The 115,343-nt window shown below is 38.6% G+C and carries 102 protein-coding genes and 5 tRNA genes (2 of these 107 only partly in view); 58 read left to right on the top strand and 49 right to left on the bottom strand.

Annotation, left to right across the window (positions count from 1 at the left end):
- A protein-coding gene (locus H6731_05715; protein ID USN49778.1) for a DUF402 domain-containing protein crosses the window boundary here: on the top strand, positions 1–3 show its 3' end. 561 nt of this gene lie to the left of the window's left edge; only the last 3 of its 564 coding nucleotides appear in the window; its start codon lies off the left edge, out of view; the stop codon is at positions 1–3.
- Positions 4–163: 160 nt separating this feature from the next.
- On the opposite strand, the gene H6731_05710 is transcribed toward H6731_05715, so the two are convergent.
- Together H6731_05710 and H6731_05705 are read right to left on the bottom strand one after the other, a co-directional pair.
- Positions 164–802 (bottom strand): amino acid transporter, encoded by a 639-nt coding sequence (locus tag H6731_05710; protein USN49777.1) that lies wholly within the window; start codon positions 800–802, stop codon positions 164–166.
- Positions 803–947: 145 nt separating this feature from the next.
- Positions 948–2,651, bottom strand: coding sequence for a right-handed parallel beta-helix repeat-containing protein (locus tag H6731_05705; protein USN49776.1), 1,704 nt, complete (start codon positions 2,649–2,651; stop codon positions 948–950).
- A 319-nt stretch (positions 2,652–2,970) separates the two neighbouring features.
- Between H6731_05705 and H6731_05700 the strand changes: the two genes are divergently transcribed.
- Positions 2,971–3,324 (top strand): hypothetical protein, encoded by a 354-nt coding sequence (locus H6731_05700; protein ID USN49775.1) that lies wholly within the window; start codon positions 2,971–2,973, stop codon positions 3,322–3,324.
- Positions 3,325–3,462: 138 nt separating this feature from the next.
- Here the strand turns inward: H6731_05700 and H6731_05695 are convergent, their stop codons facing one another.
- Positions 3,463–3,894, bottom strand: coding sequence for a 6,7-dimethyl-8-ribityllumazine synthase (locus tag H6731_05695; protein ID USN49774.1), 432 nt, complete (start codon positions 3,892–3,894; stop codon positions 3,463–3,465).
- A gap of 309 nt (positions 3,895–4,203) precedes the next feature.
- Between H6731_05695 and H6731_05690 the strand changes: the two genes are divergently transcribed.
- Positions 4,204–5,787 (top strand): hypothetical protein, encoded by a 1,584-nt coding sequence (locus H6731_05690; GenBank protein ID USN49773.1) that lies wholly within the window; start codon positions 4,204–4,206, stop codon positions 5,785–5,787.
- A 151-nt stretch (positions 5,788–5,938) separates the two neighbouring features.
- Here H6731_05690 and H6731_05685 read toward each other — a convergent pair whose 3' ends face one another.
- Positions 5,939–6,487, bottom strand: a complete 549-nt coding sequence (locus tag H6731_05685) for an NAD(P)H-dependent oxidoreductase (GenBank protein USN49772.1) — start codon at positions 6,485–6,487, stop codon at positions 5,939–5,941.
- Between the two features lie 199 nt (positions 6,488–6,686).
- On the opposite strand from H6731_05685, the gene H6731_05680 reads away from it, so the two are divergent.
- Positions 6,687–8,276 carry an ATP-binding cassette domain-containing protein gene (locus H6731_05680; GenBank protein ID USN49771.1) on the top strand — a complete coding sequence of 530 codons (1,590 nt, stop codon included), beginning with the start codon at positions 6,687–6,689 and terminating at the stop codon, positions 8,274–8,276.
- 34 nt (positions 8,277–8,310) lie between these two features.
- Here H6731_05680 and H6731_05675 read toward each other — a convergent pair whose 3' ends face one another.
- Complete coding sequence (locus tag H6731_05675; GenBank protein USN49770.1) at positions 8,311–9,582, bottom strand: replication-associated recombination protein A; 1,272 nt, start codon at positions 9,580–9,582, stop codon at positions 8,311–8,313.
- Between the two features lie 518 nt (positions 9,583–10,100).
- Between H6731_05675 and H6731_05670 the strand changes: the two genes are divergently transcribed.
- Positions 10,101–11,834, top strand: a complete 1,734-nt coding sequence (locus H6731_05670; protein USN51891.1) for a DEAD/DEAH box helicase — start codon at positions 10,101–10,103, stop codon at positions 11,832–11,834.
- A gap of 106 nt (positions 11,835–11,940) precedes the next feature.
- On the opposite strand, the gene H6731_05665 is transcribed toward H6731_05670, so the two are convergent.
- Entirely contained in the window at positions 11,941–13,338 is a 1,398-nt protein-coding gene (locus H6731_05665) for an FAD-dependent monooxygenase (GenBank protein USN51890.1), read from the bottom strand.
- 218 nt (positions 13,339–13,556) lie between these two features.
- On the opposite strand from H6731_05665, the gene H6731_05660 reads away from it, so the two are divergent.
- The 3 genes from H6731_05660 (at position 13,557) to H6731_05650 (ending at position 15,773) form a co-directional block, all read left to right on the top strand.
- On the top strand, positions 13,557–13,763 hold the full coding sequence (locus tag H6731_05660; protein USN51889.1) for a hypothetical protein: 207 nt from the start codon (positions 13,557–13,559) through the stop codon (positions 13,761–13,763).
- Between the two features lie 227 nt (positions 13,764–13,990).
- Positions 13,991–14,860, top strand: a complete 870-nt coding sequence (locus H6731_05655; protein USN51888.1) for a ParA family protein — start codon at positions 13,991–13,993, stop codon at positions 14,858–14,860.
- Positions 14,861–14,903: 43 nt separating this feature from the next.
- A complete protein-coding gene (locus H6731_05650; protein USN51887.1) occupies positions 14,904–15,773 on the top strand; it encodes a ParB/RepB/Spo0J family partition protein in 870 nt (289 codons plus the stop codon).
- 209 nt (positions 15,774–15,982) lie between these two features.
- On the opposite strand, the gene H6731_05645 is transcribed toward H6731_05650, so the two are convergent.
- The 3 genes from H6731_05645 to secA all read right to left on the bottom strand — a co-directional run bounded on the left by H6731_05645 (position 15,983) and on the right by secA (position 20,437).
- On the bottom strand, positions 15,983–16,480 hold the full coding sequence (locus tag H6731_05645; protein ID USN51947.1) for a YbhB/YbcL family Raf kinase inhibitor-like protein: 498 nt from the start codon (positions 16,478–16,480) through the stop codon (positions 15,983–15,985).
- A gap of 129 nt (positions 16,481–16,609) precedes the next feature.
- On the bottom strand, positions 16,610–17,452 hold the full coding sequence (gene rsmA / locus H6731_05640) for a ribosomal RNA small subunit methyltransferase A (protein ID USN51886.1): 843 nt from the start codon (positions 17,450–17,452) through the stop codon (positions 16,610–16,612).
- Between the two features lie 6 nt (positions 17,453–17,458).
- On the bottom strand, positions 17,459–20,437 hold the full coding sequence (gene secA / locus H6731_05635; GenBank protein ID USN51885.1) for a preprotein translocase subunit SecA: 2,979 nt from the start codon (positions 20,435–20,437) through the stop codon (positions 17,459–17,461).
- A 254-nt stretch (positions 20,438–20,691) separates the two neighbouring features.
- On the opposite strand from secA, the gene H6731_05630 reads away from it, so the two are divergent.
- The 4 genes from H6731_05630 (at position 20,692) to H6731_05615 (ending at position 25,395) form a co-directional block, all read left to right on the top strand.
- A complete protein-coding gene (locus tag H6731_05630; GenBank protein USN51884.1) occupies positions 20,692–22,101 on the top strand; it encodes a UDP-N-acetylmuramate dehydrogenase in 1,410 nt (469 codons plus the stop codon).
- A 106-nt stretch (positions 22,102–22,207) separates the two neighbouring features.
- On the top strand, positions 22,208–23,209 hold the full coding sequence (locus H6731_05625; protein USN51883.1) for a peptidyl-prolyl cis-trans isomerase: 1,002 nt from the start codon (positions 22,208–22,210) through the stop codon (positions 23,207–23,209).
- Between the two features lie 114 nt (positions 23,210–23,323).
- Positions 23,324–24,397 (top strand): hypothetical protein, encoded by a 1,074-nt coding sequence (locus H6731_05620; GenBank protein ID USN51882.1) that lies wholly within the window; start codon positions 23,324–23,326, stop codon positions 24,395–24,397.
- 56 nt (positions 24,398–24,453) lie between these two features.
- Positions 24,454–25,395 (top strand): NYN domain-containing protein, encoded by a 942-nt coding sequence (locus H6731_05615; GenBank protein ID USN51881.1) that lies wholly within the window; start codon positions 24,454–24,456, stop codon positions 25,393–25,395.
- A 62-nt stretch (positions 25,396–25,457) separates the two neighbouring features.
- On the opposite strand, the gene H6731_05610 is transcribed toward H6731_05615, so the two are convergent.
- On the bottom strand, positions 25,458–26,003 hold the full coding sequence (locus H6731_05610; GenBank protein ID USN51880.1) for a bacterioferritin: 546 nt from the start codon (positions 26,001–26,003) through the stop codon (positions 25,458–25,460).
- Between the two features lie 13 nt (positions 26,004–26,016).
- Entirely contained in the window at positions 26,017–26,295 is a 279-nt protein-coding gene (locus H6731_05605) for a zinc ribbon domain-containing protein (protein USN51879.1), read from the bottom strand.
- A gap of 211 nt (positions 26,296–26,506) precedes the next feature.
- Between H6731_05605 and ribA the strand changes: the two genes are divergently transcribed.
- A complete protein-coding gene (ribA, locus tag H6731_05600) occupies positions 26,507–27,151 on the top strand; it encodes a GTP cyclohydrolase II (protein USN51878.1) in 645 nt (214 codons plus the stop codon).
- Here ribA and mscL read toward each other — a convergent pair.
- The 7 genes from mscL to H6731_05565 form a co-directional block, all read right to left on the bottom strand.
- Positions 27,128–27,481, bottom strand: coding sequence for a large conductance mechanosensitive channel protein MscL (gene mscL, locus H6731_05595; protein USN51877.1), 354 nt, complete (start codon positions 27,479–27,481; stop codon positions 27,128–27,130). The genes ribA and mscL overlap by 24 nt on opposite strands.
- 146 nt (positions 27,482–27,627) lie before the next feature.
- A tRNA-Phe gene (locus H6731_05590) sits at positions 27,628–27,703 on the bottom strand.
- A gap of 115 nt (positions 27,704–27,818) precedes the next feature.
- Positions 27,819–28,901 (bottom strand): branched-chain amino acid transport system II carrier protein, encoded by a 1,083-nt coding sequence (locus tag H6731_05585; protein ID USN51876.1) that lies wholly within the window; start codon positions 28,899–28,901, stop codon positions 27,819–27,821.
- Positions 28,898–30,001, bottom strand: coding sequence for a branched-chain amino acid transport system II carrier protein (locus H6731_05580; GenBank protein ID USN51875.1), 1,104 nt, complete (start codon positions 29,999–30,001; stop codon positions 28,898–28,900). Before H6731_05580 ends, H6731_05585 begins: the two co-directional genes overlap by 4 nt.
- 328 nt (positions 30,002–30,329) lie before the next feature.
- Positions 30,330–30,406 (bottom strand) — tRNA-Arg (locus tag H6731_05575).
- Between the two features lie 8 nt (positions 30,407–30,414).
- A tRNA-Pro gene (locus tag H6731_05570) sits at positions 30,415–30,491 on the bottom strand.
- A 130-nt stretch (positions 30,492–30,621) separates the two neighbouring features.
- The gene (locus H6731_05565; GenBank protein ID USN51874.1) at positions 30,622–33,543 is read right to left on the bottom strand and encodes a valine--tRNA ligase; all 2,922 of its coding nucleotides are present in this window, start codon (positions 33,541–33,543) and stop codon (positions 30,622–30,624) included.
- A 152-nt stretch (positions 33,544–33,695) separates the two neighbouring features.
- Between H6731_05565 and H6731_05560 the strand changes: the two genes are divergently transcribed.
- The gene (locus H6731_05560; GenBank protein USN51873.1) at positions 33,696–34,238 is read left to right on the top strand and encodes a hypothetical protein; all 543 of its coding nucleotides are present in this window, start codon (positions 33,696–33,698) and stop codon (positions 34,236–34,238) included.
- 8 nt (positions 34,239–34,246) lie between these two features.
- Here the strand turns inward: H6731_05560 and H6731_05555 are convergent, their stop codons facing one another.
- Positions 34,247–34,624 carry a high-potential iron-sulfur protein gene (locus tag H6731_05555; protein USN51872.1) on the bottom strand — a complete coding sequence of 126 codons (378 nt, stop codon included), beginning with the start codon at positions 34,622–34,624 and terminating at the stop codon, positions 34,247–34,249.
- A 400-nt stretch (positions 34,625–35,024) separates the two neighbouring features.
- Here H6731_05555 and dnaA point away from each other — a divergent pair, with 400 nt between their 5' ends.
- A complete protein-coding gene (gene dnaA / locus H6731_05550; protein USN51871.1) occupies positions 35,025–36,524 on the top strand; it encodes a chromosomal replication initiator protein DnaA in 1,500 nt (499 codons plus the stop codon).
- An 81-nt stretch (positions 36,525–36,605) separates the two neighbouring features.
- Here the strand turns inward: dnaA and H6731_05545 are convergent, their stop codons facing one another.
- Positions 36,606–37,940 carry an adenosylhomocysteinase gene (locus tag H6731_05545; protein ID USN51870.1) on the bottom strand — a complete coding sequence of 445 codons (1,335 nt, stop codon included), beginning with the start codon at positions 37,938–37,940 and terminating at the stop codon, positions 36,606–36,608.
- Between the two features lie 144 nt (positions 37,941–38,084).
- Between H6731_05545 and H6731_05540 the strand changes: the two genes are divergently transcribed.
- The 5 genes from H6731_05540 to H6731_05520 all read left to right on the top strand — a co-directional run bounded on the left by H6731_05540 (position 38,085) and on the right by H6731_05520 (position 40,965).
- A tRNA-Gln gene (locus H6731_05540) sits at positions 38,085–38,160 on the top strand.
- 30 nt (positions 38,161–38,190) lie between these two features.
- Positions 38,191–39,153: a ribose-phosphate pyrophosphokinase gene (locus H6731_05535; GenBank protein USN51869.1), complete on the top strand. Its 963-nt coding sequence runs from the start codon at positions 38,191–38,193 to the stop codon at positions 39,151–39,153.
- 435 nt (positions 39,154–39,588) lie between these two features.
- Positions 39,589–40,188: a 50S ribosomal protein L25 gene (locus tag H6731_05530; GenBank protein USN51868.1), complete on the top strand. Its 600-nt coding sequence runs from the start codon at positions 39,589–39,591 to the stop codon at positions 40,186–40,188.
- Positions 40,189–40,250: 62 nt separating this feature from the next.
- Positions 40,251–40,820 carry an aminoacyl-tRNA hydrolase gene (locus H6731_05525; protein ID USN51867.1) on the top strand — a complete coding sequence of 190 codons (570 nt, stop codon included), beginning with the start codon at positions 40,251–40,253 and terminating at the stop codon, positions 40,818–40,820.
- A 54-nt stretch (positions 40,821–40,874) separates the two neighbouring features.
- Positions 40,875–40,965 (top strand) — tRNA-Ser (locus H6731_05520).
- A gap of 95 nt (positions 40,966–41,060) precedes the next feature.
- Here H6731_05520 and H6731_05515 read toward each other — a convergent pair.
- Positions 41,061–41,969 (bottom strand): alpha/beta fold hydrolase, encoded by a 909-nt coding sequence (locus H6731_05515; protein USN51866.1) that lies wholly within the window; start codon positions 41,967–41,969, stop codon positions 41,061–41,063.
- Between the two features lie 100 nt (positions 41,970–42,069).
- On the opposite strand from H6731_05515, the gene rpsP reads away from it, so the two are divergent.
- From rpsP to H6731_05480, 7 genes are all read left to right on the top strand, one after another.
- Positions 42,070–42,321, top strand: a complete 252-nt coding sequence (gene rpsP / locus H6731_05510) for a 30S ribosomal protein S16 (GenBank protein USN51865.1) — start codon at positions 42,070–42,072, stop codon at positions 42,319–42,321.
- Between the two features lie 123 nt (positions 42,322–42,444).
- Complete coding sequence (gene rimM, locus H6731_05505) at positions 42,445–42,954, top strand: 16S rRNA processing protein RimM (protein USN51864.1); 510 nt, start codon at positions 42,445–42,447, stop codon at positions 42,952–42,954.
- 2 nt (positions 42,955–42,956) lie between these two features.
- Positions 42,957–43,733: a tRNA (guanosine(37)-N1)-methyltransferase TrmD gene (trmD, locus tag H6731_05500; GenBank protein USN51863.1), complete on the top strand. Its 777-nt coding sequence runs from the start codon at positions 42,957–42,959 to the stop codon at positions 43,731–43,733.
- Entirely contained in the window at positions 43,726–44,283 is a 558-nt protein-coding gene (locus H6731_05495) for an RNA methyltransferase (protein USN51862.1), read from the top strand. Before trmD ends, H6731_05495 begins: the two co-directional genes overlap by 8 nt.
- 11 nt (positions 44,284–44,294) lie before the next feature.
- Entirely contained in the window at positions 44,295–46,850 is a 2,556-nt protein-coding gene (locus tag H6731_05490) for a DUF3516 domain-containing protein (GenBank protein ID USN51861.1), read from the top strand.
- 351 nt (positions 46,851–47,201) lie between these two features.
- On the top strand, positions 47,202–48,017 hold the full coding sequence (locus tag H6731_05485; protein USN51860.1) for a hypothetical protein: 816 nt from the start codon (positions 47,202–47,204) through the stop codon (positions 48,015–48,017).
- Between the two features lie 127 nt (positions 48,018–48,144).
- Positions 48,145–49,137 (top strand): hypothetical protein, encoded by a 993-nt coding sequence (locus H6731_05480; protein ID USN51859.1) that lies wholly within the window; start codon positions 48,145–48,147, stop codon positions 49,135–49,137.
- A gap of 151 nt (positions 49,138–49,288) precedes the next feature.
- On the opposite strand, the gene H6731_05475 is transcribed toward H6731_05480, so the two are convergent.
- Together H6731_05475 and H6731_05470 are read right to left on the bottom strand one after the other, a co-directional pair.
- A complete protein-coding gene (locus tag H6731_05475) occupies positions 49,289–49,432 on the bottom strand; it encodes a hypothetical protein (protein ID USN51858.1) in 144 nt (47 codons plus the stop codon).
- 41 nt (positions 49,433–49,473) lie between these two features.
- Positions 49,474–50,622, bottom strand: coding sequence for a hypothetical protein (locus H6731_05470; GenBank protein ID USN51857.1), 1,149 nt, complete (start codon positions 50,620–50,622; stop codon positions 49,474–49,476).
- A gap of 21 nt (positions 50,623–50,643) precedes the next feature.
- Here H6731_05470 and mce point away from each other — a divergent pair, with 21 nt between their 5' ends.
- The 5 genes from mce (at position 50,644) to H6731_05445 (ending at position 53,525) form a co-directional block, all read left to right on the top strand.
- Complete coding sequence (mce, locus tag H6731_05465) at positions 50,644–51,048, top strand: methylmalonyl-CoA epimerase (GenBank protein ID USN51856.1); 405 nt, start codon at positions 50,644–50,646, stop codon at positions 51,046–51,048.
- Positions 51,049–51,089: 41 nt separating this feature from the next.
- Entirely contained in the window at positions 51,090–51,323 is a 234-nt protein-coding gene (gene yidD, locus H6731_05460; protein ID USN51855.1) for a membrane protein insertion efficiency factor YidD, read from the top strand.
- Positions 51,308–52,294, top strand: a complete 987-nt coding sequence (locus tag H6731_05455; GenBank protein ID USN51854.1) for an NAD-dependent epimerase/dehydratase family protein — start codon at positions 51,308–51,310, stop codon at positions 52,292–52,294. The genes yidD and H6731_05455 overlap by 16 nt, the downstream gene beginning before the upstream one ends.
- A gap of 84 nt (positions 52,295–52,378) precedes the next feature.
- Positions 52,379–53,092, top strand: a complete 714-nt coding sequence (locus H6731_05450; protein USN51853.1) for an RING-HC finger protein — start codon at positions 52,379–52,381, stop codon at positions 53,090–53,092.
- A 19-nt stretch (positions 53,093–53,111) separates the two neighbouring features.
- The gene (locus H6731_05445) at positions 53,112–53,525 is read left to right on the top strand and encodes a hypothetical protein (protein USN51852.1); all 414 of its coding nucleotides are present in this window, start codon (positions 53,112–53,114) and stop codon (positions 53,523–53,525) included.
- A 43-nt stretch (positions 53,526–53,568) separates the two neighbouring features.
- Here H6731_05445 and queC read toward each other — a convergent pair whose 3' ends face one another.
- The 4 genes from queC to H6731_05425 form a co-directional block, all read right to left on the bottom strand.
- Positions 53,569–54,252 carry a 7-cyano-7-deazaguanine synthase QueC gene (gene queC, locus H6731_05440; GenBank protein USN51851.1) on the bottom strand — a complete coding sequence of 228 codons (684 nt, stop codon included), beginning with the start codon at positions 54,250–54,252 and terminating at the stop codon, positions 53,569–53,571.
- 89 nt (positions 54,253–54,341) lie between these two features.
- Complete coding sequence (locus tag H6731_05435) at positions 54,342–55,016, bottom strand: ABC transporter permease subunit (GenBank protein USN51850.1); 675 nt, start codon at positions 55,014–55,016, stop codon at positions 54,342–54,344.
- Positions 55,006–55,749, bottom strand: coding sequence for a molybdate ABC transporter substrate-binding protein (gene modA / locus H6731_05430; GenBank protein ID USN51849.1), 744 nt, complete (start codon positions 55,747–55,749; stop codon positions 55,006–55,008). Before modA ends, H6731_05435 begins: the two co-directional genes overlap by 11 nt.
- The gene (locus tag H6731_05425) at positions 55,724–56,332 is read right to left on the bottom strand and encodes an RlmE family RNA methyltransferase (protein USN51848.1); all 609 of its coding nucleotides are present in this window, start codon (positions 56,330–56,332) and stop codon (positions 55,724–55,726) included. The genes modA and H6731_05425 overlap by 26 nt, the downstream gene beginning before the upstream one ends.
- 90 nt (positions 56,333–56,422) lie before the next feature.
- On the opposite strand from H6731_05425, the gene radA reads away from it, so the two are divergent.
- The 3 genes from radA to H6731_05410 all read left to right on the top strand — a co-directional run bounded on the left by radA (position 56,423) and on the right by H6731_05410 (position 62,357).
- A complete protein-coding gene (gene radA / locus H6731_05420; protein USN51847.1) occupies positions 56,423–57,781 on the top strand; it encodes a DNA repair protein RadA in 1,359 nt (452 codons plus the stop codon).
- Positions 57,782–58,017: 236 nt separating this feature from the next.
- Positions 58,018–60,051, top strand: coding sequence for a hypothetical protein (locus H6731_05415; GenBank protein USN51846.1), 2,034 nt, complete (start codon positions 58,018–58,020; stop codon positions 60,049–60,051).
- Positions 60,052–60,386: 335 nt separating this feature from the next.
- Positions 60,387–62,357: an ATP-grasp domain-containing protein gene (locus H6731_05410; protein USN51845.1), complete on the top strand. Its 1,971-nt coding sequence runs from the start codon at positions 60,387–60,389 to the stop codon at positions 62,355–62,357.
- A gap of 83 nt (positions 62,358–62,440) precedes the next feature.
- On the opposite strand, the gene H6731_05405 is transcribed toward H6731_05410, so the two are convergent.
- Positions 62,441–64,582: an ankyrin repeat domain-containing protein gene (locus tag H6731_05405; GenBank protein USN51844.1), complete on the bottom strand. Its 2,142-nt coding sequence runs from the start codon at positions 64,580–64,582 to the stop codon at positions 62,441–62,443.
- A gap of 393 nt (positions 64,583–64,975) precedes the next feature.
- Positions 64,976–65,776, bottom strand: coding sequence for a pyruvate, phosphate dikinase/phosphoenolpyruvate synthase regulator (gene ppsR / locus H6731_05400; protein ID USN51843.1), 801 nt, complete (start codon positions 65,774–65,776; stop codon positions 64,976–64,978).
- A 148-nt stretch (positions 65,777–65,924) separates the two neighbouring features.
- Between ppsR and ppsA the strand changes: the two genes are divergently transcribed.
- The 4 genes from ppsA to H6731_05380 all read left to right on the top strand — a co-directional run bounded on the left by ppsA (position 65,925) and on the right by H6731_05380 (position 71,849).
- Positions 65,925–68,270, top strand: a complete 2,346-nt coding sequence (ppsA, locus tag H6731_05395) for a phosphoenolpyruvate synthase (protein USN51842.1) — start codon at positions 65,925–65,927, stop codon at positions 68,268–68,270.
- 101 nt (positions 68,271–68,371) lie between these two features.
- A complete protein-coding gene (locus H6731_05390; protein USN51841.1) occupies positions 68,372–68,632 on the top strand; it encodes a hypothetical protein in 261 nt (86 codons plus the stop codon).
- Between the two features lie 109 nt (positions 68,633–68,741).
- The gene (locus H6731_05385; protein ID USN51840.1) at positions 68,742–70,163 is read left to right on the top strand and encodes an HD domain-containing protein; all 1,422 of its coding nucleotides are present in this window, start codon (positions 68,742–68,744) and stop codon (positions 70,161–70,163) included.
- 198 nt (positions 70,164–70,361) lie between these two features.
- A complete protein-coding gene (locus H6731_05380; GenBank protein USN51839.1) occupies positions 70,362–71,849 on the top strand; it encodes an ABC-F family ATP-binding cassette domain-containing protein in 1,488 nt (495 codons plus the stop codon).
- Here the strand turns inward: H6731_05380 and H6731_05375 are convergent.
- Positions 71,846–72,727 carry a hypothetical protein gene (locus H6731_05375; GenBank protein ID USN51838.1) on the bottom strand — a complete coding sequence of 294 codons (882 nt, stop codon included), beginning with the start codon at positions 72,725–72,727 and terminating at the stop codon, positions 71,846–71,848. The genes H6731_05380 and H6731_05375 overlap by 4 nt on opposite strands.
- Positions 72,728–72,908: 181 nt before the next feature.
- On the opposite strand from H6731_05375, the gene H6731_05370 reads away from it, so the two are divergent.
- On the top strand, positions 72,909–73,085 hold the full coding sequence (locus tag H6731_05370; protein ID USN51837.1) for a hypothetical protein: 177 nt from the start codon (positions 72,909–72,911) through the stop codon (positions 73,083–73,085).
- Positions 73,072–73,848, top strand: a complete 777-nt coding sequence (locus H6731_05365; protein USN51836.1) for a class I SAM-dependent methyltransferase — start codon at positions 73,072–73,074, stop codon at positions 73,846–73,848. Before H6731_05370 ends, H6731_05365 begins: the two co-directional genes overlap by 14 nt.
- A gap of 147 nt (positions 73,849–73,995) precedes the next feature.
- On the opposite strand, the gene H6731_05360 is transcribed toward H6731_05365, so the two are convergent.
- From H6731_05360 to H6731_05350, 3 genes are read right to left on the bottom strand one after another with little or no spacing between them, the layout of a single operon-like run.
- Positions 73,996–77,067 carry an efflux RND transporter permease subunit gene (locus H6731_05360; protein USN51835.1) on the bottom strand — a complete coding sequence of 1,024 codons (3,072 nt, stop codon included), beginning with the start codon at positions 77,065–77,067 and terminating at the stop codon, positions 73,996–73,998.
- A 35-nt stretch (positions 77,068–77,102) separates the two neighbouring features.
- A complete protein-coding gene (locus tag H6731_05355) occupies positions 77,103–77,963 on the bottom strand; it encodes an efflux RND transporter periplasmic adaptor subunit (protein USN51834.1) in 861 nt (286 codons plus the stop codon).
- Positions 77,964–77,972: 9 nt separating this feature from the next.
- Entirely contained in the window at positions 77,973–79,283 is a 1,311-nt protein-coding gene (locus H6731_05350; GenBank protein USN51833.1) for a TolC family protein, read from the bottom strand.
- Positions 79,284–79,612: 329 nt separating this feature from the next.
- Here H6731_05350 and proB point away from each other — a divergent pair, with 329 nt between their 5' ends.
- Together proB and H6731_05340 are read left to right on the top strand one after the other, a co-directional pair.
- Positions 79,613–80,728, top strand: a complete 1,116-nt coding sequence (gene proB, locus H6731_05345) for a glutamate 5-kinase (protein ID USN51832.1) — start codon at positions 79,613–79,615, stop codon at positions 80,726–80,728.
- A gap of 1 nt (position 80,729) precedes the next feature.
- Positions 80,730–81,986, top strand: coding sequence for a glutamate-5-semialdehyde dehydrogenase (locus tag H6731_05340; GenBank protein USN51831.1), 1,257 nt, complete (start codon positions 80,730–80,732; stop codon positions 81,984–81,986).
- Here H6731_05340 and H6731_05335 read toward each other — a convergent pair.
- On the bottom strand, positions 81,976–82,695 hold the full coding sequence (locus H6731_05335) for a hypothetical protein (protein USN51830.1): 720 nt from the start codon (positions 82,693–82,695) through the stop codon (positions 81,976–81,978). The genes H6731_05340 and H6731_05335 overlap by 11 nt on opposite strands.
- 210 nt (positions 82,696–82,905) lie before the next feature.
- On the opposite strand from H6731_05335, the gene H6731_05330 reads away from it, so the two are divergent.
- Positions 82,906–84,744, top strand: a complete 1,839-nt coding sequence (locus H6731_05330; GenBank protein ID USN51829.1) for a DEAD/DEAH box helicase — start codon at positions 82,906–82,908, stop codon at positions 84,742–84,744.
- A 172-nt stretch (positions 84,745–84,916) separates the two neighbouring features.
- Positions 84,917–85,987, top strand: a complete 1,071-nt coding sequence (locus H6731_05325) for an AI-2E family transporter (protein ID USN51828.1) — start codon at positions 84,917–84,919, stop codon at positions 85,985–85,987.
- A 91-nt stretch (positions 85,988–86,078) separates the two neighbouring features.
- Here the strand turns inward: H6731_05325 and H6731_05320 are convergent, their stop codons facing one another.
- The 5 genes from H6731_05320 to H6731_05300 all read right to left on the bottom strand — a co-directional run bounded on the left by H6731_05320 (position 86,079) and on the right by H6731_05300 (position 90,818).
- On the bottom strand, positions 86,079–86,897 hold the full coding sequence (locus H6731_05320) for an ABC transporter permease (protein ID USN51827.1): 819 nt from the start codon (positions 86,895–86,897) through the stop codon (positions 86,079–86,081).
- Positions 86,894–87,382 (bottom strand): hypothetical protein, encoded by a 489-nt coding sequence (locus H6731_05315; GenBank protein USN51826.1) that lies wholly within the window; start codon positions 87,380–87,382, stop codon positions 86,894–86,896. Before H6731_05315 ends, H6731_05320 begins: the two co-directional genes overlap by 4 nt.
- Positions 87,383–87,721: 339 nt before the next feature.
- Positions 87,722–88,786: a hypothetical protein gene (locus H6731_05310; GenBank protein USN51825.1), complete on the bottom strand. Its 1,065-nt coding sequence runs from the start codon at positions 88,784–88,786 to the stop codon at positions 87,722–87,724.
- A complete protein-coding gene (locus H6731_05305) occupies positions 88,786–89,922 on the bottom strand; it encodes a hypothetical protein (GenBank protein USN51824.1) in 1,137 nt (378 codons plus the stop codon). Before H6731_05305 ends, H6731_05310 begins: the two co-directional genes overlap by 1 nt.
- 170 nt (positions 89,923–90,092) lie before the next feature.
- Complete coding sequence (locus H6731_05300) at positions 90,093–90,818, bottom strand: HEAT repeat domain-containing protein (protein USN51823.1); 726 nt, start codon at positions 90,816–90,818, stop codon at positions 90,093–90,095.
- A 376-nt stretch (positions 90,819–91,194) separates the two neighbouring features.
- On the opposite strand from H6731_05300, the gene H6731_05295 reads away from it, so the two are divergent.
- Positions 91,195–91,710: a DUF507 family protein gene (locus H6731_05295; GenBank protein ID USN51822.1), complete on the top strand. Its 516-nt coding sequence runs from the start codon at positions 91,195–91,197 to the stop codon at positions 91,708–91,710.
- A gap of 356 nt (positions 91,711–92,066) precedes the next feature.
- Here the strand turns inward: H6731_05295 and H6731_05290 are convergent, their stop codons facing one another.
- The 6 genes from H6731_05290 to purD form a co-directional block, all read right to left on the bottom strand.
- Positions 92,067–92,693 carry an IS5 family transposase gene (locus H6731_05290; GenBank protein ID USN51821.1) on the bottom strand — a complete coding sequence of 209 codons (627 nt, stop codon included), beginning with the start codon at positions 92,691–92,693 and terminating at the stop codon, positions 92,067–92,069.
- Positions 92,694–92,699: 6 nt separating this feature from the next.
- Positions 92,700–92,855 (bottom strand): transposase, encoded by a 156-nt coding sequence (locus H6731_05285; protein ID USN51820.1) that lies wholly within the window; start codon positions 92,853–92,855, stop codon positions 92,700–92,702.
- Positions 92,856–93,015: 160 nt separating this feature from the next.
- Complete coding sequence (locus H6731_05280) at positions 93,016–95,334, bottom strand: S8 family serine peptidase (GenBank protein ID USN51819.1); 2,319 nt, start codon at positions 95,332–95,334, stop codon at positions 93,016–93,018.
- 242 nt (positions 95,335–95,576) lie between these two features.
- The gene (locus tag H6731_05275; GenBank protein USN51818.1) at positions 95,577–96,296 is read right to left on the bottom strand and encodes an SDR family oxidoreductase; all 720 of its coding nucleotides are present in this window, start codon (positions 96,294–96,296) and stop codon (positions 95,577–95,579) included.
- 6 nt (positions 96,297–96,302) lie between these two features.
- On the bottom strand, positions 96,303–96,791 hold the full coding sequence (locus H6731_05270) for a YajQ family cyclic di-GMP-binding protein (protein USN51817.1): 489 nt from the start codon (positions 96,789–96,791) through the stop codon (positions 96,303–96,305).
- Between the two features lie 14 nt (positions 96,792–96,805).
- Positions 96,806–98,131: a phosphoribosylamine--glycine ligase gene (gene purD / locus H6731_05265; protein USN51816.1), complete on the bottom strand. Its 1,326-nt coding sequence runs from the start codon at positions 98,129–98,131 to the stop codon at positions 96,806–96,808.
- Positions 98,132–98,373: 242 nt separating this feature from the next.
- On the opposite strand from purD, the gene H6731_05260 reads away from it, so the two are divergent.
- The 7 genes from H6731_05260 to H6731_05230 all read left to right on the top strand — a co-directional run bounded on the left by H6731_05260 (position 98,374) and on the right by H6731_05230 (position 107,954).
- Complete coding sequence (locus H6731_05260; protein USN51815.1) at positions 98,374–99,096, top strand: hypothetical protein; 723 nt, start codon at positions 98,374–98,376, stop codon at positions 99,094–99,096.
- Positions 99,097–99,271: 175 nt separating this feature from the next.
- Positions 99,272–100,486 (top strand): dicarboxylate/amino acid:cation symporter, encoded by a 1,215-nt coding sequence (locus H6731_05255; GenBank protein USN51814.1) that lies wholly within the window; start codon positions 99,272–99,274, stop codon positions 100,484–100,486.
- 137 nt (positions 100,487–100,623) lie between these two features.
- The gene (locus H6731_05250; protein USN51946.1) at positions 100,624–102,696 is read left to right on the top strand and encodes a sodium-translocating pyrophosphatase; all 2,073 of its coding nucleotides are present in this window, start codon (positions 100,624–100,626) and stop codon (positions 102,694–102,696) included.
- A gap of 258 nt (positions 102,697–102,954) precedes the next feature.
- On the top strand, positions 102,955–104,076 hold the full coding sequence (gene dnaJ / locus H6731_05245; GenBank protein USN51813.1) for a molecular chaperone DnaJ: 1,122 nt from the start codon (positions 102,955–102,957) through the stop codon (positions 104,074–104,076).
- Positions 104,077–104,087: 11 nt separating this feature from the next.
- Positions 104,088–105,827: a S1 RNA-binding domain-containing protein gene (locus H6731_05240; GenBank protein ID USN51812.1), complete on the top strand. Its 1,740-nt coding sequence runs from the start codon at positions 104,088–104,090 to the stop codon at positions 105,825–105,827.
- A gap of 6 nt (positions 105,828–105,833) precedes the next feature.
- Complete coding sequence (locus H6731_05235; GenBank protein USN51811.1) at positions 105,834–107,222, top strand: DUF111 family protein; 1,389 nt, start codon at positions 105,834–105,836, stop codon at positions 107,220–107,222.
- Positions 107,223–107,225: 3 nt separating this feature from the next.
- Complete coding sequence (locus tag H6731_05230) at positions 107,226–107,954, top strand: pyridoxine 5'-phosphate synthase (GenBank protein USN51810.1); 729 nt, start codon at positions 107,226–107,228, stop codon at positions 107,952–107,954.
- On the opposite strand, the gene H6731_05225 is transcribed toward H6731_05230, so the two are convergent.
- Positions 107,925–108,941, bottom strand: a complete 1,017-nt coding sequence (locus H6731_05225) for a serine hydrolase (GenBank protein USN51809.1) — start codon at positions 108,939–108,941, stop codon at positions 107,925–107,927. The genes H6731_05230 and H6731_05225 overlap by 30 nt on opposite strands.
- A complete protein-coding gene (locus tag H6731_05220) occupies positions 108,916–109,812 on the bottom strand; it encodes an LD-carboxypeptidase (GenBank protein ID USN51808.1) in 897 nt (298 codons plus the stop codon). The genes H6731_05225 and H6731_05220 overlap by 26 nt, the downstream gene beginning before the upstream one ends.
- Positions 109,813–109,946: 134 nt before the next feature.
- On the opposite strand from H6731_05220, the gene H6731_05215 reads away from it, so the two are divergent.
- Positions 109,947–110,642, top strand: coding sequence for an ankyrin repeat domain-containing protein (locus tag H6731_05215; GenBank protein ID USN51807.1), 696 nt, complete (start codon positions 109,947–109,949; stop codon positions 110,640–110,642).
- Positions 110,643–110,754: 112 nt separating this feature from the next.
- Here the strand turns inward: H6731_05215 and H6731_05210 are convergent, their stop codons facing one another.
- Both H6731_05210 and H6731_05205 read right to left on the bottom strand, forming a co-directional pair.
- Complete coding sequence (locus H6731_05210; protein ID USN51806.1) at positions 110,755–111,072, bottom strand: hypothetical protein; 318 nt, start codon at positions 111,070–111,072, stop codon at positions 110,755–110,757.
- Positions 111,073–111,357: 285 nt separating this feature from the next.
- Positions 111,358–112,740, bottom strand: a complete 1,383-nt coding sequence (locus H6731_05205; GenBank protein USN51805.1) for an aldehyde dehydrogenase family protein — start codon at positions 112,738–112,740, stop codon at positions 111,358–111,360.
- A gap of 75 nt (positions 112,741–112,815) precedes the next feature.
- Here H6731_05205 and H6731_05200 point away from each other — a divergent pair, with 75 nt between their 5' ends.
- The 4 genes from H6731_05200 to H6731_05185 all read left to right on the top strand — a co-directional run.
- Positions 112,816–113,610 carry an SDR family NAD(P)-dependent oxidoreductase gene (locus tag H6731_05200; protein ID USN51804.1) on the top strand — a complete coding sequence of 265 codons (795 nt, stop codon included), beginning with the start codon at positions 112,816–112,818 and terminating at the stop codon, positions 113,608–113,610.
- A gap of 27 nt (positions 113,611–113,637) precedes the next feature.
- Positions 113,638–114,252 carry a 3-oxoacid CoA-transferase subunit B gene (locus H6731_05195; GenBank protein USN51803.1) on the top strand — a complete coding sequence of 205 codons (615 nt, stop codon included), beginning with the start codon at positions 113,638–113,640 and terminating at the stop codon, positions 114,250–114,252.
- Between the two features lie 69 nt (positions 114,253–114,321).
- On the top strand, positions 114,322–114,885 hold the full coding sequence (locus H6731_05190; GenBank protein USN51802.1) for a DNA-3-methyladenine glycosylase I: 564 nt from the start codon (positions 114,322–114,324) through the stop codon (positions 114,883–114,885).
- Between the two features lie 81 nt (positions 114,886–114,966).
- Positions 114,967–115,343, top strand: the 5' portion of a protein-coding gene (locus H6731_05185; protein USN51801.1) for a hypothetical protein. Its footprint extends 1,114 nt past the window's final position; 377 of the gene's 1,491 nt are visible here — the first part of the coding sequence; it begins with the start codon at positions 114,967–114,969; its stop codon lies off the right edge, out of view.

Raw genomic sequence — 115,343 nt, 5'->3', positions numbered from 1 at the left:
TAAAACGGTGTGTTCTCCAAGACTCTATTTCGAAAAAATTACTGAACAGCTTCTAAAAATATTTTGAACTAGGGGACTGAAAATATTGATTGATATTTAAGAGATTTATTCAGCACGAGAAAGCTCATAACCAACAAGGCTTGCCGAATATTTTAATATATTTCTAAAACAGTGTGAGACTATAACGCGCAAGGGAAAAAGAAATAGTTCCCATAATGATTGCAACAAAAAGATTAAGTCCTCTTTGTACTTTTGCCATTAATAAAAACTGCCGAAAATATTTTGCTAAAAAGCCTAAGAGAAAGAACCAAGTAAATGAAACTAGACATGCGCCAATAGTAAAAGCTAAAAGCTGTAAGCTTTCGTTGTATTGACTAGAAACACTACCCATAACAACTACCGTATCAAGCCAAGCATGAGGATTTAAGAGGCTGAAGGCTACAGACATAACTATTATTTTTTTCATGCTGTTTTTTGTCTCATTTTTTGTTTCTAGGTTTGAGCCCGAGCTGCGCATAAACTGTCTTAATGCTCCCCAAGCATAAAAAGCCAAAAACATACTACCAGCTAGGCACAGAGACAGTTGCATGGTTTTCTGAGAGGTTACGAGTTTTCCTAAACCCATGGCGCCGAGAATAATTAAAGCAGCATCACAAAGAGAGCTTGTGAGGCAGGCAGTTAAAACATAACGTCCGCTCATTCCTTGCTTTAGAATAAAGATATTTTGACTTCCTATGGCTAAAATCATAGCTAAGCTAAGAAAAAAGCCATGAAACAACGGTGCTGATATTAAATCAATCATATAAATTTCTCTCTAAAAAAATATAGGGTATCGATTGATTTTTTCAAGAGAGGTTTTAAATGAAATTAAAAAATAAATAATAAGAAAAAAATGAAATTTTCATAATACAAGAAAGGCTCTCAAAGAGCCTTTCTTATTTGTTTTTTTATGCTTTCCTGCGTTTGCGTATGCCTAGCCAAGCAAAAGCCAATACAAAGAATAAGGAAAGAGTGGAATCTGTTCCATTGACAGTTGAGCAACCAGACCCTTCAGTATTTCTTTGTTGTCTCCTAGGTTTAGGACGGATATCAATGTGAGAATTTTCGATCGCGGGAGCATTCTCGAGCGAAGAGACGTCTGATTTATCAGCCTTTGTTTGCTTCAAGGAAGCGTTTGGTTCCTTAACTACTGCTACAGATTCTTCTTCTGTTAATTGAGCACCGGTGGCTGCAGGAACAGGAGGAACAGGAGCAAATGGAGGTGCAAATGGGAAAGGAAATATTCCGTAATCATCATCCGAGAAAATTGCATCATCGTCGCCATAATCATCATCATCTTCTATTGATGCAAGATAGCTTACTGAAATAGATGCTGAAAACTCTGAAGTATTATTGTTTGGATCAGTTACTGTTGAGCTTATGAGTGTTCCAACCATTTGGTTGGTGGATGATTGAAAAACAAAGCTAGCTTCACCAAGCGCATCGGTTGTTACGTCGATAAAACCGATATAATTTTGACCTTCTCCATAGCCTGAGGCATCAGCTACTGTATTGGCAAAAAATTCAACCCGATAAGCAGAGCTTGGAGTAGAAGAAAGGGTACCTTTGACAATTAAGCCATGTTCATTCGTTGTAGCTGAACTGAGCACGGCAAAGTTTTGTAAATTGTTGGGTCCAGTATCTGAATCAAGTGAATCGTTAAGGCTAACACCGTCATTATCAAGATCAATGCCGAGGAGGCTATTGGAGTGAATAGAGTTTCCCAAAATTAAATTGCCTGTTCCAGCGCTGGAATCAATTAATATTCCCGTCTGTCCATTAAAGGCAATGAGATTGGCGTTGTTCGCAAGTAGACCACCAATTGTAGTAGTGTTGGCATCTGAAATATAAATCCCTGAAGAGCTATTGGGAAGAGACGCTACCCCGTTGGCAGCTACCCCTATAATGTTACCTAAAATTCTATTGCCAGTGACGTTACCTGAGATATTTATCCCGTTACCATCATTCCCTGAGACTAAATTTTTATCTCCTGGTGTACTTCCTCCAATAACATTGTTGGATGATTGTATTGCTATACCGTCGCTTAGGTTACCATTGTCAAGCATTCCGGTAGAGTCAGTACCAATAAAATTACCACGAATAAGATTCGAACCAAGAGAGGTGATTAAAATGCCTTCATTCGCAAATCGATTTATCACGAGACCTTGAATGGTTGAATTCCCAGCATCGATCTGAAGACCTGCGGAGGCACCAGCATTGGTACCGTCTATTTCAATGGCGATGAAGGCATTATTGCCGGAGACCAAAGTATTTTCAGTTGCACCTGGTTGGGTGTATCCATTGATAATAACCGAATCGGTGATAGCGGGAAGTGCGCTGCTTGGTTGAATGGTGTAGATGCTACCCACAACTCCGGGAATGTTGAACTCGATAGTATCCACTCCGCTACCAGCGACCGCATCACCTGACATAGCATCTGTATTTGAAGCGGTAAGAGCTTCTCTTAGTGTTACAAAACCATCAACAGCTATGGTATCTCCTGTGCTGGTAACGGTAATTACTGTTGCGCCTATTTCTTTAACAAAAAGAAAAGACAGTATTGCTAGAATGTACTTCGTTGCTAAATAGCGCCCCGTTTTAAGACTTCTCATGATCATGCTCCCCTTAGCAAGGTCGTTCTTTGTCGTAAAAAAACGTCGCAGCATATTAGCGGCTAGAGCACATTCGTGCACAGTCGATCAACTTCCTGCCCATTTCCTGCAAAAATCATCCAAATAATCAGGCACTAATGCGTTGTAGCACAGTTGGATTTATTGTGAGTAAAGGCGATACTATGGGGTTAACGCAGAGTGTGTAGGATACTTATAACTGAAAGGTGGAGATTTGTAGACGCGTCTACAAATCTATCTAAAGAGTTAAAAAATTAGAAATCAAAATTTAAATCTAGCAAACTAAGACCAGGAGGAAATTATGAAAAAGATTTTACTTAGCTTGCTATTTTTGATGCTTGTTAAAACAGCCTGGTCTGCAACAATTTTATCTGGGTTTTACAATAGATTTAATGAAGTGGTAGAGCTAGAAGTTGGTTATTGTTTTAATGATGAAGAATTGCCACGGATAGATTTCTTAGAGGGAGTTTGTCAGGCAACATTTCCAGCTTCATGCGATGTGATTGTAGACGTTATTGATGAAAGTCCTTTTCCTCTGCCTGGAGATATCTGTGGCTCAGAAATACTAAGCTATGATGTTATAGATTTGCCAAGGCCAGTGGTTTTAAATTTTTTAACAAGCGATGGTTCGGTGGGCAGTATCTTAGTTGATTAGTTCAAGATCATGCTGGATAAGCTTAGCTTTTTTCCGTTTAAGTACGCTGTCGTGTGACCTCAGAAAAAAATATTATCTAAGGTCACAAAATATTACTTTGTATGAATCCAACAAGTCTCATAAAACTGCATTATTTTTTTATAAGTTATTGAGCAGTCGATTATGAAAGTCTAATAAATAATCAACAGCGTTAAAAGCCTCTAAAGTTCTTTCTGCACTTTTTACTCTTTTGGTCAACAGTTCGCTGTTTGGAGCAGAGATAATGCCATTACCTATTAAAAGACCATCCATAGAAAATTTCAAAAAGCAATCTTTTACATGTTGAAAAATAAATTCATAATGATCTGTCTCGCCCTTTAATAGAAGACCTAGAGCTATATATGCATCAAAGGGCTTTTGTTTCTGATAGGTTCGTATAACCGATGGGATCTCATAACAGCCCGCTCTGACGGTTTCAATTTCAAAAGTATACTTTGAATTCTGTAAAAGTTTTAGGCAACCCTCTAATTGTTCTTCAGCTAATGCATGATGATAATTTGACCAGACTATAAGAATTCTGGGGTTTTTCATGATACTTTCCTTTGATCTTGTTTGATAGATTTAACAGCATATGTGTTTATTTCAAGACTATGGGAATAAATATTTTATATAAGTAAAATACTGTTGTATTAATTGGTATAGTTTATTGTTTTTGCTTGAGAGGTTTGCATGCAGAGAACAAAGTTATACAAATTTTTATTTGTTTTATTTATTTCATTTAAGGTTCTTGGTTTCGATAGTTATGAGCATATTGCTACTGGTACTAACGGGGTGCAATTGCATTTCCCAAAAAACAGCCAAGTATTCGATGATTTTCCATACAAACTTTTTTATGAGCTTTTGCTTGAACATGAAAATCAGCCAAAGGTAGGTAAGATAGAGTACAATCCTCAGTATATTACGATTCGCAATGGCGATCAGATTTTAAAATTGGCCTATGGAGAGATTATAGCTTTAGCTGGAGACTTTGTCGGAATGAGTGATAAAACTATTTCCGATGGAGTAGAAATTAAGCATTTCGAAAAAATGCGTTCAAGACTCGAAGATAATTTTCGGAGAGCATTTGAAGCTCTCCTGCCTTCGGAGCAGAACCCTATTTATAGTAATAATAACTTAGATTATTTGCGTGGATTATTTAAAAATGAGTACAAATCGCTCATACTGAACTTGAGCAAGAAGCATGGGGTTCATTTTAACAACGCTAGTTCACATTCCGTTACCTCCAAAATAAAAGACCAGTGGGCATATTCAAAGTCACCTGGTTATGTCGATCTTTTGTCAATTAATGTTGATCACTTTGAAGATGATGCGAGAATTAGTTACGCTATAGGCCACAGCTTAGCTATGGAAGAAGCCAAAAAAGCCTATGAATTAAAAGCCAAAGGCGAACAAGAGGAAGCCGTTGCAATTTTGAATATGGCATATGCTATGGATGCCTTTGCCTCCCATTTTTTAACCGATCTCTTTTCTTCTGGTCATTTGAGAACTCCGAGGGGGGGGCTACTTGAGGTATCCAATTCTATTAAATATCGGACAATGGGCTATACCGCTTCAAATGTAGGTCTAATGGCAAATGCTATGCATGATGAGGATGGTTATTCCGGTTTATGGTTGAAAAATAAAGAAGGTCAAATCTGGAATGCTTTCGGAGATGGTTCTTATTTTGATGTAAAAAGTTTGGATAATCGACAAGCAATTAGAGAGGCGCTACAGGCTTCGGTAAATGAAGTTTATAGAACCTTTGAGACTGCTCAAATAACACCGTTCAAAAAATTTAAAGCTCTCAAGTTAGTAGGAGATCCTCTTCCAAGCAGTAGCGACGTCATTAGCAAAATAGCTAATCCTTTCGCATTGTTCAAGATGACAAAAACATGGCCGGAAGTAAGAAAAAATTATTACGATAACTCGATCGGTGAATATCAGGCAATTACATCGCTGACAGGCATTTCATCCTTTATCAAAAGCGATTTAGGGACATTTAATCACGCAAATTTTTATTCATTTTTAATGGCAGCGCATTTGGTGGAGTCTTTCAAAAGGAACGTTATTGTCGAGTGCTACAATACATTCGATAGAGAATCTATTTGGCCATCAAAAGAAAAAGACTATGTCACTTTAAAGGATTCTAAATCTATGATTGCCATCGATAACAAGACGCTCCAATTTTATTCATCTATTTTAATAGGAAACTTACGCCCTGATGGTATTTTTTACACCGTAAGCGCGGATGAGGGAGAAAAAATAATCTCACAGTGCCAACATGCTATGGAAACTAATGCCAAACTTGGACTTGTGAATGGACCACAGGTAGTAGAGATTAGAGGAAGAATTGATAGAGGCTATAGTCACCCTATAGTAGTTTTTGATAAAGAGGGACAACTGGTGCGTCTAAAAGGTTATAAAAGTGAGACCGTAAAGAACTAATAAAGTAAGAAAATTTATTTTTTATTTCCCCAACTTCTAGCGAAAAATAAATCACATGATCTTATTCAAGGAGAGGGAACTTTTAGGCTTCCCTCTTTTTTATTAAAAAATTTCTAGGAGATTTTTAAATATTAAGGGAATCGATCCTACCTTAAATAAATTTTTTTGCCCAATTGAGGTAGAACGAGAACCATTTTTCAATAATGGCTAAATTTTCTTCGTTTTTTATTTTTCCCTGTTCATCGAAAAAATCTTTTGTAGCGTGTATGTAGATTTCAGGCTTACAAAGGGTGGGCATGTTTAGGCTGGCCAGAATGGTACGCAGATGTTGTTGGGCAAGTGCAGTGCCTATAGAACCGATAGAAGCTCCAATGATTCCCGCGGGCTTGTTGGTCCATGAATTTTCCCCAGGCGGGCGGGAGCCGTGATCAAGAGCATTTTTAAGTACTCCTGGGATGGAGCGATTATATTCGGGCGTGACAAAGATTAAACTTTCACATGTGCTGATTTGGTTTTTAAATTGTTTTACCGTTGATACATCATCATCATCATCCTGATTATAAAGTGGAAGTTTTTCAATGCTAATGAATTTAAAATCACATTCTTTTTGGCCTATGTAAGCAATAGATTTTGCCAACTTTAAGTTATAAGATTCCTTTCTAAGACTTCCTACGATAATACCTGTACTTACTTTTTTCACGGCTAATTTCCTGCATTCTTTTTGATTTTTCAGCACTTATCATTGCCGAAAGTTAAAAAATGCAAAAGTGAAAGTTGGCACTGAGCTTTAAATAATCATTTTTTTGAATAGAAGTACGGTGATTTGGCCATTGCATTTTGCCACTCGTCTCGTATAGTGAAAATCTAAACTATATACTTTAAGAAGCTAAAATCAAGATATGATAACTGTAAAAAATATTGCTTTAAATTTTGGTGCCCGCAAATTATTTCAAGATGTAAATATAAAATTTACTGAAGGTAATTGTTATGGAGTTATTGGCGCGAATGGCGCAGGAAAATCTACTTTTCTTAAAATTTTGTCAGGTGAGCAGGAGCCTTCTGCTGGGCAGGTAGAGTTTTCAAAAGGCCAAAATTTTGCAGTTTTGAAACAGGATCATTTTCGCTATCAAGATGAAACAGTTATTCAGACTGTCATCATGGGGCATGATCGGCTTGTGTCTGTTATGCAGGAAAAAGAAGCTATCTATGCAAATCCAAATTTTAGTGAAGAAGATGGCAATAGAGCTGCTGAGCTTGAAACAGAATTCGCTTCACTTGGTGGTTGGGAAGCGGAGACTGATGCTGCGACCCTACTTAAAGGGCTTGGTATTGGTGAAAAGCTGCTTCAGGTGCAAATGAAAGAGCTTAAAGATTCTGATAAGCTCAAAGTTTTATTGGCTCAGACCCTTTTTGCTCGCCCAGATCATTTGTTGCTGGATGAGCCTACCAACCATCTCGACGATAAATCGATTCGCTGGCTTGAAGATTATCTTCTCAATTTTCCTAATACGGTGATTGTTATTTCCCACGATCGTCACTTCTTGAATAAGATTTGTACTCATATGGTGGATATCGATTACGGAAAAGCTCAACTTTATGTGGGAAATTATGATTTTTGGTTGCAATCGAGTGAATTGGCACGAGAATTGCGCAGCAACGAAAATAAAAAGAAAGAGGAAAAAGCAAAAGAGCTTGAATCGTTTATTCGTCGCTTTAGTGCAAATGCTTCAAAATCTAGCCAAGCAACGTCAAGAAGAAAACAGCTAGAAAAACTCACCTTGGAAGAGCTTCCTATTTCAACTCGTAAGAGCCCAAATATTTTATTTCAACAAAAAAGAGAAGCAGGCGATATCTTGCTTGAAGTAGAAAATATTTCGAAGGCGCTTGAAGGACAAACAATTCTCAAGAATGTGACATTCACGATACGAAAGGGAGATAAGGCTATTTTTGTCGGTGATGACGAGATAGCCAAGACCCTTTTGTTTAGAATTTTAACAGGTGAAGTTGAGCCCGATAGTGGTACTTTTAGATGGGGAGTTACTACTACCAGAGGGTATTTGCCTAAAGATAACAATGTTTATTTTGAAAATAAGGATCTAAACCTTATTGATTGGTTAAGAGAGTATTCTGAGGATAAATCAGAAAATTTTATTCGTAGTTTTTTGGGACGCATGCTTTTCTCAGGTGAAGAAACCCTCAAAAAATCCAGTGTTCTTTCTGGTGGTGAAAAAGTTCGATGCATGTTGGCAAAAATGATGTTGCTTGGCCCCAATGTTTTGCTTCTCGATGGACCAACCAACCATTTAGATTTGGAAACCATCACTGCGCTTAATGACAGCGTTATTGCATTTCCTGGTACAGTATTATTTACGACGCATGATCTTCATTTTGCTCAAACAGTGAGCAACAGACTTTTTGAAATCAAAGATACGCAGGTCATCGATCATCAAAAAAGCTATACGGAATTTTACGAACAAAACAAAAATTAAATAAATTTTAAGGAAAATTCTCGTGTAGTTTTGCCTAGGAATTATTTTGTTGTTTTCGTTGAGCGTCAAAATAGTTTAGACGCTTTTTCATTTCCCGTTCAAACCCTCTTTCGACTGGAGCGTAAAAGCATTCCCTCTTCATTTCTGGGGGAAAGTTATTTGCTCCTGAGCAGCCTGAAGCTGTGTCATGATCGTAAATATAATCTTTAGCATAACCAAGTTCTTTCATAAGTTTAGTTGGTGCATTGAGAATATGTTTAGGAGGCTGAAGGTGAGAAGTTGTTTTAGCGATAAGCATTGCTTTTTGGTAGGCTTTATAGACAGCATTACTTTTGGGACAAAGAGCTAAATAAACTACAGCTTGAGCGAGGCCAAGCTCTCCTTCTGGTGAGCCAAGCATCTGGTAGCTATCGCGTGCAGCGATTGCTACCTTTAGAGCCTCCGGTTCAGCAAGACCAATATCTTCAGTTGCCATTCTAATTAAACGGCGGGCTAAAAATAGTGGATCCTCTCCGCCGTTGATCATGCGTGCAAACCAGTAAAGAGCAGCATCTGGGTCTGATGAACGAATGGATTTGTGCAGAGCTGAAATAAGATTATAGTGCATGTTGCCGGCTCTATCATAATTTGCCTGCTGCTGCTGAAGAAGTTCCTGCACATGATCGAGAGTAAGAATTTTTTTTTCTTTGTCGGTATTAATATTTTCAATCAAATTAAAAAGATATCTTCCGTCGCCATTGCTTGAATGAATTAAATAGTTTCGTGCTTCTTGAGTAAGCGGAAGCTGAGAAAATATTTGTTCATATCGTTTAATAAGTTTTTCTAGGCTGTTATTATCGAGAGGCTTTAGGGTTAATACACGCAGACGTGAGAGTAAGGCTGAGTTTAAATAAAAAGAAGGATTTTCAGTGGTTGCTCCGACCAAAACGATAGAGCCATCTTCTAAAAAAGGTAAAAAATTATCCTGCTGAGCCTTATTAAAACGGTGAATTTCATCAACAAAAACTAAGCTGGTTCTGGCGTAGAGTGGGTTAACACTTTGTTCTTTAATAATTTTTTTTATATCGGCGCTGCTGTTATTTACAGCACTAAAACATAGAAAATTAAGATCGAAAGCCTTGGCGTAAAGTCGGGCGATAGAAGTTTTTCCTACACCCGGAGGGCCCCATAGTAAAATGGACAACGGGCGCTTGGAAGTGATTATTTTAGAAATGAGTCCAGTCGTTCCAAAGAGATGATCTTGTCCAACTATGTCATTTAGATTTTGTGCCCGCAGTTGTTCTGCGAGAGGTACATTTTTTAGCATAATGTTCGAAAATATTAAGTTTTACGCAGATATTAACTCAGCCCATAAATAATTCGCCAAGGGGGTAAGCTGCTAAAGTTTTTGGTCATATCCAGAAAACATTGACACGTTAACTTTGCGCAAGAGTGTATTTTCTATTTGTAAAAGTAGTTTGAATTTATTTGATTTTTTTTTGATCTGTCCGAGATAGCAAGAAGAAGCTGATTGGGTTGGGTTAAAATTATTTAAATATCAATAAATTGAGGCCTTATGAATTTTATTAGTTGCAGGAGGCTTTGAATTAGTATGTTTTGGTAGACGCGTCTACAGAAATATTATGAACTAATAAAAGCAGCCATTCCCCGTTGCAGCATATAAATGTTCTGATAAATGAGGGCTAAGGATTTGGCGGTGCTGTTTTAAATCTACCAATTAATGACCTGGCACTACGAGCGTTGACGCTACCACCTCAATTCAAATCTATAAAAACTAACAAAAATTATAAAAGGGGCGTAGCGCCCGAAGATAAAGGTTTATTAATGGATAAACGTAAGACTTTTAATGATTTATCATTATCAAATGGCATGAAACAAACCCTGCAAGAGATTGGTTTTAATGATGCAACACCAATTCAGGAACGAGCCATTCCTGAACTCTTGGCTGGTAGGGATCTTTTGGGGCAGGCGCAGACGGGTACAGGAAAAACTGCAGCCTTTTCAATTCCTCTAATCGAGAAAGTGAATATCAATAACAAAAATATTCAAGCCTTGGTGGTATGTCCCACAAGAGAGCTATGCCTGCAAGTTTGCCAAGAGATTAAGCGGCTTGCCAGTCATACAGAAGGGGTAAGTGCGGTAGCGCTTTACGGTGGGCAAGCGATTGAACAACAGATGCGGGCATTAAAAACCCAAAAACCTCAGATTGTGGTAGCAACTCCTGGCCGTCTTTTTGATCACTTGAGACGAGGTAGTATTGATCTTTCTAGTGTCGTTATGATTACTTTGGATGAAGCAGATGAAATGCTTGATATGGGTTTTAGAGGCGAAATTGAACAAATTTTTGAGCTTTTGCCTGAAAGTTGCCAAAGGATTTTCTTTTCTGCAACTATGCCTAAAGCCATTTTAGATTTGGTACATACTTATTTGATCGACCCAATTATCATCAAGACCGAATCAAAAAATCTGACAGTTGCAAGAATTGATCAAAGTTATTATCGAGTCCGCGGTAAGGAAAAAATAGAACTTTTGTGCAGGGTTTTAGATTATAGAAATCCTAAACTGGCAGTTGTTTTTTGCAACGCAAAAAGTACGGCTGACGAGATAGTTGAACAGATAAAATTCCGAGGATTCGAAGCAGGTGTGTTGCATGGGGATTTGAATCAAAATCAGCGTGATCGCGTTATGGCAAAATTCCGAGGAAGTCAAATAAAAGTCTTGGTTGCAACAGATATTGCTGCTCGGGGCATAGATGTTGACGATGTTGAGTTGGTACTTAATTTCCATCTTCCTCATGATCCTGAGGACTATGTTCACCGCATCGGTCGAACTGGTCGTGCTGGGAGAAAGGGGCGGGCGATATCTTTGGTTGAACCGCGTGATAATTCGCGCTTGAGAAAGATTGTTCATTTTGCTCGTGCTGATATCAACGAAGAAGAGCCACCTTCAATTAACGATGTAAAAACTGCTAAGCTTAGCAATTTATTTAGCAAAGTTGAGGCTGCTCTTAGTTCTGAATTGATCGGTGAGTACCGCGCATTTTTGTCTAAGCAAAGCCTAGATTCGCAAGATATCGCTGCAGGTCTCATCAAAATTGCCTTGGAAAAATTTGATGAGCATGCCATGGATGACGCTTCATTTATGGCTATGCAGGGAAAACGATATTCCGGCATGGGGTTTGGCGGTAAAAAGCGAAACGAACGTGAAGACCGAGGTAGTTTCAGAAGACGTGATAGAGAACGTGGTTTTAGAAATTCTTCTCGTCGTCAAGATGACTTTAAGGCTAACAAAGGCGAAAGGGATTTTTCACCTTTCTCTAATAATTCTTTTAAGAAAGATGGTAGACGTTCCTTTGGTGAAGCTCGTGAAGAAAGACCGATGAGAGCTGCTCCCCAAGGTTTTAGAAAGGAGCGAAACTCTTCTAATGACGCAGCTGGAGGAAAAAGAGGTTTTAAAGGCGATCGTTCCAAACCAGACTTTGGTAGATCTTCAAAGCCTCGCTCGGGCCGTTTCACTAAGGTTTCTGGCGGTCCGTTTGGCGGAAAGAAGAGAAAGTAAGTTTTTTAAAGGATTTATGTACTTCTAGAAAAAACCTCATCCATTGATGAGGTTTTTTTATGGTGATTTTTCACGAAATAATCAAATATTTCGCCCTTGTCTTGTTTTAAACGCCAACGAAATTATTGAGTTTGTTGGTTCTGAGTTCTTCTTTATATTTATCTATTAAATTCTTAAGAAAAATGTCGTCAGTTCTATCGAGGTTTAAAGCGCTAAGATCGATCTGGCTCAGAAATTTTTTCTGCACAGATCGAATTTTTTCAACGGTAGAGTAGGGAGTGCGGTCAAAACAGACTAAGTTGTGATAGGTGCGGTAATCATTCGAGTAATTTCTGCTCAAAATATTTTCTATCAGTTTTTCCTGCATAATTTTTTCTAGATTTGGGTTATCCAATAATTCAGGATAATTAATACTTGACATTGAGTTGATAGCGTTGGCATTGGGAACGCGAGTCTCATTGAACATTTTCATGGTGCTTGGCCAATGATCATTATTTTGTTCAAGCAATTGTGAAAGAACAGTGCAGTCTTCAAAGCCACAATTTACACCTTGGCCAAAGAAAGGCACCATGCCATGTGCTGCATCGCCTAGAATAAGCAAAAAATCTCCAAAAACCCATCTCGACCCAAGAATGATTTTGAAAAATCCTACAGGATTTTCTTTATACTCGCTGGCCAAGGCGGGCATATAATTAGCTATATCAGGAAAGTAAGTCTCGAAAAAATCTATTATAGAGCTATCGCCTTTGATATTTTTGAATGATAATCTTGAGTCATCATTTTTCAAAATGAGCGCGCAAGTAAAAGAAGCATCTGAGTTTGGTTGAGCCACGAGCATAAATTGTTGTCGAGGCCAAATATGCATTGCATTTAATTCTAAAGATAACTTTTTATTTTTTGGTATGGCGAGCTCTTTATAGCAAAATGGAGATAAAGTTTTTTTAAAGGCTAAATTATTTTCCCTCTCAAGTATTTCCCTTACCTTGGAATTTACACCATCAGTGCCAATGACAATATCGGTGCTTACCTGTGCTTCTCTTTTTTCGTCGGGAACAATAAAATTAAGCAGGCGCAATTTAGTGTCTATGTCGTGCAAAATATATCTAAAATTGAAAGTTATATTTTTGTGGCTCAAACAGTTTTTATAAAGTATATTAAAAAGATCTGTTCTTGATATACAAAGTATAGATTCTGAATCATTTCTTCCATAAGGGATTGTCACATTGTGATTATTTTGTAGGTGATATATTTTGTTATTCATAGGTGTGCAATGAGCGATGACTTCATCGAAAATTTCAATTTCTTTCAAAGCATGTATGCCTCGAGCAGAAATATCCATGCTCATTGAACGGCCAATTTTGCCGTTGATATTGTATTTTGGAGCGCAGATATTTTGGATTGAGCGTTTTTCAAAAATCTCAACATTAAATCCTCGACGAGCAAGCATAGCAGCACACATTAATCCATTAAGACCAGCACCAATGATTGAGATATTACTTCCCATAGTTCACCCTTGTGAAAAATATAAATGCGAGAAAAGAGAAAGCGGCTAAAGATAAGCATCGCTCAAATATAAGAACAAATGCTATTAGATTAAGTGATTTTCTTACTATTAAAAAAATAGCGAAAATTTTTTTGTGTGATTTAATGGATCTTACTAATATTATTGATAAGTGATCAAAAAATAGAGAAATCTCTCGTAAGTAATTAATTGGGGGAAGCATGAAAATAATAACAATATACCTTGGTATGATGATGATTAGTTTGTGTGGCTGGGCGGTAAATGGAGAAGAGCGCATCACAGTAAAAGAAAACGTGAGTGCAACGTCATCAACGCGTAATAAGACGAAAACTTTATTGGTTAAAGATGGGTATAAAAGAAAAATAAATAAAAAGTTTTTAACACTCAATCCAAAGATAAAAAAATAAGTTCTAAAATAAAGGTTCAACTATTAGTCAGATATATGTAAAATTTGCACCTAAGAAACTAAATAGAATTTTTTAGGTGGAAGATTTAAAAATATGCTTGTTATGGCTAGGATCATTTCTCCAAAGCGCTTTATTCCTCTATTTAAAAAATAATTGAATAACATTATGAAAGAAAAAAGCGTTAGAATATTTTTCGGAGCTTGAAAAAGTACATTGGAGAATAATATATGGCTTCTAAGCCAACAATAATTACAGTAGCGAACCAAAAAGGTGGCGTAGGAAAAACAACAACAGTTGCAAATATTGCGGCTTCATTGGCTGATAGTGGTTTTCAGGTTTTGGTAATTGATTGTGATTATCAGGCAAACGCTACAAGTCTATTGTGTGGGGATGATCAATTTAAGCAAAAGAAAAATTCATTTACTTATGCGATAAAAAATGATCTTACTCTTGATAAAGTTGTTGTGAAAACTTCGTTTGCTAATATAGATATTGTTCCATCAAATCGTGAGCTCGATGATTTGAGAGAGCAATTGGTTGGGCAGCCTAATCAATTTAGGTTGGTGGATTTTTTGCTAGATTGTAAAGAAAGCAAAAAATATGATTTTGTTATCATCGATACCCATCCATCTTTGGATTGTTTTTTCCAGTCAGCTGTTGCGGCAAGCCATCATTATGTAATTCCACTCTTTCCGGAGGCGGATTCAAGTCGAGGTTTGGCGCATCAAATTCAGGCCATAGATAAAGTAAAACGTTATCTAAATCCAAATTTAAATTTTTTGGGATGTGCCATCGTTAAATTTGATCGTTACAACGCGACTCATCAAAAATTTGAAAAGCTGATTAGAAAGTTTGCCAAAGAAAATAAATTAGGAGTTTTTAAAACTAATATTCCTAATTCTCAATCCGTGGCGGCAGCGGCAGCACATGGTTTGCCCTTGTTTCACTATAAAAACGATTCACCTGCAACCAAAGCTTATAAATCTCTTGCGAAAGAAATCGTGGGCTTGGTCAAGAAACAAAATAATCAAAAACCAGGTCGTTCTTTAAGAAAAACCTCCTTCACACCTGAACTTGAAGTTGCAGCAGAGCTGTAAACAAATTTAAAGTAGACGTGTCTACAAAATATTTGGAGAAGTAATGGAAAATCTTACTAATGCCGTAGCAAAAACCATGAATTTTGTATTTGCAGATATAGAAGATGCGACCAACGAAAAGAAAAAACGCATCACTTCCCTTAGGGCACATATTGGGAAAGTTGCAAATATTCCTATCGATGAAATTGAGACCAACGAAAATGTGAGAAAAACGATAGATGCTGAATCTGAAGCTTTTCAGCGTTTGGTTCAATCTATCAAAAAGTACGGTTTATTGGAAAATGTTGTTGCAGAATTGAGAGTTAATAAAAAAGAAACAGATTACCGCTTGGTTTGTATTGCAGGGCATCGCAGAATTTTAGCTGCAAAAATGGCTAAAAACATTACCAAGGTACCTTGTTTGCTGCAAGCTTTTAAACAGAAAGGCGATCACATAGGTGCAGCACTTGCGGAGAATCTTAATCGTGAGGATTTACACTGTCTTGACGTAGCTGATGGCTACAAAAAGTTGATTGAATCAGGATGGACAGAACAGGATTTAGCAGCCCATTTTTGTCGTGATATTCGAACAATAAAACACTATTTAAAAATGGCTGACTGGAATGATGAAATAAAAGAATTATTTCGGGGACATCCGAGTATTTTTTCGACTCGCGTTATTATGAGGCAGTTCGCTTATAAAAAATTTAGTCGCGAAAACGAATTGAAAAATTCTATTAAAGCAATGATTCAACCAAAAGAATCGGTTAAGAAAAAACGTGCATCACGAGCTGTTATTTCTGCGGCGGATGGAGTGCTAAATAAGAAGGCTATCAAAAGTGAACTGAGTTTGTATTTGGAAAAGCAAAAGTTATTAAGTGAAATTATAAAAGAAGAAATTGTAAAGGCTTTTAGCGAATTAAATCTCATCTGAATCGCAAATAATTCATAGCAACTGAATAAACTATTGAAAGTATTTTGAAGTAAGCTGCGAAATCATTTTTGGTAAGTAGTGGGGCAAAATTTTTATTTAAAGCCTGATAATTCTCAATGGAAAAAGCAATAGTGACGACTCTAAATATCTTTTGATTCTGGAGTAAAGAAATAATTAATTGCTCCAGAATCTACTTTTGACTTTTAATTTTAGCGATTGGCAATTTTTTTATATGTGCCCATTAGCTCTGCCGTAGCGATAGTATGTCCTTTTATTGCATGTAAAAGTTTTTCTTTGGTCGTTTCTTTAGGAAGGTTTAAAACAATATCCAGTGCATAGAGCCGTACAAAATAGCGGTGAGTCCCTGAAGGAGGGCATGGGCCCATGTAGCCGTTTTTATGAGTGCTATTGAGGCCTTGTTGTAGCGCACCAGGTGCAGCTGAACTATTTTCTTTAAGCTGGCTAATATTTTTTTCTAAACCCCATGCTACCCAGTGAACGAAAACTCCGTGAGGGGCATCAGGGTCTTCCATTATGAGTGCAAAATTTTTGGTTGCCTTGGGAAACCCTCTCCATTCAAGAGGAAATGAAATATTTTCACCTTCACACGTATATTTCGTCGGTATTGATTTTTCTCGAGAAAATGCAGTGCTTGTTAAAATAAAATTTCCCTTTTCATTTTCAGTATTGTTGCATGTATCACCCATGAATAGACCGACTCCAAGCAAAAATAATCCCAAGGTTGTGTAACTCATGCATCCCCCAGAGTTTGTTTTAAAAATTAAAAAAGCTTAAGTTTGGCTTAACGTATATATTCAGAGCTGATGCAAACAAAACTAGCTTATTTTATTTTTCGATACCTGGTGGTAGAGATTCAAAAATTCATGGGCTGTAAGATTTTCTGGTCTATTATTTCCATCAATCGCAATATTTTCAAAATTATCTTTAGATATTTTCGAACGCAAAATGGTTGAGAGTTTTTTCCTGCGCTGTTGAAAAACTTCACGCACGAAAGCTACAAAGTCATCAAGATCATTAACTTTTGTATTATCTTTGCGTCTTCTTAGTTTGATGATCGATGAATCAACTTTGGGGATAGGCCAAAAAGCATTGCGGTTTACATTAGTAACCTTTTCAATTTCAAACAAAAGATTGAGAACAACGGTGAGGAAGCCATAACTTTTTGTGTTGACTTCGGCATTCAGTCGATCGGCGACTTCTTTTTGCACTAAAAAAACTGCACCCTTTAAATAATCAAGGTACTTGAGCATCAAAAAAATTATTGAGCTTGTTAGATGATAGGGTAGGTTGCCCACCAAAACCGCAGAATTATTGCTAGGAATGATAGACGAGAGATCAAAACGGGCACCATCTGCCTCATGAATCAGCAATCGGCCCGAGGTGATACTATCTGCAAATTCTTTCGATAAAATAGGTATCAAGTCACGATCTCTCTCAATTACGTCGAGTTTTTGGCTTATTCGAAGCAGATGGTGCGTTAAAGATCCTGTGCCAGCTCCTATTTCCACAACCCTCAGCTCAGATCCAAAATCGGCTACAGCTTGCGCAAATAGGATGTTTACTTTTTGATCGAGCATAAAATTTTGCCCGAACGATTTTTTCGGTTTGAGACCGCTTTCAAGAACGATTTCTTTGGGCGATTTTTTGTTTATTGTCATGAAAAACTAGCCACGTCTTGCACCGCTTTTTTCGTATTTTTTCATGGCACGGCGCTGATGTCGATTAAGTTTTCTATCATCAGATGAAGCATCCGCATCTTCTCCATCTATAGCCGATGCCGTTGGTTTTTTATTGGCATTGTTGCCGCTTTGTCCTCGGCCAAATACTTGTCGGTTTTGCATTTTTTTAGCCATTTCTTGCTGCTTAGCTTCCAGTGCTTCCATCTCTTGTCGAGCTTTATCGCTTGACTCTTGCTTAATCTCAACCTTAAATACTTTTTCGATTACTTCGTCACGAATAAAAGACATCATATTAGAGAAAAGATAAAATCCTTCTTTTTTGTATTCTTGTTTAGGATCTTTTTGTGCGTAGCCTCTAAAGTGGATACCTTCACGAAGGTGATCCATGGCCTGCAAATGTTCTTTCCATCGGCGATCAATAGTTTGCAGATAGACAAAATGTTCAATTTGTCTGATCAAACTCTGTCCAAGATTGTTTTCTTTGTCGTCATAAAATTTGCTAATAGCACCGAAGATATAATCCATCAATTCGTCGCGGTCGCCGTTTACTGAGCTGCTAAGGTCGATGTGCAAACCAAATAGCTGTGCAAGATCTTTCTCGAGTTGATTTAATTTCCACTCACTTGGGGCAATTTTTTCAGGCGCCGCCATATTTACTAAATTGACTATGGCTTGTTCAACGAGATCGTAGATCATTTCCCGTATCCCGTGACCCTCCAAAACATGTCGTCGCAATCCATAGATAGTATTGCGCTGTTGATTCATAACGTCATCATATTCGATCAATTGTTTACGGGAATCAAAGTGAAAACCTTCTACACGTTTTTGTGCATTTTTGATCGAGCGAGTTACCCAAGGATGTTCAATGGGTACATCATCTTCCATTCCTAGGCGTTCCATCATACCGATCATGCGATCAGATCCAAAGATACGCATAAGATCGTCTTGCAATGAAAGATAAAATACGCTGGACCCAGGATCGCCTTGCCTCCCTGCACGACCACGTAATTGGTTATCAATTCGTCGTGACTCGTGGCGCTCTGTGCCAATGATTCGTAGCCCACCAACTTCTAAAACTTTGCTCTTTTCATCACGACAAATGGCGGTAGATTTTTCTAACTCGTGTGTGTAGAGCTCTACGGCTTTATCGTAAAAAGCTTTGCGTTCCTCAAAAATAAGTTTTTGAGCTTCTTCAAGTGTTGTGGGAAGTCCTTCCTTGGACGGATCCTTTCCTTCCTCTTTGAGTTGATTGATGCGCTGATCGAGTTCGGCAATATACATTCGTTCGTGACTATCGCGCTGAGCGAGATTCCGTGTGTTAATTAAGTCCGGTCGTCCAGTAAGAAAGGCAAACTGTGCGATCTGTTCGGTGGTTTCATGCATGGCTTGAGCGACTTTGCTGCGAGCCATAAATTCGGGATCACCACCTAAGATGATATCGGTACCGCGACCTGCCATATTGGTTGCAATAGTAACTGCTCCAAGTCTTCCCGCTTGAGCGACGATAGCAGCTTCATCACGGTGTTTTTTGGCATTAAGTACATGGAAAGGAATATTAAGCTTTTTCAGCCAGCGCGAGATGATCTCTGATTTTTCAACGGATACGGTACCCACAAGTACTGGCTGACCTTTTTGGTGAGATTTTTCTATGTCTGTTGCGACGGCTTTAAATTTTTCAGCTTCGGTTTTGTAAATAAGATCCTGCTCATCGATTCTTTGCAGCGACTTATTAGTCGGAATAACTAAAACATCAAGGTCATAAATTTGAGCAAATTCTTCTGCCTCGGTATCGGCGGTTCCTGTCATACCTGACAGCTTTTTGTACATACGAAAATAATTTTGGAATGTGATAGTTGCTAAAGTCTGATTTTCAGCTTGTACACGAACATTTTCTTTTGCTTCTATGGCTTGGTGTAAACCATCCGACCACCGACGACCATGCATCAAACGTCCAGTGTGTTCATCAACGATGATTACTTCGCCCTTTTCAATTACATAATCGACGTCACGCTTAAATAAAGAGTGAGCTCGCAATGATTGATTGAGATGATGAAGGTATTCAATATTAGCAGGATCATAAAGATTGTTTATGTTTAAAAGTTTTTCAGACTTTTCAATACCAGATTCTGTGAGCATTACTGCGCGTGATTTTTCATCGATAGAAAAATCAGAATCCTTTCTTAATTTAGGGACGACTTCATTGGCAACCTGGTAGGTCGATGTACTTTGTTCTGATGGACCTGAAATGATTAATGGAGTTCGCGCCTCATCGATCAAAATGGAATCAACTTCATCAACCACTGCAAAGAAGTGATCTCTTTGTACATAATCTCTCAAATTGAATTTCATGTTGTCGCGCAAATAATCAAAACCAAATTCGTTGTTTTGCCCGTAGGTGATATCTGCTAGGTAGGCTTCTTTTTTGGCGTTTTCACCTGTTTGAGGAACAACAACCCCAACACTAAGACCCAAGAATCGATAAATTCTTCCCATCCACTCAGCATCACGTGATGCCAAATAGTCGTTGACAGTCACTAAGTGTGCACCTTTACCGCACAATGAATTAAGAACCAAGGGCAAGGTGGCGACCAAGGTTTTTCCTTCACCGGTTTTCATTTCTGAAATTCTGCCCCGATGAAGATTGATACCACCGATAAGTTGCACATCATAGTGACGCATATTGAGCACGCGCATACCTGCTTCGCGGACGGTGGCAAAAACTTTTGGTAGTACAGGATCTAAAATTTTGTTGTAATCATCTCTTTTTGGCGCAGAATTATTTTTTTCCATTGCCAAAACTTCTTTTGAAATATTTTCCTTAAGCGTTTGGATTGTTTCGAGCAGCTGTTGATCACTTTTTTGATGCGTTTCATTTTCTAAGCTATTTACAGCTTGAACGATGGGGCCAAGGGCCCTTACTTCTCGGTCATTTTTACTACCAAAGATTTTTGAAAATATACCCATGTTATGTCAACCCTCGTTCAAAAAAGAAGCAGCTTCTATTTACCTTAAAATATATATTTTACTCGCTTAACCTATACGAATCCATTTTTGCCCGGTCAAGTCTGTTTTTTCTCAAGCTTAGTGGTTAACACTTGCTTTTGTGAAAACTATCCGGCACACAAGGCTTTAAGCAAAATAACCAAAAACGTCCAATGAAAGTCACAAGAAAGTTATTGGTAAACTCAAAACCCCAATGGTCAAGCGGAGCATTGCACATGTTTAACAAAGAACAGTTACGAGATATTTACCTAATGGGTATTGGTGGCACTGGAATGGGCGCTTTTGCTGGTTTACTTAAAAAAAGTGGGCATCATGTAAGCGGTTCTGATAACGCAGTGTATTCGCCCATGAAAGAAAAATTAGACGAGTGGAATATTTCTTATACAACACCTTATAAAAGTGAAAATCTGCAAAAAAGACCCGATTTAGTGATTGTAGGTAACGTTATCAGAAAAGATAATCCAGAGGCCCAGGCATTAAGAGAAGCCAGTATTGCCTACGAATCTTTTCCAAGCGCTTTAAATAAATTTTTTTTAACTCAATCTATTCCATTGGTTGCTAGTGGAACACATGGAAAAACTACCTGCTCTGCCCTGTTAGCTCACTGTCTTTATCAGGCTGGTAGGGATCCGGGTTTTTTGATAGGCGGTATTCCTATAAATTTTGGTGAAAGTTTTCGGGTTTCTTCTAAAAAACAACACTATCCCTTTGTGGTTGAAGGTGATGAATACGATACAGCCTATTTTGATAAAAGGCCTAAATTTATTCATTACAATCCGCATTACTTGTTGATTACTTCAATTGAATATGATCACGCAGATATCTATCCAGATCTAGAGTCAATTATCGATGCTTTTTCTAAGCTATTAAAAACGCTCAATCAGGATAGAACAATTGTTTACAATGTTGCAGATAAAAATATTCATGCGGCTTTAAAGTGCTCTCAAACAAAAGCAAAACTAGTATCTTATGGCGCAGGCGCTGACTATCAGGCTGTGGAGAGTATTTTTGACGAAAAAGGGATGAGTTTTAAGGTAGGCTCTCTAAAAGGTGTTTCTCCAGTGCTCAGCATTCCACTCTACGGCAAGCATAATCTTTCTAATGCCCTTGGTTGTTACACCATGCTTAAAGAATATGGGCTTGAGCATGATGAAATCGCTCAGGGTTTTTCTTCTTTCAAAGGTGTCAAGCGACGAATGGAAGAGATTTTTGACCAAAAAAAAATAATAGCTATTGATGACTTTGCCCATCATCCCAGCGCTGTAAAAGAGACGATATGGGCCACACAGCAAAAGTATCCTCAAAAAAAAATATGGGCTATTTTTGAACCACGTTCGGCCACAAGTTGCAGTAAAATTTTTGAGAGCGCCTATCAAGAAGCGTTTTTAGCGTGTGATAAAGCAATTTTTGCGCCGGTTGGACGCGATTTACCCGCGGATAAAAAAATTGACACTTTGCTTATTGCGCAATCACTCAATAACAGAGGGGTTCAGGCACATGCATGTACTGACTACGAACAAGTGCAAAAAGAAATTAAATGTGCCAGCGATGATGTCGTGCTGTTATTTATGTCGAATGGTGCATTCGGTGGAATCTTGAATAAACTACCGCATATTTTTTCATAAAAAATTTCAAATAATTTTTAGATTTCATCATCTTATTAAAAATAAAACCAAGATTGTGTAAAGTACGCTTATAGAGCGAGCATTTTTAATTGTCGCGAGGAAGAATATGAAAAAAATAACCAGCAGTTTAACCTTTGCTTTGATGATTTTATCTTTGACTTTTGCTTGTAATAAAAATGCAACTAAAAAAACGGGAGAAGATATTAGCATAGTATTTAAATCTTCTAAAGGAACACCTATCGCAGAAGTAGGAAATACCGTGCTTACATTGGAGGAGCTGAGTGAAGATTTTTTATCGAGACAGGGAACATTTAGAGGAGCTCCTCACCTAAACACCGAGACAAAAAAGATTGAGTATACGAAAAACGCTGTCCATCAACGAGCTCTTTTTCTTGAAGCGATAGAAGAAGGGCTCTTAAATGATGTGGATGTGAAGAGGGATATTGAGAAAATTGTTGTACAAAAATTAATGCGCAAAATGCTGAATAAGGCCCAAGATGAATATGTGGCTACTGAAGAAGAGATGAAAGAGCACTACGAAAATAATCCCAATCTTTATAATCGCAGTGAGGCCGTTAAGGTAGCCTATTTTGCTATTCCGTATCAGAGCAATGAAAAAGATGCCAAAAAATTAGCAGCTGAATTGCAAAAAGATGCTAAGGAGACGGTAAAAAACGCTAACACCAAGGAATTCGCTCGCTTGGCATTAAAGCATGCGCAAAAAAATATGAATTCTATGAAGATCAATTTTGAGACCAATGAATCGAGCTATTTAGAAAAAGCTGATTTTGACAATAAATTTGGTAAGGGTTCCTTTGAGCTTGCTAAAAAAATGGAAAAAGTAGGAGAGGTGGGTCCTATTTTATCAAATGGTACAAATTATTTTGTCATTATGAAAACAGGATCGCGCAAAGCTTTGAATGAAAGTTTTGCAGATGCCAAGCCAAAAATTCAAAAGCGTATCGCATATGAACAACGAGGAAAAGTTTATGAAAACTTCATGAATGATATTCGTAAGAAATATAAAATTAATATTCACAAGGATTTGGTTGCCAAATTAGGTGAAGAAAAATTGACAGATGAAAAATCCACCGCCAGCGCTCATTAAATTTATTTAACTATAAAATACTGAGGGTTAAGGTTAAAAAACGTCAGTCTTTACGGCTGGCCTTTTTTTTGCGCGAATAATGTTCTATGGAGTCGGGCAAAGCGGGATTTGAATATGAATGTTTTTTTTAGCTTACTGCTATACAGTGTGCCATGTGCTATTTTGGCCTTTCTAGGGTCTTGTACTCCTGCGCGCTTGGCTCAAAAATCTAGAGTTGAACAGATAATTCCGCCACTTGATACTACCGCTTTGGCTGAAAAAGCCAAAGAAAAGCCAAATGCGCTGAGTGAAGAAGTTCTTCTCATAAAATCTAGCGATAACAATGAGTTAATCGATAAAATCTGTGCGATCGTTGATTCTGAACCGCCGATTTTGCTGAGTGATGTCAATAAGAAAGCTCTTGAATTACAGCTCAATCCCTCTGAGGCGCTACAAGAACTCTTGCGAGATCGCGCTCTTAGCATTTATGCCCGCAGACTTAAATTTAGTACGATGGATACCCATAAGGCAGCAGAAGAGCACATTCTAAAGATCATGAAGGAAAATAAACTCAACAGAGATCAATTTGATAAAATTCTGCGTGGTGCTCCTTATTTTACGACGCTTCAGCAGTACTCGTACGAGACTGCTTTTTTGATTTTAAAAAACCAAATTGAAGCCTCTATCGCAAGCAGTATTCAAATAACTGATAAAGATGCTAAACGAGCCCTAGAACAAAATAAATCTCAAAATAAAAAAGTTGAAGTGGTGTTTGTTTCAGTACTTCCTGGCAAGCAAGATAATATAAAAACCAAGGAAGTTACTGCAACTTCTCAATTTAGCAAAGCAAACGATATTAGAAAGGAGTTTTTGTCAAAAAAATCCTTAAAAAGTTTAAAAGTGAAGTATGAACAAGACAAGGATGTAAGGTTTAGTGGTGCAATAGAATACGAAGAGGGAGTTTTAAGAACGCAGTATGAGGCGCAACTTAAAAGTGACCCTTCAACTTTGATTACCAAGCCATTTGTAGATGGTGGTGCGGTAGTTATGATTGTGCGGATAGAAAAGCTACTGTCGACGGATATGAGTGAAACCGCACTTGAGAAAGTGCGAAATGATCTTTATAAAAAGGCAGTTCGACAACGACTCGAAGCCGTTACAAAAGAAATATTGGTTAGTGTGCCAGTGAAAGTTAATTGTACATGGTAAAAAGTTTAGAAGTTAATAATTTTTTGGAGAACAATTTCTTCATGTGGGGTTAGTAAATGCGTGTTGCTCTATTTTTCGATGGAAAAAATTTTTATTCTGGATGGCGTGAGGCGGCTAAGGGTAGAAGAATTGATTTTGCTCGTTTGGCTGATTGGTTGGTCGAAAAAGCCGGAGGAAATTGTCTTTGGGGAGCCTATTATTACACAGGAATAGATGATTCAATTCAGCAAGGGCAAGCAGATCCTCAACAAAAACTGGCAGGTTTTCTCGATATGCTTGAAACTCAGCCAGGTTTTTTTGTACATACTTTTAAACGTAAAGTTGGCTCCATTACCTGTACTGATTGTGGAACAGAAAATCGCTACATTTTGGAAAAAGAAGTGGACACCACAATGGTGGCCCATATGGTTCAGATGGCAGCACAAAATTCTTACGACATTTTAGTATTGATGTCGGGCGATGCCGATTACGCACCAGCGATTAAAGCAGTACGTCAACTTGGCAAGCAAGCTTTTATTGCCAGTTGGGGGGGGACAGGCGTAAGCAAGCGTATTAGGAGTGCAGCTTTTGATCACATTGATATGTTGGAAGGGCTACCTGAATTTGAACGAGAAATCGGTCCTGATGAAGATAGTTATTCACCTTATGTTACTGAACATGAGTCGAATTTAGAAATTTCTACCGTAACAGGTGATATCTCGATGGATTCTTTTCTTGCTGAACTGCAACAAGCACAGAATAAATTTAGTGGTGGTTATGTTGGGCTTGGCTATTTTCTTACACGCTGGCGCTCTGCCCACCTCGACACAACGCCTGATAATCGACGCATGGTGCTCGACAAGCTGTTGGCCAAAGGATTTGTGGAAACCTATAATGCCCCTGATGGAGCATTGGCAATTAGAGTTTCAGATCGCTTCCTAGCTGGTGCATCAGCTTCTCAACTAAAGCCAAAGACTTTTGAAGATGAGCGATCGACCAGTGAATTAGCGCTGGATTGATCAGTATAAAAATATAAAAGCAGATACGCTAAAGTAAAAAGCGGACCCTAATGGTTCGCTTTTTATTTGCTTTTTCCTAAATCGCTCATGAGATTGGCCAAATCATCAGCGTGTTCTTCTTCTTGTTCTAAAATTACTTCTAAAATTCTTCTCGTTGTAGGATCGTCATCACCGACATAAGCGATCATTTCCCGATAGCTATCGATGGCAATTCTCTCTGCAACAAGATTTTCTTCGATCATTTGTTTAAGATCTTGGCCCTCAACATATTCTGCGTGGCTTCTTGACTCCAGCCCTTCGGGCGACCAATTGGGCCTTCCTCCAAGCTGTACAATGCGGGCAGAAATTGCATCAGCATGAGCTTGTTCTTCATTCGCATGCTCAAGAAATTCTTTGGCAACTGTTTCAGAATGAATACCACTGGCTAGAAAAAAATGACTCTTATAACGCAAGATACAAACAATTTCTGTGGCGAGAGCTTCATTGAGTATAGCTATCACTTGTTTGCGATCTGCTCTATAGCCTTCAGTGACGGCTCCTTCTTCCATGTGTTTGCGAGCACGCTCTCGGATTTTTTTAATATCTGAAATAAATGCTTTTTTGCCCATGTGGTCTCCTATTTTAAGTTTTATTGCATTTCTTTTTGCTTGCACTTTCTTTTGGCTTCTTTGATTTTGAATCTTTTGAGGTGGAAGCTTTATTGTCATTTGGCTTGGTCGATGAATATAAATCCTTGTACCATCCACCTCCTTTCAAATGAAAAGAACTGTTGCTGACAATTTTTTTTAAAGTCCATTGAGCGCCGCAATGAACGCATTTTTCAGGTGCCTCTTCGTCTGCTCTTTGCAAAACTTCCAAGATTTCATGACATTGTTCACACTTGTATTCATAAATAGGCATCTTAATCCTCTAAAATTATTAAATCCACTTATTGCCATAGTCACAGACATTTTAGGGGTCAAGGATTAGGGTTGTTTCTTTTCAATATATTGAAATTACTATTTTTTCTGGCCTGGCGGCCTATGCTAGACGAACAAAATCCCAGTGCTAATATACAAAAAAAATTATTTCTAGGTATTATATGGTTGCTTGCTTAAACAAAGAAGCGATTATGGCTGAAACATTACGCTTTGCAGAAACAGTGTTGCCAACAAACTTTGGTGACTTTCGTTGTATCGTCTATCATCTACAGGATGGCCTCGAGCATGTTGCCTTAATTAAAGGTGATGTGGCAAATAAACCGGGTGTTCTTTTGCGAATTCAGTCTGAGTGTTTGACTGGAGAAGTTTTTTCATCACAAAAATGTGATTGTAAACATCAGCTGGATAAAGCTCTTTCTCTCATCGAAAATGAAGGTACCGGTATTCTTTTGTATTTACGTCAAGAAGGGCGTGGTATTGGTCTTGGAAACAAAATTAAAGCCTATCATTTGCAAGAAAAGGGCGTTGATACGGTAGATGCTAATCGAATTCTGGGGTTTCCAGATGACAGCCGTGATTTTTGTTGTGCCATCCGTATTTTGCGAGATCTTGGGGTAGCCTCAGTTCGTGTACTAACCAATAACCCAATGAAGGTTGATTCCTTAGTGAATGCAGGTATTCATGTCCTTGAGCGTCTACCGCTGTTGACGGATGTGCATCATTTGGCACAGGACTACTTAAAAGTAAAAGGTCAAAGAATGGGACATTTTCTTGACGAAGAAAAACTCAGTTCTGATTCTTTGGGAGCAAAACTAATTAAGAGTAGACTTAGTTAGTCCGCTGCGGGCGCGGTTTATTGCTTTTACCACTATAAAAACCGTTGCGGCGATAAAGAAAAAATCAACTATGGTTGAGAAAAAAGTACCCACATGCAAAATGACAGCTGGTGATATTTCTTTCCCATGTTCTATTTTGGCTGGAGCTAAAGTTATTATGTATTTGGCAATGTTTGTATCGCTTACTACTTTTCCCAAGACAGGCATTAAAATATCTTGAACGAGCGAAGATACTATTTTTCCAAAGGCATTGGCAATAATTAGACCGACCGCTAAATCAATGACATTGCCTTTCAGTGCAAATTCTTTAAATTCTTGTAGAATACTCATGTTTAAAATATAAAAATATTTTATAGCTAAGTAAATATTTTTTAGTTTTCACTTTCAACAGTGATTTATTCGAATGAATTTTTTACTTAAAAATTTAGAGAGCACGTCGTAAATGCAAAAAAAAACACCTCAAATAAGGTGTTTTTTGGTGCCCAGGAACGGAATCGAACCGCTGACACGAGGATTTTCAGTCCTCTGCTCTACCTACTGAGCTACCTGGGCATCCATTCAGAACTATGCCGAAATAGAATTTTTGGTCAAGAGAGCAGAGTTAAAGAATTTATAGCTATTTTTGGCATTATGAATTTTTTTATTGTTTGGTAGGAGCAATAGTCTTTTATGCATTGCTTCGCCATGTTTGCCAAAGGTAAACCAGTACAATAAAAACAATAAGCGGGTAAATAACCATCATCACTGGGGAGATGATTGCCATAATGCCTTCAAATTTTAGTAAAGATGTTAAAAAAACGCTTGTTGTGCTGAGCAGCAAAGATAAATTTTTGTTTTGTTTTTTTAAAAAGTGATTCTGGATAAATTCACTTAACGCCAAAATCAATGCAATGGCGGTGGTAAAACACGCTAAGGCAACAGCTAATCCGGCGATGGGGCCTAAAAATGATCCCAAGGTATGTTTAGCAAGGATAGAAACAAGCTCAATGCCATTTTTTTCTATCAAAATATCATTGTGAAAAGAAGCCGCAGCGATGAGCGAAACATACAGTGAAGTAAGAAGCGTGATTGCCACTAAAGATCCTTTGAGTGTGGTAAGTACGATTTCTCTCTTACTTTCGAAGTTTGATTTTATGAGCATAATGAGTGAGCTTGAAAAAAATAAAGAAGAGAGTAAATCTTGCGTGTTATAGCCTTCAAAGAGGCTTTCTTTAAAAAGAGTGCTGTTATTTTTGAGCGGCGGATCTATGTGGCCATTGATTAAGGCGAAAGAGACCATGATAGCAACTGAAAGCAAAAGAAGAGGAGTGAGGATCTTTCCCAAGTTATCAACAAGATGACTGCGGTCGTTGATCAAGTAGACTGCTGCACTCAGGAAGCAAACAGAAAATATCCACAATGGCGGCATAGGAAAAAAAGTTTGTAATGATGCATGAGCGAGTACAACGCATCGTGGGCCTGCACCGAATGGAATAAATGAGAGAAGAACCAAAAAAATTAAGGCGAGGCTTAATTTTTTGGGAAACACTGTCTTAAAAATTGCCTCATAATCACCTTGCGCAAAAGCAATGGCGACAACCCCCAAACAGGGTATTAAAACCGCGCTCAAGATAAATCCAAATGCGCTTATGAGGAAGGATGATCCCGCATCACGACCAAGCATTAAAGGGTATATTAGGTTGCCTGAGCCAAAAAACATTGAAAACAAAGCAAGCCCTATAACAACAAATGTTGGTGCTCCCTCTTTCATTTTAGCTCTCCGGTGTGGCTCTTGTATCTTTTTATCCACAATAGACGAATAACTAAAAGAAATAGTATGGGATAGATAATTTGCATGGCCGGAGCGATTACAGCCATCAGGCCCTCAAAATGCAACAACGACATAAGCCAGACCAAGCCTAGAGTGAACAGCAGTGCTATTTTAAATGGAATATGAGAAAAATGAGTTGCCAAAAAATCTGCAAAGACAAGCACTAGGGCGATCTCTGTTGTGAGACAAGCGAGAGAAACTGCAATAGAAGAAATTCCTCCAAAGTAACTTCCTAGAGCGATATGAGCGAGCGTTGAGACCAGTTTTTCTCCTGATAAACCAGATAGGTATTCCGCGTGAATAGCGCTTGCGGCCATAAGGGCACCGTAAAATAGCGCAAGCAAAGCTACTGCAACGAGTCCTCCTCTCCAAGTTTTTTTTAGTGCGAGCTTTTCGTTCATGTTTTGGTTGAGCATGCTCACTAAAGAGGCAGAGAAAAATACGGCCGCAATCAGATCCTGGGTGTAATAACCATCCATGAGACTTTTGGTAAAAACTTCTAAGGCAGGAATATCTGAAGCATCGAGATCGCCTTTGGCAACCAGAGAAGAAATTACTATGCATAGGATAGATAGGAGAAGAGCAGGGGTAAGAATTTTTCCTAAGAGCTCTATCAATCGTTTCCGGTTATTTACAAAGAAATAAACTAAAGCCAAAAAAATAGCTGAGAATAGCCACATTACAGGTGTACCAATGACGTATGTACTGATGGATGCATGGGCAAGGATCACGCATCGGGGGCCTGAGCCAAGCGGTATCCAAAATAATAAGATAAGCAAAAAGAACCATCGAGAATATTTGGGCTCCAAGAGCTTATCAAACAGCTGATCGTAATGCCCCTGTGCCGGAATCATAGCCATAATTCCTAAGGTAGGCAGGGCTACAGCGGTAATAACAAAGCCTATAGCGCAGATATAGAAATATCCTTGATATTGAGCACCGAGCATAAGAGGAAAGATCAAATTTCCCGAACCAAAAAACATGGAAAAAAGCGCCAACCCGACGACAAAGCTGCTGGGAGGTTTTTTACTAGACACCATTAATCTCCTCTTTGGTGCAAAAAAAAACCCGGCGATTTGAGGGCCGGGAGTTTTTGTTGCTTACCTTTAGTCTGCCTAAAAAACGCCCAAGCCTCTCGTTTGAGTGGCGGCTGAGGTGGTGGCAGTGGTGAAGAATATAAATCCAAACATGCATTGAAGCTTAAGTATTTAAAAACTAAAGTCAAGCAGGCCTGTAAGCTGTTGAAAAAACATGTATAACATTTAGCAGTTCATGTGTTTTTTAATCGAATCTAATTTTTGCTTCAAAAGCAGCTCATCGATTCCATAGTATTACTTGCGATTTTGATTAGGAAGTACTGCATATAGTTGGCGCGCTCTGCAGGATTCGAACCTGCGACCCTCGGCTTAGAAGGCCGATGCTCTATCCAACTGAGCTAAGAGCGCAAAAAAAATGGTCGGGGTGGCAGGATTCGAACCTACGACTTCCTGCTCCCAAAGCAGGCGCTCTACCAAGCTGAGCTACACCCCGAATAACCAAGACTTATGTCGCAAAAAAATCTCTTTGGCAACTACTTTTTTTAAAAAATGTTGTGCTCCTTTGATAAGAGCACAATTTACGGACAAAAAATTTTGATGAGCAACAATTAAATTTGAGACACTTATTTTGTTAGTCTTTTGATCCCTAAAACAAGTTGTTCATATTTATCTTTTAAGGCAGTGAGTTCTTTTTGGTGAGTATCTATAACACTCTTAGGCGCTTTTTTTATGAATGACTCGTTATTTAAACGTGCTTCTAAGTTCGTAATTTGGGACAGAGTTTTTTCAAGTGTATTTTTTAGGCGTTGTGTTTCTTTTTTAACGTCAATTAAACCTTCGAGAATGATCACCGCATCAGCCAAGGCGCTACTATTGATAACGCTCAACTCTGTGGGCAAAGGCTCACCTCTAAGAAAGACCTCTATGGTTGATGTCTTAGAAAGATGGGCGATGAGATGAGTATTAGCCAAAAGAAGTTCTTTGATTTTATCATCTTTGGCATAAAGTTTGACCGGAACAGCGAGACTTGCTGGTAAGTCAGATGATTGTCGACCGTTCTTAATCATGGTGCTGACTTCAAAAATAGTATCAATGGTGAGTTCAGCGTTGTCATCGATCAGGGCAGCATCACAATCAGGAAATGGAGCAACAGCGCAGAAATTTATATTTTTCTCCTTGTAGCTTTTGGTGCTTGGAAGCACTTGCCAGATTTCTTCGCTAATAAAGGGACAAAAAGGATGGAGTAAACGCATGCTGGTATCAAGCAACAATACCAATATGCTCTTGGTTAATTTTTGCTGTTCTTCGTTGTCATGTCGAAGAGAAACTTTGGCGCACTCAATATAGCGGTCGCAATATTCGTTCCAAAAGAAATGATAGATACTTTCTGCAGCTTCGCTGAAGCGATAGTGCTCAATATATAAATTTACTTTATCAACAACTGTATTAAGAGCTGAAAGAATATAGCGATCTGCGAGAGATAATTTTTCATAATTTTCACTGAGATCTAAGAGCTTTTCATCATTTACGTTCATCAGCGCAAAGCGTGTCGCATTCCAAATTTTATTGAGGAAAGCACGGTAGCCCATCACTCTTGGTACAGAAAATTTGACGTCTCTTCCTTGACCAGAAAATATAGCCAAGCTCAGACGTAGGCCATCAGCACCTGCACTGGGAATTCCCTCTGGAAAATCCTTTTTGATGCCTTGAAGAACGAGAGGCAAATGACTTTCTGGCACAGGGTAGGTTTTAACTTTTTCTATTAGAGCTTCAAGTGTGATTCCCTCAATTACATCGATGGGATCAATGGCGTTGCCTAAAGATTTAGACATTTTTCTGCCATGAGCATCGCGCACCATGGAGTGAAGATAGATATCCTTGAATGGAGGTTTTCCCATGAAGTGGATGCCAAACATCATCATGCGGGCGACCCAGAAAAATAATATGTCAAAGCCAGTTTCAAGTACTGAGCCTGGGTAGTAACGTGCAAGATCGGGAGTCTGATAGGGCCAACCTAATGTAGCGAAAGGCCATAGGCCAGAAGAAAACCATGTATCAAGCACGTCTTCTTCCTGAAGATAATTATGAGAATCATGTGGTTCATCCACGAAGACGTGGGAAAAAGCAAGAATTGATGCTTCGTCTAGCTCATCAAGTGCGAGACGCACAACTTTTTCAATAGGTTCACCATTCTTTAGTGCTTGGTAACAGTTGAGGTGAGAATTTTCTTGTTCACAGAGTATGGTGTCTTTGAGTGTTTCGATGTGGTAATAAACCGGAATACGATGTCCCCACCACAGCTGTCGGCTAATGCACCAATCTTCAATATTGAGCAAAAAATGATCCCAGATCTTTTTGAACGATCCGGGGATAATATTAACTTCACCATTTTCTACTGCATCATAGGCTTTTTTTGCTAAGGGCTTTGCGTTGACAAAATATTGCCTGCTAAGCATAGGCTCAATATCAGCACCCGAGCGCTGAGACACACTAACAGCATGGGTGATAATTTCACTTTTTCGTTTAAGTCCGAGCTGCTCTAGTTTTTCTTTAATAAGTGTGCGGGCCAAAAATCGATCGCAGCCTGCAAATTCTCCGCCATGTTCGTTTACTTTTGCATCCAGTGTAAAGATGTTGATGAAAGGAAGTTTGTGACGCTCACCAATTTTAAAATCATTTGGATCATGGGCAGGGGTTATTTTTACCGCCCCAGAGCCGAACTCTTGCTCGACATAGTCATCGGCTACAATGAGAATTTTTCGTTCTGGAATAAAGGGGTGGATGAGTTCTTTGCCTATCAAATGTTGGTAGCGTTTATCTTTGGGGTTTACCGCAACTGCTGTATCTCCAAGCATGGTTTCTGGGCGCGTTGTCGCAACTACGATTTCTTTGCTTGGGTCATCCTTGATCTTGTAAGCAAAATAAAAAAGCTCTCCCTCACGTTCTATGTGATCCACTTCTTCATTGCTTAAAGCAGTTTTGGCTTTAGGATCCCAAGAGACTAAGCGTTCTTTACGATAAATTAAGCCTTCATTCCAAAGCTGAACAAAAGCTGTGCGCACCGCGTATGAACATTGTTCATCTAAAGTAAAGTGCAGGCGATCCCAGTCAGCAGAGGCGCCCATTAACTTTAATTGTTCAATAATGTTTGAGCCGTGTTTTTCTTTCCATTGAAAAACACGTGCTAAAAATTGTTCTCGTCCCAGCTCATGGCGAGTTTTCTTTTCTTTTTTTATAAGTTCACGCTCTACCACTGTTTGTGTTGCAATGCCCGCATGATCAATTCCTGGGAGCCATAAGACGTCTTTGCCTTTCATACGCCAAAAACGAGCCAGTATATCTTGCAGAGTGACAAAAAGAGCATGGCCGTTATGTAAAACTCCCGTCACGTTTGGAGGCGGCATCATTATGGTGTAGGGAGATTTTTGTTGATTTTGTTGATAGCCTGCTTTGAATAAATTATTTTCGAGCCAGATTTTATACCATTTATTTTCTATTTTTTGGCGGTCAAAATTTTTATCTAATTGAATGTTTTCTTTTCCCATAGACGAGATTCCATAATGCTGTGAGGACCTGTGAACTTTATGCTTGTTTTGATGGTATTGGACAAGGCCCAATCTAACAGAATTCAAAAGTCGGGCCAGCAATAAAATTCAAGATAGTGGATAATCGTTGTAGGAGAGATGGGGGAAGTAAAGTGAAAAATCTACAAACGCACCGATGTATCCTATTTATTATTTGTCTTAGTGCAGCATCTTTATTTTCGAGTTCCCGTTTGGATTTAAGTGAAGGAAGCTTATATTTGAGAGGGGCTTTTTCTTTAGATTATCAATTGTCTAGCTTAAAAAATAATGAAAATCATATAGATTTATTTTCGGATATTGCCGGTGGTTTTTTGGTTAAAGATAATTTTGCATTTGGCTTAGCTATACCAATTAAATGGATGCTTTTACCTCTTGGTGAAAGTGATGTAGGAATATCGGTTTTATCAAGTTATTACTTCGATATTGAATCGCCAATATTTCCTTATTGTGGTGTTAATATTACGCCGCATTATAAATTTGTAAGTAAAGAGTTTTTATTTTATATGGCTTTAAATTTGGGGATATTGGTTACGCTATCAGAGTCTGTGGCTCTTGATATTGGGCTTGCTCCTAAACTTCACTTTCCCATTGGTAATAGACAAGGGTGGAAGTTGGAAGTGCCCACAGGACTGATCGGTGTTCGAGCCTTTTTTTAGTGAACGGTCTACATTCGATAGTACCAAGAGGAACACCAGCCTTTAGGATGGATTGGGCCGGGAACCACAGTGCACCCTCCACATTCAGATGCTGAGGTGGGGAGGGTATAGAGTTTGCAGTTATCACATGTTCTTGTTTTTATGGGTGTATTATCAGTGTATCTAAGATTTTTTCTGCGAGCTTTTTGTTCATCGCTCATATTTATTGTTTGGCACGTTATTGTATCGTTTTTTGCGTTTATCTGTTCATTTTTATCTGTTGCTTTAGATTGATTTCTTTTGCAAGCAGATAAAAATGTTGGAACGAGTGCAAGGCCTGCAGAAAATACTGTTGCACCTTTGAGTAAGTTTAAAAATTTTCTTCGTGGAAATTTTTGATCTTTCATGAAAAATTCCTTCATTTAGGCTGTAAAATTATGTGGATAATGGCGCAGTTTGAAAAAAAAATTTCAATGGGGGAATGTCGACGTAAAATGCTAAAAAATGATCTAGTAATAGGTGAAATAATAATAGAAAATATATGCTTTTTTTGATCTCAATTGTTCCGAGAAACAATAGCAATCAATTAAATAAGCAGCAAAAAAATTGTGTAATCCTTTCAGTTAGTTAACTGGTTGTCAAAAAACTCCATTGCTAAAACCCTTTTCTATTTGCTAGAGAATAGAGGTTAGCGAACAAAAATCCAGTGGGCACTTAATTTGTTAATCTGGTTTAAAAGACCAATATCGAAGATGTTGTCTATTTAAGAATAATGGTTGGTATTTTTGTTTTTGTCAGGGAATTATCATGGTTGCGATAAAAGAAATGAATGAACACTCCAGTGATTCTGGTAGGGAACAGGCGATTGAATTATTGACTAAAGCCAGGGCGGTGCTTAAGCGTCGCTTGAGTTTTTTTGTCTGGCAAGGTTTTTTTGAACCCCTGGATGCATTATCGCTCAGTGAAAAGGAACTTTGTTTGGAAGCTCCTACTTCTTTCCATCGCAATTGGGTGATGGATCATTACATGGGTGAGCTTAATGCAGCTATTTCCGAGGTGTCTGGCGAGGATATAAAAATAGAGATAGTTTGCAGCGACTCGCGTCCTCGCATGAAGCCTCAACCAAAAGCAAAAGAAAAAATTAAGTTTCCTAAAGAAAAAAGTTTAGAAAACGGCGCATACCATCAAGAAAGCAATGAGCCTGAAAAAAATGCTCCGCTGTTGCCTGTTAAAAATCCAGGAATTGGTGATGAAGCAAAAGTGCTTCCTCTTTTATCTAATACCAATTTGAATGCAAGCTATAGTTTTGAAACCTATATTCAGGGGCCATCCAACCAAATGGGTTATGCCGCAGCTTTAGCTGTAGCTGATCATCCTGGCACTCAGTTCAGTCCTCTTTTTCTTTTTGGTGGTGTAGGATTGGGTAAAACTCACTTGCTTCATGCGATCGGTCTAAGGGCTAAACAACTCAATCCAACTTTAAAAGTGGTCTATCTTTCTGCTGAGCAATGGGTCAATTCCTATATTCAAGCTATCAGGGAGAGACAATTTGATTCATTTCGAAATCGTTATCGAAATAGCTGCGATATTTTACTGATAGACGATATTCAATTTTTAGCTGGAAAAGACGCCAGTCAGGATGAATTTTTTCACACTTTTAATTCTTTGCATGAAGCAAAAAAACAAATAGTGGTTACTTCTGATAAGTATCCTCACGAAATAAGTGGATTAGAAGAGCGATTACAGACTCGTTTATCGTGGGGATTGATCGCTGATATTCGTCCTCCAGAAATTGAAACCAGAATTGCTATTCTTCACAAAAAGGCGGAGAGCCTCAATGTTAAACTATCTGACGATGTAATTAATTTTTTGGCAACCAATGTTGTCAATTCGGTGCGGGAGTTAGAAGGAGCACTGGTGAGACTGTCTGCTTGTGTTTCGCTAACGAAACAAGAAATGACTTTGAGCCAAGCACGAGAAATTCTGGCACCTGTGATCAAGAGAAAATCTGCAGCGGTTTCTTGGCAAAAAATCTGTGAAATTGTTGCTTCTCATTATGGTTTGCGAACAAGTGATTTAACAGGTGCATCTCGCCAACGTCAGATAGCTTTTGCTCGCCAAGTAGCGATGTCATTTTGTCGTTTAATGTTGAATATGAGTTTACCTGAAATAGGAAGGGCTTTTGGCGGAAGAGATCATTCGACAGTTCTTTCTTCCATTAGAAAAGTTGAAAGCAACAAAGAAAAAGATGTTTCTTTTATTCATACATTGCAAAAACTAGAGGCAAAAATTTCAGCAAGTGCTTAATCTTTGCTGGATAAGAATAATCTTTTTTAGAAATAGGGCTTTATAAGCCCTGTTTTTTATTTGAAAGAGAAAATTTTTTGTTTAGTAACGATAAGTATCTGGTTTGTAAGGACCGTTTACGTCAACGCCAAGGTAGTGTGCCTGTTCTGAACTAAGTTTTGTAAGATGGACACCGAGGTGATCGAGATGCAAGCGAGCAACTTCTTCATCGATAATTTTTGGCAAAGTATAAACCTGACCTATTTTGAAACTCTTTTGATTATTTTGAGCATCTTGCCATAGGGCGATTTGTGCTAACACTTGGTTGGTAAATGAAGATGACATAACAAAAGAAGGGTGACCGGTTGCGCAACCTAAATTTACCAGCCGTCCACGGGCAAGCAGGGTCAGCCGTTTTCCATTGTAAAAAGTAAATTGATCAACTTGTGGTTTTATCGAAGTTGATTTTATTTCGGGATCATTTTCTAGTGAGGCAACATCAATTTCAGAATCAAAATGCCCGATGTTACACAAAATAGTTTGATCTTTCATTTGTACCATGTGCTCTTTTCTTACTACCTGCATGCAGCCAGTTGCGGTCACAAAAATATCTCCTATCGGTGCGGCCTCTTCCATAGTTACAACTTGATATCCTTCCATAGCAGCTTGCAAAGCAATAATGGGATCAATTTCTGTTATTAAAACTCGAGCTCCTAAAGAACGGGCAGATTGAGCGCAACCTTTGCCAACATCGCCATATCCTGCGATAACGACAACTTTTCCGGCGATCATTACATCTGTGGCTCGTTTGATACCGTCCATGAGTGACTCGCGACAGCCGTAGAGATTATCAAATTTAGACTTAGTGACTGAATCATTAACGTTGATAGCAGGGCATTTGAGTTGATCATTTTTACTCATTTCATAGAGCCTTCGCACACCTGTTGTAGTTTCTTCTGATAATCCTACGATGCCCTGATCATGGCTGAATAAATGAGGATATTTTTGGTGAACCAACCCTGTTAAATCGCCACCGTCATCAAGAATTAAGTTAGGACCAAGCCCATCTTTAAATGCAAAAAGCTGCTGTTCTAAACACCATTCATATTCTTCTTCACTTTCATTTTTCCAGGCGAAAACCGCAATTCCTCTTTGAGCCATTGCTGCTGCTGCGTGATCTTGGGTCGAAAAAATATTGCATGATGTCCAAGTTACTTCAGCTCCAAGATCTACCAAAGTTTCAATCAGTACGGCGGTTTGCACTGTCATATGCAGGCATCCTGCAATACGGGTGCCTTTAAGTGGTTTTTTCTCACTATATTTTTTTCTTAGCGCCATAAGGCCAGGCATTTCACACTCGGCAATGGTTATTTCTTTGCGCCCAAAGTCAGCTAATGAAATATCAGCAACTTTGTAGGGAAGATTTTTTTGATGCATAGTAGTTCCTTTGAAAATGCGTATGGTTTTGCTTAGTATCAATTCTAACCAAAAAAGAGCCAAAAAATTTCCCTAATAGTTGCTATGGTGATCGGTATTGACATTAACTTCGATTACTTTAAAGAATGGCTCAGTGTCTTTTGATGGGGCGTAGAAAAGTTGGCAATTCATCGGTTTTTGGTACCGACATTCGTAGGTTCGAGTCCTACCGCCCCAACCAACGCTTTTAAAACACTGGACCAACAATCCCATGTCAGATGCACCAATAAAAATATTTTGTGGCAACTCAAACATCGAACTTGCTCGTCGTATTGTTGAGTACCTTGAGATGCCTCTTGGCTGTGCTGTAATCAAGCGTTTTGCCGACGGTGAAGTTGCTATAAGTATTTCAGAAAGTGTGCGCGGCTATCATGTTTATATAGTGCAATCTATTTGTCCGCCCGCTAATGAGCACTTGATGGAATTACTGGTGATGATCGATGCTCTGAAAAGAGCGTCTGCTGCGGCTATCACTGTGGTGCTTCCTTATTATGGTTATGCCAGACAAGATCGTAAGGCTGCCCCGAGAGAGCCGATAACAGCAAAATTAGTGGCGGATTTACTGGAAGCCGCTGGTGCTAATCGTTTGATTTCTTTAGATCTTCATGCAGCCCAAATTCAGGGTTTTTTTAATGTTCCATTTGATCACCTCTACGCATCACCTATTTTTATTCAAGATATAAAAGAGCGTTATGTTCAGTCTGGCTTGGATAATGAAAATTTGGTTGTGGTATCTCCTGATGCTGGCGGTGTTGAACGGGCTCGTGCCTATGCGAAACGGCTCCAGGCATCGTTGGCGATTATCGATAAGAGACGTCCGAAACCTGGTATTGCCGAAGTAATGAATATTATTGGTGATGTGAAAGGTAAACGAGCGGTTATTATAGATGATATGATCGACACTGCTGGCACTTTGGTAAAGGCCGCAGAGGCGATAAGAGCTCAAGGCGCAAAGCATATTAGTTCTTACGCTAGTCATGGTGTGTTCTCTCCTCCTGCAGTAGAAAGAATCAGCAGCAGTGTGATCGATGAAGTGGTGATCACTAACACTATTCCATTGCGTGAGGATGCTGTTAAGTGTCCGAAAATTCGTGTGCTTTCATGTGCATCATTGGTGGGTGAGGCGATAAGCAGGGTTCACACTGGTGCAAGTGTCTCCTCCCTTTTCATCTGAAAAGTAGCTTAGTTGTTATGGCTTAATGAAACAAAACTTTATTGTAGAATTTTAGCGTCATAATCATAGAGTAGTGGGTGTGAATTGAATTTTTGGCGCTTTGATTTATGTGTTTTTTAATATTTTTTCCGCAGGAACGGGCGAGCCTGTTTAAGTATTTGCAATAAATATTCAAAACCCAAAAATGTCAGCATGTATCAAGCTGTCAGCAACAAAGACTTGCTCTGCTGCAAATAATATAAGTAATGAGTTTTTAGTGTTTAATTTTTAATGATATATTTTCATGTGTTTTAATTGAGGTTAAAAATATTTTTTATTTTCCCATCATTCATTCTCTACTTGACGTCTTGTTTTACGGGACTTATGGTCGGCTCTCAATAATCTTGCGAGGCTTTAGGCTTAAACTGGGCTAAAGCGTTATCGAGGGAGCAAAAAATGTATAATTTAAAGGCTACAAAGCGCGTGTTGTTGGGCAAGGGCCCTTCCAGACGTCTGAGAATGAATCAAGAGTTACCTGCAGTGATTTACGCTAAGGGGCAAGAAACGTTGTCCATCACCGTTGATCCTCGTGAAACAACCAAGGCTTTATCAGGGCCCTTGCGTAGAAATGTTGTGATTAATCTTGAAATTGCTGATGACTCAAAGAAAAACCGCGTTGTTATGGTTAAGGAACGCCAGATTCACCTTTTGCGTCGTGATCTTATTCACGTAGATTTTGTCGAAGTTGATCTTAAAAAACCAGTAGTGGTGTCGGTGCCCATAAAATTATCTGGGAAAAGTGAATCAGTAGTTTTGGGTGGTAAGCTTGATCACGTGTTGCAAAGAATGAAAATTATGGCTCTACCTGATGCCATTCCAGAATTTATTGACGTAGATATTACCAAGCTTTCTTTTGGATCGACCCACTGTCAGGATATTAAACTTCCTGAGGGCATAAGTTTGGCAGAACAACCAAGAGTGGTTATTTTGACTATCAAGAAGCCACGTGGTGCTGCTAAGGAAGAGGAGGGTGCAGCAACTCCAGCTAAGAAATAGCACTTATCGGTTAATTGGTTGTAAGGTGCCGTTTATCGGCACTTTTTTCATGGAGAGAATCTATGTGGCTTATTGTTGGTTTGGGTAATCCGGGTGATAAGTATGAGTTGACTCGTCATAATGCAGGCTTTCTTGTTGTAGATGCTCTGTTGGATAAATATCAGCCTGTATCAATGAAGCAGGGGTTTAGTGCTCTAGCGGGTCGTATTGAAATAAATGGCAGTTCGGCGCTCATAATAAAACCTCAAACTTTTATGAATAGATCAGGATTATCAGTTCAGCAGGCCATGTCATTTCATAAAATAGCGCTTGATAAGGTTATCGTTATTCACGATGAGTTGGATTTGCCCCTGGGTACTATGCGTATTAAAAAAGGAGGTGGCAATAATGGGCACAACGGTTTGAAAGACATTAGCCGTCTTGTTGGAGATCAGTTCATACGTGTTCGTATAGGTATTGGGAGACCAGAATTTAAAGGTGGCGAAGCCCAATATGTCTTAGGCTCATTTAGTGATGATGAAATAAAAATCCTGGAGCCAGTGCTGCTAAAAAGTATTGGGGCGATTGAGACGCTGATTAGCAATGGTTTTGAGAATGCGCAGCAAGTTTCTCAGATAAATGTGCAAAAATAGCGGCAACACTCTTGCCATATTCAGCTGTTTTCGGCACAAGGCTAAGTAACGCTTGGAGAGGTGGCAGAGCGGTTGAATGCACCGGACTTGAAATCCGGCATAGGGCTTCGCCCTATCGGGGGTTCGAATCCCCCCCTCTCCGCCAGTTTTTCAAATATTTGTTTTGTTGGTTTTTTAAAAAATTTAGCTAATGCCAATAGAACAAACTAAAGTCTCAACTGTAGATCGCTTTTTAAAAAATTAGTTTGTTAGGCCAAAGTGGTTGGTGACTTTTTTTTCAAGCTCTTCCCATAAGGTTTTTCCTACAGCGTTTTCATCCACCATCAAATGGCGAAAGCCATAATTATCGTAGGCAAAATGGTTGTCCACAGTATCGAGGATCCATTTGCTCAATCGTTTAGAGTTAATAATTTTTTTGATACTTTTGCTGGGAACGAGCTCATCGTGCTTATCAATCATCAACAGTGTGGGGATATTAGTGTTTTTGAATTGTGTCTTTTCCAGAGAGTTTTTGAGCGCAAACAAGGCCTGATAGGCAGCTACTGATGTTCCGGGGTTAGCTCGGTATTCTTTGGGGCTGCGGCTTGGCATGGTAAGGGTGCGTCCAAACCATGACATAAATGACACTGCTGCCTTGGAGTACCAAGGTGTTGCAATTGCTGGAGCGATGAGCACCATTTTACTAATGGACGGGCTTGGAGCTTTTTCTTGCTGGGCAAGCCATTCAAGTCCCACCAAGGCTCCTAAGGAAAAGCCCAGAAAATAAATCGGTACCTTATGATGCTGAGCTTGAGATTGAGCCTCGAGCATTGCATTGTGAAATTGTTGGCGCCATATATTTTCGTCCACTTGACTCATGTGATCTTTTTCACCACTGTGTCCAAATAAGGCGAAGCGAACCACTAAAGCACCGTGATTTTGTAAAAGGTGAGCCCAGTCGTCCATTTTGGCCGGTTTTAGGTTGAGACCGTGGAGTAAAATGACCACAGCTTGAACATTTTGATCTGTGGGCTCATCTATCCACAAAGAATTTTTTAAAAAACGAGTATCTTTATCAGTTTTCATTAAACCAACCATTGCGCAGCTAACAATATAACTACAGGTAATTCCAAGTACAATTGTAAAGAAAAATCTTTTAGCTATCTTCATTTCCACCTCCAAACGAAGATTCTTGGTGGATTGACAAACAACAATTAATGACATCCTATAGTACGACTGATTTTTAGGTATTGAAACAAGGAAGTAAATAATGGTGGTTATTCGACTAGCACGTGGAGGGGCCAAAAAACGCCCATTTTATCGGGTAGTTGCTGCTGATCAAAGAATGTCACGCGACGGTCGCTTCATTGAACAAGTCGGCACTTTTGATCCCCGTGCGCAAAAAGATGCCCTCAATCTTAAAATTGATCGTGTTGATCACTGGCTCAAAGTTGGAGCTCAGCCGAGTGACACGGTAAAATCTTTAATCAAACAGTTCAGAAAGTTAGCTGTTCAGGCCTAAGGTTTTTGTTGGGAATTTTTTTCTCTTGGTGGGTCACCATACAAATAAATAAAAACCTAAGAGCTTTGAAAAAAACACCAAATGCCCATTTATAGGGTTTGCGGTGTTTTTTGTGTATTAGTTATGAATGATTTAGTTCTAATAGCCTATATTGCCAAAGCCGTAGGGCTTAAGGGAGCTCTTAAGCTCAAGTTGCTTAATTCTCAAAGCGAAAGTTTAAGGCCTGGGTTAAAACTCAGCATCAGACAAGGAAAGCAGGCTGTAAGGCAGTTAGTGATTGAGCATGTTGAAACTCGTGATCGTATATATTTTGAAGGCGTTGGTGATCGCACAACCGCTGAAGCATTGCAGGGGAGCGAGGTCTATATTAATCACTCTGACTTGCCCGTTGTTGCGCCTGATGAATATTACCTCAATGACGTGCTTGGTGCTGAAGTAATACTGATATGCGGAAAATGCATAGGCCATTTGAAGGATTTTGCTCACAATGGTGCTCAGGACTTGTTGGAAGTTGAGAGCCTTGAGGGACGTATTCTGAGCATCCCTTTGGTGCCGGCCATCGTAAAAGAAATCGATGAAAAGAATAAGCGCATTATCATAGACCCTCCTGAGGGCTTGCTCGATTTGGATTAGCTATGACTTTCAAAGCTCAGTTTATTGCCATGTTCGAACAGCCAATAAGGGCGTGGGCTGAAAGCTCGATTATAGGACGAGCACAAAAAAATTCTCTTATAGATATTCATATTGAAAGCATTCTTAATAGCGTTAGGGGCAATCATCATAAAGTCGATGATACACCGTATGGCGGCGGTCCAGGCGAACTCATGCGCATCGATGTTGTTGAGCCGCTCATAAAAAAAGCTCTTGGGAGACATCATGATATTTCTCGCGCCAAGAAGCGTGTTGTCATGCTTGATCCTGCAGGCACACCCTTTAATCAAGATCATGCCAAGCGGCTTGCCTCTTACCATGAATTAATTTTTGTCTGTGGGCGCTACGAGGGTATCGATGCACGAATTCATCACTTTGTTGATGAGGCAATATCGCTGGGGGATTTTGTGCTCTCAAATGGTGATGTTGCTGCAATGGCAGTGTTTGATGCATGTGTGCGTATGCAACCAGGATTCTTAGGAAACTACTCTTCGATCGAGCAGGAAAGTCATATGAATCATCGCTTAGAAGCGAGCCATTACACACGTCCTCGAGAATATCATGGTTTTTTGGTTCCTCAGGTGTTTCAAAATGGTAATCATCAAGAAATCGATAAAGCTCGTTTAGAAGAATCACTCATAAAAACCACTCAACTCCGTCCTGATTTGATTTCGGCACAGCCTTTAGATGAGCACGAAGAAAAAGTTCTAAAGTTTGCTGATTCTTACCAAAAATATCCATGGCAAAAAAAATATGAATAGATTGAGTCTTGCTTTGCTTCATCATCCTGTAGTCGATAGGAATGACCAGATTTATACCACAGCCATTACCAATCTGGATGTGCATGACATAGCGCGCTCAGCATGTACCTATGGGCTTAATCAGTACTATTTGGTATCGCCGATAACAGCCCAGCGTGAACTTGGGCAAAGTATTGCAGATTTTTGGACCTGTGATGCAGGAAAACAGCGTAACAAAGATCGCGCACGCGCTTTTGAATTGGTTAATGTGCAAGCGGATCTTGAAAGCTGCATAGAGCATGAAAAAAATATTAGTGGAGAAAAACCTTTGCTCATTGCCACCAGTGCCAAGGTTTTTGAGCACAAGACAATTTCCTATCAAAAAGGTCGCAAACTTATCGCTGATCATAAAAGTACAATGCTAATTTTTGGTACGGGCCATGGTCTTGCACCAGAAATACTTGAAAAGGCAGATTTTTTGCTCGAGCCTATTTACGGGCGGGATGATTACAATCATTTGTCGGTACGGTCAGCAGCAGCCATTATACTGGATCGATTGATGGCACAATAAAAGGATGCCTGATGGATACTTCGGATTCAAAGAAAATCCCCCACTACCTGAATTATGTAAATGGTATTTCAACTCCCGAAGAGATTGGCTTTGCTTTTTTTGAGGCTAGTGAGGCTTTGGGTATTAAGCTCTACCGGGCACAAGAGGATGCCATCTTAGAGCTCATGAGCGGCAAAAATGTCATATTGGCCACGCCTACTGGTTCTGGGAAATCTTTGGTTGCGACTGCGCTTCATTTTAAAGGTTATATAGAAGGAAAACGTTCTTACTATACCTGCCCCATCAAAGCGCTCGTGAGTGAAAAATTTTTTGCACTGTGTGAACAATTTGGGGCAGAAAATGTTGGCATGCTTACGGGCGATGCCAGCATCAATCGTGATGCGTCGATCATCTGTTGTACTGCTGAAGTATTAGCTAATTTGAGTCTGTGCGAAGGAAAAGATGCTCATGTCGATTATGTAATCATGGATGAGTTTCATTATTATTCTGATCCCGAAAGAGGTGTCGCATGGCAGCTGCCTTTGCTGTGTTTGCCGCAAGCAACTTTTTTGCTTATGTCAGCTACTATTGGCAACTGTGAGTCGGTAAAAAAATCTTTAGGCGAAAATACCAGAAAAGAGATCGCAGAAATTTTAGGAGTTGAGCGCCCGGTACCGCTTGATTTTTCATACAGTGAAAATCCTTTGCACGAAACTTTGGCCAAACTCATCAGCGAGAGAAAATATCCTGTCTATGTTGTTAATTTTACTCAGCGCGAATGTGCCCTAGAGGCACAAAATGCCATGAGCGTCAATATTTGCACCAAAGAAGAAAAAGCGGCTATTGATAAAGCTTTGGATGGTTTCCGCTTTGATACGCCTTTTGGAAAAGATATAAGGCGTTTTATTCGCCATGGTGTAGGAATTCACCATGCAGGTCTATTGCCAAAATATCGGCTGCTCACCGAAAAATTAGCTCAAGGTGGTTTGCTTAAAATTATTATGGGCACTGATACCCTTGGAGTTGGGGTGAATGTTCCTATCCGTACAGTTTTATTCACCAAGCTGTGTAAATTTGATGGCACCAAGACCAGCATTTTAAGTGTGCGAGATTTTAAACAAATTGCCGGAAGAGCAGGGCGTAAAGGCTTTGATGACGCAGGATCGGTTATCGCGCAAGCCCCAGAGCATGTGATAGAAAATAAACGGTCTGAAAATAAAATTGCTGCCGATAATAAAAACCGCAAGAAAAAAATTGTTAAAAAATCTGCTCCGACAAGAAATTATGTTCATTATGATGAACATACATTTGAACGCTTGATCAACGATCCTCCTGAATCGCTGGTATCTCAATTTCGTATTAGCCATGGAATGATAATTAACGCACTGATCGGTTTAGAGAACAACGGCAATCCTGGCTATAAAAATTTGATCGAAATTATTGCTCGTTGCCATGAGACTGATAAAAATAAATCGCGCTTGCGCAAACGTTGTGCTCAGCTTTTTAAATCGCTGATCGCTGCAAATATTTTTAGTATCGTAAAAAATATTCACACAGGATCGCGCATTGTCGCTAATGAATCATTGCAACAAGATTTTTCTCTCCATCACACCCTGTCGCTCTATCTGATCGAAGCCTTGAGTGTGCTTGATCGTGAGCACGAAGAATACGCTCTTGATATTCTGAGTTTGGTGGAAGCGATAGAAGAAAATCCCAATGCCATTCTTAATCGGCAGGTGGAAAGAAATAAAAATGATGCCATAGCGCGGATGAAAGCGGAAGGACTCGATTACGATGCCCGGATGGAAGCTTTGGAAAAAATCACCTACGATAAGCCTTTGGCTGATTTTATCTATACAACTTTCAATGAGTTTGAGAAAAAACATCCTTGGGTGCAAGAAGAAAATATTCATCCCAAATCTATTGTGCGCGATATGTATGGCAAGGGTGCAACTTTCAACGAGTATGTCAATGAATACGGTCTTGCTCGAGCCGAGGGACTTTTGCTCCGCTATCTCTCACAAAGCTACAAGACCTTGATGCAAAGTGTGCCTGATAGCTATAAAAATGATGAAGTCTTGGATATTATCGCATTTATTCGTACCATACTGGCGCGTGTCGATACTAGTTTGATAGATGAGTGGACCAGCTTATTCGAAGAAAAACCACAAGAAGATATGACCAGGAGAGAGAGCGCAAGCTTGATGACATTTGATCCGCGGATCAATCCTAAAGCATTCTTGGCCAAGATACGAGCTGAACTTTTTCACCTGGTGCGCCTGCTTGCTCAAAAAAATTATGAGGATGCGCTTTTGGCTATTGCTAACCCTGATGAATGGTCAAAAGAAAAATTCGAAGAAGTCTTTGCGCCTTTTTATGAAGATTATGAAGGCATTATTGCTGATCCTCGGGCAAGAAATCCTAAGCTTAGCCAAATAAAAAAGGTGAGCGATACTTTTTATACTATTACTCACACCCTGCTTGATGATCGGGAAGATAATGCTTGGTATTTGAGGGCTGAGATTGATCTTGCTCATCAACGAGAAGAGAACGCACCTTTGTTAAAATTATTGGAAGTCGATGAATAGCAAATAGAATGCTTGATTAAAAAAGTGGTTTGCTGGAGCTTATGAAATATGATTTCTAATTCATTTAAGAGTGAATCAATATTAAAAAAAATTGCAGTATTTCGTATTGAAGATAAAGGCTCCCGTGCTTGAAAAGCTGAGAGTAAAGTATGGACTTACTCCTTTTTTAATGAATCATGAATTTCATATAACTATCGCTAAAAAAAGTTCATGAAGCTTAGGAATATCTTTTATTTTTACAAAGCTCCTTTGATTCTCACTACGCATAGTTAGCGACTTTTTTGCCAGCTAACAAAAAAATTGCATGCATAGAATAATTGTGGCAGCTGTAAAAAATTTATGGAGTGATTCATGATCATAAAAAAGATTTTTTTGGCAGCTGTATTTTTGATGGGCGTCAAAATTTTTGCGGCAGATGGTGAGGCATCTGAGATAGCTCAATTTGAAGATAGTAACAATGAAATTAGGATCGTCGAAATAAGTTGTGATGAAATAAAAGAAATCATGGAGTGTGCGACTGAGTTTCAAAGTGAAGTTTATGAGGAGCAGATTTCATACAGCAAAAAGGTTGGAGCTTGTTATTTGTGGGGAAGGATATTTGAGTATATTTTTTACACAGCGAGCATCAGCACTTTGATGCTTGCCCCAGAACAGTCGCAGAATATTTTGGCAAGTTTGATTTTAGCTACCATAGGAAAAGCAAGCGGCGAGATAGGGAATATCTTCCAAGCTTATCAGGGTATTGTTGATCTAAAGAACGCTCATCAATTTCCCAAGCAGGCTATAAAAAATAACAAAAAAAAGTTTGCCATACTGGCTATTGCCCGTGGCTCAATAAATTTATTGTCTGACACTTGCGGTCTGGTGGCTTTTTATTATGAAAATATCCCTATTGCATTGATAGCTTTAATAGCGGGTGGAGTTACCGACGTTCTAGGAGCTTATAAAAATTTTTTTGATACCAAGAGAAATAAAAGTTTAAAAAAGTTTGCCTATTTTAGTTGTCTTAGCTCGCGGGCGCCATTTATTGGAGCTTGCATTACAGGATGTGCCGAAACTCTTGGGCTTTATTCGACCCGTTTGCCTTCAAGAATGCTGAGTTTGATAGGTTATTTATTTTTTGATAGCGGAGCCTTGATGAGACAGCATCTGTATCATTCCAGCTAGTTAAAAATTATAGTTTATCGGTCAAATGACGGATTTTATTAGATTCCTTCGCCAATAAAGTACGCGCAAAGATTTTTTAAAAAAAGATCTTTTTTCGCTTTCTAACTAATTAATAAAAGAGGGAATCATGAAAACAACAATATATTTTTTTGCTTCAAGCTGCTTGCTTTTGATCATGGGTGCATGTGGCGATACAGCTAGTAGCTCGGAAAATGCGAGGGTTGCTTCAAACCAGGCAACAGTAGAGAGCCTGAGCTTATTGATGCAAAATAATCCGCAACTTTCAAAAGCGACTCTAAAAGAAATTAAAGATACGGCTCAGAATATTTCAGTCCATGGCGGTCTGGCTCGATACACAATGAAGAATGTCTCAGCTGGAAATATGTCCTCCTTTAATGAACTGCCTGCCGAGTTGCCTCCTGCTGAGCTTAGTGAAGCTAAGGTGAATGATACAGCATCTGTTATCGATCCTGAAGTAGCCAAAGAGGCACAGAGTTTGATCGATAAAGCCCTGGATGAATTTGATTTTATGAATTCAGTAGAGGCGGGCTTTAAACTTCAGGGCATTGCTTTTAACGCTGCTAAAAAGGCGATGAATAAATTTAAAGACATGAAAAATGGTTTAGATTTCGGCGATAAAGGAGATTTTTTCGGCGAAAAAATGGGCTCAAAAATCAATGGTCAAGCATTTGATAAAGGTAATTTGACTGGTGAAAAACAAATTCCAAGCTGCCAAGAATTTATGGAAAATCCTTACATGAAATTTAGCAAGGGGCTCATTGAACAGGTGATCAAAACTAATAAGGAAAATATCAAAAAGAATTTGTCAGGGTGTGCCGAAATTCGTGGTTCTGAATTTGTTCAGTGCCTGAGTGATTATAATAGTTTTATGACTTTAATTAATCAAAATGCCAGCTGTGAAATCGAAGATATAGATGCCTTATTTAATGTATTAAATGAGAAAACCCAAGGAAAATTTGAAGAACAGGAACAGCAGCTGGCTAAGTGCATGGGGGAACACTTTAAAGCATGCGGTTTTATTGAAGAAGCTATTAAAGAATCTGATAATGCAGAAACAAAAAATGAAAAAACAAAAATAGAGATGGAAATCGATACATAAAGCAGAATTTTTGCGAGCAAAAAATATTTTGACGCTGTTTGATAAAATACGCCCTACTGGGCGTTTTTTTTAAGATCGAATCCTAACAGTATGCTTTCTAAGCCAAGCACTCTGTATGAGCCATTTCATACTTTTAGGAGCAAAATAACAATTAATGAAGATTGCCGCCCTTAAAAGAAAAATCGTAGCTATCAGCAGATGAGATCTTTTTATGTATTACGTAGATGTAGCGTTTAGGTTTTACATCAGCAAGCAATGTAGAGCATCTATCTCCAGTCTTACATGTAAAATTCATAAACTTTTCTTGTGTGTATTAAAAAAGTTTTTTTAGTCTATTTAAAAGTAATTCAAAAGACGAACTGTTGGAAGCTTTTGTATGAAAGTTACAACTTCATCAACTGCAGTCTGAGCAATCATATTATCTTCTATAAAATTGCGGTCGAACTTACTAATATTTTTTATCAAAAATTCCGGGTGAGCAGCACTCGATTTTTTTAGGTTTCCCAGCATTTCTTGTGAAGAAAACACATCTTTGTTGCTGAATAAAGCGAGCATGGGGCGCTTATTCACAAGAAGCAGTGGAATTGTTTTAGGACTTGCTCCTATCCAGCTGCGCCAAAATTGTACGCTTGCTCCTCGAATATTTGCACCATCAGGAAACCTGCCTGCTTTAAAAGAACTAAAAAATTCTTTCATGCTTTCTTTTTGGTTTCCCAATCTATTTTTGCGATGAAAATCTTTGCTTTCTTCGAATGCGCGATTAAGCCCTGTTACCCACATTTCTTCCAAAGAGCCAACAATAGGAGATAAAAGAACTATGCCACTTGCATCTTGAGCGCTTTTAGAAAGGGAGATGACCTGTGCTCCTTGAGTGGATGTTAACAAAACAATCCGAACATTTTTGTCGTTTAAAGTAAGTTTTGATTTTGCATATTCATAAACTTGGTCAAGGTCTCGAGCTAAAGCAGTTATACCTTGTTCCTCGATATCTTTTTGTGGATTGTTCTGACATAAAGTACTGATAGCTTTTGTGCATGTGCGTTTGTCATAGCTCAAGACAAAATAGCCCTGTTCTACCAAAGCATGAGCCCAACTAGAACTGAGTTCGACAGGCTCCTCATAGCTGTCGATACCATCTCCGGCAGTTTCCCCTCTACGAGATATATTTCCCGAACCAGGCACAATGATTACAAGTGTTTTTGGGAGCGACTTTTTTTCTGGGCGATATACATCAGCATTTAATAAGCCCGATCCTTCTGGCAAGTCTAGCGGAATAGAAACTTCTATTCGTTGAAAAAAAATTCTGCGTGGGGGTTTATCAGAAGCAGATTGATTTTCCGAAGCATCTGGCGTTGGCGGAGGGGTAAAATTTCGAGGCTCCTCAAAGGAAGAAGGAGCAAGAATTTGTATGTTTTTAGTGGCAGGAACACAAGCAGTTAAAATAAATAAAAACGTGTAAACAAAAACATTTAGCAAACGAAACATAGCTAACACCGGAGTAATACCATGACTAACATCTCACATATCGATCACATTGCCATAACCGTCAACCGCATTGATGATGTGAAAGATTTTTATGAACAGGCACTTGGACTAAAAATTTCCCACATAGAGGAAGTGCCTGAGAGAGGAATTCGAACAGCTTTTATCAAAATGGGGCAAAGCTGCATAGAGCTCATAGAGCCCATCAATGAAAACTCTGAAATTTCGGCTTCTCTCAAAAAAAGAGGACCAGGTCTACACCATGTTGCCTTTGCCACTACAAATATAAAAAATTCAAGTGAGCAGGCTCTAAGCCAAGGGGTTAAACTTACGTATGATTTACCGCAATCAGGTGCGCATCAAACAAAAATAAATTTTATACATCCCAAATCAAGCAGCGGTGTTTTAATTGAACTTGTAGAAAAATAAGCCTCTCTTTACCGTACCCAATAAACATTCATACTCATGGCATGAATCTTGTTGTCACTTCAGTATTGCTATTGATCCGCAGTTATCAGCGTTTTATCAGTCCGCTTCTTGGTCCTCGTTGCCGCTTTTATCCAACTTGTTCAAGTTATGCTTACACAGCGTTTTCTAGCGGGGGCCTGTTCTTAGGAATGTATTTAACAATTAAAAGATTGCTAAAGTGCCATCCTTTTCATGAGGGAGGCTTCGATCCGGTGCCACCATGCAAGAAAAAATAATTTCGTCAAAAACACAACGAGTGCTTATCACAGGCAATGCTGGAGCATTGGGAAGAAACTTAGTCAAAGAATTATTAAAAGATCAGCGCTTGAGTCTTTTTGGAGTTGATCGAAGACCTTTGGAGCCTATCCCCGAAGGTCTTTCTCACTACCCTTTGGATCTAAGAAGAAAATCAGCTTTGGAGGTTTTAAGAAAGATAAAACCTCAAAGCATTATTCATTTAGGAATTATCAGAAGTCCCCAAATTCACAGAAAAAAAAGAGCTAATGCCTATTATTTTAACCTTGAGTCTACCTCGCAATTATTGACACTTGCTGAACAACTCAACGTCAAAAAATTTATTTTTCTATCTACAGCAAATCTCTATGGTCCATCACCCAATACCCAAGGTTTATTAAACGAAGACACGCAGCTTCATGGCGCCAATAAAAGTCCTGAGTTTCGGGATCTTGTATCTTTGGATATGATGGTTCAATCATTTTTTTGGAAGCAACCTAAAACTCAAACAATTATTTTAAGGCCATGTCACATAGTAGGGCCTCATCTAAGAAATGCTCCATCGCGTTATTTAAAACTCGATACCATTCCGACTATTTTGGGTTTTGATCCCATGCTTCAGCTGTTACATGAATCGGATTTGATAAAAGCTATTATTTTGAGCCTCAACTCAAAGGCCCGAGGGGTATTTAATATTGCAGGTCCAGATGTTGCTCCGCTTTCACGCATTATCAAGGCTCTTCGTCGCCCTACTATTGCGCTGCCGGAAAAAATGCTGAAGCTGCTGACGGCAGGAACATTTTTTTCTCGCCAATCGAGTTTTCCTGTGGGAGAGATTGAGCATCTTAAATTTTCTTCGATCATTGACGATAGGCGTGCGCGTGAGGATCTTGGTTTTAAGCCGCTCGTTTCACTTAAAGCGATTCTCCAAGAAATTAATGAAGCCTATGAAAAACAGCACTCGGATTCGTAATTTAAATTTCATTTTCTAGGGGATTATTTTAATTATTTCAGAAGTTTTAATCCTAAGCCCTTAGAAGGATTGAAGGTACTATCTTTGAGAACACCATTGCATTATTTTTTTGCATTCTTTTTCTTAGCTTTTCCTCTATTGTCACACGATTATCCAAACAATAAAGAAAATATAAAAAAACAACTTATAGCTTTAGCTCAAGGTTATAAAATTTATTTGCCCAATCAGTACGCGTGTGTTTGCACAAAGTATTTACATAAAGTTTTTGGTTCCCAGTTGCGACGTGAAGAACTAAGAAAGTTAGTTGCGCTTGATAACCTTATAGAACGTTTAGGTACTGAGCAAGATGAAATTATTACTCGGGAATTTTTGAATGATTTGGGGCCGTTCGAAGATCAATATGCCAAAAATTTTTTTCAAAATTTTTGTGACACGATGGAGCTGCAAAAAGAGTATCAATTGATTGAACCGAGCTGCTCTATATGTTGGGAAAAAAAACCCAGCCATATTTTATTGCCATGCGGTCATATGCCAACGTGCGAGCTCTGTATAAAAAAAATTGAGGATGGAGAGTGTCCTTTGTGTAGGACAAAAATTGATCAAAGTGTGCCGTTCGCTGAGATTAAAACTTTAGGTCCATCGTGTATCAAGTGCAAAGATGCCCAGCCCAATATTCTCTTTTGTGACTGCAATCATATGATTGAGTGTGAGAAGTGCAACGACAACTATTGTTCAGTTTGTCGCAAAGAGTGCCAAAATTTTGTGAAAGTATTTTTAAATGATGAACATGAAGTCTAAATATTTATGGATTATTTTTTTGGGTAAATTAATATCTTTTTTTGGTGTATGCGCAGATAGTCATTCAGTTGCTGCTATTGATGAACCTGTGAGAGAGTCTGAGAAAAGTTTTTCGTACGAAAATAATCATGAAGCTATGCGAAAAATATTACTGACAGCCTGCGAAAATTATCGTTTGATTTTGCCCAAACAACTAGGATGTTATCTGTGCCAACTCAGCCACCAGGCGGTAGGAAGCACCAAGAGTCAGCATGTAAATAGGCGCCTAAAACAACTCGATGAGTTTGAAAAATTGATCAAAAAGGACCCATTTGTTTTAAGCGACATCGAATATTTTTTTGAAAAAAAAATGGGTCTTTTTAACGGGAATTATGGAAAAATTTTTCACACGCAATGCTTAAATGTGATGCAATCTTTTCCTAGTGAAAAATAAAAACTCGTAGAGTTTTTTACCATGAAAAGGGTAGCCTCTTATATTATTTTGTTGCAGCATAAGGTGTTGGATCTAGAATATCAGCATCCTTAAATCCCTTGGTTCGATAAAAACAAGCGGAACATCTACCGCACGCACGATCACCTACAGGATCATAGCAGCTGTGAGTTATGGAATAATCAACTCCAAGCTCGATACCGCGTTTAATGATCTGTGCCTTAGTAAGATTGATCAATGGCGTATGAATAGTTATTTTGTTGCCACCTTCACAAGCGCTTTTAGTGGCCAGGTTAGCCATTTTCTCAAAAGCCTCTACGTAATGAGGGCGACAATCAGGATAGCCAGAGTAATCATGAATATTGGCTCCAAAAAAAATATCAAAAGCTTGGTTTACTTCGGCATAGGCAAGAGCCAAGGATAGCATAATGGTGTTGCGGGCTGGCACATAGGTTTGCGGAATCGCCTCACTTGATATTTCGCTATGGGCAAGGACTTCAATGCTATCTGTGAGCGAAGAACCACCAAAAGCTCTTAGGTCCAAATCAAGGACCTGATGTTTGTCCACAGCAAAATGTTTTACTACTCGCCGCGCTGCATCTAATTCAACTTGATTGCGTTGACCATAAAAAATTGTCAGTGCTTTAACATTAAAACCTTGAGCCTGAGCAATAGCCAAAGTGGTACTGGAATCCAAACCACCCGAAAGTAAAACAACTGCATTTTTCAAAATAAATTCCTAAAAAAATCATTTGGAGCCCCATCGCTCTAACATCTGAAAAGCTTTTGGCAATGCTTTTAAAAAGAGGTTGAAGCTCTCTAAAAATTTCGGTCTGATTTTTTTATGAGCAATTCAGATAAAAATAGAGCTGAAAAACAAACAGTTATTGATAGGAAAACCAAAATATTGGTGTTTTGTTCTTGCCCAGGGATTTGCATGTTAGTCCAAATGGCAAGAGCTAAAGTTCGCGTTTCTCCTAAGGTATTGCCTGCCAAAAAAATAGTGGCACCAAATTCACCCAAAGATCGAATGAAAACCAACAAAAATCCTGCGGCTAAGGACGGGCTTAGGAGTGGCAATTGGATGTGGCGAAAAATTTGCCATGAATGAGCTCCATGCAGGCAGGCTATTTCGCTAAAGTGCGGATCCAAGTGTGAAAAAGCGGTGCGCATTGTTCGCACCCCAATTCCCAAAGAAGCCATCGATGCGGCGAGCACCGCACCCCAAAAATTAAATGCGATTTCAATATTAAGTTTATAAAGCCATGCACCTAAATGAGATTTAGGGCCTACCAAAAGTAAAAGTCCATAGCCAAGTGCCACCGGCGGCATGGCCATAGGGATATAAATCAGCATTTCTAATAATTTAAGCCACCTGTTGTGCTTGCGATCAAAAAGTAAAGCTAGGCATAAAGAAATTGTCATGACGATAATGCTGCTCAAACAAGCGACTTTAAGTGAAACCCATAGGATGAGTAAGAGTTCACTGCTCACGAGCCGCTCCAAATCCGTTGTTTTTTAAAATTTTTTGCATTTCATCAGACATTAAAAATGAATTGAGCAGGTGGGCGTGATTTTTTTGTGATTTTTTGCATTGCAGCAATGGATAGATAATGGGTGGGTGAAGTTTGGCATCGATAAAAGTGGCTTGAAAAATATTTTTGTTATCAACATCAGATGCGTATAAAAACGCAAAGTTGGCAGCGCCCTCTTTAAGTAAAAGGCGCGCTACTTGTGCACTGTGAGCTTTGATGAAGTTTTTTTCGAGTTGCTTAAATAATCCTAAAGTCACCAAAGCTGACTTGGTATAACTCCCTAAAGGGACATAATCTGGATCAGCTACAATAATTTTTTCGTGTTTTGAAATTAATTTTTCCAAAGTTAGAAAAATTGTTTGAGAATTATTTTTTGCCAAAATTAAATTATTGCGGGCAAAAATTTTTGAGTGACTATCGACAAGATTCCTTTCAATCAGAAAATTTTGCCATTTATTGTCGGCAACTATCACAACATCGCATGGAAATCCTTGTTCGATCTGTTGAGCAATGGCAGATGAGTTCAAAAATTTCATGGAAACATTTTTTTTAAGATTGGTTTCGATAGCTGATTTAAGAGGCAATAGGCTTGATGCCAAATATAAAATCGGTGGCCGAGATTCAGGCTGACGCGTGCAAGAACACAGCAAAAAAAGTAAAAGAGCACTACTTTTTATTATAGCCCACCACATAAAATTCCTTGCTCACAGAGCGAACGCTCTTAGGGCGCATGTGCCGAACTATTTTGAATTCTTTTTTCATTTGGCCAACTAATTGAGAAACTTCTCCTCCATCAAAAACTTTGATTACCACATGGCCGCCTGGCTTTAGTAATTTTTTGGCAATTTCAAAAGCTTTTTCGGCTAAGTTGAGGCTGCGGATTTGATCGACATGTTTAATGCCGCAGGTTTTAGGAGCCATATCGCTTAGGACGATATCAAGGCCATTAAATTGATTTTGCAGGTCGCTCATCAACTCAGCAATTTTTTCTAAACTTAAGTCAAAACAATCACCCTGAATGGTTTTGATATTGTTATGAAATTTTTCCTTGACCTCAGTTAAGTCAATGCCGAGAGCTGCACCATGAGGACCAATTTTTTTCGCAAGATATTGCAGCCAAGAGCCTGGTGCACACCCTAGGTCAAGTGCCACTGAATTCGTCTTGATGAGTTTGAGGCTTTTATCAATTTCTTCAAGTTTAAAAACAGAGCGAGCCTTAAAGCCGCCAGCTTTCGCTTTGTCAAAATAAAAATCTCTGGTAGTAAAATTGCCCATGGTGAACTTTTAGCTGAAATTTTCGCGCGCGTAAGGGGTTTTTTGGATTGCGTGTTTGATTTTTTGGCACATGCTTAAGGGCCTAAATTTATGAAAAAAAAATCTCATAACATCGCATTTTTGTGCCAAGAGTGCGGCCACAGCGAAAAAAAATGGCACGGTCGTTGCCCTGCCTGCCAAAGCTGGAACACCATGGTGGAAGAAAAACTAAGCCAAGACTCAGGTTTTGTTTCACAAAATATAGATCATCCACAAGCCATAACAGAAATTCAAGGTGTAGAGCGAAACCGTAGAGCTATTGGTATTGAAGAGCTTGATAGAGTTTTGGGGGGCGGCATCGTTTTGGGTGGAGTGACACTTATCGGAGGTGAGCCCGGCTCAGGAAAAAGTACACTTTTGCAGATGGCTTCTTCCAAATTAGCGCAGCAGGGACTCAAGGTTTTGTATATTTCTGGCGAGGAGTCCAAAGAGCAAATTCGTCTGAGTGCTGAGCGGCTCAATGCTTTGAGCGAAAAATTATTTCTTTTGTCAGAAACAGAAATTGGTAGAGCTCTTCATATTGCTCAAGATTTTCGCCCAGATTTTTTGGTAGTAGATTCAGTGCAAACACTGATGAGCTCGGAGCTTGATTCGGCTGCAGGAAGTGTTGCGCAAATTCGTGAAATTACCGCTAAGGTTGTGCGTTATGCCAAATCAAATAATATTGCCACTTTTTTAGTGGGCCATGTCACCAAAGATGGAGCGATTGCTGGGCCACGATTGCTTGAGCACATGGTAGATACAGTTCTTTACTTTGAACAATCTCGCAGTGATCAATATCGCTTGTTGCGCGCACACAAAAATCGTTTTGGTTCAACCAATGAGATTGGTTTGTTTGAAATGGGAGCTTCAGGCTTGAAAGGTATTGAAAATCCTTCGGCATATTTTTTGGCTGAGAGGCCTAAAGATAAACCGGGGAGCTCGGTATTTTGTGCAATGGAAGGAACACGGCCTTTGTTGGTTGAAATTCAGGCATTGGCGGTTGAGACTATGTTTGGATCTCCAAGGAGAACCTGCGTAGGTATTGATTCAAATCGCTGTTCTGTTATCGCTGCGGTCTTGGAAAAACATGCAGGCTTGATGCTTTCGCGCATGGATTTATTTGTGAGTGTAGCCGGAGGAATTGATATCAAAGAGCCTGCTTTAGATCTTGCTTTGGCCTTAGCGATTGTATCCAGTATAAAAAATATTGCTCTTCCTTATGATTTGGTTTGTTGTGGGGAGCTTGGTCTTTCTGGTGAAATTCGTAGTGTATTTCGCATTAACGAACGTCTAAAAGAGGCAGCGCGTCTCGGTTTTAATAAGGGCTTACTGCCGCATGTTTCGGTTAAACATTTATCAGATAATTTTGGTCTTCGTCTCAAAGGACCAGCAACGATCGAGGAAGCAATAGAATTGCTTTTGAATTGAGAGGCTGTATTTAAAAAACTGCCTGAAAAAATTTTAAAAAAATTCCGCCAAAATAATTAGTTAAGCAAAATAACTAAATGGTGAGTAATGCGCAGAATGAGAAATCTAAAAATAATTTGATAATTAAATACTGAGAGGATTTTATTTTTTGATTTAACATGTTGTTTTAATAAGCACCAACAAGACGATAAGGCCGATATCCTAAGCGACCGATAGTAGCGGACAAAGGATATACTATGAGGCCATATTTAAGAAATATATTGTTTTGTTTTTCATTTTTCTCTTTAATTTTTTCACCTAGTTTTTCCGGTAGCGAGTCGCATGGTGATTTTGATTTTGATGGCAATGACAATAACGATGGTGGTGCCGGTGGTTTTGAAATTTTTGGTTTGCCCATACTTCTGCCCTATGCGGATTATCGCAAGGGTAGAAAATTGATAATGCTACGTCCAGGAATCCCAACTTTTGTGGCAGCTGTGCCGCTTGTTAAACCTATGGCCAAACCTCTTTATGTGAAAGGAAAATTTTTATCCCAGGATCAACTGGTGAGCATTGATAATGAATTGTTGCCCCCACCTGTAGAACTAATGGAAGAAAATAAGCAAGAACCACAAGTGGAGTTGGTTCCTGATAGTGATAAATATGGACGGCGGATTGTTCATCTCGATCATGGAAGCTGTGATAACCCTTTTCTTGTTCAGGATCATAGTACTTTTAATATTGGTCTTTTAGCAGGCATGAGCTTCGTTGATCCCAATAGCTATGTTGTGCAATACAATGTCCTGATGAAGGCGATGTTTACCAGCAGTGGTAACTCCGAGAGATTGGCTTCCAATCATAATGACGCAAAAGATATGAAAAAATTAAAAACACCAACTAAGCCTAAGCATTTTGATAAATGGGAGCCTGGAGATAATTTAAGAGAAAGTGGGATGATGGCGGTTGCACTCTATGCTGGGGTTTCGGTGGTAAGTCCCGATGTCCGTGCTGGTGGAGTATTGATTGGAAAATGGACCAAAGATATCCAAAAGTTAGATGAAAATTTAGTGAGGGTTGCTTTTACCCGGGGCGGAGGTTTTGGTATAACCGGGCGTATTCAAGCCTTACCTCTGACAAAAATTGAAGGTACTGCGCTAAAAGATTGGGATGGAACCCTGGTATATACTTTTGATCGCAGCACAGAAGAAGGTCGTAAAGCTCTTAAAAATGCGCTGCACAATAAAGTAATTGTTGCGCAAGATAGTGATGAAGACAATGTTACTCTTTTAACTCGAAGAGCAACGAAACAAAAAAAGATTTCAAAAAATCTGCAAGGTGGAATTCCTTTTTTAGTACGCGGCCGTATGTCATGGCACCAAGTAAAAATGAGTCAAAGTACGGCTAATCAAAGAAATGGCAAGCAAAATAACATTGCATCGAAAGGCTATTTTAAGCAAAGAGCCTATCGGCATATCAATTTACCCAAGACTAACAAACATAAAAAATGGAAACATTTTGCCTATACCAATCAGCATTACAACAAGATTGCTGAAGGGACAGCGCGTGTAATTAAAAATCAAGAAGAAAAAACTGTGAAAAGAAGTGATTTACGCTTGGCTATGGAAATATCTTTTAGCAATGACAAAGTAAAGGTGAAAAAAGTTAGAAAGTATAACAAAAGAATAGGTGAACGGGTAGGCGTAAATGATTTTGTTATTGATACGGATTATAAAAAGAAAAAACAGATCGGTTATGTAGGTATTAGCTATAAATTATTGGTAAATACACCAGCACTGAAACATGTTATTGATGAAGCTGTGGAAGATAAGCACTTGTTTGATATGGTCGCCAACGATCTGATCGACACTTATTTTGATAAAAAAGACGATCCACATAGTATTTGTCGTGGCACATTAAAAAATAAAAATCTATGTGTGGCTTTGATACGCTTCAATACCAAGCGCAAGCTTGATAAAATTTCATCTGATTTACGAAAACTACATAAATCAAAAATAATAAAATCAAAGTCTAAATCAAGCACTTTGCTGGCCAAGATTTCTCGTCGATTGAGAACAAACCAATTCGTTTTGCAAAGTTTTATAAGCAAACTTCCGCCAAATCCTAATGGCTATGGAACATTTTCTATTGAAGGTGAAAGATTCCTAGGTAAGAAATTTATAGTAGATCCCAATAATCAAAGAGAAATAGTAGATGACATAAATCCAGATGACGATCTTATGTTTGACGTGAATGATGCATTCATGAGAGATGAAGATTATGATATGTTTTAGTGAGAAATTATTGCAGTATTAATAAGTAGAATTATTTAAAATTAACAAGTTGCCATGCTGTTTTATTTGGTATGGCAACTTTTTTTAAAGTTAAAAATAAAATATTTTTAAATAGCAAATAAATAGTTTCAATTTTTAAGCCAAAAAACCTTCGAAAATAATATTATTTTTAACGATTTATTTTGAGGGATAAATCCATGAGTGAAAATAGTTTTGGTTTGAACCAAAATTTATTTTTTAAATTGCTTGATTAGTAAGAATTAAATTGAAACTTTTAGTTGCCATATTGAATTTAATTCCAGTATGGCGGCATTTTTCCTGAGGAAAGACAAACTATGCCCAAGAAAATAATTATTTTTACTTTTTTTCTTTCATATTTGGCGTTTAGTGAAAATGATCTCAAAGTCAGCTATCTGGATGAGCTAAAAAGATCCTTTGAAAATGATCTTTCAGAAAGCTCATCTACTTCAAGCACAATAAGATCTTCACTATCAACGTGTACAAGCGCGAGCTCTATTGATTCGAGTGAAATCGTAGAAGATAAAGTGGTTGAGCCGCAGTACGATTATTTCGATGAAGACTTTATTCAGATGTGCAGAGATAACAAAAGTCGATATGTTTTATTAGCATCGGGTTTTTCTGAATCTTCATTGTTAAAAATGAATCCGCGAAATAGGCAAAAACAAAAAAGATCCTTTCCTATGACTTATCTGCTTGCAGACAAGATTAACAACATGGGTGGTAAATCGATGATTATCTATCAGACAACAGCCAGGATCAACGAGGAATATAGAAAGTACCTTTACTATACTTCGCATCGCAGCGAACTTGAGAATATGAATGAAAATCAGATCGATGAGCGGGTTTTACAGTTTGAAAGAAAAACTTTTCGTTTCAATGTCTTGAGCACCAAAGGTAGAAAAAAAGCAGGTTGCGATCCGCATCGCTATTTGTATAGAGGAAAGAATGCTTATCGTCGAATCAAGGTGCCAAAGATACTTAACAGGCTTGAGAGAAATAGATTTGAAAACTCAACTTTAGTTGGTTTCACAGGACATTTCACAGGACCGACTTTGGAAAAACATGCTCAATCGCTAAGGCTTCCTTATTTGCTCAATCCCAGTTCTCAAGGACATCAGATCAAAAAAAGTCGAAGCAGGCAAAGCTTTCGTGATGCAGGCGTGAGGCATCCACGAGGAACTTATGAGCCAGCTTTCACCTTAGAAGACATTACCCGCGATATCTATAATCTTTTGATGGAGATTGATTATCCCAAACTTGTACTCAAGCTTGATGAATCGGCAGGCGGCTATGGTAACAAGGTTATGAAGTTTGAAGATTTCAGCAAAGATATGGACGAAGAGTATGCCAAAGCCATGATTAGAGAACGATTCAACAATGAAGAAGAATTTCCTCCACGATTTATCGATAGAATTGAGGAAGAAAATGGCGGTGCTATTGTTGAGGAATTTATCGTTGGAAAAGATTTTACCTCGCCCGCTACCGTTTACATGATCACAGGAAAAAATCAGGTTTCAATGCGCTATACTTACGATCAAATTTTGGGTGATGGCGATGATGCTCAGGATTTTAAGGGATCATTAGGCCCTGTTCCTTTGCTTGACGATCCTTCAAGCAATATCGAATTGATGAGTGAGAAGATAGCCCATCATCTAAGCGAGATTGGTGTACGAGGAAATGTTGGTACCGATTTTGTTATCATTACTAATCAATATGGTGAGCGTCTTGCCTACGCTATAGAAAATAATGTGAGAAATACCGGGACGAGCTATCCTTACAACGCATTGAAAATGTTGATTGGTGAGGGGAGATTAAGGGGAAGATTTATCAAGGCCTTTGATGATGTGAAAATTCCTTTGGTAGCAACCAAAGCATTCCGTGAAAAAATTCAAGAACTTTTCTATAGACACTTACGTACTCATCCACTGTCATTTAACAAAGATACTGCAAGAGGATGCCTCGTTCATCATGATACTTTTAGTATTGGAAAAATCGGAGTGGTGTGTGCGGCAGATTCTTCTCAAGAGGCTCTAGATATGTTTGATAAATTTACTGCCGATGCAGTGGAATACATTGAAGCTCTGCCAGAACTAAAAGCTTACGAAAATTACTCTAGAATTCAAAAAGAGAGTGAAAAAACATACCAAAACAATTCTGAAAAAGATTCCACACTGTTGCGCTCCCAAAGTACGATTAGTTTTGAGATCCACGAAGATCAAGGCTATGTAGAAGAGCTATCTGAAATCGATGGAGAGGTGGAAAAAAGAATTACATTTATTTATTAGAAGGCGTTGAAGATTATCTACAAAACAATTTAAAAGCTCTGGTCCACAAGTACGTATGCTGGACCAGAGCTCTTTAAATGGTCCTATAGAAACAATTCACATTTTTTAGTTAATTTTTTATAAGTTTTGGTATCGGCACATATATTAGGACACACGTTCATTTCAATAAGATCTGTTATGTAATTTTTTAGTTCATTAATATCATTGTTTTCATTGGGTAAATTAGATTCTAGTCGCACAATCAATATGTCTAATATATTTAATTTTTCATTTGTTGAGTTGTTTAATAAATCAATCATTTCTTTTTTATCTTTTCCTTTAAATAATTTTATAATCCTTTTTTGTATATCCAAAATATCGTGTCGAGCAGCGTCACGTAAAATATTATCCATGGAGTCAAGCGAACTACTATTTACCTCTATTATTTCTTCTTCAGCAGCTCTGTCATTTCCTGTATTTAAACTGTGATCTGCTTGATTGTTTATAATCTGATAATAATAATCAGAAAAAATTTTAAGACGCTCCAAATAAATGCCGTTTAAATTGTGAGTTTGATCCGTAATATTACTAATAAGTGATTTAAATAAACTTTTTTTATTTTCAATAAGTTTAATGATTCTTTCTTTAAAATAATTGTTGTCCATGTAAATATTTTCGGCAACCACTTGATAGATAAAAAGAGTAAGTTCTTCTGCGGAATCAATTTTATCATCAACAGCGACATTAACTTTATCGGAAACGAAGTTATAAAAAGAAAACAATGAGATAGAATCATAATATGCTTTTGATATTAATTTAATTAATTTTTCTTCGTCTATTTTTTTGAATAGGTTTTTGTAGAATTTTATGGATTTAATATAAGGAAAAAGTTTGTAGGTTTCGTCTAAATAGTCGCTGTCTAATAAGTGTTTAATCAAACAATCATTTAGTTCATCGTTGAGTTTGAAATTTTTAACAACGTTAATTAAATTATCAAAACTATTAATGCTTAATAAAAGCAGATTAAAAATATCTTTTTTAATGCTTTTGTATTTGTCTTCTTTTTTTTCTATTACCAGGCTGAAGATATGCAAGAAATTGTTGAATTTATTGTTTTGTAGTTTTTTTGTTCTACTGTTATTTTTAGGGGAGTCTGCTTTAATAAATTGATTTAATATGACTTCCGAATCTTTATATTTATCTAGAATTATAGAGAGCTCTAGTAGTATTTTTAAGTTTTCAGTGTATTTTTGATGACTTTTAATAAATATTGAGGAATTATTTTTAATTATTTTAAAATCATTAAAGGATGAATTGTAAATAATTTCTCTTACTGGCTTAGAGTTATTATAATTTTTTATTGTTTCCAAAAAACTTAACTTAGTATCAAAATTAATACCGTGCTCGTTAATGATTTTTTTAAGTATTTTTTTGTTGTTATTGTTTTTTTGTTCTTTATTGCTGTTTTGTATTATTAACATTATAAGTTCTTTGCTTAACTCGCTTTTAGACGATCTATCTTTTTCAAGTATTTTCTTAATAATTTCATCGTTTACTAGTAAATTAAACGCTTCTAAATTGCTTTCTTCTACTGCTTTTTTGAGTAAGTCTATTTTCTGTTCATTGTCTGGTTTTTTATTGTATAAAACTTCAAACAACTTTTCGTTATGACTGCTTATAGCCAAGGAATAAGGGGTCTCTTCTTGTGAGTTTTCTATCTTTTGTGATATTATATGTTGATGCTTCAGTATCTTATTAACTAAGTTTTCCAAGTTAAGTACATTATGTTTTCTTTTTTGTCCTGTTAGTAAATCTAGAAAACTTTCATCTTCTGAGTCTGAAATTTCAAATATGTTATCTTGAGAATTATTAAGGTTAATATTATTGTTGTCTTTAGCTATTTTACAAGCATTTGATCTGCATAAAATATGTAAGAGACTATCTTTATTATTATTTTGTTCATTGATGTTAATCCCTGTTTTTTCTTCGTTTTTTAAAAATAAATCAACTAAATTTAAACGGTTTTTACTAGCAGCATAAAGAATTGGTGTATTACCACTTTTATCTCTTTTAGCGAAGATACCTTTTATTTTTTCAGTGTTAATATCTTTATTGTTTAGAAGATTTTCTATTTTTTCTGTTTCATTATCTTTAATCATTTTAATTAAATTCTGATAACTAAAATCAGAAGAAAAAAGAAAATTGGCAGTAAAAAAATATAAGAAATAAATGAGCTTAGATGACATAATTTAAATCCTTGCAGGAATTTTAGGTGATTACGCTATAAAAATAAGAATATTTTCAGTCTGTTAAATCCACAGCGATTTATGGAGGAAAATAGCCAAAAACCGTCACTGTAATAATGTAATTAATTTTTCCATAATCAAGACAGGAGTCTTAATTATTTAGCAATATACTCGAAAAATTTTAAATTTCAGCCAAAGTTGAGCTTAAGTCCCAGCTATTTTTTGCTTCGAGATAAAAGATGAAAAAAATCGCATTTTTTAGAGCGCTAAAGGCAACCAAAAATTTGAATTGGCGAAAACAAAAATAACCCAGTTACATGAATCACTTTTCAATAAATAAATAAATATGTTTTAGGAGCGCGTTGGTTTTAATTTGGCTGACGCGCCTTATTATTATTCTTGCAAGATTGCCATTATCCTTGCTGCGATCTCTTCTACCGAACGTGTAGTCGTGTCTACAAAGGGGATAGATTCTTTTTCAAATAAGCTTTTTAAGGCATTAAGTTCTTTTTCAATAATTTGAGGGTCAGCATAATTTCCTATGCTGTAACGGGAACGGCGAATATTCAAAAGCCTTTGTGGACTGATAATCAATCCAACTAATTTCTTTTTATTATTCAGATGATCTTTACTGAGCGAAAAGACAGGAAAATCTTCTGAGGTAAAGGGGTAGTTGGCAACCTTTAAACCAAAATTGAGGGCCAGGTAAAGCGCTGTTGGAGTTTTGCCGCTGCGAGAAACGCCAAGTAAAATTAAATCTGCTTGGTTATAGTCTTTGGTTTTTAGGCCGTCATCAGTAGCAAGACTAAAATCGATAGCGGCTACACGTTTTTGATAGAGGTGTTCATTGCCAACTTTGTGAGCTTGGCCAACTTGTTTAGATGATTTTTTATCGATTAAGAGTTCGAGTTTTGGCATAAATGGTCTGAATATATCGATTACGCCCGAAAAACCTGCAGATAATTGTTGCATAAGCTCGTCATCCATCATAGATGCAAAAACTATTGGTGGCTCACCACTTTCCTGATGAGCACGTTTTATATCATTTAATAATTCGAAAATTTTATTTTTTGTGTTTATATAGGGCCTTAAGTGTTCTTTGAAATTGATATCAAATTGAGATAAGAGGCTTGTGCCAAGGCCCTTAGAGGTTATAGCAGTGGAGTCAGAAACAAAAAAAACACAGCGAGTCATAAAAAAACCTCAAATATTTTTGCGCAAGTAATGATGTTTTTGCTATGCGCAGTGGTTATTAACTAAAACAAATTTTTTTACTGAACATTAATTTTTAAAGTGATCATTGATAGATATCGAAAAAAATATTTTTAGTTGGGAGGATTTCATGGAACAGGTAATCAAGTGGTTTGATCAATTGTCCAACAATGACATTGCGCTAGTTGGTGGCAAAAATGCTTCGTTGGGAGAAATGATTTCTCAACCAAAAAGTGCCTCGATCCCAGTGCCATTTGGTTTTGCATTGACTACCGATGCCTATCTAAAATTCTTAGAAAAAAATAATATTGGAAAAATTATTTATGAAAAACTCGATGAGCTCGATCCGAGCAATTTAAAAGAATTGGCCGAATGTTCTTTAGAAATAAAAACTCTCATAAAAAAGTATGATTTTGATGAAGAAACTGTTGCTTTTATAAAAGCCGCTTACAAAAAATTGCTCAACGGAAAAGAAAATATGAGAGTGGCTGTGCGTTCCAGTGCATCAGCCGAAGATCTTCCTCATGCATCTTTTGCTGGGCAACAAGATACCTATCTGCACGTAGCAAGTTTTGCTGAATTGATAAAACGTATCAAGGATGTGTATGCATCGCTTTTTGGGGAAAGAGCCATAGCCTATCGTGCTCATCAAAATTTTGATCACCGATCAGCTCACATATCGGTTGGCGTTCAGCGCATGGTCAACAGCGATGAGGGAGTGAGCGGCGTGATGTTTAGCATTGATCCAGAAAGTGGTTTTCGTGATGGTGTTTTTATTAATGCGAGCTATGGCTTGGGCGAGAGCGTGGTATCTGGAGCGGTAAACCCAGATGAATTTATGATCTACAAGCCTGCTATTAAAAATAATTCATTAGTAGTGCTCAACCGGAAACTAGGCTCCAAAGCGAGTAAGCTTGTTTTTGATGGTGAGCACTCCCTCAAAAAAATAGATGTCGAACAAAATTTATCCAATAAATTCTGTCTGAACCATGAGGATCTCAAAAAATTAGCGAGCATGGCTGTCATTATTGAGGATCATTACCAGCGTCCGATGGATATTGAATGGGCCAAAGATGGAGTGAGTGGTGAATTGTTTATTCTTCAGGCTCGCCCAGAAACTGTTCACAGCAACCAAAGTACAGCAGTGCAGCAAAGTTATTTTTTAAAAAGCTCAGGCCCAATTATTGCTGAAGGCCGTGCGGTGGGTAAACGCATTGGTCAGGGAAAAGCCCGTGTGCTGAAAACTATCGGTGATGCCAAAGATTTTATGATAGGTGAGGTGTTGGTGACAGATATGACCGATCCAAATTGGGAGCCGGTGATGCAAAAGGCTTCTGCCATTGTCACCGATCGCGGAGGACGCACCTGCCATGCGGCAATTATTGCTCGCGAGTTAGGAATCGCTGCGGTGGTTGGGTGCGATAGTGCTACCAAGACTATTAAAAATGAGAGCGATGTCACAGTATCGTGTGCTGAGGGTGATACTGGTTATGTCTACCAAGGTTTGCTTGAGATTGGCCAAAAAAATACTCAGCTTTCATCAAATATTCATCCGCCTGTACCACTGATGCTTATTGCTGCGAATCCGCAAAAAGCACTGAGCTATCATAGCCTGCCACACCATGGCATTGGTCTTGCGCGTTTAGAATTTATTATTGCCACAATGATCGGTATTCATCCCAATGCCTTGATTCAATACAAAAATATGCCTTTGGAAATCAAAAATACTATTGATGTACGCACCAGAGATTTTGCGACACCAAAAGATTTTTATGTTGCAACACTTGCTCAAGGAATCACGAGCCTTGCGGCAGTAGCCTTTCCTTATCCAGCTATTGTGCGTCTAAGTGATTTTAAAACCAATGAATACGAGGAGTTGCTCGGTGGAAATTTGTTTGAAGCTAAGGAAAATAATCCCATGCTTGGTTTTAGGGGAGCTGCGCGCTACCTTTCTGAGCAATTTTCACATGCCTTTGAACTCGAGTGCGAAGCTATAAAGCAATCTCGTGCTCAGGGATTTAAAAACATTCAGGTTATGGTTCCTTTTGTGAGGACCATAAATGAAGCTCGCAGCATAATTGAAGTCCTTGCAAAAAATGGCATTAGCTCAGGGCCCGATCTCAAAATAATTATGATGTGCGAGGTTCCCAGCAACGTAGTGATGGCTGATGAATTTCTGCAATTTTTTGATGGTTTTTCTATTGGTTCAAACGATTTGACGCAGCTATGTCTTGGAGTTGATAGAGATTCACATATTCTTGCCAACAGTTTTTGCGAAAGTGATCCTGCGATGCTTAGGATGCTATCAAAGGCCATCGATGCGTGTAAAAAAGTAAACAAGTATGTGGGTATCTGTGGTCAAGGGCCGAGTGATAATATTGATTTTGCTCGTTGGCTTATACAACAAGGGATCGATACTATTTCCCTCAACCCCGATACTATTGCTGATGTGCATCAGGCTCTGAGCGATCTCTAAGAGATTGTTTGGTAAATAATTCAAAAAGCATTCTCTCAAGATCAAGCCAGCCAAAGAAAGTTTTAGTCGCTAAGTTTAGGCCAAGTTTTGGAGTAAACATCATGACGACTAAAATTACCAGCCCAAAAAGCCGCTGGTTTGAAACAACAATCGGAGAGTTTGTTGAGACTGTCTATGAAGTGGCCATGGAAGAGTTTATGGATGAGCGTATAGCTAGAAGAGTCGCTATGCAGATGCTTATCAGAAAGCTTAGATTGCAGCATAAATTGGTTGAACAAGTCCAAAATAATAAAACAGAACATAAGCAAAAACGCGCCTATTTACGCTCAGAGCTCAACAAACGCCGCGCACAAAAAAAATAAAATCAATAATTTATTAAAGCAGATGGAATTTATTATTTATGAGCTGCGATCTCCCAAACAGAATCTTGCCTAGACAAAATAAAGCCGATAGCCTGGCCTAATGAAAGATATGCACATACAGCGTCCGTTAAAAAATCCCATAGTTTTAGAGCAGCACTTAGAAAAATTGATCAGCGTGATCGAAAAATTTGGTGGAAAAGCTCTCTTGGTAGGTGGGTGTGTGCGTGACCACCTGCTTGGTATAACTGCGAAAGATTTTGATATCGAAGTGTACGGGCTTGAAAGCAAAGCATTAGAAGAAATTTTATCAAAAAATTTCAGCGTTTACGCAGTTGGTAAGAGCTTTGGCATTTTTAAGGTGAGTGTCCAACTTAATAATGAGCAAAAGACTTTTGATGTGGCGCTTCCACGTAGAGAAAATAAAAATGGGCGTGGGCATAAAGGTTTTGTAGTCACTACCGATCCACATATGACTTTTGAAGAGGCATCTTCGAGACGTGATTTCACCATCAATGCTATGGGTATCGATACCAAAAATCAAAGCTTGATAGACCCTTATGATGGAGAAAAAGCTCTCGATCAAAGAATATTGCGCCATGTATCGCATGCATTTATCGAAGATCCTTTGCGCGTTTTAAGAGCTGCACAATTTTGTGCTCGTTTTAATTTATTGCTTCATGATGACACGATTGCTTTGTGCAAAAGCTTAAAAGAAGAGCTTACCAGTCTTAGCAAAGAGCGCATTTTTGAGGAGATGAAAAAATTACTTTTTTCTCCTACTCCTTCTATTGGCTTAGAAATTTTACGAAACACCGAAGCTTTGATTTTGTTTCCTGAGCTTGAAGCCTTGATTGGCTGTGAACAAGATCCTGAGTGGCACCCTGAAGGTGATGTGTGGATACATTCCTTGATGGTCACTGATGAGGCTGCTAAAATTTGTACCGATTTGCCGCAAGATGAACGTTTGATTGTGATGGCAGGAGCGCTTTGCCATGATCTAGGTAAGCCATCCACAACTATTTTTAAAGATGGACATGTAAAAAGTCCAGGTCACGAGCAGGCTGGACATGAACCTACACTTTTGTTGCTCGAACACATGGGTTTTCCAAAAAAATATTACGATGACATTGCTTGTTTAGTGATGGAGCATTTAAAACCTTTTCAACTTTACAAAAAAAGAGAAGAAGTCTCGGACGGTGCCATCAGAAGACTTTGTTCAAGGGTTAACGTTGACCATCTGCTGATGGTCTCTAAAGCCGATTTTTTGGGGCGCACTTCATTGGAAGCGCTGTCCGGTTTTGATCCATCAGAAGAGTGGCTTAAAGAAAAAGTAAAGATGATTATGGGGCAGATAAAAAAACCAAGTCCAATCATTCAAGGACGTCACCTCATCGCTTTAGGTATGAAGCCTGGAAAACATTTTTCCCCTTTGCTTGATCAAGCATTCGAGGCTCAACTTGATGGAATTTTTTGTAATGAAGAACAGGGCATAGAATGGCTCAAAAATAAATTGAATAAAAACAAGGAGTAAAAAAATTGTGCCGATTGTTTTTCAGTCTGTTGCAATATATTTTTCTAAAGATTTCATTTTTTAAAAAATGATAGTTTACAAGTGAAAATATTAGCGTTAAATATTGTATTGTTTTTTCGCGGAGACTTAAGCCAGTGCGTCTATAATTTTTACCATTAAAATAATCGTTTCATTTTAACACAAAATACTGGTAAAAATATGTCGCAATTTATTCGCCTTGATGGGCTTTCGTTTTCCTACCCTCGATCTACTTCATCGGTTCTTAAAGAAATAAGCCTCAGTATTGATACTGGCTGGACTGCAGTGTGTGGTATTAACGGGAGTGGCAAGAGCACGCTCTTAAATCTATTGTCAAAAAAATTAGTACCGGACAGCGGTTATGTAGAAGTCAATGGTTGTATCGAATATCTTAAACAGCATCATATGCTGAGTGAGGTAGAGATAGATGAGCTTTATCAAGACTACTCAAAAAAATCCTTACAATTAAAAGCCAGTCTCGAACTTAATGAGCTTTTAGCACGACCATTTTTAGAATTGAGTTTTGGTGAGCAGAAACGTATGTGTCTGGCATTTTTATTGCGTAAACATCCGGATATTTTGATAGTGGATGAGCCGACCAATCATGCTGATGCATTCACTAAAAATTTAATTTTTAATGAACTGAAAAATTTTTCTGGTGTAGGCATTGTGGTAAGCCATGATCGTAGCCTTTTGAATATGCTTGCGCAAAAAACAATTTTCATAGAAGAACAGCGTGCACTTTTTTTTGACGCGCCCTACTCTGTTGCGCTTGAAGAAAAAAAATCAATGGAAAATTACCAACAGCAATCGAGGCAAAATAAATTATCTATCATCAAAAAACAAAAGCACAGCCTGCAGCAAAAATGTGAGCTTATAAATAAAAAATCTCGATGTTTATCAAAGAAAGGCATAGCAAAAAAAGATCACGATCAAAAAGAAAAAATAAATCGCGCTAAACTTTTTGCAGCAGATAAAAGTGATTCTAAGGCTCAAAGAAAATTTAGACAACGTCTGGATAATTCTATTGCTGAACTTTCAAGTTTGAAAGTTAAAAAAGAATACGAACTTGGAGCGTTTTTTGAAGATTGTCCTGTGAGCAAAGCCATACATTTTTCACGTCAGACAATCACCAAAAATAATATGAGCATAAAAATTCCTGACATTGTGCTTGAAGCTCGAAGCCCTGTGGCGATCGTGGGAAATAATGGCTGTGGCAAAACTACGCTTTTGTCCTATTTGGCAACTATTTGCCCACTAAAGAACTTTAGCTTTATTCCGCAGGAGCTATCACAAGTAGCTAAGAAAAATTTATGGATGAGCATAGATAATTTATGTCGCGAGAAAAAATCTCATCTGCTGTCATTAGTGCGAAGGCTTGGATCTGATCCTTCATCTATCGCTGATGGCTGCGAACTAAGTCCTGGTCTTTGGCAAAAACTAAGTTTGGCTTTTGCTGTACTTGAATCTCATCCGCTGATCATGATGGATGAGCCCACCAATCACATGGATCTAAAAGCCATAGAGTTACTAGAGCAGGCTCTTATGAGTTATCAAGGAGCGCTTTTGATCGTAAGTCACGATCAAGAGTTGATAAAAAATATTGGTGCACAAAAACTAGAGATTAGCCGACAAGGAAGCATAAGTTTGGCACAATTTGTGAGCTAAGAGCTAGGTGATTTTGAATAAATTTCTAAAGCTTTAACAATGGATTTGTATTGAAATATGTTTTGCACGCTTCCTACTCTTTGTTTTCTAAGTTCAATAACTCGAGCGGGAACTGAGATTGACATGTTTTGATCGAGAGCATCGATGAGACTCAGCAAAGTAATAAAGCTTCCCGCTCTGCCAATTCCTGCACTGCAATGAACAATCAAGGGGATTTCCATATTATCATGAATATTTTTTAGCAAAAGAGCCAGTTCAAGGAATATTTGAGCATCGAGATAGCCGTTGTCAGGCCAATCGAGGAAATGAATAATTTCATGCTCTCTTATTTCATCGCCTTTTTTTAAAGTGAACTTAAAAATTTCAACATCATACTCATTGACCTTGCTAATCTTTGAACCGCTATGGCTTATGCTGAGTTCACCAATTTCAATTTTTCCATCATTGTTTTGTGAAGCTTTAGGCCAATAAGGAAAACATTTTTCTCTCATTCCTTCATAAAATTTTGTCAGCACAAGGCTGGTTGTTGCCATGCTCTCCCAGATCATCCACCAGTGATCCTTGAGGCTGTTCCGCATGGGAGCCTGACATTGAATAAATTTCCGCATGCAGGAATCAAACTTCACATGACTTGCATTAATGTAGCGCAGAGGATCGTTAGTAAAAATAAATTTATTGGAAACTAAGGGTCTGACATCCGAGTACCTATCTTTGAGTGGCATATGTTCACATAGGGTAGGAGAGGATTGAGCGGACTCTGAAAGAATTAGTTTCCATTCTTGCTTAATATTTTCTGAAACGCTGTCAATAGCAGACAGTGATGACGAAGTAATTAGCATAGCCAACATGTAAATAGATGAAAAATATTTATTAAGCACTGAAAAAATCCTTTAAGAGCAAGTTGGTAGGTCATGTAATAAATTACAAAAATTTAAATTTTTACGTGCCGTAAAAAATATGTGCAACAGGGTTTTTTTCTGTTGAAAATATTTTGAGTAAAAAATGATCTTAAAATTACTTTGTTAGTGTTCATATAGATTTTTTTAAAGGAGCCTATCGGTGTTTAAATTTTCACAAAACTTTATCAAAAATATTGAAGATATTTTTGGAAAGTCAGGTCGTGAGTGGCTCAATAGTTTGCCCAAAAGAATTAAAAATTTAGAGGAAGTAGGTGAGCTCGTAGCTGAACATTTAGATATTGTTGAAATTATAAGGAAACGCAATGAAATCTATTAAGCATAAAAGCGCTAAAGCATCGCATTATGACAAAGAATCAGAAAGCTATGATGCATTCAATGAAAATAATTCTATAGTCATAAATAAAACTATTGAGAGCATTCTTAAAAAAAATAAAATTAAATCAGTCCTTGATCTAAGCTGCGGCACCGGGCTGCAGGTATTTTTTTTGGCTGAGCATGGTTATGATGTGACCGGCTGTGATATCAACGCAAAAATGCTCAACATTGCTAAAGACAAGGTGAAAAATAAAAAGTCAAAAATAAAATTTATCGAAGGAGATATGCGCACAAGTAAAGTTGGCACATTTGATGCGGTTATCACAATATTTAATGCTATCGGGCATTTGACAAAGAAAGATTTTTCTAAGGCTATAAAAAACATTGGCAAAAATCTTAAAGAAGGCGGGCTTTATATCTTTGATATTTTCAATCTCGATTACCTGCTTGAAGACGACAATATAACCAAGCTGACTATCGACTGGAAAAAAACTGTAGGTCATGTCACATACCGCGAGATTCAATACAGCAGTATCAATAGTGAAGGCGTGCTTGCTTCATTTGATATCTACATTGAACAAAAATTAAATGAGAAACCGCAGCTTTCGAAAGCATCCCAAACTTTGCAAGTTTACAGTGCACAAGAGCTTAAAAATATGCTTGATGAATCAGGGTTTAAAATTATGCATCAGTGTGGTGTGGATGGCTCTCGCTTTAATGCAAGCAAAAGCGAACGTATTTTAACTGTGGCACGAAAACACTAGAGTTTTGAACGCTAGCTAATGGAATTAAGAGACTAAAGTTTAGCACTCTATTTGGATCCCCGCCTGCGCGGGGATGACAAGTAATGCGGGGATGACACATGATAGTGGACAAAAATGCTAGTGAAAAACTATTTTCAAAACAATCTCTTAACTATTTTTTCTAGAAAAAAATCTGAGCTTAAGTTTTTCTACAACACTAAATAGGCACGGTACTATCACCAAAGTTAAGAGGGTAGATGCAAGTAGGCCGCCTATGACGGCTACACCCATGGGAGATCGAGCTTCGCCACCAACTCCATGTCCAATGGCAACCGGCAACATACCGCCGCCTGCAGCAAAAGTAGTCATAAGAATTGGTCTGAGCCTTAGTGGTCCTGCTTCGAGTAGAGCTTTTTTGGTCGCAACACCTTCGTGAATTTTTTGCAAAACAATTTCGATCAATAAAATTCCATTTTTGGTAACGAGGCCCATGAGCAAGATAATACCGATCATGGTGTAGACCGACATAATCTGCCCAGTCAAAAGCAATGCTCCAAAGGCACCGCTTAGAGAAAGTGGCAAAGCAGCCATTATAACCATGGGGGACATGTAGCTTTCGTATTGAACGCACAAAACGATAAAGACCAAGATCACAGCCAAGATCAAAGCTTCTATCATTGCTTGAATAGAATCTTTCATGCTTTCAGCCTGACCAGAAAGCGAGGTAGAAATTTCCGAAGGAATAGTGTCATCGATATATTTTTGTATGGAGTTGACTGCAGCGTTTAAATTTTTTCCTGAAAAATTGGCATTGAGCGTGATCTGCCGCTGTCCATCGAGGCGCTCGATGGTGGATGGAGAGAGAGAGGGTAGGATATTTGCCAAAGACGCGAGCGATACATAACCGCCTTTCGTGTTGGCGATGGAAATACCTGCAATGTCTTGCAGTGAGACGCGATTTTCATCGGCGATGCGCAATTTTATATCGATCTCTTTACCACCGATTTGAATGTTGCCGGCTTTTTCACCCTCGAATAATGTGTGCATCGTTGTGGCGATTTCACGCGGTGTTACTCCCAAATCGGCAGCTTTAAGAGTATCCACTACAATTTTATATTCACTTTGCGGCTTTGCTTTGGTGGTTTGAACATCAACCACACCGCTCACATTATTTTTTGTGTACTCTGCAACTTGATCAGAAAATTCTTCAAGCTTAGTCCAATCATCAGAACGAAAAATAAATTGGATAGGATGGGATTTTTTGCTGCCACCGGCATCGCTAAAAGAAATTTCTTCGCTCGAGTTTTGAAAATTGCTGACCAGATCTGTGCGCAATCGATCCATCATTTGTTTTTGACTGAATGTGCGGTCTTTTTTATCTACCAATTTGATCAAGAGACTAGCCTTGTTGGGTTTTTGGTCTAAAGATGTTCCCACTTTAGTGATTACCGTTTCGACCCCAGGGTAACTTTTGATGGCCTCGGCTAAAATCAAACTTTTTTGTTTGGTAAAAGCAATGTTGCTCCCTTCGGCAAGTTCGTAGTCAACCATAAATTCAGATGTGTCTTCGCTAGGAAAAAATGACACGGGAACAAATTTCAACATAAAAATACTGACTATAAAAATTGCCAAGCCGCTGAATAAAGTGATGGCATTGTGATCGAGGCACCAGCTTAATAATTTTTCGTAGTATTTTTCCAGCTTAGAAAAATCAAAGTGAATTTTTTGAGCTATAAAATCGGCAAGATTAAAGCTTTTTGTTTCATGTTCATTTTTTAGGAAGCGGCTCGAGAGCATAGGAGTGAGAGAAAAAGCCACAAATAAAGAAGTCAAAACTGCAAAGGCAACCGTCAGTCCAAACTGAAAAAAGAATCGCCCAATAATACCGCGCATAAATGCAACAGGAACAAATACAGCGCACAATGAAAGTGTGGTCGCAACAACCGCCATGCCAATCTCTTGGCTTGCATCGCGAGCAGCAATATGAGGTTTTTTGCCCATCATCAGGTGTCGGTGAATATTTTCAACAACGATAATGGCATCATCGATAAGAATTCCGATAGAAAGGCTGAGAGCTAGGGTTGTCATCATGTTGAGGCTAAAACCCATAAATTCTAAAAAAGCGAAACTAGCAATGACAGCAGTAGGTAGTGCAGTTGCACTTATGAGAGTGATACGCCAATCTTTTAAGAAAATCAGCACAATAAAAATTGCGAGCAATGCCCCTAAAAACAGATCAAATTTTACGGCATCGATTGAGCCTTTGATGAAGAGTGAATTATCTGTAATCACTTTGAGACTCACTCCATCAGGGAGTGAAGAGTTGATAGTGCTGAGTGCTTGTTTTACTTCTTCGGCAACTTCGGTGGTATTGGCGCCCGATTGTTTTTGCAGGGAAAACAATATGCTCGATTCTTTATCGATGAATGCTGCATCTTTTTCATCTGCGATAGTGTCTTTCACTTGAGCTACATCGCGAATGCGAAGATTGATATTTTTTGCATTGGGTATAGGTAAAAGAGCTATTTCATCAGCGCTTTTTAATTTTCCTTTGACGCGAATTGCTTGAAAACTTGCATCGTTTTCAATTTTTCCGCTGGGGAAATCTAAGTTTTGTGATTTAAGTGCATTGAGTACAATGCTTGGGCTCAAACCAAAAGAGGAAAGACGCTGTCTATCGAGCAAAACATGAATCTCTCTTTCTCTAATTCCTGCAGGGTTAGTATTGGCTACTCCATCAATTCTCTCAAGCCGAGGCTGAACAACATCTTTTGCTATTCGTGAGAGTTCGGCAATATCGAGAGAACCATTGAGAGATAAGTTGATGATGGGTTGGGCACCGATATCAAATTTTTGTACTATTGGAGTTTCGGCTTCTTGAGGAAGAGTATTGATGGCAGCAAAAACTTTGTCTCTTACCTCTTGTGCGGCATCGTCAGAATTTTTTTCTAAATTAAATCGCAAAACAAATCTTCCGACATTGGGATAAGCGCTTGATGAAAGTGTTTTAAGTCCTCCTATTCCATTGAGCGCTTTTTCTAGAGGATCAAGGATTTTTTGTTCAATGGATTCAGGATCGGCACCAGGGTAGATGACAGATACAGTAACCACAGGAAAATCAACTTCAGGATAAAGATCCACCGAAAGTCTAGGAAGAGAAAACAAACCAAAAACCATCAACACCACGTTGATCATGGTGGCAAATACCGGTCTTTTTATAGAAAGTTTTGCTAATTTCATGGCCTGTATATCCTTGGTCTATAATATTTTTTAATTTATTTAAGCTGAGCTTCAGCGAATAAGCCTGGTACAACTCTTGGATCATCTTGCTTGAGAATGGCTGTTACCTTAAATGTTCGAGTGACTTCCGATACGGCTGGAACAACTTTGCTCACCGTTGCTTCTTGGTTGTAGTTGATCGAAGGAATAAAAACAGACAATTTGCTGCCTACATTTATTTTTCCCACCAAAATTTCTGGCGCATTGAGATTGATTTCAACTGAGTTGGCTTCGTAGATATCAAAAATTTTTGCATCCATTCCAACTTGTTCGGCTTTGTCTTTGTACTGTTGAGCAAGAACGCAATCATATGGTGCACGCAGTTTGGTGAACTCTAGTTTTCTCTCAGCTGTTTTAAGATTTATTTCTGCCAATTTAAGCGCTACGTGAGCTTGTTTGTATTTTGTTTCCATCAAATCGTATTGCGAAGCTGTGGACGCATTACCCATTTTTAGTTGAGTTTCACGGTCAAACTCATTTTTAGCTGTTTTTTGGGCCAACAATGCTTGCTCTTTGTTGAGCTTCATAAGTTGAACTTGCAGCTCGTAATCAACCGGATCCAAAACTGCGATGACATCGCCTTTTTTTATTTTGTCTCCGGCTTTTTTATTGATGTTTTCGATGAATCCAGGGACTCGAAAGGCCAAAGATGATTTGCTTGTGGCAGAAATTTGGCCGGATATACGGACGATGAAGCTATTGTTGTGGTTGGTGGCGCTGATTTTTTGGGTGGCGTTGGCATTTGTATTCGTGGTGTCAAAGGGCACTGTTTGAGGAAGGCTGTATTTGTCTTTGCCAACAACAATCCATGATGAAAAAAATGTTATGAAAATAATAATGTTTAACAAAGATGACATAGCAATCCTTTAAAGCTCAGGCCTGTTTTTTCCCAAAGCTTGCTGTAATTTGAATTCCCTTAATTTAAGTTCCGTATAGGCCACAACGATTTGAGCATGAGCGTTGGTTTTTGCTGCTTCAGCTAAAATTAATTCTGTAGCGGAACTTTTTCCGGTTTTGAATTTAAGATTTTCTATACGATAACTTTCGTCGGCCTGCTCGATTGATTTTTGCGCAAATCTATAACTTTGCCTCGAAGATTTAAGCGAAGAAAGCACATTGATAAGCTCGAGTTTAATTTTTTGATCTACCAATTGTTCTTGATAGTTGCTTTTAAAAAATTGTTCCTGTGCTTGGCGAGCAGAAAATAAATCAGAACCGTTATTCCAAAAATTCCAGCTGAGATTAAGGCCAAGCATTTTGCTTGATTCTTTTGCTCCCATGCTGGGTGTGCCAAAATTTTTATCTATTTGAGCAAAAAAATTTATTTCAGGAAAAAATTTAGCAAATGCTGCTGTACGCGCGATAGAAGCGATCTCTCTTCCTTTGAGTGATTGCATTTTTTCGATGCGGTTAGGAAAAGCTATGGATAAGCACTCAGACAAACTGGGCAATTCACTTTCACTGATGTCGGGTGGAATTTCAAATGAGCTCAGCTCAATTGATTGGGGATCTTGATGGCCGATGAGTTCGATAAGACTATAAAAAGCACTGTTCTTTTCGGCTGTGGCCTGTGCTTCTGAAGAGCGAGCTTGAGAAACTGCAAGATCTAATTTTAAAAAATCTCCATAGTGAATACGACCTGCCTGAAGTAACAGTTCGCCATCTTTCTTTTGGGCAAGACGCCCTTCAAGGCTTGATTTACTCACCTCCCACATCTTATGTGCTTGTTGAACATTGAGATAAAGTTGAGCAATTTTAAATGCCGTTTGTGATTGCAGTAATTGTAGATTGAGTTCTTTGACACTTTTTTGTTTGCTTTCTATTCGAGCATTTTGTGTGAGTGCAAAAAGTCCTGATAGAGGTTGGGTGAGTTTGATGGTACCTAGTGCTGTGCGATCATCTTTGATGAGGAGCTCTCTTTCTCCAAGCTTGAATGATTGTTTGCCGTCATGCCAAGCTCCGTTAAAAGTAGCAGAAAGGCGAGGACCAAGATCGAGCCAAGAGGAAATTTGCTTACTTTCTTGGGCCCTAAGCTCGCTTGAAGCAATTTTAATTTCTGGTGCATAGGCCAAGGCAAGATCTATAGCACGATTGAGATTGAGCTCTTCGCTCATGAGTGATGGTGATATACCAAGCACTATCAATAGAGTGACTGTATTGAGGATAAAAATTTTCATTAAAGCACCAACGCTAAAAAGCTTACTTTCAGTTCTATTGATTGTTTCGAGTAGAATGAACAACAGGTGTTGGTAATACATTTCCAAATAATTTTTATTTATAAATATTTTTTAACTGAAAAAAGTTAATAATTTAATGTTGAAATAATTTATTTTTTATGCTGTAAAAAATAGAATTCTGAGGTTGGGGTGTTTTTTAATATTTTTTGAACGATTCAACAGTAGCTTGAGGACCTAGTGAGAAAAAAATCATGCAGCGTATCTCCTTGTTGGAATTATCAAAAAAACAAAAATCTCAAGTATAAAACTTGAGAGTCGGAAAAAAATCAATGCATAGAACAAATTTGATCAACGCTGAAAAAATAGTCATAAAAATAGGTTCACGTGTTCTGCTTGAAGATAATGGTAATCCCAATTATTTTGTTATCGCTCACATTGTCGATCAGCTCTCTCAGCTTCATAAACAAGGAAAGAAAATAATTTTCGTTTCCTCTGGTGCTATCGGAGCTGGTATGGAAGCACTCTCTTTGCCAAAACGTCCGAGTGATCTGCCTACGCTTCAAGCAGCAGCAGCTATTGGTCAAGTACGTCTGATGAGAGCTTATGAGGATCTTTTTGGAAGTCATAACATCATGGTGGCTCAGGTGTTGCTCACCCATGAAGATCTTAAAAATCGTGCGCGACATTTAAATATAAAAAACACCCTTAATGAACTGCTTAAACGCAATGTGATTCCAATTATTAACGAAAATGATGCTGTTTCTGTTGATGAAATAAAATTTGGAGACAATGATGTTTTGGCGTCATTGGTGGCGATGCTTTTAGAGGTAAAAGCACTTATATTATTGACTACATCTTTGGGATTTATGATTCAAAAACAAAATGGTGAACAAGAAAAACTATCTCACATAGTTGAACTCAACCAAGAAATTTTAAGCCACATTCAGGAGCATAAGGTTGGCTTATCCTCTGGAGGAATGAAGAGCAAGCTTATTGCCGCTCATAATTTAATTCATGTTGGCGGTCTTGCCATTATTGCTCCAGGAAAAGAAAAGGAAGTTTTGCTTAAAATTTTTAATGGCGAAAATGTTGGCACTATTGTTGGCGATCCCTATCATGATAGAGCCTGCAAAATGCCAGGGCGAAAGCGGTGGATTGCTTTTTATAATCGTCCTTGTGGCTTTCTCAATGTAGATGATGGTGCAAAAATTGCTCTTATAAAAAATGGCAAAAGTTTACTTTCTGTAGGAGTGAGACACGTAGAGGGAGAATTTGCTGAAGGAGATGTTGTTGCCATAAGAGATGGCATGGGTGCAGTTTTTGCCAAGGGCATCAGTCAAATGACTAGCCAAGATATTAAATGCTATCAAAAAGAAAATTCAAAAAAATTGAGCAAAGAAGTAGTTCATAGGGATAATTTAGTTTTGCTTAAAGAAGGGTTTTAAGATGGATCAAATACAAAATATTGTTATGGTTATTGCCCAGCAAGCAAAGCAGGCATCGTACAAATTAGCTTCAGTTTCTTCGGATGAAAAAAATCAGGCACTTCTTGCTATAGCTCAAGCGCTCGATGAACATCGCGATTTTATCAAGGTACAAAATGCGCTTGATATGCAAACTGCTGTTGAAGGGCAATGCGCTTCATCTTTGATCGATCGTTTGCGGCTTGATGATAAGCGCATCGATAGTATGATTGAAGGTGTTCGTACTGTTGCCGAGCTGAGCGATCCAATAGGAAAATTAATTACCAGCAAAAAATTAGACAATGGTCTTGAGCTTAAAAAGATTCGTGTTCCTTTGGGAGTGATTGGAGTTATTTTTGAATCACGCCCAAATGTTGTTGTTGATGTTGCAGCACTTTGTCTTAAGAGTGGCAATGCGGTTATTTTACGTGGCGGTAAAGAAGCCTGGCATTCTAATCAAGCCTTGATAAAGGCGATTGATGCTGGTCTCAATAAAATTAATTTTCCTTTGTTTGCTGTACAGATGATACCTATTAATGATCGCTTAGCGGTCAATCATCTTTGCAGATTTAATGATTACATTGACGTTATAATTCCTCGAGGAGGAGAAGGGCTGATTCAAGCAGTGAGCGATTGTGCCACGGTGCCAGTTATCAAACATTACAAAGGCGTGTGTAATATTTTTATCGATGAATCTGCTGATATAAAAAAGGCTTTGGATATTTGTCACAATGCCAAAGTGCAAAGACCAGGCGTATGCAATGCGGTTGAAACTATTTTGGTTCATCAAAAAATCGCTCAACAATTTTTGCCCAAACTTTATGAAAATTTTAATGAGGCCCAGGTAGAAATTCGTGGAGATGAAAAAGTTCTTGAAATAATTCCGGCAAAAAAAGCGCAAGAGGAAGATTGGGCTACTGAATACCTTGATTTGATTGTTGCTATAAAAATTGTCAATGATGTTGAAGAAGCCATTTCTCACATCAATTGCTATGGATCTCATCATTCAGATTCAATCGTCAGCGAAAATAAATCACATCAACTGCGCTTTACCAAAGAGGTTGATTCTGCAGCGATCTATGTCAATGCGTCGACACGATTTACTGATGGCGCCTGTTTTGGCCTTGGGGCGGAAATTGGTATCAGCACTGATAAACTCCACGCACGTGGGCCCATGGGACTCAATGAACTCACCACCTATAAATGGGTTGGTATAGGAAACGGGCAGATCAGAAAATAAAACTAAGGCTCAAAGTGATGGGCATTTGGTATATAAGATATTGCAAAGATGAAGGAGCGCGCTTTTCTATTTTATTGTCTCCCAAAAGACTGACAAGGGAACTTCCTTTAGATGAATAGTAATACTCTGCTTGTATTCCACACTCAAGCGCTAAACCAAGACGAGAAAAAGGAAAGACCTCCATTCCAATAGAAGCAAAAGCATGAGCTCCAGGAGAAAGATCTGCATAGCCTTGTTCGTGATAGAGATTACGAATTTCTTGTCTGAGGGTATCCGAACCATTTTTGCGAAGGTGGTGCAAAATATTCACAAGACTTATGCTAATGCCGCCCCCAAAGCGAGTGAAGACACTAAAACGATTTCCTAAAGGTAAATAAGGCTTTCCATAAAGACTAAAATGCATAAAGATGGGCTCAAACTTAGCGTTTGTAAAATTTTTAGGTATGGTGTTAGATAAGATTACACCGGCATTGAAATACTTATAAAGACCCACATCAAATCCGAATTTTAAGTTCCAATTGTTGTCAAAGGAATGGCGTAATTTTGAACTCAAAAAACCATGGAAATTTCTCATCATATTATAATCTGTACTTGCAAAAAATTTTGGATATTTAAGAGGTAGAATATATTCTTCCCCAAAAGAAGCATCTTCCGCGAGTAAGTCTGTATTGCTGAGTATCAGAAATATAAAAAACAAAAATTTTTTCATATACTATTTATCCACCATATACCAGTATTAAGGATGCAATCTAAAAAAATATAACATGTATAAAAATTGGGCAGAAATTTTTTGTAGGGCAACTGCTTGAAGTTTTTTAAATCATATATATTTTTCATACGCAATACTGATTCACATTAATAGATTTTAGATTTCATAAATTTTAAAATGATGTTAACCAAATTTAGGCTAGGTGCACTAATGCGAATTTTGATTATATTTTTTTGGGCTATGTTGAGCGTATCTTGTTCGAATGTAAAAAATGCTGTGAAAAGTAGTCATCAGCCCCTATTAGAAATCTCAGAGAATACAAAAGAAAAAGCTAAGGGCAATAGCGATATCCAACTCTTAGCCCATCAATTAGCGCCTATCGATTATTTACTCAAACACCCAGAGCAAAAAGGTTTATTGGTCAATCACTACATGGGAACAGGTAAAACATATTTGGGCCTTGGTTTTGCTCAGGCTTTTTCGAGCCATCCGGTTATCATTTTGGCTCCGCGTTTTATTGAGAGTAATTGGAAAAATAGCATTGACTCCTATGGGGTGAGCGATCCTGAGCGCTTTACTTTTATCTCCTATGACGATGCTCCAAGCAAGCTCGCCCACATGGATCTTAGCGATCACATTATTTTGGCTGATGAAGTACATAACTTGGTCAAAATGATGCGCACGGTAGACCGTCAGTCCAATGAAAATTTTTCTGAAGTCTACAGCAATTTAAGGAAAGCCTATAAAATTCTGGCTCTGACTGGTACTCCAGTTTATGCAGATGAGTCAGATGTTGCCTTTATGCTTAATCTTGTTTCGGGTAAAGATCTTATGCCCTTTAATCAAGAAAGTTTTCGTCTGCAATATACGGAAATAATTCCCACCCGACAATTTTTTAGGGGTTATTTTTCAGAAAGTAACTTTATGTTATTCGCCGGTCCTATCGCTTTTAGTCTTTTCTCTGTAGCCCTGTTCGGACCATTGGGAGTTGCTGTAGGATTGCCTTTAGGGTTGGGAATGACTATTGGAACAAACCTTTTATTTGATCTCAATTCTTTTAAGCTGCGTCGTTTAAATCTTGAAAAAATGACACCATTTTTTAATAAGTATTTATCCTATTTTAAATTTGACGAGAGCACATTTAAGGATTTTCCCGCATCTGACATGAAGACCATGGAGGTTCCTTACAATAAGTACCAATATTCGTTCTTCTTACATCTCGTTGAAGGGGATTTGCCTGTTTCGCAATTGCAGAGGCTGCTAAGGAACGAAAAAATTCATAGAAGCGATGAATATGTCGAGATAAATAGCAGTAGATTGCATGATCAGATTTATTCTTCTGTTGGAGCAGGACGAGATATCGGTAATTTTGAGTTCTCTAGTAGTGATGGAAAATTAATTGAATCTCCCAAGTTCCTTCAAATCTATGACGAAATGAAGAGGCACAATGAACAAACGGTTATGTATTCAAATTATTATCAAACAGGAATTTTGTCATTTGAGCAATTTTTGAAAAGACAGGGATATAAGGAAAAGTATGCGATTATAACTCCTGATCTACGGGCAGAAGCGGTTAACCAAATTGTAACAGATTACAACAATGACAAGATTCGTCTGTTAATGCTTCATCCGGATGTAACCGAAGGCATTTCCTTAAAGGGTACTCAATATTTGCATATTCTTGAACCTATGCTGAACAACACGGTTTTAGAGCAAGTTATAGGCAGAACACGCAGATTTCAATCTCACAGTCATCTACCAAAAGAAAAACAAATAGTTCATGTGCGAATGTGGCAATCCACCAGTTCCAAGTGGAATCCAGATATAGGAGATCTTTCAAGGGTTAATTGGTTCAAGCGCTACCGTGAAATATCTTACATGTCTCGCTGGGGGGTTGGAGTTTCACAAATAGATAAAAATTACCACAAGAAAGCCTTGAATCCCGAAGAACTTTCAATGATAAAGTTGCAAACCTTAGAAAAAAATCTTAAAGAAATTCAAAATGTGCTCACCCTTGAGTCTATCGAAAACAATTACAGAAGTAAGTAAGAACATGGGCAGCAGATGCGAGCGAACCACGACTCAAGATTTTATTAAGGAAATAGGATGAGGTTGCAAAAGAGTTTTTGTTATCTTTGGCTATATTGTTTACAAGGTTATCCAAGAACTTAGATGGATAATTTTGTATTTAAAGACAATTCGTTTTTGAAAGAGGTTCGTGGTGAACACTTCTAAATTTATTATCTGGACCTTTATTTTATTTTTGCTGCTCAGCTCATTGTTGGTGGGACATTTATTATTTAATTTTATTACGCCCATCATAATGGCGCTTGTTATTGTTTCACTTTTCAGCCCCATGCATGTAAAGATCATGAGATGGAGCAACAATCGCGCCTATTTGAGTGCGAGCATATCTACAACATTGGTATTTTTGTGTGTGATGGTGCCCATCACTCTTTTTATATTTTCACTGCTGCAGCAAGCATTGGCTATTTATCAGGCCACACAAAAATTAAATAATGCTGGGGGAATTTCTCTTTGGCTTGAATCGTTGAAAGATTATCTGATCGAGTTAAAAAATTATTTAGAAAGTTTTGGCATCAGTATTGCTCCAGCTAAAATTCTTAACTTTGCCACCAATTTTTTTAAAGCCATGGGGCAGAGGTTTTATGACAGTATTGGATTTATAGCCACTAATTTTCTAACATTAACTTTCAATTTTTTTCTGACGGTAGCGCTGGTTTTTGTATTTTTTGTCAGTGGTCAAGCCACCAAAAAATATGTCATGGATCTATTTCCTATTCCTACAGATGAAAAAGAAAGACTAGCGAAGCGCTTTCAGGAGCTCTCCAGCGCCGTTTTTTTGGGCAATGGTTTGATAAGTATCGTAGAAGGTCTCATTGGTGGTCTATCATTTTATATTTTTCATATTCCCGGTGCACTTTTTTGGGGAGTAGCCGTGGCCATTGCAGCTTTTCTTCCGCTTGTGGGAGCAAGCATCGTCATTATTCCAGCATCTATTTATTTATTTCTCACCCAGGAATTGTGGCAGTCAGTAATTTTTTTGATTGTGAATATTGGCCAACTGATTATTCTTGAAACGATTGTTAAGCCAAAGTTGATTGGCACTAAAAGTCAGATGCATTCGGCTTTGGTATTTTTATCGATTTTGGCTGGTGTACAGGTTTATGGACTCTTTGGTCTATTTTATGGGCCGTTGTTGGTCACTATGTTTTTAAGTTTGGTGGAAATTTACAAAGAACATTATCGAGATTTGCTCATAAAAAACTGAGGGCCTTAAAGCACTAGTCAATAAAGCCCGTCAGAAAATTGAGGAGAGATGAATTGAAAGTAAAACATTGCAAATTAAAAAAATATTTCCTCTACAAAAAGTAAGCAAAAATTCGGGTGAGAAAAAAATCGGTAAAAACTATCACCAGTGAAACATTAACTACAGCACGTGTTGTAGCACGACCGACTCCCTTGGTTCCAAAATCGCAAAAAAGTCCTTCGTAGCAGCCAACCAAGGCGATACCAAAGCCAAAAAAGAAGGTTTTGGTAAATCCTGATATAAAATCTATCATCTTAACAGTGGCGATGGACGAGCCATAAAATGAAACAGGGCTTACTCTAAATTCACCCCATGAAATAATTACTGCCCCAAAAGCACCGATGACTGTTGCTAAAATTGAAACCAAAGGAATCATAAAAGTAGCGGCCAGTATACGAGGAACAATCAGTTTTCTTATGGGACTGGCTCCTAAAGCCCTTATGGCATCGATCTGTTCTGTTACTCGCATGGAAGCTATCTCAGCGGCCATACCCGCGCCAATGCGACCACCAACAACAAGGGCGGTAAATACTGGGCCGAGTTCTCGCACCAAAGAAACGGTTGTGACACGGCCTATGAATTGTACTGCTCCTAGTGCTCGTAGGGTAATGCCAAATTGAAACGCAAAAACCACACCGACAAAGAATAAAGTTACAGCGGCAATAGGCATGGAGCTTACTCCAACATGAAAACACTGCTCTTTAAGTTCTTTGGTGATGACTGGCCGTTTGCTTGCATGCTTGTAAAAATTTCCCACCAGTATGGTGAGGCCTCCAAGATAAGCAATTTTTTTTCTGAAAAACGCGCCAGTTGATTCAAGGGTGTCAGGCGAAACAATGCCCCTAAATTTTTTAATCAATGTAGTAATCACAATTGAGCCTCAGCCCAAAAGTTAATCATCATAGAACTGAAGTCTTTGACCAAATCTTTAGACTCTGGGCTTGAATTAAAAACAGCATCAAATACACAGCGGTTTTTTCTCAGAATAATAATTTCCAGGTAACGTGGAACTCCATCGATTTTAGCAGTTAGGATCGACAGCAAACCTTCTCTGTCACTAATTTTTATGTTTTCTTGTTTTTGGTAATGAACATCGCTAAAACCTATAAGCAGTTGAGCGGTAAGCGCTTCAAGTGGACTGTCTGATAAGTTTTCACACTGAGCATTAAAAAATATTGATGCATTTTGGTGCTTGTGTTTAAAAAATAATTGAGCACCGCGAAAAGATTTTTGAACCCATTCATTTCCAGGGGGCGTTACCCCAAAGCTGGCACGGCCTTTCTTTACCAAGCCTGGTTTTGGTAAACAGCCCGCTGATAAAATTATAAAAATAACTGTAAGCAATAGTCTTTTCATGGCTCGATTATATAGTGTGTTTTATTTAAAGTTCAAATCCCAGTAGATCTTCACTCCAGAAATTTAGATATAGTGCCACTGCATAGCAAAAATAATGTTGAAAGTTAGCAAAAGAAATTCCTAAATTATTTTCAAGGCATCATATTAAAAATTTTTTGTATGTTTTTTGCATTGTTCTGCAAAAGAAATTTCTTTAGCGTTGCGTGTTATATTGGAAATTTTTTCTATTTTATCACAGGAGTCTTTCGCGATCTTTTTTGCTAACTCAGGACTTTTGTTATTGAGTGCTTCAACTATTGCCATATTAAGGCAGAAAAATAAGCAGCTATATGTAATTATTTATTTCAAAGGCATAAGCAGAGCTTCACTAGGGAAATGCATATTTTTATCTGGACTGTAAAGTGAAACCATATTGATTGGACTATCCGAAATTTTAAAGAATAATTTGTTCTGATATCCCATAGCATCACCGGCAAACTGATATGGCAGTCCTTCATTTGATTCTATAGTCACATCTTTTACTAAAAAATCGTAAAGTTCTGGATGACGAAAAGAGCCCTGCCAGATAGAAGGGTAAAAATGAGATAGGCACGTGGCAAGAGGAACCGCACTGATGCGCAAGTGCATATAACCTGGTCGTTTTTGAGCAAAAGGAAACATTTTTATCCCATAACCTAAAGATGGTATTGTGCCTACACAGATAAGAGGCGCGATACCTTGATAGAGTTCTAGTCCTTCTTTTAAATATATTTCTTCGTCTTTGTTCTTGTTTCGAATAATTCGATAGGCTGGTTTTGAGCTTTTGGCTTTAACGAGCGGAAGTTTTCTTCCTGCTTGGCGAGGAAGTGTTTTACAAAAACCGGCGATCGTAAAACCCACAAACGAAGTAAAAAATTTTTTTAGAGGGCTTTGGGAAAAAATTTTTTTGACAGCCTCAAAGTCATTCATCAATTCGCCATCGTAACCGATTCCAGCAAAAGGAGTGAGTAAGCCTGTCTCGGTCTCAATCATTGAAACCGCTACTGGTTTGAGATGCCTTCCACTCAAAACAGCTTTGATGTCATCTTCAGGTTTTCGCGCTCCTAGTACTCGGGCAAGAGCATTGCCTGTGCCAAGTCTCAGCATGCCGATTAAAGGAATGTTATTTTCAGGTAATTTTTTAGCAGATTTATTGAGAAGATTGATCACGCTTACGGCTGTGCCGTCGCCACCTCCACTGAAGATGTATCTATATCCCTTGTTAAGTATCTCACTGATCATAGTTTGAGCTTCATTTAAATTTTTGGAAAAATAAAGATCTTGTGCAGGAATAAGCTCTGACAGAATTTTTTTCTGCGCCATTACGTGTTTAGCGTTGGCATTAAGTAAAAAGGCAACCTTATTTTTGCGGTACTTTAGGTCCATTATGTGCCCTCCAACAAAAAAGCTGCGTGTAAATGAGTGAGTGCATTTTCTAGAGCTTCATCTCTTATTACAACGAAAATTTCGTCGCACCCAATCATTGATTCGATCAAAGCTATATTACGCTCTCTAAGGATATTATTTAAGTACAAGATCGTCTGCCCAAGATTTGTGCGGTGAGCAAGCTGTAGAGTAATAAGGGCTAATCCTGAACTTGTCGAAGCATCCTTCAGCAGTTCTTGGGCTATATCATTGGAAACATAGGCAGATATAAAACCGTCCTTGATTTGGCCAAACAAAAAATAATTATGCCATTCAAAACAAATTTGCTCTAAGGGAAGGTTCAGATGAACGACTCCACGCAGGTGATTTATTGCGCTTATTGCCGAACTTTTATTTCTGATAATTTTTTCCTTAACGTGTGTTCCGTGCCGCGTTCCCGACTGAGCGATAAGGATTGAGACATTAAGCTGCTGGGCAATTTGAGCTGCATCATGTGCAAGAACTTTTGCGCCGTACAAAGCCATTGAGCTCATTTGTTTGTGATCCAATTCATTTATCGGTTGGGTAAAAGGTAAAATCTTGGGATCGCAATCCATTACTCCTGGAACATCTGTATAAATCTCACATAACTGTGCTTCGAGGGCAGCTGTTAATGCGACAGCTGTGGTGTCAGATCCCCCTCGTTTGAGAGTGGTGATTTCTTTGTTGCTTGAAACGCCTTGAAAACCCGCAACGATAACTACGTCATACAGGGAAAAAGCTTCAATAATTCTTTGGGGACGAATAGCGATAATTTCAGCATTGCTGTGATGATCGTCTGTAATGATGCCAGATTGTGAACCCGTAAGACTGATAGCCTTTACGCCAATTTTTGCTAAAGCCATTGCCAAAAGAGCCATGGATGAACGCTCACCACAACTTATAAGCATGTCCATTTCGCGTTTTGGGGGATGAGGGTTTATATGGTGAGCAAGTTTAATGAGCTCATTGGTGGTGTGCCCCATTGCAGACACAACTACACAAATTTGTTTTTGCTTGGTCAGCGATTGTTTAATATATTCCGCTACCAACGAAATTTTTTCCGGTGATGCTACTGAACTACCACCAAATTTTTGTACAAAAACTTCCTTTTTCATGAGTCATCCTTGAGACCAAGCAGCTTTATATTTAAATTTGGGCACAATATTTGAAGGCCACAATAGAGGCCTTCTTTTATAATTTTTTAACTATGAAAGATAACAAGTTTTAGATTTAGGAATGTAAATAAAATTATTATTTAAATCCCTTCATTATGGGGTTAAAGCTGTTAGTGCTCAATGCGAACCAATTGTTTATTTTTTATAGTGAATTCTTCTTTTACTTCATCACTTAGATCAATGTCATCTTCAATTAAAACCTTTTTGTCACACAGAACCTTCGCGCTCATACGTGCTACACGAGCTGAATGTTCTTCATTGTTGAGAGTATTTAGAAGTTTTTTGATGATTTTTTCCTCAGAACTATCTCCTAGTAGTTCAATCACAAGGCATTGCACATCATCGCTATGATCATCAATATAGGGCAAGAGGATTGGATCTAAGGAGCGATCAGAAAGATCACCGAGTGCGGCAATAATTTCTCGTTTAGCCTGTACGCTTCTATGATCTCCAGGAGGACGCTTTTGTAGAGCTTGAACGAGGAGTTCTGTGTAGCTCTTAGGATCGGAGACGAGCTTTTTAAGCGCGACAATTGCATGATTTACTTCGTTTTTTTCAAATAAAAAGTTTCGCAGTAGCGGAATCATGCGTTCGCCTTTTTGAATGATTTCATCCACCAGCCACTTTTTTTCTTCTTCATCCCAATGAGGGGATTGGACTACCACGGTAAAACGTTCCAAAAGTCCTTTTAGGCTTTCATCTGTATCCCATTTCAATAATTTATCCATGGCCATGCGTCGGTAGTCTGGTTGCGCATAAAGTTCTTTAGCTTTGCGGACTTGACCGGATATAGCATTAGCAGAGGGGGTGCTTTTTAAGAAATCAAACAAGCCCATCAGTGAGCTCCTTTTTGGTTAAACACGAAAAATCTCAGACAATTAACACGCATAATAAGTTTTATAATCTCATTTTGTGATTTATCATTTGCAATCAATTTTTTATTACAAAATTCCAAGGATTTTTGTGCTGAGGTACATAAAATCTGATTCAACTTGGCTCATAGCACAAAATTATCGAAAAAAGAAAGTCCGAATATTGCCGAAATTTTAGCTGGATTGGCCTGATTTATCACAGTTTTCATGCCTTGCCAGGGTGAGCTCATCTCATATTTTAGGCGTATTTAGCTTATTTAGTGTTGTTGACATATTAACCATTCAAGATACGATCCAGCCCGACTATATTGTTTTTTGCTTTGATCGAGAGAGGTAATTAATGGCCCTGTATAGAAAAATTATTCCTAAAATTGCACGCGACGTAATTCGCACTCTGAGCACTCAAGAGGCCATTGAAGTAGATGAATCCCGCATGAGTGAAGCGGAGCTAGATTTAGCGGCTGTGATGGTAGGTTATGTCGATACCGAAGAAGAGATTAGTCGTGAGGCTGCAGATACTTTGGTAAGACTTGGTATGCCGCGAGAAAGGTTTCAACAGTTGAAACAGCGTTTTGCTGAAAGAAGAAATGTAAAAATTGGAGAAGAGGGTTTGGAGTATTTACTTAACCAACTTCTTGAAGCTCTTTTTCAATCGAAAAATATAGAAGAGATTTATGCCCAAGATGCAGATTTGCGAAAAACTATTAAGGAATGCATGAATAAATCCATTCAGGTAAGTGAAGAAGTTGAGCAAGAAGCACGTTCGCGTCTTAAGAATATTAAGGAAGGAACCCCTGAGTGGGATATCGAATATCCTCGTATGATTGCGCAAGTCAAACGTCAAAAAGGCTTGTAATGAAGGAACCTCGACTTAGTTTATTTTTTTAAAATAAAATCATTTAAAAAATAATTTGTCTTTGCACGAATTTTTTATCTGATATGCGTAAAGAAACTTGGTTTAAATGCAGCTTCATGAGGCTGCATTTATTTTTGCGAAAAGCTTGCAGATTTTGGAACCTTTTAGGAAGAGCTTATAATTTCCTCATCGATTATTAATTGCCATCCATATTTAAGAAACTGTTTTGAAAATCAAAATAGTGGCGTTTTAAAGCAGTTTTAGCAAAATAGTTACAATCGCTAAATAAATATGAAAAATTAACATAAGCAAACAGTTATTCTTAATCCTTTAGAAGCTGTAAAATAAATCAAAATTTAGGTGGTAAGCCACTTTTCCAATCGCTTTATGCACAAGCTTGCATGAGCGATGTAGTTCATTGATTCCTGATGGCTTGTACTCTTCTCATAGTTACGAACCAGGCGCCTGTTTCTATTCAACCAGGCAAAAGTTCTTTCAACTGCCCAACGAAATATCTGTGGTACAAATCCCTTTTGTCCTTTCAGGCGTTCTGCCGCTTCGGTGCTTACTCCTACATTCAAGCTTGAACCTACATTTAGATAGGCATTATCACCAAGTATTTTCGCCATCCTGGGAAAGTTTTCACGCTTGTTGAGCTCAACGACTAATCTCTCACCGGCAACCTTATCAGCCATATTTGCTGCAGTGCAAATACACAGCAGCATCAGGCCCATGGTGTCAACAGCAATATGTCGCTTTCTTCCATTTATCTTCTTTCCTCCATCCAAACCTCGGTCATATACCCCAGGCTCAGCCGTCTGGGATTGAGAGTCAACGGAAGAAAGGGATGGAGTTGGTTCTCGACCTGCACAGCTCATCACCATTGCTACAAGAGCAGCATTTAACGCCTGCCACAAACCAGAAACAGACCAGGTGCGAAAGTAATGATAAACGATACCTCGTGGTGGGAAATCATTGGGCAAACAGCGCTACTTGCAACCATTTTTCAAAATATACAAAATGGCATCAACTAAGCTTCGCACGCTATAGAATCGAAGTCTGCCATTTTTTGAATCTGCAGGAAAAATGGGTTCTATTATTTCCCAGGCTGCATCTGATAGGCAGGTTTCATACAAGCGTGACATGGTATTTCCTCTCGAAAAAATCTCATGTCATACTTTCAATTCTCGACGTTATTTTGGGAACCTATTTATCCTAAAAGACTTTTTTTACAGCCTCTTAGATAAAACAATGCCACTGAAGAAAATCAACAGTGGCATTTCATGTTTCCTAAGAAGAAATAAACTAATTAAGCAACGAATCGAGCGTAAAACGAATGCCTTTATTCGAATCAATCACTGTGCCATCGTTATAACTCAGTGTCAAAGTATGTTCTGGAGTTGTTTGGATGCCTATAGTGGCGGACGCACCTTTATCTATTACCGAACTTTCAACGTTGACATCGAGATAATTAAATAGAATATCTGAGCTATTCTCGAAAAATACAATTTCGAAGGTCATATCATCGTAGCTATTGTAGTGACGTATATTTCTCCATTCAATAACAAATTCACGATTGGGTGCTTCGCCAATTGTATCGAAATAAATATCTCCATCGGAAGCGGCTGGGTTTAAATCATCCCAAAATGGAGCGATCAAAGACATAAATTTTTCATTTGGAAGCTCTGTATTAGTTAAATCAATAGGAGCAGTGTTGGTTAGGCTTGCGGCTCCATTTGAACCTATGGTAATCATGCTGAACGCTTGATCTTCTCCGCCAAATTTAATTGGAAAAGGTGTGTCGATTGTTGCAATCCAATCATCGTGTGCTTCGAGAGCAGTGCCTTGAATATGTCTATATTCAAATTGGTTTTCGTCATGAGCCACGTACGCCCTCATATGGGTTGGGTCATAAACATTTACGGTTACTTGATCATTCTCTGGGAACAAAAATTGAAAAACTCCCGGAGACTGTGCTACCCAGTCTTGTTCATAGATACCATCTTTGAGTGAGTTTTTTCCAAAAAGGTTTTTATTGCTCAAAGTTAATTTAGTATCGTCTGGCATCATAGGAACTACTACGTCACCATTTGGTTCAGAACAATTAATATTAAGTGCAGACAGTTTTAGATTGGATCCGACGGGCAACAATAACTTATTTTCGATGGGGCTAAGACGTGTACTCACGATTTGGTTTTCACAGCTTATCGAACCAAATCCACCCTGATCTATCGCTCTTATTCTTCTTCCAGATATGGTGATATCTTTAAGACCTTCAACAGGAGTACCGCCAGTCATCAACAAATTCTTGATTTGTACATAGTTGTAGGAAGGGAATTTGGTTTTTATCATTCCTGCTAATCCACTCACAAAAGGAGTGGCCATTGAAGTTCCGCTCATTTTTTCATAGTCAGATCCCAAGACTGTGCTAAGGATATCAACGCCAGGAGCAGCCAAGTGAACTGTTCTTTTTCCATAATTCGAAAACCAAGCCCTTTCATCATTGTGATCGGTCGCAGCAACAGAGACGATGTTTGAAAGAGTATAGTTAGCAGGATAAACATCTGTAGTATCGTTATTCTGATTGTCATTTGACGCTGCAGCAATGAACAAAATTCCTTCTTCCTGATGAGCACGAATGGCATCTTCCAGAGCCTGAGATTTAACACCTCCTCCCCATGAATTGCTGGTGGCAAAAATATTGACAGGATTTTTCTCTCGAATTTTTAAGTTTCTGAGATACTCGAGACAGGCTATAGCCCCAGAGGTTTCACCACCACCTTCGGCGGTTAAAAATTTACAACCGATAATAGAAGCATGCTGCATGACTCCTCGTCCACCGTGTGAGTTCATTGCTTCTGCAGCAATAATTCCTGCGCAGTGGCTTCCGTGTCCATGATCATCCATGGGGTCTCCTGCTGTTGCTGAGCTAGGATCTTGCTCTGCGGCAACAGCATTAAACCCATGAACATCATCAATTACTCCATTACCATCATCATCAATGCCGTTGCCAGGTATTTCTCCGGGGTTAGTCCAAATATTGTTTTTCAGATCAGGATGTTCGTAGTTTACTCCCGTATCGATTACCGCAATAACAATATCTTTGTCGCCTGTGATTTGTTCCCACATTTCTGGAGCATTGATATCAACATCGTTTGTCCCTCCAGTTTGACCTTTATTATCAAGTCCCCATTGTTCTGAAAAACGCGGATCAATTTCATCAGTTTCTGGGGGCGGTTCCACAGGGTCAACAGGCTCTGACGGAGGGGGTTCCATGTAGGCATGCCAAGGGGCATCTAATTCTGCGTAAAGAACGTCGTCACTTTCTTGATAATATTCAAGCGCAGCTTCGACTGATATTCCTTTGGCTACTTCGACAACTTCTAGATTTTTTGGCAGCTCAAATGATTTTAATACATAGGCTCCTGCAGAAAAATGAGAGGCATTCATTTTATTGAGTGTAATGGAATCTTTGTAACGAACAAGTATCCGACGGTTTGAATTTTTTTGCTTTTTAGGTCTTGATTCCGATTTGTTAGGCATGTATTCCGATGCTATGGCTTGTTGACCTGTTGTCGCTAATCCGAAAGCAAGGATACAAAGTCCTTTGAAAATTTTGATCATACGTTTGAGCCCCCCTCGTTGATCGCCGAGTCACCTAAATTGCAAAAAATAAAGGTTTTCCAATAAATTGTAATTTAATTCTCGTGCGCTAAGCAACAACAAAATTTAAAATTTTTTTTAAAAAATATTTTATTCCGATTGGTTTCCGATTGCTTGTGCACAAAAATATTGATTGATGACAATAAGTAGTTGGTTGATAACAAAAAAATGTTTCAATAAATGAGCGAGGATGTTTTTTGTCTCTAAACTAAACTTCTGCCACCATCAATGCTGATAATTTCTCCCGTCATATAAAGAGATTCAGAAATAAATAGAACAGTTTTTCCGATTTCATTGACGGTGCCGATTTTTCCAAGAGGGATTTTGTTGATGACCTGAGCTCTTGTTTGTTGACTGTGAAAAGGTTGAAATAAGAATGTTCCTGGTGCAATGGCGTTGACTCGAATTTTAGGGGCTAATTCTTGAGCCAAAACTTTTGTTAGGATAGCGAGCCCCGCTTTGCCAACAGAATAGTGAGAAAAGAGAGGACGAGGGCGACTCCATAAGGCATCGATGATATTTATTACCGATGGGTTTTCCGATTTCCTCAAAAGAGGAAGTAGAGATTGTGTGATAAAAAAAGGGGCGTCTAAGTTGATCCCCTGGTTTAAACGATAAGATTCACGACTTATGGATTCAAAAACTTCTGGTTTAAATACCGATGCGTTGTGCACAATCGTATGCAGTCTGTCGGTGCATTCTTGTACTTTTTGGCAAAATTCTATTTGGCCTTTCTCGCTGGATAAGTCAGCACAAATAGTTGCAATGACTTGATCCTTTCGTGTATTTTTTTTTACCCACTCGTTTAGAGTTTCTATAGAAGTGTGGGCGTGGAGAATAAGCCGATAGTTTGCTTCAAGCATTGTTTCGGCAATTCCTCTGCCTATACGTATGGCAGAACCAGTTATTAAGGCAATTTTCATTAAACTTTACTCTCGAAAATTGGCAAAACTTAATTCAAGAGGAAATTCATTTTGTCGAATTACTGCCATAGCTTCTTGCAGATCATCCTTTTTCTTGCCGGTGACTCTCACTGCTTCACCTTGAATCGAAGGAGTAACTTTTAAGTTTTTCTGATTTTTTATAAGTTGTACTAACTTTTTGGCATTTTCTTTATCTATACCTTTTTTGAGAACTACGTTGATTTTATAGGTGGATCCTGCTGCAGGAACAGGATCTTTATGCTCGAGAAATTTTAAAGATAATTTTCTTTTGACAAATTTATCTCGTAAAACTTCCCATATTGCTTTTACTTTATCATCGCTATTTGCACTTAGCTCAAAACCATCATTGGTTTTTTTGATAAAGCTTTGTGTGCCTCGGAAATCAAAACGTTGATTGATTTCTCTTTCAGTTTGATCGAATGCGTTTTGCACTTCATGGCTATCAATCTCAGATAAAATATCAAATGACGGCATATTTGCTCCTTGCACTAAAATAATTGACTCATATTTGTACCGATATCAGTTCGATATTGCATACCCATAAATTGGATTTTACTTATTGCCTGATACGCTTTTGCGCGAGCCTCTTCAATGCTGTGTGCCTTACTCGTAACTGACATTACTCGACCATTCTGTGCTTGCAAACAGCCCTCTTGATTGAAAGATGTGCTGGCAAAAAATATGTGAGTGTCATCGGGGAGATTCTGAGGTAACGAAAGAAGGCAGTGCTCTTGAGTCTTTGCTGGATAGGATTCGCTGGCTAGTACAACACATACCGCTTGCTCGCAGTCTATTAATTTATTTTGCCACGTTTTATGATCTATGGCTTCGTTGTGGGCTATTTGGTGAAGCAGTGGGTAAATATCGTGTTTAAGTGCAAACATGAGCGCTTGAGTTTCCGGATCACCGAAGCGAACGTTAAATTCTAAAAGATTAATGTCGTCTTTTTCCAACATGAGACCAGCATAAAGGAGTCCTTGAAAAGGTGTTCCCTGTGATGCCATAAGCCTCAGTATTGGAAGAAATATTTCATTTTTTACTCTCTCTAAAAACTGTACACGCTCTGGCTGGTTTTCACCCAAAAATGCTATGGCTCCCATACCACCGGTATTTGGACCTTTATCATTGTCGAGAAGTCGCTTGTAGTCCTGTAGGGGGCTAAACAGCACAGCGTTGTTTCCATCACAAAGGCCAAAAACAGAAACTTCGTGCCCTTTAATAAACTTTTCAACAATAAAGGTAGGTCTAGTGACACCTAAATTTTTCAAGCCATCTTCATTAAAAAGATAGTCAATATGTTCTAATGCGTGAGATTTAGATGGGGCTACGTATACTCCCTTTCCACTGCAGAGCCCATCCAATTTGATAACTAAGGGTGATTCTTCAAGTGAATGAATCCACCCTGTAGCTTTTTGAGGATCATCAAATAATTTGTACTGAGCTGTTTTTACACCGGCTATGGCGCATTGTTGCTTCATGAAATTTTTACTTGATTCAAGCAAAGCAGCATTTTTTGTTGGACCAAAAGCGGCAATATTTTCCGAGCTTAGAGCATTTTTAATTCCCTGCTCAAGCCACCATTCTGGACCGACTACCACGAGCTTTGGTTGAAGCCGCTTTATTGTTTGAACACAATCTACAATTTTATTTGATTTTAGGTTTATGCATTCAAATTCTCTGGCTATCCCAGCATTTCCACCCAGAAGAACGATGTGACGATTACGATCTTTTACTCCTTCATCATTACGTTCAAGTCTATATGCCAGCGCATGCTCACGAGCCCCATTTCCTAGGATAACAATTCTTTCAGCCATACATCACCTCGATCTGTATGGATTTTTTTTAGTACGCCTTTCGCTAACCGCAATTACAAAGGGGGTAAAATTTTACGCTCATGTAAAATGAAATTCAGTTTAATAGTCTTTTTTTATTTGTTTTTTTGATCGCCTGTCAATCACTGTAAATAATTCATCATTTAAATGAATTATTGTTGAATATTATCGAACGTTGATTATACAATTGAGGGTAGAAAAACAATAGTTTCTCGGGGGGGGGAATGTTAGCTACTAAAAACTTACTAAGCATAACCTTGTTTTCTTTGGTTACATGTGGCTTGTCTGCTTACAGCGATGAAGAAGTACAGCTGGATGTTAAAAATATTCACGTACCTAAAGGTTGGGACTCAAACGATAAAGACGTCCAGGTTATTGTTACCGGTGAGTTACCAAACACTTGTTATCGGCGCCCTTATGGCGAAGCTAAGGTTGTAGATAACCAAGTAGTGATAGACATGAAAGCTACTAAAGTGGATAAAAAAGATACGGTTTGTATTATGGCGGTAGTTCCATATATGGTTTCTGTTGAGTTAGGGCAACTTAATGAAGGCAGCTATGAAGTAGAAATAAATCCACATAGCAGTAATAAAAAGATTTCTTCTTTGTCTATAGATACACCAAGCTCGAATAGTATCGATAACTATAGCTATGCCAATGTCACAAACTTGAAGAGAAAAGGGCATAGCGACAAGTTTACATTGGAGGGTGTTCATCCAAGCAGCTGTATGAGTATTGAGCGTGTAGAAGTTATCAGTAATCAAAGCGATGATACATTTTCTGTTTTGCCAATCGTAAAGCAGGTTGCTCCCGTATGTGATCGTATGATTATGCCTTTTACCTATGATTTTGAATTGCCTGCAAAAGATAAAGAAGAAATCGTAGTTCATGTAAGAAAAATTGATGGCAATGCTGCCAATTACTCTTTCAAAAATAATACAAAATAATTTTTGTTTTGTGTTTTATATGGAAAACCGGTTTTTAGCCGGTTTTTTTATGTTTTTAATGTTTTATTATTTACTTGAAAAGCAATAATGTATTGACATATGTTTTTGCAGGATTATCATTTCGGCTATCTCTGGTAGAGTTTTATTTTTCGCGCTTAATATTTCCGGAAAGCTTATGCAGAAAAAATGGTTACCCTCTCATAATATTCTTACTATCATAGCTTTAGTGGTAGGGATTTTTAGCGCATTTTTGAATAATTCTTGGTTGTTTGATGTGGCCGAAGTTGTGGCCGATATATCCCTTCGTGTCATGAAATTGGTAGCAGTGCCTTTATTATTTTTGTCTGTTGTATCGTCTGCTTCTCACTTTGATAACTTCAATGAAATAAAAAATTTGGGCAAAAAACTTGTTAAATACACCATGCTCACCACCCTGCTTGCTGCACTTACGGCGGAATGCTTGTATTGGCTGTTGGGCTCTTACATCTTTACTACCGGGCATCTTAATGCTGAATCAGGTACGAGTAAGCCAAGTTTGCTCAATGCATTGCTCAACATGCTGCCTGATAATTTAGCTAAGGCTTTTCTTGATAACAACGTTTTAGGCCTGGTTATTATTGCAATTTGTTTGGCGCTGGCGTTGCTTACAATTAAGCCTCGCGAAAAAGAAATCGTTTTTGCTTTTTTTGGTGGTCTCTTAAATGCATTAATGAAAATTGTTCACTTCGCTTTGAAATTTCTACCTTTTTCAGTTTGGGCTTTTGTCACCTTATTAGTGCAACAAATAATTAACGAAGATACAAGCTCTATCAGTATTGTTGGTGGACTTATTATAACCGTCATTGCTGCAAATATTTTACAAGGGGTTGTCGTTATTCCGATGCTTTTAAAAGCAAAGGGTATTGCTCCGTTAAAGCTTGCATCTAGTGTGAAGGAAGCGCTGTTTTTAGCCTTTTTTACTCGCTCTTCTACTGCAACCTTGCCTGTGACGCTCGAGCATTCTATTCGTGATGCAAAAATAAGCGAGGATGTTGCGAGATTAAGCCTCCCATTATGCTCGACAATAAACATGAATGGGTGTGCTCAGTTTATTCTTTTAAGCGTTTATTTCGTTTCTGCTTTCACAGGAAATCCTTTGGCATGGTGGGAACACGTAGGCATGATCATCGTTAGCGTTGTTGCTGCGGTTGGTAATGCTGGTGTACCTATGGGTTGCTTTTTTCTTGCGAGTTCAATTTTAGCTTCTAAAAATATTCCCCTGCATCTGATGGGAAGTATTTTGCCGCTTTATACTTTTGTCGATATGATTGAAACTTCGCTCAATGTCTGGTCTGATGTGAGCGTAGCTAAGATCGTAGATAATGAAATTAACTCGAAAATAGTTTCCTAATCAAGCAGTCCTTGGTTTTTTGAGAGAGAACTTTGGGTTTACATTATATCCACAATATTTCTCACAAATTGCTGTACTTTTGACACTGAAAGAACAGTTTGAATCTTAGTGAGGGTTAAGGCATGGATATTTCTCCCATGAGCGTAGTGTTTCTTTGCGTGCTTGGAGCAGTTATTTACGCTCTTTATATGGTTCGTAGTCTAATGACTGAAAGCGCTGGTAATGAAGCCATGAAGGCGATTGCAGGGGCTATTCATGAAGGAGCCTGTGCTTATCTCAATCGCCAATACAAGGTGATTTTTTTTATTGGAGTTTTAATCGCTTTTTCTTTGACAGCTCTTCTTGGGGTTTATGTTGGCCTTGGATTTGCCGTAGGAGCCATTTTATCAGGACTTGCAGGCTACATCGGCATGCATGTATCGGTTCGCGCGAATGTTCGGACAGCACAGGCTGCGCGGGTGAGTCTTAAAAAAGCACTTAAACTTTCCTTCGATTCAGGAGCAATCACAGGACTTTTGGTGGTTGCGCTAGGGCTTTTAAGCGTGGCAGGATACTACTTTTACTTGAAAGGCCTTAGTCTTGATACCAGAACTCAGCTCGAGGCGCTCGTTTCTCTTTCATTTGGCGCATCGCTTATTTCAATATTTGCTCGTCTTGGGGGAGGAATTTTTACCAAGGGAGCTGATGTCGGTGCTGACATGGTAGGAAAAATTGAAGCTGGAATTCCCGAAGATGATCCAAGCAACCCCGCGGTAATTGCTGACAATGTTGGAGATAACGTTGGCGATTGTGCTGGAATGGCTGCAGATTTATTTGAAACTTACGTTGTTACTCTAGTAGGTACAATGCTTCTTGCCGGGATTTATTTCAAGGGACCGAGCTTAGAAAAAATGTTGCTTTTTCCCATGTTGATTGCTGGAGTATGTATAGCTGCTTCGGTTGTAGGATCTTTTTTTGTAAAACTTGGCCCGAGCGAGAACGTTATGGGAGCTTTATACAAAGGTTTTATTGCAACACTTGTATTTTCTGCAGCAGCGCTCTTTTATCTTTGCTATTCCTGGATTGGTTTCGATCAAGTTTTTTACAATGCTCAGGCCACCTTTTCTGGACAAAATTTATTTGTGTGTACTCTGATAGGCTTGGCTGTAACCGGTTTATTAATGAAGACAACTGAATATTATACAATGACACATTACCGTCCTGTAAAAAGCATTGCACTTTCATCAGCCTCTGGGCATGGAACAAATATCATTCAAGGTATAGCAATTTCCATGGAAGCAACGGCTTTGCCGGTTATCATTATCAGTGCAGGCATACTGATAGCATTTCAATCAGCGGGTCTTTTTGGAATAGCCATTGCGGCAACCACAATGCTCGCCGTAGCAGGAATGGTGGTAGCTCTCGATGCTTTTGGACCAGTGACTGATAATGCAGGTGGGATTGCTCAAATGGCAGGACTGGATAGCCAGGTCAGAAAGATCACTGATACGCTCGATGCTGTAGGCAATACCACTAAAGCTGTTACCAAGGGATATGCTATCGGTTCAGCCGGATTTGCTGCTTTGGTTCTTTTTTCAGCCTTTTTAGCCGATCTCACCTATTATTTTCCCAACATACAAATATCTTTTTCTTTGTCGGATCCTTACGTAATGACAGGACTTTTTGTCGGTGGGCTTCTGCCGTATTTATTCGGAGCTATGAGTATGATGGCGGTTGGACGAGCTGCACAATCGGTTGTGTTTGAAGTACGCAGGCAATTTGCTGATAACCCTGATTTAAAGCGCGGCATCGGCAAGGCTGATCACACGAGAGCAGTTGATATTTTAACTAAAAATGCCATCCGCGAAATGGTGTTGCCTTCCTTGTTGCCAGTTTTGGCCCCAATTTTAGCCTACGGAATCATTTATTTTCTTGTGGGCCAAACTCAAGCTTTTGTGGTATTGGGATCAATGTTATTAGGGCTTGTCATCACGGGCTTGTTCGTAGGCTTGTCCATGACCTCCGGAGGTGGCGCTTGGGACAATGCCAAAAAACACATTGAGGACGGCTTTTTTGGCGGCAAGGGATCGGAAGCTCACAAAGCAGCTATCACTGGAGATACAGTAGGAGATCCTTACAAAGATACTGCAGGTCCTGCTATTAACCCCATGATAAAAATTGCCAATATTGTTGCTTTATTACTGCTCGCGACTTTAGGGCATATCAGATAGCAAAAAGATGTGGGCTTCGCCTAAAAAACGATTTACTAGTCGCATGTGTTGCAAAAATGTTCAACTCTTAGGCGGAGCCCAGTTTATTGTTTTTTTAGAGCTACTGCATGTTGGCCTTGTGCTGAGGTTTTAGTAATTCACTGAATTTATGTGACATTATACCTTGTGTTCGAAGTCTTTTATCGGGCCCTTGTCCAAGCTTCATAAAGTGCCTAAGCTAGCCAGGTTAGAATCTCTTTTTACTTAATAGGCGAGTTTATGGCACAAGAGGATTATTACGAAATATTAGGCGTTTCGCGTGATGCGACGGAGAGTGAATTAAAAACCGCATATCGAAAGCTTGCGCATAAATACCATCCAGATAAGAATCCAGGCGATAAGAGTGCCGAGGAAAAATTTAAAAAAGCATCAGTCGCTTATGGAGTGCTCAGTGACGCTCAAAAACGAGCTCAATATGATCGTTTTGGTCATGCTGGTATGGGCGGAGGTGCTGGGCCTGAAGATTTTGCCAGTGGTATAAATATTCAAGATATTTTTGGAGATATTTTTGGAGATTTCTTTAGTGGCCAAGGCGGAGGGCGTAAGCGCAGTCGTGCCGAGCGCGGGGCAGATTTACGTTACCATCTTAATATTAAGTTTGAAGAAGCTGCTTTTGGAGTTGAAAAAGAAATTAGCATCAAACGCAAAGAGGCATGTTCTAGTTGTCAAGGAAGTGGAGCAAAGTCGGGAAGCAAACGTGAAACCTGTCACTCCTGCAATGGTGCTGGAGAGATTCGCATGCAGAAGGGATTTTTTGCAATTTCGCAATCATGTCCTACCTGCAATGGCCAAGGTTCTCGCATAACCGATCCGTGCGATGCTTGTAAAGGCTCTGGACGCCAGTCCGTAGTGCGAAAAATAAAGGTTAAAATTCCTGCAGGTATCGAGGAAGGTGTCCAGCTGCGCTACACCGGCGAGGGAGAAGGTGGTATCCAAGGTGGAGGGCGAGGAGATCTTTATGTTGCTGTTGTGATCGATCCGCATCCTATTTTTGAGCGCGAAGGCAATAATGTGTTGTGCCAGGTGCCGATTTCATTTGTACAGGCAGCGCTAGGGGCAAAGATCGACGTGCCAACCCTTGATGGAAAAGTTTCAATGAATATTCCTGCAGGCACTCAATCAGGTTCGGTTTTTAGATTGAAGGAAAAGGGCATTGTGCGAATGAGAGCATCTCATAATAACAAGCGCGGTGATCAGTTGGTGACAGTGAAGGTAGAGGTTCCTAAAAAATTAACTAATAAACAAAAAGAACTTTTAAAAGAATTTGCTGATATTTCAGAGGAAGAAACACACCCAGAACACAAAGGGTTTTTTGAAAAAGTGCGCGAACTTTTTGGATAATAGGCAATAAAATGAATGAAAAAAAAATAAGCGATAACGATGCTCCTTCTACTACCATTAAAGCAACTGCCGTTGATACCGGTCGTCGTATAGATGTAAGTGGTGCTCAAACTCGTCCTCGGGTTGTAAGGCGCTCGCCTGAAGAGAGAAATACGAGATCCTCTCATAAGCGTCGTAATGTCAATGAAGAAAAAAATAGTGCGCATGAACAAGAGCTTGTAAAAGAAGAGACTCAAGAAAAATTAGCAGCACCTCAAGAAAAAATCTTCGAGCCTAAAAAAGAAGAGCTCGTTACACCTCTATATGTTGAGCCTGTAGAGTTTGATGAAAGCGGAGATTTTGCTGAGCTTCTTGCGCAAAGTGATTTGCAAGCCAACCAACTTCAGGTGAGGCTTGGTGATAAAGTAGCGGGCGTTATTGTTCATATTGGCGAAGAAAACTCGTTTGTTTCTTTGGATGCTAAGTTAGAAGCAGCCATATCAACTTCAGAATTACGCGATAAAAATGGTCATCTCGTTTATCACCTAGGTGATAAAATTTCTGGCTATGTAAGTTCTGTGACAGGCGGCGTCACTATTTCTAACAATATTGCTCAATCTGGTTTGGATGAAGCGATGTTGCAAGAAGCTCATGCCAAAGGTGTAGCTGTGGAAGGAAAAGTCATTAGCGTTAATAAAGGTGGATTTGATATTCAAATCTCCGGGAAACGCGCTTTTTGTCCAGTCGGCCAGATCGACAATAAGTTTGTAGAAAATACGGCTAGCTTTGTCGGTAGAACTTTGCCTTTTTTAATCGAACGCATTGAAGAAAATGGTCGTAACATAGTTGTTTCAAGAAGAGCTCTTTTAGAAAGACAACGAGCAGAGCAAGCCTTGAATGTGATCAAAGACTTAGAGGTTGGCAAGAAATATGATGCGGTAATTACTCGCGTTGCAGATTTTGGCGCTTTTGCTGATATAGGTGGGCTCGAAGGATTGATACCGCGATCTGAAATTTCTCATGGCCGAATCGATCGTGTTTCAGATGTACTTTCTTCTAATGACCCTGTTCAAGTTGTAGTTTTGAGTTTTGAATTAAATAAAGATAACCCTAAAAATTCGCGTTTAAGTTTTTCCCTCAAAAAAACCAAAGAAGATCCTTATACGCTTTATTGGGATCAAATTAAGGAAGGCGCAACGTTGGAAGGGCGTGTAGTGCGTTTAGAAGCTTTTGGTGCCTTTGTGGAATTGTTTCCAGGAATAGATGGCCTGATCCATATCTCTGAGCTTTCGCAAAATCGTGTGGCGCATCCTAAGGAAGTCCTTTCCATTGGAGACCCCGTAACTGTGCACGTGATCAGCGTCAATGATGAAGAAAAGCGCATAGGTCTTTCTTTACGCGAAGCGGTGAGCCGTAAAAAGCCAGGAGAGTCAGTAGAGGTTAAAGTTGAGCGTGGTCAAAAATTTTCTGGCGTTGTTTCTCGCATTGAACGCTATGGAATTTTTGTTGAGCTTGATAACGGAGCAACCGCTCTTTTGCCACAGTCTGAGACAGCGCTGCCTAAAAATGCAGATTTGTCTAAGTCATTTAGTATTGGTGAAAAAATTGAAGTAGCTGTTATCGATGTTGATCAGCAAAACCGAGTTCGAGTATCTCAGATTGCTCGTCAAAAGATGGATGAGCGAGATAGCTACCTACAATTTTCAGCCAAAGAAAATGAAAAAAGTGGCGGTTTTGGTACTTTTGCAGATTTATTGAAAAAACGGAAATAATGTTTCATGTTGCCCGGATTTCTACATTTCGATTTGCGTCGTGGCTGCAGTGCAGATAAGTTGTTGTCGTCTTTAATCGCGTTAGTTGGCGACTATAAGATTTTTGAATCAGCTTTTAAGCAGATCGGGATGTCCGAAATAAATCTGGTTGCCATCAAGGACGCTGTCAATGGTTTGAAAGGGCAGGTTATTCAGTTTTATGTAGATGACATACTTATTAAGCGCGACGTGAGAGAGGCATCTAAAAATTGCGACAACTTGCAAAAAAATTTTCCGCGATGGCATGTGCAAAAAAATACAGTTTGCAATTTGAGTGATAATAAAAAAACTTTAGAAAATTTTTCTCAAGTTTTTTCTCGACATCAATTCGTCGAAGCTTGTTTAAATCAGCAAAAAATTTCTTTGAGCGAAATTGAACAATTATTTGATCATCCAAAGCTCAAGCCTGAAGTTTCGGCGCTAGCGATAAAAATTTTAGAAAATCTTTATTGTGATGATTTCGTGAGTCAGAAGCTATCGGGCATGGAAGCCCTATGGACTTTTTGTCACCTGTTCACGCTCGTGGTTGCCATAAATAGTCTTGATCCAAAATATATAAGTGCAACTAAAATTTATTTTGGTTGTGAAAAATTTATTGATGATAAAATTTCTGGCTTGCATCTTGCCCACCCAGTTTGGATTCAGCAAGTTTTACGCATGGTGCCATCTTTTGAGTGCAGCGAGAAAATTGACTTAGATGTTTTAGCCCTTTCTTTTGTTAAAACTTTGGTAGGACATTTTGGACCTCGCGGTGAGTCAGTAATTTTGCAGCTTGGAATAGGTCTGTCACCAAAGAGTGATCATATTTCATTTCAATTTGTTGAAGCATTGTGGTGCGAAGCAAATCTCCCACAAAGCATGAATGAAATTGGCCCCACGAATTATGCTCGAGTCAGCATGCGATATAAAATAGAGGGCTTAGTTCCATCTACTCAAGATATTTCATCACTAGCATCGATGATGTCGCTTCATAAAGCTCAATCCTTGTCATATTCTTTGGTACATGCTGAGGGAAATAATTGTTTTTACCTTGTGCGCTTTAGTGTGAGTGACGAGTATAAGCGCGAAGCTATTGAAGCTTTTTTAATTAAAGCTCACGCCCAAAATGTGAGTGTGAGCATCATAGAGCACCATCAATTAAACAAACGTATAGTCAGTGTCCCCTTAGGAAAAGGTAATAAAACAAGCTCTTCACGATTTTATGAATACATTTACCTCGATAAAGTTGTTCGAGTTGAACCTCACAAAGAAGATCTTGATTTTTATATTAAAAATACCGATCTGAGCGTAGAGGTAGCACGGGCAGATTTGCTCTTAGCTTGGAAAAAATGGCGTGGCCGTATAGTTGAGGAATAAGTTATGACTAAATTAAGCGTCAATGTAAATAAATTTGCCACCTTGAGAAATGCTCGTGGAGGAAATAATCCTGACGTGCTTAAAATGGTTTTATTGATCGAGAGTTTGGGAGTGGATGGTATTACTGTCCATCCAAGGCCGGATGAGCGTCATATAAAAAAATCCGATGTCTATCTTTTAAAGAATAATCTTAAGACGGAATTTAATATCGAGGGCTATCCATCAAAAGATTTTATAGCCTTGGTTAATGAAATCAGACCCGAGCAGGTTACGCTCGTTCCTGATCCACCGCATGTTATTACTTCAAATGCGGGCTTTAAACTTCAGGAAGATTTTTTGAAGGTCAAGCACGCTGTTGCCTCAATAAAGCCCAGCGGTGCTCGCGTATCTCTTTTTATCGAACCGCTTGATTTTAAACATCGCTCTTTAGACATAATCAAAGAGACCGGTGCTGATAGAGTAGAGCTTTATACAGAGCGTTATGCTTCATCGCCAAAAGATAGCCACGTCCTCGAAGATTATTATCGGATGGCGCATGGCGTTAAGAAACTTGGTATGGGTATTAATGCTGGGCACGATCTCGATTTAGATAATTTGGGAGCACTGCTTGATGCCATTCCTATTATTGACGAAGTATCCATTGGGCATGCATTGGTGTGCGATGCTTTGATCATGGGGATAAAAGAAACTATTTCCAAGTATTTAGCGATCGCTCATAAAGCGCGCAGCTAAGCTATGAATTTTCATTCGTAAATTAAAAATTTCACTAGGCTCTTTTGATGAGAAGACACGGTTAGTGAGCAGAGCTATGCTCATGCCTGGTTTTTTATGGCTCTGGGGATCTACCCATAAAGAAGTTCCGCTAAAACCAAAATGTCCGAAAGCATGTGGTGAAAGTGCCTGTGTGCTGCCTTTGCTGTTGCTTTGAAAAAATCCTAAGTGTTTTTGCGCAAAATACTTTATACATTCCTGGATGGAATCACTCGGATTTTTATAGCACCGTAAAAAGTATTCTCCCAAAAAAGCCACCTGATCGAGTGTGGCAAAAATTCCAGCATGCCCTGCTATGCCACCAAGATAATAACAATTGTCATCATGCACGCGCGCTCGATTATCTGTTGAGGTTTGCGCTATGAAAGAGCTGGTGGTACTCGATTCAGATGGTAGCCAGCTTAGGCGTTTCAGTCCTAAGCTTTTCCAAGAATCGCAAAAAAGAGCAAAAAGCGGTCTTTTTAAGCGCTGCTCAAGCAAATAGCCCAAGGCTAAAAAATTCAGATCTGAATAAGTATGCTTTTCTCCCACTGAATAAAGTGGTTTTTGTTTGAACAGTGCATCAAAAATAATTTGTCTATTGAGTGAGAAATTATTTTCGCTGATACCTGCGAGTTCATAAAATTTTATATGATTTTTTAGGCCTGAAGTGTGATTAAGCAGAGATTCTATGGTGATTAAAGGCCAACAAGCAAAAGGTCTTTCATTAAGTGCAATTTTTTCTGTAGCCACGGCATGAGCCACTGCAATTGTTGTGCCTAAAATTTTTGTTAATGAAGCCAGATCATAAATGCTTGCTTTGCTGGTAGCATTATTTTTTTTTGAGTATCCACAATGAATAACAATTTTTTCATTGCCACAGATCACACTCAAAGAGATTGACGTGGCAAGGTTTTGATCGATGGCAAGATTGATTTCACGTTCAAGTTGATATCTGAGTGTGGTCATGCTGTTCACTGTATTTCAGAGTAAAAATTCTTTCGTTTACGCGAGAAATTGTTGATAGCGCACCGAAAAGCAAAGGCCAATTGGGTTTTTCATGGCCAAAGATGGGCCAATCAAAAAGTGCAAGACCAAGTTCTTTGGCTAAGGGTATAAAACTTTGTTCGATAATTTGAGCTCTATCTTGATTAAAGTGTCCAATTACGAGTGCTTTTAGCCCATAAAAACAGCCAGCATTTTTAAGCTGCTGCAGTGCGCGAAAGACCTTGTAGTGCGGCTCATTGATTTCTTCTAAGCAAAGAATTTTTCGTTGAAAAAACTGAGGATTTATTGCCCCCATCAAAGATTGCAAAGAAATTAAGTTCATCACAATTAACTCGCCTTGAATGTGGTCAAAGAGACAAGGGGTGAGACTTTTTAAAGGAGAGTAGCTAAGCTCTTCAGCTTTTTTGTTAAGCAGATATTTTATTTGCTCGAGGTTCGCTCGCTTTGCATCGCTTAGATCAAAAAAAATTGGACCATGAATGCCGATGCGCTTAGAGTGATAGTTTCTTAAAAAGTGAATAATTGTTGCGTCAGAGTAACCGATCAAAGGTGGACCATGTCGCGGTATTTCTTGATAATCGTGCAAAAATTCAATGGCGCCACATCCTCCACGGGTGCACCATAGAGCATCAACATCTAATTTATCGGCCTCATAGAGTTCCTCTAAGCGCTCATGTTTACTGCCGTTTAAAAAAAGCGGTGTCCCAATGCGATGTGCGCTTTCAGAAATAATTTCTATGTCGAGTTTGCGAGCAGTCTTGATAGATTGCTCAAGCGTTTCAGATTCAAATGTGCCGCTTGGAGATACAAGTGCAATTTTTAATGGACTCATGGGTCAACCTCAAATGACTGGTTGAAGTACAGATCGAGTAGCTTATATACGCAATAAAACAAGTTGTAAGCTGTTTAACAAAATGAAAACTACTTTGTGCACAGGTTTTTCGAGTAGTTTGTACTGGAGTGAAAATGAGAAGCTCTTTATTGTTGTTTTACATCATTTTTTTAAATGCCCTTAATCTGACGGCTACGGATGAGGCACAGGTGTGGAAAAGCCCTCGGGTTGAGATGAGAAAAAAAATACAAACTCTACGCAAAGGTGATAGTGATTCATTTAAAAAATTACTTGCTCAAGATCTATCAGACATTGATAAGGAATTTGAAGGGTTAACTTTATTGCAGCATGCTTTGGATGCAAGAAAGCCCAACTGTGAAATTATTAAATTTCTTTTACATAATAAATGTAATCCTAATGCGGGAATCCAAAAGCATTACGGCGGAAATAGTTTTCATCCAGTCAATTTTTATGAAGGCTACAGCGCATGTCATATCGCAGTGCGAAACAAAGTTTCACAGGAAATTTTGCAGATTTTATGGGAGTACGGCGGAGATTTTTTTAGAGAAGATAAAGAAGGCTGGACGCCTTTAAAGGTCGCTCAACAAAAAAAATTAAAGAAGGTGCTCAAATTTTTTAATGAGAATAATTTTATAAAAGAAAAAAATGAAAACTCATCTGCAATCGATGACAAAAATACTGAGAAATTTGTAGGTAGTGAATTTCAGACTGAGCCACACTATTATCCAGAGTACGACTCGCTGCATATCAGTTATCAGACTGTAATGCTGTTTATATTGACAGTTATCTATGCCTTCTACACGTGTTGATCTGCTTGAAAAAAATATCTCTTTGATAAAAATTTAGCGAAGTCTTGCCTATTAATTAAAGTAAAACAGCCCCTGTAAGGGGCTTGTTAGATTTATCAACGATAATTCAGTATTAATCGCAGGATTCTTTATATTCACATTTGTAGGTTGCCCTATACTTGCATGACCGTTTGCCATCCCATCTTTTGTTATATTCAGCATCGGCATTCCAATATCGGTAGTTGAGATATCTGTACATACAGGATGGATTCCTTTGCTCGAGATTCCGAATATATTCCCTACAATTATTCTGCGCATCGTTTGCTATTCGGGCATCACCACAGTTTGTTACGCCACTTCCCTCCATAAACATGTCAGGAGAAGTTCTCATAGCACAAAATGTATTCGCAGAAAAAAATATTAAACCAGACAAAATTATCAAGTTTTTCATTGTGATTTCCTTTTTAAAATGATGATGGTGCTTCAATTCCAGCTAAAGAACGCCGCGTTAAAGCATTAGTTTTGCTTCCTTAGTGACTGTATGAATAAAATTGTTTCACTTTTGAAAAGAATATAAAAACTTTTGCTTAGCTGAATAGAAATAGGCGCTTAGTGCATAACTATTAGATGACTACAAAGTACAAAGAATCTATGAACTAGCTCGCTAATGCAAGATTGTGTATCAAACGATTAGAAAAATGACTTACTATTTAAAATTTGATTTATTTTACAGCCTCTAAAGAACTAAGCGGGCTATGTTGAGTTTAGCTTTAGAGTAAGGTGGATACTTGATAGGATTGTCGAGTATGTTTGCGCGTTTGTGTACAGCGCGCATGTGGCTAAAAGTTTCGAAACCAAATTGACCATGATAGGATCCGATTCCGCTATGACGAACACCGCCAAATGGTAGTCCACCGATAGCTACTTGGCTTATGCAATCATTGATTGCTACACTACCCGATAAAGTTTGATCGCATATATTTTTAATGGTCTTTTGTTTTTTAGAAAAAATGTAGAGCGCCAAAGGGTGGTTGCGTTGATTTATTTTGTTGATGGCATTATCGATATTTTTAATTTCGATCAAAGGCAAAATCGGGCCAAAGATCTCTTCTTGCATGACCGGAGCGGTTTCATGAACATCGATCAAAATAGTGGGTTCTATAAAACGTGTTGTCACGTTGTATTTTCCGCCACAAGCAATCCGAGCTTGAGGTAAATAGTTGATCAGTCGTTCTGTATGTCTTTGATTGATAATTCTTCCATAATCGGGACTGTTTTCTGGGTTAGTTCCAAACATCTTTTCTAGATATTTTTTTGCAGCTTTAACAAATGCTGGGATTAAGTTTTTGTTAATAAGAACATAGTCAGGAGCAATGCAGGTTTGGCCAGCGTTGAGAGACTTAGCCCACATTATTCGTTTGGCGGCTAAATCAATATCAACGTTATCATCGATAATAACGGGGCATTTTCCGCCAAGCTCTAGAGTGACTGGTGTGAGATTTTTGGCGGCATTTTCCATAACGATTTTTCCAATCTCAGTGCTTCCAGTGTAAAAAATATGATCGAAAGGAGTTTTTGTCAGTGCACTCGCTAAATGCATATCGCCATTTAAAACTCTGAAACAATTTTTATCGAGATAATCATGGATCAGATCATGAATGACTTGTTCAGAGGCGGCTGCAAGTTCAGAAGGTTTGATCAAAGCACAATTGCCCGCAGCAATAGTACAGACCAAGGGTGCTAAAGAAAGTTGAAAAGGATAATTCCACGGTGCAATGATTAGCACCACACCTTTGGGACTAGGTTGAATATAGGATTGTCCAGGTTGAAATGTGATAGGCGTAGGCACAAAGCGTTTTTGGCTCCATTTTCCAATGGAAGCAAGAGCACTTTTAATTTCTTCTTTTATGAAAGCTATTTCACAGACATAAGATTCAAATGAACTTTTTCCTAAATCATATTTGAGCGCTTTTGTAATGCGTACTTCATTGTCATCAATCGCCGTCAAAAGTTTGCGCAGTGCTGAACGACGAGCATCTATGGAAAGTAAAACACCTGAGTGGTGTGAATCTCGCAACTGCTTGAGAACAGGGGCGATAAGGCTTTCATGGGGATTCATAAAACCTCACTAAGATCTTAATTAGATTTTTGTAAAAAGCCTAGTTCACAAAAAGTATTCGGCAAAGGATGTTGTATGAATAAATTTAAAGATCAGCTTGCATGGATTACCGGTGCAAGTTCAGGAATTGGGGCTGCACTAGCTCGTGAACTAGCTCGAGAAGGGGCGATAGTTGCTCTATCAGCTCGTCGAATTGATAGGCTCAATGAACTTAAAAATGAAATAGGTGAGCAAGCTTATATTTATCCACTTGATGTGCAAAACAAAGAAGACGTAGAAAAAACTGTCCAAGAAATAATCAAAGACCATGGAAAACTTGATGTAGTTATTGCTAATGCTGGCTATGGAGTAGTGAGTCCTTTCGAAAAAATTTCTGAAAGCATGTGGCGAAAACAATTTGATACCAATGTGTTTGGTGTGATTTGGACTTTGCAGGCTGCGATTCCCTATTTGAAAGAATCTAAAGGCCGAGCTGCCATCATGACGAGCGTGGCGGGAAAACTTGCTATTGCTCATACTGCAGCTTATTCATCGTCAAAATATGCACTCATTGGTATAGCCAACGCGCTTTACCAAGAACTTGCTCCGTATGGAATTTCTGTCACAAATATTGCTCCAGGTTTTATCGAGTCAGAAATTTTTAAAGTAGATAATTGGGGGCATTTGGATCCGAGTAAATCTAAGGCTTCAAGAAGTTTATTGCGTTGGCCCTCAAATAAAGCTGCCAAAGTTATGCTGAGGGCTATTCACGAAAGAAAACGCGAGGCTGTTATTACCGGACATGGAAAAGTAGCGGCATTTTTAGGCACGCATCTTGCACCTTTGACTTATTGGGGGTTATCAAAAATAGGAGTGAAAGGAAGTCATTAGAAGGTGGAATCGCTCTAGGAGAATAAAATGCCCTTTAGTCGCGAACAGATGGCACAGATTGTTGCCGATATGATTATTGATGGGCAGACCTTGAATTTAGGTATTGGCATGCCCACTATGGTTGCTGATTATCTTGAGCATCGTCCGCTCATGATTCATTCAGAAAATGGTTTGTTAGGAATGGGTCCTTATCCATTTGAGCATGAAGTGGATGCGCAGATTATCAATGCTGGCAAAGAGACGGTAAGCATCAAAAAAGGTGGTTCAACTTTTGATTCAAGCTTTTCTTTTGGCATGATTCGTGGTGGACATATCGATGTAGCCGTTTTGGGAGCTATGCAAGTTTCGAAAAATGGTGACCTTGCCAACTGGCAAATTCCCGGTAAAAAGGTCACGGGTATGGGGGGAGCGATGGATTTGGCCTTGGGTGCTAAAAAATTAATCATTATGATGCAGCATTTTGATAAAAACCATCAACCTAAATTGGTAAAAGAGTGCAGTCTACCGCTCACAGCTCGAGGGTGTGTCGATGTAGTCGTGACTGACTATGGGGTTTTTAATATCAATAAAGAATCAGGGCAATTTGAAATTGTTCAGTTAGCCCCAGAAATTGATAAAAATAATAATTCGTTATTTGGCTGATGTATTAGTATAAAAATTATCTAAAAATAATTTAATTTATAAAATACATTGAATAGATGAGGTTTTAATATGGAACGCTGCTTTGGAGGTGAAACGGGAAGTTTATATGCAAATTATCATGACTATGAGTGGGGAGTGCCGGTCCACAATGATAATCGCCTTTTTGAAATGTTGACCCTTGAGGGAGCGCAGGCAGGTTTAAGCTGGGAAACAGTGCTCAAGAAACGAGAAGCTTATCAGGCGGCATTTTATAATTTTGATATAAAAAAAGTTGCCGCCATGAGTGATGCTCAGTTGCGAAAATTAATGCTCAATCAAAATCTCATTAGAAACCGCCTTAAAATTTTTAGCACCCGAAAGAATGCTTGCGTTGCTCTTGATATTCAAAAGGAGTTTGGTTCGTTTAATAATCATCTTTGGAGTTTTGTCAGCCATAAAACTACGGTGAATTACTGGAAAAGCAACGACGAGGTTCCAGTGCAAAGCGATGAAAGCAGCGCTTTGTCTAAGGATCTAAAAAAGCGCGGTATGAGCTTTGTAGGGCCCACTATTATCTATGCATTTATGCAGGCCATTGGCATGGTAAATGATCATCTTGCAGATTGCCCTTCAAAGAAAATTAAACTTATTTAGATAATTCATTCTGAGCTTAAGGCAAGGCTGTTACCAAAAAGTCCGCTTTAAAACTATTCAAATTTATGAACCATCCCATGAGTGAAGCTTATGCTATGCACCTATCTCATTTTATTTTTGACGATTATTGCGCATTCACAATTAAGTTTTGCGACTGATGGCTTTAAAATTGGGCTTTTCGATTTTGCCAAGGTTGGTCATCAAAGTGAAGGTGAGCCATATACGCTTGATAAGATAGTAGTCAATTCTATCGAGTCAGGATTAGAAGTTCGCAAAAAACTCCTGGAATTATATGTAGCGCGCAAAAATATGCACATTCATGCGCTTCATCTTTTGCCAGAGATAAATATTTATGCAGCAGCACAGGCTGGCATAGACAGGGCAGCAAGCTTAGAAGCGCTTGTTCCATTGGTTGGTTTTTTATTGCCAAGTCGTTGGTTTAATCTGCATGCTTCACG

Source organism: Myxococcales bacterium (assembly GCA_023898405.1).
Taxonomy (GTDB): domain Bacteria; phylum Myxococcota; class UBA727; order UBA727; family JABDBI01.
This window is presented reverse-complemented; position numbering and strand designations above follow the sequence as displayed.

Coding starts and splice junctions, on each gene's coding strand:
- H6731_05710 (USN49777.1), bottom strand. CDS start 802: ATGATTGATTTAATATCAGCACCGTTGTTTCATGGCTTTTTTCTTAGC.
- H6731_05705 (USN49776.1), bottom strand. CDS start 2,651: ATGAGAAGTCTTAAAACGGGGCGCTATTTAGCAACGAAGTACATTCTA.
- H6731_05700 (USN49775.1), top strand. CDS start 2,971: ATGAAAAAGATTTTACTTAGCTTGCTATTTTTGATGCTTGTTAAAACA.
- H6731_05695 (USN49774.1), bottom strand. CDS start 3,894: ATGAAAAACCCCAGAATTCTTATAGTCTGGTCAAATTATCATCATGCA.
- H6731_05680 (USN49771.1), top strand. CDS start 6,687: ATGATAACTGTAAAAAATATTGCTTTAAATTTTGGTGCCCGCAAATTA.
- H6731_05675 (USN49770.1), bottom strand. CDS start 9,582: ATGCTAAAAAATGTACCTCTCGCAGAACAACTGCGGGCACAAAATCTA.
- H6731_05670 (USN51891.1), top strand. CDS start 10,101: ATGGATAAACGTAAGACTTTTAATGATTTATCATTATCAAATGGCATG.
- H6731_05665 (USN51890.1), bottom strand. CDS start 13,338: ATGGGAAGTAATATCTCAATCATTGGTGCTGGTCTTAATGGATTAATG.
- H6731_05660 (USN51889.1), top strand. CDS start 13,557: ATGAAAATAATAACAATATACCTTGGTATGATGATGATTAGTTTGTGT.
- H6731_05655 (USN51888.1), top strand. CDS start 13,991: ATGGCTTCTAAGCCAACAATAATTACAGTAGCGAACCAAAAAGGTGGC.
- H6731_05650 (USN51887.1), top strand. CDS start 14,904: ATGGAAAATCTTACTAATGCCGTAGCAAAAACCATGAATTTTGTATTT.
- H6731_05645 (USN51947.1), bottom strand. CDS start 16,480: ATGGGTGATACATGCAACAATACTGAAAATGAAAAGGGAAATTTTATT.
- rsmA (USN51886.1), bottom strand. CDS start 17,452: ATGACAATAAACAAAAAATCGCCCAAAGAAATCGTTCTTGAAAGCGGT.
- secA (USN51885.1), bottom strand. CDS start 20,437: ATGGGTATATTTTCAAAAATCTTTGGTAGTAAAAATGACCGAGAAGTA.
- H6731_05630 (USN51884.1), top strand. CDS start 20,692: ATGTTTAACAAAGAACAGTTACGAGATATTTACCTAATGGGTATTGGT.
- H6731_05625 (USN51883.1), top strand. CDS start 22,208: ATGAAAAAAATAACCAGCAGTTTAACCTTTGCTTTGATGATTTTATCT.
- H6731_05620 (USN51882.1), top strand. CDS start 23,324: ATGAATGTTTTTTTTAGCTTACTGCTATACAGTGTGCCATGTGCTATT.
- H6731_05615 (USN51881.1), top strand. CDS start 24,454: ATGCGTGTTGCTCTATTTTTCGATGGAAAAAATTTTTATTCTGGATGG.
- H6731_05610 (USN51880.1), bottom strand. CDS start 26,003: ATGGGCAAAAAAGCATTTATTTCAGATATTAAAAAAATCCGAGAGCGT.
- H6731_05605 (USN51879.1), bottom strand. CDS start 26,295: ATGCCTATTTATGAATACAAGTGTGAACAATGTCATGAAATCTTGGAA.
- ribA (USN51878.1), top strand. CDS start 26,507: ATGGCTGAAACATTACGCTTTGCAGAAACAGTGTTGCCAACAAACTTT.
- mscL (USN51877.1), bottom strand. CDS start 27,481: ATGAGTATTCTACAAGAATTTAAAGAATTTGCACTGAAAGGCAATGTC.
- H6731_05585 (USN51876.1), bottom strand. CDS start 28,901: ATGAAAGAGGGAGCACCAACATTTGTTGTTATAGGGCTTGCTTTGTTT.
- H6731_05580 (USN51875.1), bottom strand. CDS start 30,001: ATGGTGTCTAGTAAAAAACCTCCCAGCAGCTTTGTCGTCGGGTTGGCG.
- H6731_05565 (USN51874.1), bottom strand. CDS start 33,543: ATGGGAAAAGAAAACATTCAATTAGATAAAAATTTTGACCGCCAAAAA.
- H6731_05555 (USN51872.1), bottom strand. CDS start 34,624: ATGAAAGATCAAAAATTTCCACGAAGAAAATTTTTAAACTTACTCAAA.
- dnaA (USN51871.1), top strand. CDS start 35,025: ATGGTTGCGATAAAAGAAATGAATGAACACTCCAGTGATTCTGGTAGG.
- H6731_05545 (USN51870.1), bottom strand. CDS start 37,940: ATGCATCAAAAAAATCTTCCCTACAAAGTTGCTGATATTTCATTAGCT.
- H6731_05535 (USN51869.1), top strand. CDS start 38,191: ATGTCAGATGCACCAATAAAAATATTTTGTGGCAACTCAAACATCGAA.
- H6731_05530 (USN51868.1), top strand. CDS start 39,589: ATGTATAATTTAAAGGCTACAAAGCGCGTGTTGTTGGGCAAGGGCCCT.
- H6731_05525 (USN51867.1), top strand. CDS start 40,251: ATGTGGCTTATTGTTGGTTTGGGTAATCCGGGTGATAAGTATGAGTTG.
- H6731_05515 (USN51866.1), bottom strand. CDS start 41,969: ATGAAGATAGCTAAAAGATTTTTCTTTACAATTGTACTTGGAATTACC.
- rpsP (USN51865.1), top strand. CDS start 42,070: ATGGTGGTTATTCGACTAGCACGTGGAGGGGCCAAAAAACGCCCATTT.
- rimM (USN51864.1), top strand. CDS start 42,445: ATGAATGATTTAGTTCTAATAGCCTATATTGCCAAAGCCGTAGGGCTT.
- trmD (USN51863.1), top strand. CDS start 42,957: ATGACTTTCAAAGCTCAGTTTATTGCCATGTTCGAACAGCCAATAAGG.
- H6731_05495 (USN51862.1), top strand. CDS start 43,726: ATGAATAGATTGAGTCTTGCTTTGCTTCATCATCCTGTAGTCGATAGG.
- H6731_05490 (USN51861.1), top strand. CDS start 44,295: ATGGATACTTCGGATTCAAAGAAAATCCCCCACTACCTGAATTATGTA.
- H6731_05485 (USN51860.1), top strand. CDS start 47,202: ATGATCATAAAAAAGATTTTTTTGGCAGCTGTATTTTTGATGGGCGTC.
- H6731_05480 (USN51859.1), top strand. CDS start 48,145: ATGAAAACAACAATATATTTTTTTGCTTCAAGCTGCTTGCTTTTGATC.
- H6731_05475 (USN51858.1), bottom strand. CDS start 49,432: ATGAATTTTACATGTAAGACTGGAGATAGATGCTCTACATTGCTTGCT.
- H6731_05470 (USN51857.1), bottom strand. CDS start 50,622: ATGTTTCGTTTGCTAAATGTTTTTGTTTACACGTTTTTATTTATTTTA.
- mce (USN51856.1), top strand. CDS start 50,644: ATGACTAACATCTCACATATCGATCACATTGCCATAACCGTCAACCGC.
- yidD (USN51855.1), top strand. CDS start 51,090: ATGAATCTTGTTGTCACTTCAGTATTGCTATTGATCCGCAGTTATCAG.
- H6731_05455 (USN51854.1), top strand. CDS start 51,308: ATGCAAGAAAAAATAATTTCGTCAAAAACACAACGAGTGCTTATCACA.
- modA (USN51849.1), bottom strand. CDS start 55,749: ATGTGGTGGGCTATAATAAAAAGTAGTGCTCTTTTACTTTTTTTGCTG.
- H6731_05425 (USN51848.1), bottom strand. CDS start 56,332: ATGGGCAATTTTACTACCAGAGATTTTTATTTTGACAAAGCGAAAGCT.
- radA (USN51847.1), top strand. CDS start 56,423: ATGAAAAAAAAATCTCATAACATCGCATTTTTGTGCCAAGAGTGCGGC.
- H6731_05415 (USN51846.1), top strand. CDS start 58,018: ATGAGGCCATATTTAAGAAATATATTGTTTTGTTTTTCATTTTTCTCT.
- H6731_05410 (USN51845.1), top strand. CDS start 60,387: ATGCCCAAGAAAATAATTATTTTTACTTTTTTTCTTTCATATTTGGCG.
- H6731_05405 (USN51844.1), bottom strand. CDS start 64,582: ATGTCATCTAAGCTCATTTATTTCTTATATTTTTTTACTGCCAATTTT.
- ppsR (USN51843.1), bottom strand. CDS start 65,776: ATGACTCGCTGTGTTTTTTTTGTTTCTGACTCCACTGCTATAACCTCT.
- ppsA (USN51842.1), top strand. CDS start 65,925: ATGGAACAGGTAATCAAGTGGTTTGATCAATTGTCCAACAATGACATT.
- H6731_05390 (USN51841.1), top strand. CDS start 68,372: ATGACGACTAAAATTACCAGCCCAAAAAGCCGCTGGTTTGAAACAACA.
- H6731_05385 (USN51840.1), top strand. CDS start 68,742: ATGCACATACAGCGTCCGTTAAAAAATCCCATAGTTTTAGAGCAGCAC.
- H6731_05380 (USN51839.1), top strand. CDS start 70,362: ATGTCGCAATTTATTCGCCTTGATGGGCTTTCGTTTTCCTACCCTCGA.
- H6731_05365 (USN51836.1), top strand. CDS start 73,072: ATGAAATCTATTAAGCATAAAAGCGCTAAAGCATCGCATTATGACAAA.
- H6731_05360 (USN51835.1), bottom strand. CDS start 77,067: ATGAAATTAGCAAAACTTTCTATAAAAAGACCGGTATTTGCCACCATG.
- H6731_05355 (USN51834.1), bottom strand. CDS start 77,963: ATGTCATCTTTGTTAAACATTATTATTTTCATAACATTTTTTTCATCA.
- H6731_05350 (USN51833.1), bottom strand. CDS start 79,283: ATGAAAATTTTTATCCTCAATACAGTCACTCTATTGATAGTGCTTGGT.
- proB (USN51832.1), top strand. CDS start 79,613: ATGCATAGAACAAATTTGATCAACGCTGAAAAAATAGTCATAAAAATA.
- H6731_05340 (USN51831.1), top strand. CDS start 80,730: ATGGATCAAATACAAAATATTGTTATGGTTATTGCCCAGCAAGCAAAG.
- H6731_05335 (USN51830.1), bottom strand. CDS start 82,695: ATGAAAAAATTTTTGTTTTTTATATTTCTGATACTCAGCAATACAGAC.
- H6731_05330 (USN51829.1), top strand. CDS start 82,906: ATGCGAATTTTGATTATATTTTTTTGGGCTATGTTGAGCGTATCTTGT.
- H6731_05315 (USN51826.1), bottom strand. CDS start 87,382: ATGAAAAGACTATTGCTTACAGTTATTTTTATAATTTTATCAGCGGGC.
- H6731_05310 (USN51825.1), bottom strand. CDS start 88,786: ATGGACCTAAAGTACCGCAAAAATAAGGTTGCCTTTTTACTTAATGCC.
- H6731_05305 (USN51824.1), bottom strand. CDS start 89,922: ATGAAAAAGGAAGTTTTTGTACAAAAATTTGGTGGTAGTTCAGTAGCA.
- H6731_05300 (USN51823.1), bottom strand. CDS start 90,818: ATGGGCTTGTTTGATTTCTTAAAAAGCACCCCCTCTGCTAATGCTATA.
- H6731_05295 (USN51822.1), top strand. CDS start 91,195: ATGGCCCTGTATAGAAAAATTATTCCTAAAATTGCACGCGACGTAATT.
- H6731_05285 (USN51820.1), bottom strand. CDS start 92,855: ATGTCACGCTTGTATGAAACCTGCCTATCAGATGCAGCCTGGGAAATA.
- H6731_05280 (USN51819.1), bottom strand. CDS start 95,334: ATGATCAAAATTTTCAAAGGACTTTGTATCCTTGCTTTCGGATTAGCG.
- H6731_05275 (USN51818.1), bottom strand. CDS start 96,296: ATGAAAATTGCCTTAATAACTGGTTCTGCCATACGTATAGGCAGAGGA.
- H6731_05270 (USN51817.1), bottom strand. CDS start 96,791: ATGCCGTCATTTGATATTTTATCTGAGATTGATAGCCATGAAGTGCAA.
- purD (USN51816.1), bottom strand. CDS start 98,131: ATGGCTGAAAGAATTGTTATCCTAGGAAATGGGGCTCGTGAGCATGCG.
- H6731_05260 (USN51815.1), top strand. CDS start 98,374: ATGTTAGCTACTAAAAACTTACTAAGCATAACCTTGTTTTCTTTGGTT.
- H6731_05255 (USN51814.1), top strand. CDS start 99,272: ATGCAGAAAAAATGGTTACCCTCTCATAATATTCTTACTATCATAGCT.
- H6731_05250 (USN51946.1), top strand. CDS start 100,624: ATGAGCGTAGTGTTTCTTTGCGTGCTTGGAGCAGTTATTTACGCTCTT.
- dnaJ (USN51813.1), top strand. CDS start 102,955: ATGGCACAAGAGGATTATTACGAAATATTAGGCGTTTCGCGTGATGCG.
- H6731_05240 (USN51812.1), top strand. CDS start 104,088: ATGAATGAAAAAAAAATAAGCGATAACGATGCTCCTTCTACTACCATT.
- H6731_05235 (USN51811.1), top strand. CDS start 105,834: ATGTTGCCCGGATTTCTACATTTCGATTTGCGTCGTGGCTGCAGTGCA.
- H6731_05230 (USN51810.1), top strand. CDS start 107,226: ATGACTAAATTAAGCGTCAATGTAAATAAATTTGCCACCTTGAGAAAT.
- H6731_05225 (USN51809.1), bottom strand. CDS start 108,941: ATGACCACACTCAGATATCAACTTGAACGTGAAATCAATCTTGCCATC.
- H6731_05220 (USN51808.1), bottom strand. CDS start 109,812: ATGAGTCCATTAAAAATTGCACTTGTATCTCCAAGCGGCACATTTGAA.
- H6731_05215 (USN51807.1), top strand. CDS start 109,947: ATGAGAAGCTCTTTATTGTTGTTTTACATCATTTTTTTAAATGCCCTT.
- H6731_05210 (USN51806.1), bottom strand. CDS start 111,072: ATGAAAAACTTGATAATTTTGTCTGGTTTAATATTTTTTTCTGCGAAT.
- H6731_05205 (USN51805.1), bottom strand. CDS start 112,740: ATGAATCCCCATGAAAGCCTTATCGCCCCTGTTCTCAAGCAGTTGCGA.
- H6731_05200 (USN51804.1), top strand. CDS start 112,816: ATGAATAAATTTAAAGATCAGCTTGCATGGATTACCGGTGCAAGTTCA.
- H6731_05195 (USN51803.1), top strand. CDS start 113,638: ATGCCCTTTAGTCGCGAACAGATGGCACAGATTGTTGCCGATATGATT.
- H6731_05190 (USN51802.1), top strand. CDS start 114,322: ATGGAACGCTGCTTTGGAGGTGAAACGGGAAGTTTATATGCAAATTAT.